Consider the following 115,343-nt stretch of genomic DNA (forward strand, 5'->3'; position numbering starts at 1 on the left):
ATCCACTATTACAACCACAAACGAATAAAGGCAAAACTAAAAGGCATGAGCCCGGTACAGTACCGAACTCATGCGCTAAAGACAGCCTAACTATATACTGTCTAACTTTTTGGGGTCACTTCAATGCGACAGCTCCTTTTTATCAATCATTAGTCGATGATTTGAAGAATATCATCGATTTCTTTGCGCGCCAGTTTACCTGGGCTATCCTTCGGATAACCGAGCGCAATGACCATATTGATTTGACATTCTTCTGGAATGTCCAGATAAGTTCGGATCTGGTCTTGAGCCAGCAGCACCGGGCCCGTCATCGGGCAGGTCGCCAAGCCTCTGGCATGCGCGGCAAGCATCAAGTTCTGGGAGGCTAAGCAGGAGCTCTTAATGCCTTCTTCGGCCCATACCGTGTCTTCGACGAGCTGAATCGGATCAAAGATACGATCACGGAACTTCGACTCGTATGGTGTCGCTAAACAGATGATAAGAACAGGAGCATCGGAGAATGCTGTAGCATAGGGACCGAACGACTTCACAAGTAAGCGGGCTTCTCTCGAAAGACCTCTCTCCTCGGCAGCTGCCGCACGAAGGTGCAGCTGGTCCCAGGTCAGTTGTTCAATGTGTTTGATCTTCTCTCTATTTCTTATCGCAATAAACTTCCACGTTTGGGAATTGGTATCGCTAGGTGCATATCGGGCGCAGTCGATAATTTCACGAATATCCTGGATAGCAACTTCTTGCTCTGTAAAGTTTCGAACACTACGGCGCTCTAGTACAATTGTCTTGAAATCGTTATAATTCATAAAAAACGTTTACCTACCTTCGCTGCTCAAATTATTCATTCGATGTGAGGATTCTATTGGGGACTAATGAGTATAAGCTTAAGTCTGTACTTTGATACTTGGTACTAAGACTTTATCCTTATTATAAGGCAGTTGCGTTGGCAGCACAACCGTATGCCAACACTTAGATCTTTATGAAGTTTGGTTCTCTCGATGTTTCCATCCGATTCATTGACCACTAGGCATACTTTCATCATTTTGAAATAAATGAGTGCCTAAGAATCCAATCGCCGCTACGACCGACAAGCACGCGGCAATGACGTAGACTGTGCTTCCACCTGCGAAATCATAAATCCAGCCACCCAGCGTCCCGCTGATTAAACCTGCAATACTAGACCATGCAACGGCGAAGATGGCTTGACCCGAAGAGCGATATTCATCCGGAATGATCTGGCTAATGTAGCGATTAGCTGTAAATAAGAAGATTCCGAACGTCAAACTGTGCAGCATTTGAATCCCAATCACCCAGGTAGGATCTTCAATAGAGCCCATGATGAAGAAACGAATGGCATATACGAAGCCAGCAAATGCAAGTAAAGGTAACTCCTTAAATCGGTGTCCATGCTTACTGAGAAAGAAGAACACAGGGATTTCACTAAGAGCGGAAGTCATCCAGGCATAGCCAATGAGTGAGTCCGATGCTCCAAGCTGCCGCATGTATAAGGCTAGGAATCCATCATTGAAACGATGAGAAACGGACATGATGATGATCAGCACTAAGAACCAGATAAACTTTTTGGAGCGAATGATATTCACCATGCCGCTGAATGCCATCTTCTTACCGCCTTGACGTGCATCCTTTAGCAGAAAAACAATAACTAAGGAACATGAAATGGTTAACAGGCATAGGATGGGTGTGAGTCCTGTACCATAGTGTCTAAGAACCAGACCGAAACCTCCGGCAGATACGGCGAAGCCGATGGATCCCCAAACTCGGAAGGATGCGTAGCTCTTGCCGCTAGTCCGAATACTCAACATTAATTGACTGTCATTCAATGAGTTTACAGGCTGTTGGAAGAAGAAAAACATCGCTAAGCAAACGTACAGCAGGGAGAACCACCCTGCTGTAAATACCAGTATGGCTGTAATCAGTTGTCCAATGATCAGAATGATCATGATTTTCTTAATGGTTTGGAAGCGATCACTGAGGAAACCCCAGAGTAAATTGGTCGCAATCCCAATTAGCGGCCCAATGGCATAAAGCAGCCCAATCTGAATCTTGGAATATCCTTTGTAATCAAAGTAAAGCGGGAAAAAAGTGACCACAATGCCCATTGTCATAAAAAAGGAAAACGTGAACAATCGGAGAAGTGAATCACGTGATTTTATCAAATTAGATGTACGCACTGAAGTTATCACTCGATTTCATTACATATTTTTGGTTGAAAGATTCGGTTGGGGGTCCTCGGACGTTCGTTTGAGAACATAAACCACGACAAACAGCTCAGCCAACATGCCGATGGATTGCGCTAGTGCACCAATCATCCCGTTCCAGCCAGGTACCGCCCAAATTGCGACAAAGAGTGTTGATACAGTAACCAAAGCATTCGCAGATTGAGAAAAAACCATGATTTTCGTTTGACCCCGGAGCATAATGATACCGTTCATATAATCGAGCCAAGGGAATACAATCGTCATAATCATAAATATACGCATGGCATGCAGACTTGCATGCATAAGTTCCGAATTAACACCCATGACATGGGTCATAAACCAAGGTCCAAGAGATGTATAGGCAAGTATAGCGATGAGTGTTCCCGGAATAAAGCTAAGAAGGAATATGAAACGGAAAACAGTTCTAGCATCTTTGCGATAGAAATTCAAAACAATTTGATGAATGTAGGAAAAGAAACTCAAAACTAATTGAGTTAAAGAAACGGCAATTGCATAAGAGGAAATCGCCAAATGAATGTGAGTTGTTTTACCTAATATAGCATTAATGGCTGGTCCTATGATGACGGCAATGACCGAAGAATACAAGAGAGGCTTATAGAAGCTGAAAATTTGTTTCTTGGTTTCAATCGGATGATCAGGCGCCTTCTCTGGAATGACCTTCCGAAGTAAGCTAGTCCCTTCCCATATAGCAACCAGGGCTTCAATAATCATTCCCACAAGGAAAATGATTGCGCCAACACGGCCACTTGATACATTATTCGTGGTAATGAAGTATAACGACAACAAGTACATAACAATGATTCGCACACCCATACCAATGGTCAACCATTTGGTCCGCATATTAAAAATAATAATACCGTGAAATAAGCATCGCAGTCCGGAAAAAATGCTTACGTACATCAGGATGCGATATACACTGAGCGTAGTTTCCAATAATTCGCGTTCAACGCCAAAAAAATAAAGAAATACCCATTCTCCAACAGGTGTGTAGCATATAATGAGACCAATCAGGATAATGCACGCGAATACATATGAACTGACCGCTGCCATTGCTCGGAAGGAGATGCGGTCCCTGACGAGGGCGGAACAAGCTTGTCTAAGCAAAATAACAGGTCTCTCAGTTATGCCTATCAAGCTTAAGGGCAGCGCGTAGCTGGCGATGACCATCTCGGGATTATCCGCCCGGGCCAAGGTGCTGTTAATAATAACGTGCGAGAGGGTAACTAGTGTTGCAGAAAGGCCGAGGGGGAGAAAAAAGGAGATGAGCTGTTTCCATGTGATGTTTTCATTAAGTGTCGAAGCGGTCATCAAATATCTCTCCTTACTAAAATTCCCTGTTAAAACATTATTTAAGTATACCAGAAAATGAAATCAGGTTGACATACAATTTTAACTGGAAACCCAAGGTTTGAAGTGATACATTTAAAGGTAGAATGTTTCTTGAACTAGTCGCAGCTAGTTTTTACTGCAAGGAGGTATAACAGAAGAATGAGCTGCTATTTTCAGTATGATGCCAGACTTGGCATTGAGATACCCGTGTTAGAAGTAGATTGGGAATCTTACCCGTCTGATGTACGTGTTGATATTTTATTGTACTGGGAGCAAATTCGCGGTGCGATTCCAGACCGAATCATGAAGTTAGAGGCAACGATTATCAACAAACAAAATCAGCTGAATAAGGAAGACGATTTTCCAACATCATGCCGTTTGAATTCCGAAATTGCTGATTTGGCTTCTATCATAAATGATCTACACCTTTGGTTCCGAGTTAATCAGGATTTGGAATCGAAAACCCACCATTAATGGTTGTCAAATGAAAGGGAGAGTGACTGGCATGCCTAGCAATAAAGATGGGGCCAACTGGCTGGAAGCTATTGCGAAGCCGCTCTTGGAGCATTTACCTGCTTTATATCCGATTGAAGAATGGGATGTGGAGATGGATGCTCACATTGAAGCGCTGTTACCAGCTATGATTACCCAAGGCAGTCCGGAACAAGAGCCGTATGGAATGGCGATAAAAGCAGGTCTCTATTTATTGAATGAGAGCCTTGATAAATCGCATGATATTGCCCAGGAAATTACGAATACTACAGGCAGTTATTGGCATGCCCTGATGCATCGGATGGAGGGCGACTATAGCAATGCGAAGTATTGGTTTAACGATGTCGGTCATCATCCCATTTTTTCTAATTTAATTGGGTGTGTAAGAGATTATTTGACTGTGAAAGACTTAGCAGATTTGGACAATGAAGCCCTAAGTCAGAAGCTTGAAGTACTTATTACATCACCGGTATGGAACCCTTCTGTATTCATCGACGTGGTAGAGTTACAAGTGTCTCTGGTTCAGAATCCAACTGTCGATAGCTGGTTGCGGCATATTCAACGCTATGAAATGCAGTTATTGCTGCAATATTGTTATGAACAAAGTTGTGGAGGAAGTCTGCTTGAAGCAATTGGACAGAAATAGCGCGAAGGTACCTCAAGGCCCGCTCAGATTAATGGTTAGGGTGTATCGTTACATATTGCCGGATGTTAACGACCAGCTTTCCATGTGGAAAGCAAAGGCGGAGAACATCCCCGATATCGAGCTGCGTACCCAAGCATTAGCCAGCATCGCAACGAAACAATTTCATTGTCAGGGCGGCGCTGTATATGCGGCTGCTAACTTGTCGATGCGTCATATATTAATACCGCTGATTGTTGCATTCCAGACGATTAGCGATTATTTAGATAATCTATGTGATCGCAGCACCTCACTGGATCCTCTAGATTTCCGGCAGCTGCATCAATCGATGCTGGATGCTGTTGATCCTTCTAATCCTTTGAACGATTATTATGCCTACAGACAAGAGAAAGAGGACGGGAACTATTTAAGCGATCTTGTCAAAAAGTGTCAGTCCTGTATTCGTTTACTGCCCTCTTATGGACATGTAGCCGATCAGGTGCGTGATTTTGTGGCCTTATACTGCGATTTACAGGTGTACAAGCATATTCGTAAAGATAAGCGGGAGCCTGAGCTGCATCAATGGTGGGATCAACATCATCAGAAATATAGTCAGATTGCTTGGAATGAATTTGCTGCAGCTACTGGTTCGACGTTAGGCATGTTTATGCTTTTCCTAGCCGCTTGTGATCCTCATTTGAGTGAAAAGCAGGTCGATTCGATTCGGGAGGCTTATTTCCCCTATGTATGTGGACTTCACATTTTACTTGATTATTTAATCGATCAGGAAGAAGACATTTTGGGCGGAGACCTGAACTTTTGCAGTTATTACGAATCCATGGATGTAACCGTTGAGAGAATTGCTTTTATCGTGCAGGAAGCTCGCAGCAAAATTTTGTTCTTGGAACATCCACGATTTCATCGTATGATAATCGAAGGTTTGCTTGCACTTTATTTGTCGGACCCTAAGGTCAATGGACAACAACAAGTCAAGAAAATATCGAAGCGTCTTATGAAAAATAGTCCGTTAACCCGGTTGTTTTTCTGGCTAAATAGCGTGTACATCCGTACGACATCATGAATGTCATTCATAAGAACCTGAAGGAGGAAAAGAAATGTCAGCAGTAAAGTCAATTGCAGTTTTAACAAGCGGAGGAGACTCTCAGGGAATGAATGCGGCTGTTCGTGCGGTTGTAAGAAGCGCATTATTCCATGGTCTCGAAGTGTATGCCGTTCAACGTGGATACCATGGTCTTATTAACGATGATATTCGCAAAATGGATTTACGCAGCGTTGGAGATATTATTCAACGCGGGGGTACAATCCTGCAAACGGCTCGCTGCAAAGAGTTTTTGACGCCGGAAGGACAACAAATTGGAGCCGAAAATCTACGTAAACGTGGCATCGATGGTTTGGTCGTTATTGGTGGGGATGGATCCTATCAAGGAGCTAACAAACTAAGCAAATTGGGTATCAAAACAATGGGATTGCCTGGTACGATTGACAATGACATCCCTTTTACCGACTTTACGATCGGTTTTGATACAGCGGTAAGCATTGTTGTGGATGCGATCAATAAGCTTCGCGATACGATGACGTCACATGAACGTTCATCTGTTGTAGAAGTGATGGGACGTCATTGTGGCGAGATTGCTCTTTACGCTGGACTAGCTAGTGGCGCGGAAACGATTATCGTTCCTGAAGTTGAGGTTGACATTTATGAAGTCGCCAGCCGTATGAAGGATAACTTCTCACATGGTAAGCGCCACAGTATCATTCTCGTTGCTGAAGGAGCGGGTTCAGGCGAGGTTATTGCTAAGCAAATTACAGAGTATAACGGTATTGAACCTCGTGTAACTGTTCTTGGCCATATTCAGCGCGGCGGAGCACCTACGCATAATGACCGAATTCTGGCTAGCCGTCTTGGTGATTTTGCTGTTCGCAAACTGATGGAGGGCGATTCCTCCAAAGCATGCGGCGTTATCAAAGGTGAATTAGTGGCTACTGATATTGACTTAGTTGTAAATACGAAGCGTGCATTTAACACCGAACTTTACGAATTGGCAAGCCGATTATCTCAATAGGCCTAATTCGAAGGTATACTATTGACCTTCATGTGAACTTCGTCTATAATAGCGAACAATATATAAAGCGAAATTATGTCTGTGAAGAGCATCCAACTCGGAGACGTTTATGATCGGAATGGCTGAGCATACATTGCCTCTCTCTAAATAAACCGGCATCGCCCGTTATCGCGGAACCAAGCGGATGGTGACAAACTATTGTCATCATCAAGTTGGGTGGCACCGCGAGCAGAACGCTCCTCGTCCCAATCGGACAGGGGCGTTCTTTGTCTTTTTCCCACAATAGAAAAGGAAGCGGTGACCGGTATGTTGGATATGAAATGGATTCGCAATCATCAGGATCAAGTAAAAGAAGCAGCGATAAGTAAAGGTGTGGAGTGTCCCCTGGACGAGCTTCTTGAGGTTGATGAGAAGAAAAGGTTTCTCCATCACGAAGTGGATCAGCTGCGAACGGAACGCAATCGTGTATCGGCACAGATCGCGCAGTTCATTGCACAGAAGAAAATGGGAGAAGCTGAGAACCTGAAGGATCAAGTTCGCGGCTGGAACCGAACATTAATGGAGTACGAACAGGAGCTGGCGAAATATGAAGAACGGTTCAAGGAGCTTATGCTTACTGTACCGAATCTGGTTTCGCCTGAAACACCGCTTGGGACTTCAGATCACGATAATGTAGTGTTGAAAGTAGTGGGGCAGCCCACCGTGTTTGAGTTTGAACCTCGCGATCATATGCAGATCGGTGAGGAACTAGATATGTTCGATTTTCCTAGAGGCGTAAAGGTGGCTGGCAGCCGTAATTACTACCTCAAAGGGATGGGGCTATATTTACACAGAGCTGTTCAACAGCTTGCGCTTGACTTGCTATCAGATCGAGGATTCACGTTGATGGACGTCCCTCTGATGGTTCGCGAAGAGACACTGGTGAATGCGGCTTTCTTTCCCGCCGGGAAGGACCAAACTTATGAATTACAGGATGAGAATAAATGGTTAGTTGGTACGTCGGAAGGTCCTTTGGTTTCGTATTATGCGAATGAGATCGTTGATATATCGGAGGGTCCTATCCAACTGGCAGCGGTATCGAACTGCTTCCGCAAAGAAGCGGGATCGGCAGGCAGAGATGTACGCGGATTGTATCGTGTTCATCAATTTGCGAAGGTCGAGCAGGTGGTTCTTTGTGAGAATGATCCAGCTATTGCGGATCAATTATTGAATCAAATCACACGAAATGCAGAAGATATTTTGGATTTACTTGAGCTTCCGTATCGTATCGTTGCGGTATGTACCGGAGATATGGGCGCCAAAAATTACAAGCAGTACGACATCGAGACTTGGATGCCAAGCCGCAATGCGTATGGAGAAACCCACTCGTCGTCGAGCCTTCTTGACTTTCAGTCGCGCCGCAGCGGATTGCGTTACCGGGATAAGGGCGGTGAGCTTCGCTACTGCTATACACTAAACAACACAGCTGTCGCAACACCGCGAATTCTGATTCCTTTACTTGAAAATCATCAGCAAGCAGATGGTTCAATCAATATTCCTCCAGCCCTTAGACCATATATGAGAGGGTTGGCAGTTATACCAGGCAAATAAAATAACGTACCTCATCGCTAGGAAAGAATTCCGCTTAGGGATGAGGTGCGTTATTCTAATAACCTTCTGTCAGATTAACAACATTGATCATTTCACTTCCATCTAAAAAAGCTCTTAAATTATGATAGAAAATGGAAGAAACGCGTTCCGTATAATGAGCTGAAGCTCCAGCAATATGCGGAGTAATAATGACATTTTTCAAGCTCCACAGGGGTGAAGTTGACGGTAATGGCTCTTGTTCAAAAACATCGAGTGCAGCACCTGCCAACTTGCCCTCTTGAAGCGCATGTACCAAAGCTTCTTCATCGATCACATCACCGCGAGCCAAGTTGATTAAGAAGGCACTAGGTTTCATTAGGCTCAGATGTTCTTTGGTTAAGAAGCCTCTTGTTTTAGCTGTACTAGGGAGTAAAAGAACGATGAAATCACTTTGTGAAAGTAAATAGGGAAGACCTTCTTCTCCGCTAACGGTCGAATCGAAAGCAGGCTGAGGCGTACCCGAACGATTATACCCGATGACCGTCATATCGAAAGCTTTTGCTTTGCGTGCAACAGCTTCGCCGATTGCACCTGCACCTATAATACCAAGCGTTTTGCCATATAACTCTCCAACTTTTATCTGACTGTCCCACACTTTATTTTGTTGGAGCTCATGGAGAAGATTCGCATTACGGATCCATTGCAGCATGAGACTGAGCGTGAATTCACTCATCTGGATCGTATGTACACCTCGAGCATTGGTCAGTAGAATATTACGTTCAGCAAACTCTTGGAGAGGAAGCTTATCAACTCCGGCGGATAAGGTTTGCATCCATTTAAGCTTAGGAGCCTGATTTAGGATGTCCGGATTAATGCGACCAGCCGAGATAATGACATCAGCGTTAACGATCTGTTCTCCAGCTTCACTTGAGGATTTAAACCAATGAAACTCACAGCGTTCCTGCAAGTCTTTCGGCATTTGCTCCTGCATAGAAGTTAAATCCATTCCAGTGATGGCGACAATATTCATTCCTACTCCAACTCCTATAAGTTTCTTTGATTGTACATATCCATTGCAATTCTGGTAATATGAATCCTTGATATATGATAAAACAAAACGAAAATTAAAGTAAACAAGGAGCAAATTTATTATGTTTATGTAACGAATGGAAGTTTAAAGATCCTTGAGCAAAAGCGTGTCGATGTCGGTTCGGGCTATGTCATTGAAACAATAACACCCTGAGGGCATTAAGCGTCCTCAGGGTGTATCCTTGCTTAATAGTTCACATTAGGTGTGTAGTTGTTATTGGCATTCCATAAGAGGAATTCATCTATCCCGTTTTCTTTCAGAGCACGTATTTGCTCTTCCACTTCATTTTTGCCATATTTAATATAACCAGGTATCCAAGAAGCGGTGAAATCTTGAATCCAAGGTCGTACGATCGGCTTCCAGCCTTTTTTGTCAATCGCTTCAAGCTTTTTGATTGTATCCTTAGAAGCTCCGTTAATGGTAACAAAGGGAGCCGCATCCGGCACTTTGGAGCCAAACCAGCCTGTGCTATAATGACTTGGATAAATCATTGGTGCGATAACATCGACATTTTGAGAGATTTTCTCAAAATCCTGACCAATGCCTTCGGCTGCAGGAACAGATGCTGCATAGCCGAATATATCAACCGAGACACGAACTCCAAGCGGTTGTAATTGTTCTTTGGCATACTTGACGAAGGAAGCGACTGCATCAATACGTGAACGCTCATCCTTGGTATATTTGAGCGTGTCTGCTCTTTTTTCGAAGCCTTCAGGGAAACGGACGTAATCGAATTGAATTTCTTTAAATCCTGCTTTAACCGCCTCTTTGGCAACAGCGATATTGTAATCCCATACTTCTTTGTTATATGGATTTACGAAGCTGTCAGGTGGATTTTTACCGTTGCCCCAGAGGTTGCCATCCGGGTTGACGAAGGACCATTCTGGCTTCTTTTTGGCAAGCACCGTGTCTTTGAATACAACGATACGGGCAATGGGGTAAATGTTATGTTCGTTAAGTGTGCTCATTAAACCAGGCATATTACCAATGATTTTCTGAGTTGTTCCCATCGCATCAAGTTCTGCATTGCCCGTTTCCCATGTAATATAACCCCAATCATCCTTTGCATCGATGACCAGTGAGTTAAGTTCTGTGTCATCAAGCAGCCTCACAAGGGTGTTGAGACGAGAACCTCCGGCACTATGAGCGGTGGAGTAGATACCTTTGATTTTAGGCGCGTCCTTCTGCGGATCTTGTTTGTTAACAGGGGCGAGAGGATCTGTTTCTTGGGATGGTGCGGGTTGAACGATTGCTACTGCGTTCTTCGCATTCAAAGAAGCTTGCACGAGCTGTTCAAAACTGGCATCCGGGTTAGCGGCAGTAACATTGCCCCAAATAAGGGCAAGTGAAGCGAGTAAAATTTCCATGATGTATAAGTCCTCTCCTATCTTGTTCTAGCTTTATTATAATGCAAGCTGGAAACTACGCACAGAGGAAATTTGTAGAGGATTGTAGAAAGAAGGTAGACGTTGTTGAAACTTGATAAACAAATTATTTCATTGTCTGGTGTTAATTTTTTTTACTATGCTTCTAGTGCTATTTTATTGCCGTATTTACCATTATATTTGCAAGTTAAGGGCTATTCAGCCAGCGAGATTGGACTGTTAATGATGATTGGTCCGTTCATCTCGATATTCGCACAGCCGTTCTGGGGATATGTAAGTGACCGATTTAACTCTGTGAAAAATATCGTTTTCTTGCTTTGGGTCCTTTCCTTATTAGGAAGCTTTGGACTATTTTTAACGAATGGCTATGGGCTCACGCTTGGATTTATTTTGCTGCTTTATTTCTTCTTGCTTCCTTCGGTACCACTCATTGACAATTTGGTCGTCAAATCAACAGCACATCGTGGAATGTCTTATGGATCAGTCCGATTATGGGGCTCTATTGGATTTTCGGGTGTTGCTTTAGTATCGGGTCTTTTGCTCGATGAATTTGGTGGGGTGGCCAGCATTCCTTATTTTTATTGGGTTCTGTGGATCTTCCCTTTCCTGCTTCTTGCTTTTATTAAGGATGAGAAGGGCAGCGGACAGCGGATAACATTAAGTGCGATCAGCGTTATTTTCAAAAATAAGAGCTTCTTATGGTTTATGTTAATGATTCTGATCATATCAATCCCACATCGAATGAATGATGCATTGTTAGGCTTATATCTCAATAAACTTGGTGCATCGGATGCCATGGTCAGCTGGGCGTGGGCGATTGCGGCATGCAGTGAAATTCCAATATTTGCTTTAATAAATCGATACATTCATCGGTATCACGAGCTAACCATACTAGGCATCGCTTCAGTCTTGTATACCCTGCGTTGGTTACTTTACACGTTCATAAGCGATCCTTGGGTGCTAATTGGTTTGCAAGTGACACACATGTTCACCTTTGCTGTTTTGTGGATCGTCGCGGTACAGTATGTCGTTCGTTTGCTTCCCGAACAATTCGGTTCAACGGGTCAATCGATTCTTGCCATGGTGTTCATGGGCCTAGCCGGTATAATCGGTGGCGCGGTGGGGGGGTGGTTAAGTGAGCAGTGGGGAGGCGCAAGCATGTATGTGTTTGCGACCGTGATGTCGGCAATAGCGGCAGGTATGTTCTTTGGTACACAAGCGGTTATGCGCGGTAGGAGCTAATTGTTAATAAAAAACACCCGGCAGCAAAATCACCGGGTGTTTGGTCATTATTTGTGTACTTGTCCTGATTCGTTATTCGTGACTTCTGCAGGATTAATCTCTTTACGAACCGGTACAGGCTGATCATCAGAAGCTGTGTTACCGCCGTTCCCATTCGTTGCATCCTTGAATTCACGAAACATTTTGCCAAAACCTCTGCCAAGCTCAGGCAGTTTATTAGGCCCAAACAAAAGAAGGGCAACAATTGCAATTAAGATGATGTGCCAAGGAGATAATGCTCCCATATTAGACACCTCCAGTATTTTATCTTAGTTCTATTATATCATGCACTTATCATAACCTATATACCCTAATTATTACAAACTCCATAACTTTGTATAAAAAAACGATTGTTAACCAGAAAAAAGACGCCCTTAATGGTAAAGGGCGTCTTTATGATGTTCCGTAATACTGAACTGAATAATTTCCATGACATCTTCTGCTTCGAGCGCCTCTATGCCAAACCGGAGGACGATCTCGGAGTCCAGCTCATAGCTGGTTAAGAAGGGGTACAACTCGGGTGTTAATTTCATTACAATCCTGGATAATTTGACTGTCTCCACAAGCATCACCCTTCCAATCAAAAGATTAGAATAAGAACTACGCCTGAACCACTCACGATGAAAACCAGAACTATATGAAATTACAATCATTATAACACAATTCAACTGGGAATAAAGAGGCGGATTTCACGATGTATTACTTAAGCTTGCGGAATTCGCCGACGACACCGACCGTTTCTACAATATTTACGAACGCTCTTGGATCTATTTTCTTTATTATTCGTTTTAATTCAACGAGTTCATAACGGGTTGTGACGGTCATCAACATATCGTGCTGCTGTTTCGTATAAGCGCCTTCCGTCTTAACTAAAGTGACGCCTCTAGGAAGTAAAAGCAGCTCGTTTATCAACTCATCCTTCTGCTTCGTTACAATAAACGCGGTTACTTTGACGTGGCGAATATGTATCGTATCGACAACTTTACCACTAATATATATTGCCAGCATCGAATACAGTGCAAGGTCCCAATTATGCTTAAAATAGCCGAGTGCAACAATAACTATACCGTTCATAGATGAAAGAATAGTACCGAGTGGAAAGTCGAATCTTCGGGTCAAAATCAACCCTACGATATCAAATCCGCCACTAGAACCGCCAATTCTTAAGGTAATACCGCTTCCTATACCAATGAGCACGCCCCCAAAAACTGCACCCAGCATGGGTTCCTGCGCGACATAGCTTGTAGGAAGAATTTGCATCAGCCATACCGTTAAAATAACAGATGCAACGCTAATCATAATGAATCTACGACCAATTGAAACCAATCCCCAAATCATTAATGGCATGTTAAAAAATAAATATAAAAAGCCAATGTTCAAGTTCGTAAAATAACCGATAATCATAGCAAATCCCGAAACCCCGCCGCTAAGCAGTTGGTGAGGGATAAGGAACATGTTGAAGCCAACCGCGACAAGCAGTGCGCCAACTAAAATTATGACGGCATCTAGCGCCTTTTTCAAAAAAAATCACCTCTAAAATAGTATGCAGCATAATGCAAGTATAATTCATTCTTCTAAAACTTCAATGTTTATTTAACCAATGTTTAATTAAAATAGATGGAAATAAAAAAAGCTGTGTCCATTTCTTGGACAACAGCTTTAAGTAACTAAGGTTAGCGTCTTTTGAAGGAGCCTGTTTTCTTAGTTGTGCTGGGCATACTGGTTGATGGTTTATTCACCTTATTTGGTGTAGAACCATCGTTTTTGCGTGTTGTGGAACTGCTGCCAGAGCTTGGTGTGCCTGTGCCGGTCTTGAAGCTGCCCGTTCGATCCGACGTTGTAGGTTGCTTATCCTTAGATGTGTCTGTTATAGGAGCAGTCGTATTACCGCTACCCGAATTATAAGTTGGTGTTCGGGTATAGCCTCTATAATCATAGGAACCTCTGTTATTGAACCAGCCCCCGCCGAATAAGGATTGAAGCAGGGTTGCTGTCAAATAACCTTGTAAGAAGGAGGAGTCATAATGTGTCTTGGCATATTCAATACTGTCGATTTGAACAAGAGTGTTCTTGCTTTCTTTAGGATCCTTTTGTATGTTAATGACTTTATCGTTATAAACCAGGAACATTTGATCGTCAGATTCCTTGCTCTTTTCCTTCGGTGATTCTTTCGCTGCTAGTTCGGTTGCTACGGCAGGGACACTTTTTCCCTCTACGGAATAAACCTTGGAAAGATTATTGCCTTTACCATCGACACTAACTAAAGGGTATTGGTCTTTGACATAACGTCCGGCATCAGCGCCACACGCGGAAAGAAGGGCGATGATCAATACGAAGGATAACCATGAAGTCCATCTTTTCATTTTCAGTAGTCCCTCCTTTCCAAACATTTACTAATGATAACATAGGTTATTTAAGGCGTCGATTTCAAAAATTTTATCTGATTGCCTGGTGTGCGTTCTCCTTCAAGAGCAATAAATTTGCCATCTTGCCACTGAAGGAAGAAAAATCTGCGGTCAGGTCCAAAATAACGCCAGAAGATGATATCATCACCACTGCGAAAATCCGTATTACCTTCTGTCCGCGTAACATCATTGCGGTGAAACTCCAATTCGAAAGTAACATCACCGTCTAACTCCAATCGTGTAGGCACGTCATTCGGATCATCTAATGCGCCTTCAACGAAACTGCAAAGAAAACAATCGTAAGTTCTTCCTTTTTCCACAATCAGACACTGAATATTTCTGCCGCTTTGTAAATAATAAGCATAGCGATGTGGCGCAAATCCACGGTCAAAATAAATGACCTTGCCGGAAACGACATATTCCTCTAAGTCTACATTAACAATATCCCCAACTCGGACATCTTCAAGTGGATTGCCAGCGGGTGTTGTCACAGGTTCTTGTTTTTGACTGCGCAGGATGCTGCTTACTCGTTTAAATATGGACATTGAAAACTCTCCTCTGTTCCGTTTGTTGTTCTACATTGTAATACGTTTAGCTTATGCGTTAGGTTTCGTTCTCATATGAAAGACGCCTCTGGAAATGTGTGTATGACTTGTGCTATAATATTTTAGATGTTCTTAAGGGCGGCCAATTGGATCATGGAAGATGATAAATCGAAAGTGTATTCCACCAAGAAACTATAGATACGGATAGGAAGTCGTACTTAAGGGTAAAAAAGATACAAGGCATTAGCCTGCCCTGTACAAAAGGAGATTGAATATATTTGAAAACATTTCAAGAGTTTGGTTTAGAACCAACGATTTTGCGTGCGATTACGGAGATGGGCTTTGAAGAATCTACACCAATCCAAGAAAAAACGATTCCTTTGGCCATGGAAGGCCGGGATTTGATCGGGCAAGCGCAAACAGGAACAGGAAAAACAGCTGCTTTCGGTATTCCGCTTATTCACAAAATTAATATGAAAGAAGAGCGTATTTCAGCTTTGATCATGTGTCCTACACGGGAACTTGCCATCCAGGTTGCGGAAGAGATTGAAAAACTCGGTCGTTTCAAAGGCATTCGTTCCTTACCGATCTATGGTGGACAGGATATCGTTAAGCAAATTCGCGCTTTGAAAAAGAAACCACAAATCATTATTGGTACACCTGGTCGATTACTTGACCATATCAACCGTAAAACAATCAAGCTTGATGATGTACAAACGGTTATTTTGGATGAAGCGGATGAAATGCTTGACATGGGCTTCATGGATGATATCCAATCCATTTTGAAATTGGTTCCAGAAGAACGTCACACGATGCTGTTCTCTGCAACAATGCCAGCTAACATTCAAAAATTGGCTCAACAGTTCCTTCGCAACCCTGAGCACGTATCGGTTATCCCGAAACAAGTCAGTGCTCCGCTGATTGACCAAGCGTATATCGAATTGCATGAAAAGCAAAAATTCGAAGCGCTTAGCCGCTTAATTGACATGGAAGCTCCTGATCTTGCTATCATTTTCGGTCGTACAAAACGCCGCGTTGATGAATTAGCAGAAGCTCTACAAAAAAGAGGCTATGCAGCTGAAGGTCTTCATGGTGACTTGTCCCAAAATCAACGCGATAATGTAATGAGAAAATTCCGTGATGGAAGCATTGATGTACTGGTTGCAACAGACGTTGCTGCGCGGGGTCTCGATGTATCAGGCGTAACTCACGTTATTAACTTTGACCTTCCGCAAGACCCAGAAAGCTATGTTCACCGTATCGGTCGTACAGGCCGCGCTGGTAAAGAAGGTACAGCTTGGACTTTCGTAACACCTAGAGAGATCGATCACTTGCACTTCATCGAGAAAGTTACTCGCCACAAAATTAACAAAAAACCATTGCCTAGCTTGGCTGAAGCCATTGAAGGTAAGCAAAAAATGACAGCTGAGCGTATTCTTGATGTGCTTCAAAATGAAGCGGAATTCGAATTCAAAGGCTTGGCGATTCAAATGTTGGAGCAATACGATTCCGTTAACCTGCTTGCAGCCGCGATGAAGCTCCTAACTGGCGACAAAAAGGAACTGAATATCGAATTAACACCGGAAGATCCGATTCGTGCAAGAAAGAAAAAATTCGACGTACGCAGCTCTGGCAGACGTGTCGGCGGCGGATATGGTTCAAGTTCAGGTTCAGGCGATCGTCGTCAAGGCGGCGGATACGGATCTGGATCAGGCGGTTCCAGCAGCTCGAATTCCCGTTACCCACGCAAGGATAGCAGAGATTATGGATCAAACAGAGAAGGCGGAAGCAGTTCCTCTTCCAGAAATCGTGAGTACGGAAGCAACAACGCCGGTAACCGCGATCGTTCCAGAGCTCCTCGTAAAAGTGAAGACACACTAGTAAATAAATAAGGGTTTCGACCCACAAAAATAAAGGCGGAGATCCCAGGGATCTTCGCCTTTTTTACAAGGGTTGCTTGAATTAGATTACGAAGGAGCTAGTGATGATAACCAGCAAGATAAAGAGAACCAAAATGGCACCTGCGGATGTTCCAACTGGATGAGACATAGTATCAACCTCCTGAGTAATGAGTTGGGGGTGGTTCGATTTGACAATACTATACTATGTATAAGAACCTATAACGACTAGACGTCTACCTATATGTTGAAAAATAGGCTATAATTAAACCATAATGTGAAGATAAGACAAGTTAAATGAAGATGTATAGACCATCAACGTAGAAAGTTTCCTGAAGGAAACGCTAAGGAGGAAGCGGTTTTGGAGTTTAGAGGAGTTATGGGAGGATTGTACAGGATTTCGGAATGGATTATGCGTTTATCGGTGATTAATCTGCTCTGGATGCTGTGTTCGATTCCGGTTTTCTTTTTTGCTTTTATGGGCTTGGTGAGTCAATCGCCTGATGCGTTGAAGTCGATGTTACCGATTCTTGCCATTTTGGCACCGTTTACTTTATTCCCTGCAACCTCTGCGATGTTTACCGTAGCTAGGAAATGGGTCACAGGTGAAGAAGATGTCCCCCTATTGAAAACATTTTTCCGCGGATATAAGGAAAACTACCTACAGAGCATGGTTGGCGGCATTTTCTTTGTACTCATTTTCATTATTATTGGAGTGAACTATTTCTTTTATTTGAAGCAGGGGAGTTCACTTAAAGTGTTGGCTGTATTGTTCATTGCTTTCACAGTCATTATTGTCATTTCTATGTTCAATTTCTTTTCAATTTTGGTGCACTTGCACATGAAAGTATTACAAATTCTGAAGAATGCCGTATTGATTACAATTGGTAATCCAATTAATTCGATTGTTCTATTGCTTTGTAACGGAGCTATCATTTACATCTGTTTGACCAAATTTAATTTCTTCCTTGTCGTATTCTTTATGGGAAGCATTATGGCAACCTTCTCGTTCTGGCAGTTTAACCGGAGCTTCACCAAGCTGCAAATGAAGCAGCAAGAGCTTGAAGAGAAGGAACAACAGAAGCTGGCTGAGTCACAAGAAGAAGAGCAAGCACAAAGCGAAGCTGCGACTGAAGTTGAAGGGACAGAAATAAGCTTGCATAAAAAAGATGAGAATGAAAAAGAATAATGAGTAAACCTACCAGTTGATAATCAAACGGTACGGCACTATAATAAGAACTACAAAAGAATCCTGCGATGTACGTAACGGTTTTAAGTTGTTTTAAACCAATGACTGTTTCTAGGGAGACCTATATTGAAGTGTGGCTGACATGCCCTCGAAAGGGGACCTCAAATACACCTCTGCGGACACCCACCTGCGAGAGCGGGTTTGAAGCACCAAAACCGGACGGCATAGGCGGGTTTCTTTGCGTCTATTTAGGTGAATATAAAGAAGATATCATGAAATTAAAAAAAGCGGTTGAGCAGGTGTTATGCCTGATCAACCGCTTTTGGGTTATTAATGACCAGCTAAATCGCTTAGCTGATGAAAGGTACTTTGAAGTGTGCCATAAAGACTGCGATAAATTTGATAGTAGGCCTCATATTGTTTCTGATTATCAACATTTGGGTCTATGCGATCCGTGACGTGAATCCATTTCTCACAGAGAGCAGTTATATCCTCCTGAAGCACGCCGGAAGCAGCCATGATGGCGGCGCCATATGCAGGGCCGTCTGTTGAATTAACTGTGACCACGGGGATACCGAAGATGTCGGCGATCATTTGACGCCAGAACGGACTTCTAGCGCCGCCGCCGTTCACACGCAGTTCGGTGACTTCGATACCGGACTCACGGATTAATTGCAGGGAGTCGCGAAGCCCGAAGGTAATGCCTTCGAGAACGGCACGGGTGAGATGATCTTTACCGTGCCTCAGATTGAGGCCGATGAAGGCGCCGCGGGCCTTCGGATCGGGGTGTGGCGTCCGCTCCCCGGATAAGTAAGGCAGGAACAATAAGCCTTCGCTCCCTAGGGGAGCCTTGGCGGCTTCAGACGTCAAGATCTCGTAGACGTCTTTGCCTTCCTGCTGCGCACGCTCAAGCTCCTCGTGCGCGAAGTGGTTGCGCCACCACTGGAACGAGCCGCCTGCGGCCAGCATAACTCCCATGCGATGCCACTTGCCTGGCACACCGTGACAGAAAGAATGAAGCCGGTAAGCTTCATCTACTTGGTAGGTGTCGTCATGTACAAAGACGACACCAGACGTGCCAAGCGCCACCGAGGCGATGCCTTGGCGTACGACGCCTACTCCTACGGCGCCGCATGCTTGATCGCCGCCGCCAGCGACGATCGGCGTGCCTGTAGCTAGCCCGGTTAGGCTAGCCGCTTCCGGCAGCAGATGTCCGGCCACGTCGCCGGACTCAAACAGCGGCGGCAGCCATTCCATCGGAATGTCCAGCCGCTCGGCGACGGTCTGCGACCAGCTGCGGTGGGCGACGTCCAGCAGCAGGGTGCCGCTTGCGTCGGCCATGTCCATGCCGAATACGCCCGTCAGGCGCAGCCTGACGTAGTCCTTCGGCAGCAGCAGATGACGAACGCGCGCGTAGTTCTCCGGCTCATGCTGCCGGAGCCAAATGACCTTGGGCGCGGTGAAACCGGTTAGCGCCCGGTTGCCCGTAAGTCGCCCGAGCTCGGCTTCGCCGACGGTCGACTCCATGTAAGCGCACTGTTCCGCAGTACGCTGATCACACCAGAGCAGCGCAGGCCGAATGACCTGCTGCGCCTCGTCAAGGAATACCGACCCATGCATCTGGCCGGAGAAGCCAATGCCAGCCACGGCTTCGCCAGCGATGTTCGTTTTCGCTAAGAGGGCGCGGATCCCCTCCACGGTAGCGTTCCACCAATCTACGGGATGCTGCTCTGCCCATCCTGGGTGAGGCTGCTGAAGTGGATATTCAACGCTATGGGTGCCAATTACATTCCCCGAGTCATCCACAAGAATGCATTTAACTGCAGAAGTTCCTAAATCCAAGCCCATAAAATACGTCACGAAGATTCACCCTTTGTTGGTTGAGTAGTAGTAGATTTTTTCACTATCTTTGTTTGTTTAATAAATATACAAAGAATAATCGTATATGATATTCGTACGAAATAACAGAAATCCTTCTTTTAAACGATTATTTATTTCCATAACAAGTTCATTTCATGCCATTGGATGCCACCATGCACAGAAGCCGACGGAGCTGCATAACGAAAGCCATGTTGTTCATAAAATGAAATCAAATGCTCCTCACACATCAAAACAATTCCTTTTAAACCTTCTTCTCTGGCTATGCGGATGACACTTTTGAGAAGAGCAGTGGCAATACCTCGGCGTTGATAGGTAGGAAGCACCGCGATGGTCAGCAAACAAAAGTATTGACCGTTTACGGCAAATTCGACTCCTTGCTTGATGCTCTCATCAGCTAAATCTCTATGATGAAGCTTTACACCATTGGTTACGCCGACGATTTCATGCTCTGACTCGATTTCTGCCACAAGAAAATAACTTCCAAACACTTGCTTTCTCATCTGAAAAGCTTCTAGGGTAGCGGCTGACTCCTTTGTATAAACGATGCTTTCAATTTCATGAGCCTTCCTAATTTCCTGATCATTTGCAACTGGACGAATCCTCATTGATAAGTAACTCCTTTTTTTGATATTTTTCCCATGGGAAAAATAATTTCGTATGCACATAACTGTTTGCCTATAGCATAGTATAGGAATATGTAGTATAATTCTAAAATAAAAGTTTCCTACGGACAACATTATTGGTCTTGCGAAAGAAGGAGATAAAAATGGAAATAGCATATAAAAAACCAGAGCATGAGCTCAATGGATGGAAGGGCCAATCATCAATGCCCAGCCTACCTGAAGTTCATCAAAGTATGCGCGTACCGAAGAAAGCAGGTTTTTTCCGTAAGCTGCTCGCATTTGTAGGCCCCGGTTATCTCGTAGCGGTAGGGTATATGGATCCAGGCAACTGGGCGACTGATTTAGCAGGTGGTTCCCAATTCGGATATACACTTCTATCCGTAATATTAATTTCAAACTTAATGGCAATTCTCCTGCAAGCCTTGTCTGGCCGCTTGGGTATTGTGACAGGCCGAGATTTAGCGCAAGCATGTCGTGATCATTATAGTAAGCCTGTCTCATTCGGACTCTGGCTATTATGTGAGCTCGCCATTGCAGCTTGTGACTTAGCTGAAGTCATTGGCGCAGCGATCGCTTTAAATTTACTTTTTGGTCTGCCGCTTATTTATGGCGTTATTCTTACAGCGATAGATGTTCTATTGGTTCTTTTACTGCAAAAAAAGGGTTTCCGATACATTGAGGCCATGGTTATCAGTCTGATTGCTCTAATTACTGTGTGTTTCGTGATGGAACTGATATTCTCTAGGCCTGATTTTGCTGCTGTGGCTGTTGGCTTTATTCCTACAAAGGAAATTGTGACGAACCCAGCTATGTTATACATCGCTCTTGGTATTCTGGGAGCTACGGTTATGCCTCATAATTTATATCTACATTCTTCTATCGTCCAAACGCGCAAAATCGAGCCTACAATAGAAGGTAAGCGTGAAGCGATTAAATTCGCAACCATAGATTCGACTGTAGCTTTAATGTTGGCTTTGTTCGTCAATGCGGCAATTTTGATTCTTTCCGCAGCCGCTTTTCATTCGGCAGGCAAAGAAGTAGCTGAAATCCAAGATGCGTATCACCTACTGGGACCTATGCTTGGCACTGGTGCCGCGAGTATTTTATTTGCTGTTGCTCTTCTAGCTTCGGGGCAAAATTCCACACTTACAGGGACGCTAGCTGGACAGATTGTGATGGAAGGCTTCCTGAATATTAGACTTACACCTTGGCTGCGCCGTTTAATTACACGAATGATTGCTATTGTGCCTGCTGTTATCGTAATTGGAATTAAAGGAGAGAGCGGTGCTACGGATTTACTTGTTCTCAGCCAAGTGATTTTGTCCTTGCAGCTATCATTTGCCGTTATTCCACTTGTTACATTTACTTCGGATCGTAAGAAGATGGGAGAGCTTGTAACTCCAAAGTGGATGATCGTACTCAGCTGGGTTGTGGCTATCGTGATTGCTGGTTTGAATGCTTACTTACTGTATAGCACTTTTTTTGGAAATTAAAAGTAATAACAATGGACATATTGGAGTAGGAATCCCTCTGATTTCATTTTCCCTCTTTTTCTTAAGCCTAAACAATGGTAATATAGAGAGCAGTGTAGAAATGGCAAGTGGTCTATAAGCACTTCATTGAAGGGGGAAAAGGCTTTTGCTTAAGAGAACTTTAATCGGATTACTTCGCAGTCATGAAATGACCGGAGATAAAGCCAAAGATCCTTTGCTTAAAACAAGATATTATAAGCTACCTAAAGAACAAGTATGGGAAGAAGTCATTGCCGTACTGAAGAAAACACCGGGCTATAAACTTCTCCACGAAGTTCAAAATGTAGGTGAAATTCTCGCGGAACGCAAAACAATGACAGGTAGAACGCAAGATGTTACATTAACACTATTTGGGATTAATCCCGTAAAAACCGCGGTAGACATTTATTCAGCTTCCCGAGGCTCAATGGGAGATCTGGGATCCAATTATCGCACAATTATAGATATTTATAAACAATTAGATCGAAAGCTTGCATCATATAAAATTGAAGGATAATAAAAACAGCAGGGAAGCTAGGCCTCCTTGCTGTTTTATTTGTGTCTATTAGACTAATTTTTTTACAGCTTCAACAGCTGCTTCGTAATTAGGATGAGCTGTCATTTCGCCCAGATACTCTACGTATTGAACAGTGTCATTCGCATCGAGAACAAAAATGGAACGCATATCAAGTTGAAGCTCTTTGATCAATACGCCGTAGGCTTCGCCAAAGGATTTTGTTTTGTAATCAGACAAAGTCACAACTTTATCGATACCTGCCGCACCGCACCAGCGGGATTGTGCAAAAGGAAGATCAACACTAATTGTCAGAACTGCCACATTGTCGCCTAGTCCTGTTGCTTCTTCATTGAAGCGGCGAGTTTGTGCGTCACAAACGCCTGTATCCAAAGATGGAACAACACTGATCAGCTTTACTTTGCCTGCATAATCTGCGAGGGAAACTTGAGTCATCAAATCTTTGTTGACCGTGAAGTTAGGTGCTTTGTCACCAACTTTAATTTCGGGTCCTACCAAAGTAATCGGATTGCCTTTAATGGTAGCAACGCCAGTACGTTCTTGTGCCATATGAATTGTTTCCTCCTTTATTTTCCATGCTAGATAACAACTTATTTATTATAAGCTTTTTGAACTTAGGTTGTCCAATCGATACGGTGAGGCTATAATTTAGATGCTTAAGACTGTCACAAGTTCGTAATAACGTAATAAAAGTCGGGGGATTTATCCAAGTGGAATTAAGACAATTACAGTACTTTGTAAAAGTTGCTAGAAAGCAGCATGTGACCCAAGCCGCGGAAGAAATGCATGTGGCACAGTCGGCCGTGAGTCGGCAAATTCATCTGCTTGAGGAAGAGCTGGGTGTTAATTTGTTCGTGCAAAAAGGTCGTAATCTACACCTTACCTCGGTAGGACATTTGTTCTTGAGCCGAATAGAGGGGATCTTGACGGATTTGGAACGAGCTGTTGGCGAAATGCATGAATTTCTGGACCCAGAAGCTGGGGAAATTCGCATCGGGTTTCCTCATAGCTTGGTTATCAATTTGCTTCCTTCAGTTGTTGCAGCCTTTAAAAAAGATCACCCTAACGTTAAGTTTAGATTGCGTCAAGGGACCTATGCATCTTTAATTCGAGATGTCACAAAGGGAGAGATTGACCTGGCGTTCATCTCGCCATTTCCGGAGTCGCATGAACATGTTATAGGTGAAATTTTGCTAACCGAAGAGTTGTTTGCGATTATTCCCTCCAATCATATCCTTGCTGAATATACTTCAATACGACTTGAGCAGCTCAAACATGAGCCATTCGTTATGTTTAGTGAAGAATATACACTGCGTGCAATAGTGATGGAAGCTTGCTTAAAAGCGGGCTTCGTTCCGAAGATTGAATTTGAAGGTGAAGAGACCGATACCATTCGTGGTCTTGTTGCCGCGGGTATGGGTGTTAGCTTACTGCCCTCTATGGCTTTAATGGAAGGCGGTCAGATGCAGCCAACCAAAATTCGAATATCAGATCCGCAAGTAACTCGAACTGTCGGTTTAATTAGCCGAAAGGGTGAGAAACTTCCGTTAGTGGCAGAAGTATTTAGACGGTTTCTGCATGAATATTTTCAATAAAAAAGCTCATCTTGTGTGTGACAATGCACAAGATGGGCTTTATTATTAATCGTCATTATTACGTCCGTTAAATATCATGATATATTTCAGGAGCTCGAGAACCGATATTAACGCTGCTGCGACATATGTCAGAGCGGCTGCATTTAATACCTTGGCTACCCCGCGCTCTTCTTGATTGGAGATGAAGCCTTCAGCGATCATTAAATCACGGGCTCTTGAGCTAGCGTTGAATTCTACTGGTAATGTTACCAATTGGAAAGCAACAGCTGCTGCAAAGAAGATGATGCCAAGGCCCAGAAGCCAAGGGATTTGTTCGAAGAAGAAGCCGGCCAATATGAGCAAGGGAGCTACACCGGAAGCAAAATTAACAACTGGGAACATGTGATGCCTTGCCACGAGCATAGGGTAATGAACTTTGTGTTGAATCGCATGCCCAACCTCGTGACAGGCGACGGAAATTGCTGATACGGAGCTTTGGTAATACACGGGTTCCGATAATCGAACTGCTCTGGCCATAGGATCATAGTGGTCGGTTAAGGTTCCTGGCACAGCTTCTACAGGAACATCGTAAAGTCCGTTAGCATCTAGCATTCGCCTTGCTGCTTGAGCCCCTGACATTCCTGAGTAAACTGGAACATTTGACCACTTGTTGAATGTTCCCCGGACTCGAAACGAGGCCCACATAGAAAGAGCGAATGCAATAATAATGAGAAAATTCATAGGGTGAAATAATAACATTACACATGCCTCCGTATTTCGTTATGAGAACGGATTTTTACCTAGAAGAACGATTAGCGCCTCAATACATGCTGCAGTAGGCTGCGTCAGTATACGGTAAAGCTTCTTCATTTGATTCGGTTTCAACTGTTGGATGATGGGTCCCAGTTCTTTAGCTTCTTTCATTAATTGCTCTAGATGAAGCTGGATGGATGTCAGCTTATCTCTCACTTTATCATCGGGGGACACTTTGCTCCATTGTTGTAAATTTGCTTTGATTTCCTCTAAGGTATATTTCTCGTTCTTCATTGATTCAATACGTTTAAGTCGATTCAAGGTTTCATCACTATAAAGGCGGTAATTCGTATCTGATCTTTTCTCGGGTTCAATCAAGTTCAACTTGGTGTAGTAATCAATGGTTCGAGAACTGACATCGGCAAGTTTGGCTAGTTCTCCGATTTTATAAAGTTTCTCATTCCCCATAATAAGTTCACCTCTACTCCAATGTTATGTGCAATTTACTTCTGCTAATAATGATACCTGATTACAAACCGTACAGTCAAACGTGATACTTATAAAAGCTGACATTGGTTTAAGATAGAAATCGTAAGTTCTAATTGAACTATGAACGAAAACACGAATTATGCCTGTGGGATGTCAGGTTATTTTTCGTATTTTTCATTTATCTCGAGAAAATCCTATTGTCAAACCCATTTAACCTGTATATAATGACATTAAGAGTTTCATTACATGTTATTTAATCTAACATTAAAGGAAGTGGTCGTATGGTTAAGAAGTTGTTGTTAGCTTTCGGCGTTATGGCATTATTGTTCCCTACTCTCGCATTTGCAGCAGATGAAGCGACAGTACCCCAACTTCAAAGTGCAATCGATGCCGTTTGGGTTATGTTAGCAGCTATTTTGGTTATCTTCATGCAAGCTGGTTTCGCCTTATTAGAAGCAGGGTCAACTAGAATGAAAAATGCCGGTCACGTAGCCGGTAAAACAATCTTAACTTTCGGATTATGTGCCATTGCTTTCTGGGCTGTAGGCTTCGGTTTCGCCTTCGGTGACGGTAATGCATTCTTCGGAACTACAGGGTTCTTCGTTTCAGGCTTAGAAGATCAAGCTGCAGCGTCATTCGGATCTCTTTCTTTCTCTGATGTACCTATCGGAATTAAATTCTTGTTCCAATTAGCTTTCGCTGGTGTATCCTTAGCGATTGCATGGGGCGGATTTGCAGAAAGAGCGAAGCTTCCTGTTTACTTCATCTTCGGAATTTTATTTACAGTCGTAATTTATCCAATCGTTGCTCACTGGGTATGGGGCGGCGGCTGGTTGAGCAAGCTTGGTATGCAAGATTTCGCGGGTTCAACGGTTGTTCACCTACAAGGTGCAACAGCAGCGCTCGTAGCTACCATCTTGTTAAAACCTCGTATTGGCAAATATAATAAAGATAAAACGCCAAACTTGATTCCTGGTCACAACCAAGTGTTGTCTGTACTCGGTGTTATCATTCTTTGGATCGGTTGGTTCGGCTTCAACCCAGGTAGTACGCTAAGTGCAATGGGCGATGGCTTCTTTGGTTACATCGCATTGACAACGAATATGGCTGCTGCGGCAGGTGGAGTTGCGGCTCTAATTATTTCTTGGATGTACTTCGGCAAAGCAGATATTCCTAGTATGTTAAACGGTGTTCTTGCAGCGCTTGTTGCTATTACAGCAGCTTGTGCATTCGTAGACACTTGGGCTGCTCTCGTAATCGGTGCAGTAGCTGGAATTGTTACATTCTTCACAGCGCAATGGTTTGAAAGAGCAGGAATCGACGATCCAATCTATGCCTTTTCTGTTCACGGTATCGCTGGTATCTGGGGTACACTTTCCACTGGTTTGTTCGCTACACCTGAGCTTTCAGCGAAGGTTGGTGTCGGTGGTGCAGGATTGTTCTACGGCGGTGGATTGCATCAATTAGGAATTCAAGCGCTTGGCGTATTCGGGGCTTTGATCTTCGTACTTGTTCTTTCCTTCATCATCTTAGGAATTCTTAAAGCTACCGTAGGACTTCGTGTTACTGAAGAAGAAGAAATCATTGGTCTGGATTTGTCTGAACATGGTTCTTACGGATATCCAGAACAAATGAAAAAAGCAGCTCAAAGCGGCGTGTCCGTTTAATACCACATACACTTTCTACTACAGTAAAGGGGATGCAACATGAATCATCTCTCAATGGAACAGATCCTGGAGCGCATCTATCAATCGGAACAGTTCGATGAGATGCGAATAACCAGAGATCAGGTGCATGAGATGTTTCGGGAGCATCTCCTTTTCTCTCATTCACCTGAAATTGGGCGAAAAGTGAATAAAATACATGATGCCTTCATTTACAGGACGATTGAACTAGCTGAACATTTGTTGGAGGATGAGGGATTCGGGAAACCGCCCGTACCTTATGCATTTATATTGTTCGGCAGTGGAGGTAGAAGCGAACAAACGCTTTGGAGTGATCAAGATAATGGGCTCATTTATAAAGATAGTGAGGATTACACAAAAGAAGAATTAGATGCCTATTTTATTAAACTTGTAGAATGCATTCTTCATGGTCTGGATATCTTAGGCTATCCGCCTTGTGAAGGTAATGTGATCTCGAGCAATAAGCAATGGCGTAAGTCATTAACCACGTATGAAGAAATGCTGATGACATGGTTTAATGAGCCGGATTGGGAAAATATTCGTTATTTGCTAATCATGGCTGATATGCGCTGCATCTTCGGTTCTCAAGCTTTGGCAGATCAGCTCAAAAGTGAGTTCCTTGCCTATGTTCAGCAGCATCCGAGTATTTTGAACTTTATGTTATCCAATACCCTTCATCACAAAATATCATTGGGTGTATTTGGGCATTTGATTACAGAGAGATATGGGGAGGATGCAGGCGGCTTTGATGTTAAATATGGCGCCTATATTCCTATCGTGAATGGGATTCGGCTGCTTGCTATCCAAGCAGGTATCATGCACTCATCAACATCGGAGAGAATTAAGCAATTGAAGGAAAGCTCCTTTATTCCCGAACAATTAGCTAATGAATGGCTGGAGGCTTTTGCAGCAGCTCTTAAGCTTAGAGATTTGACTCCTTATCAGCTTGATGATGAGAAGTATTCGACTAGAGGCAGGCTGGGTGCTGATCAATTGACCAAAGAGGTCAAGCAAGAGTTAAAACAATGCTTACGCACTGGGATAGAATTACAAAAATATGTTCGAAAATCGATCTTTTCACGCATAGAGAAAGAAAAAGGTTAGATCAATCGGTATTCATGTTTCTTCGTGTAGGGAGAGGTGATTCGGAATGAAAGACATGCGTCCGGCTGGTCGTATGTGGCATTTGTACAAAATGGGAGGTCTCACACCGGCTATCACGTCGATGTTTGATGTACAAAGTGCTCAACAGATGGCTTTTATACGCTCCATGTTGAGAGAGCAGCGGAAGGATTCCTTGTTTGAGATACCGCTTCACTCGATGGAAATCGTTGTGTTTGATTTGGAAACGACGGGATTTTCTCCTTATAATGGTGATGAAATTATTTCATTCGGTGGTGTCTCTGTCATCGGTGGTGAGGTGCAGCATAATCAAACTTTCTATAGTATGGTGAATCCGAAGCGCAAGATTCCTGAAGAAATTGTTAATTTAACGGGCATAACGAACGAAATGGCCGCTGAGGCGCCTGATTTAATAGGAGTATTGAGTGATTTCTTAGAGTTTGTTCAACAGAAAATACTGGTTGCTCATGCAACTGGGCATGATAAAAACTTCTTGAATTCCGCCCTTTGGCGTACGTCCAAGGTGAGTTTATCTCATCGCGTTCTTGATACGATGATGATTGCCAAATGGTTAATGCCAAAGAGGAAAAACTTGAGCTTGGACTCACTGCTTCACGCCTATGATATTCCTATAACGAATCGTCACCATGCACTTGAGGATTCCTTGATGACTGCGCAGCTTTGGTCGAGATTCATGGAGGAAATAAAGTCGAGAGATGTAGATACCTTAGGCGATTTGTATGCCTTATTGAGCCATCACTGACCGATTACAAACGCAAGTTTGTGATAAGAGGTTGGAGTGGCTTTTTTTATTTGGTAAAGTTGTAGTTCAGGTTGCTCGGGATGCTGTAAAGATAAGATCCAATAGGTTGGGATCGAATGCCAAAGTGTTTGAAGATCCATGTTGGATGGAACTGGTGGAGCCGTTGGGTGCGTATGAAATAGGCCGATCACAGGATTTATGCTGTCCATAAGGAAAGGAATCATCTCTTCAGGGTCCAATTCGAAATGAATCCGCGGGTTTTTAGCGCAATTGCGCAAGGGGACAAAGGAACGGGCTTGGAGTATCCCGTGCTTTTCTGGGGATTGTCCGCCAAGTATGAAGCCGCACGCTTCTTCGGGTAGCTTTTGCAAGCTGTGGAGAACAAGATTAATATAGAGCTCCTCATTCAGATGTACGATCACCTTGACTTACACCTCGACATCAACAAAAATGCTAGAATGAGGTAAGTATATCACGCTTTTCCTTTCAGTTCCCCTTTGGGTTTTATGAAGAAGAATACGAGTGCAAGCATGAGAAGCGCCATTGAAGATACTGTGATGAATATCGTTTTGTGCGAAATGTTCATAAGCCATCCGAATAGGGGGGGGCCGAAAGCTACGCCAATGAAGCGGAGGCTGTTATATAATGATGTGATCATACCGCGCTGTTCGCGCTCTACAGAACCGGTAATCAGCGTGTTTAAGCAAGGGAGCAGAAGACCTGTTCCAATTCCGCTTAATGTAAGTAAACCAATGAAGATGTAGAGATTGGCATTTAAAAAAATCGCTAAGGCTAGCGATACCGTCATCAGGATAAGTCCGATGTTCATTAACCAGCGCATCAATGTTCCATTTTGTTTGATTTTGGCGCCAGTGGTATAGGAAGTAATGACCATGCCGAGAAGGGGGATGGCAAGAATAAGTCCCTTACGAACACCTTCGATGCTGTAAGGCTTTTCTTCTAATATTTGTGATAAATAAAAGAGAACGCCGAAAAGAATAAATAAGGTGATGGAGCCAGCGAAAAACGCAGGGATGAGCCAGCGACCTTTTTCCCGAAGAATGTCCCCAATTTGCTTCAAGTAAACTTTAAGAGGATCAGCTTTCTTATCTTTGGGTGGTTCTTTAATCAGGAAGATGACAGCAAGTAAAGCTAACAAGCAGAAGATGGGAAATGCGAAAAACGGTGCAAACCAAATCATTAGAGCTAATAAGGAACCTAATATCGGGCTTACGACTTTGCCGGATCCGTTAGAAGCCTCTATGAGCCCAAGTGCTTTGCTAGCATCCCCTCCCTTATATAAATCGCCAACAAGCGCCATCGCGATAGGGGCTGTACCGGCTGCTCCTAAGCCTTGTATAGCTCGTGCTATGATGAGTATAGGATAGGAATTCCAAACGGCACCAAGCCCTGCCAGAACTCCTGCAGAGCCGTATACGATAAGTGAAGGGATGATAACAGCTTTACGTGTAAAACGGTCAGATAAATAACCGGATACAGGAATGATAAGACCGGCTGTGATAGAGAATAAAGTGATAACAAGAGAGCTTTGGAACCTGGAGATGCCCATCTTTTCCTGCATGTCAGGTAAGATGGGGACTAGCATCGAATTACCTAGTACGAGGACCAAGGGAATCGTTGCGATTGCGATGTACTCCCAGATGTGGCCTTTATTTGCTTGCGCAGTTTTTTTCATGATGAAGTTCCTTTCCGTAGGAGTCGTATGTTTACTTTTCCCAATTATGGTCAAAGCATACTTTGCGCCTTCTTCGATGTTGGAATTTCTGGGGATTTGGAGATAATATAGACAGAGTGGAGGTGAATATGCTTTTGAAAAAGAACGTATTCGTGATCGTCTTGGTCGTTATTTTAGCTGGTATTGCTATTTATCAAAACGCCCAACGCGAGAATAAAGAGACGCTTATGCCTACTGAGCAAGCGCCCAAGGTAAATTTCTTGGCGCCCTCGTTTACATTAAAAGGGCTGGATGGGAAGGACTACACGATTGGCGGACCGCGTGAGAAGCCTCTTCTCGTCAATTTCTGGGCGTCTTGGTGTGGTCCTTGCGAGGAAGAAGCACCGGATTTGGTGGATGTGTATAACAAATATCAAGGGCAGTTTGATCTTTATGCGGTCAATGTGACGCCTGGAGATAAAATGGAGAATATCACGAAGTTTGTGGAAACGTATAAATATCCATTCCCTGTATTATTAGATAAGCAAGGAACGAACGCTGATACATATCGGGTAGTCGCCATTCCGACCAGCTTTCTGATTGATAGAAATGGCGTTATTCGCGAGGTCATCCATGTACTTTCGCCTAAAGAGTTGGACAAGAGAATTGCGGGTCTTATAAAAGGCTAACGAAAAAAGCTGCAAGATGGCCTAGGCGGCCTACTCCTTGCAGCTTTAGTTATTGGAAATTAATGATTGACTAGACCAAGTCGCTCTTTCTGATCTTTGTTCGATGGCTCTACGCGTTGTTTGCCAATAAGGGCATAACGTAAGCTATCGACGAGTGCATACCAACTGGCTTCGATGATGTTGCTGGACACGCCTAGTGTGTTCCATGTTGTATTGAAATCAGTCGATTCCATCAGCACACGAACTTTCCCGGCTGTTGCGCCTTTCTCATCGAGAACACGTACTTTATAGTCAGAGAGATGGACGTTCTTAATATCAGGGTAATATTGGATGAGCGCTTTACGTAATGCATTATCCAGTGCATTTACTGGACCGTTGCCTTCAGCCGCGGTGTAGATCGTCTCGCCATGAACCTTCACTTTAACGATGGCTTCGGAAACAACGGATTGATTCGCGGACTTCTCGACAAGCATTTTGAACGATTCCAAAGTGAAAATCTCTTCCAGACCTTCGAACGCTTCACGCAGCAAAAGTTCAAGTGTGGCATCGGCTCCTTCGAATTGGTAGCCTTGATGTTCAAGTTCTTTAATTTTCTCAATGACTTCTTTAGTTTTCTGATGTTCTCTATTAAAGTCTAGGTTCAGTTCTTGCGCTTTCACAAGCACATTGCTTTGACCCGCAAGCTCTGAGACAAGAACACGTTGTTTGTTGCCGACATCTTCTGGCTTGGTATGCTCATACGTACTAGCATCCTTAAGGATGGCCGAAACGTGAATGCCACCTTTGTGGGCAAATGCCGCGTTACCGACATAAGGCTGATTAATCGGCATATGCATGTTGGCGATCTCGCTAATGTATCTCGAAACTGGCGTCAATGATTTCAGCTGATCTACGGAAATAACATCATAGCCCAGCTTCAACTGAAGGTTAGGAATAATAGAGCTAAGGTTGGCGTTGCCGCAGCGTTCTCCGTAGCCATTGATGGTACCTTGGACTTGTCCTGCTCCAGCTTGAACAGCGGCAAGGCTGTTTGCTACACCCAGTTCGCAATCATTATGAGCATGAATACCTACTGGTGTAGTGATGTGCTGTTTTACAGTAGTAACAATGGAGGTGACTTCTCCGGGTAATGAGCCACCGTTGGTATCACAAAGGACAATCCAATTGGCCCCTGCATCCTGTGCTTTTTTGATCGTTTGCAGCGCATACTCCGGGTTATTCTTGTATCCGTCGAAGAAATGCTCAGCATCGTAGATGACTTCAAGTCCGCAGCTTTTTAAATAGAGGACGGAGTCATAAATCATGGCCAGATTTTCTTCCAATGTGGTTTGAATGGCTGTATGAACATGGAAGTCCCATGACTTACCGAAGATCGTTGCTACTTGAGCTCCTGACTCAACGAGTCTGTTCAGATTAATATCTTCTTCAGCTAAGGAATCTTTGCGCCGCGTGCTTCCGAAGGCTGTGATTTTCGCATTTGTGAACTTCATGTCGCGAACACGCTCAAAAAATTCAATATCTTTGCTGTTGCTGCCAGGCCATCCGCCTTCAATATAATGAACCCCGAGTTCATCGAGCTTGCGGGCGATTTTAATTTTATCCTCGACAGATAAGCTGATGCCTTCTCCTTGAGTTCCGTCTCGTAATGTGGTGTCGAAGATTTTGACTGATGTTGGCATGGGTTCCTCCTTCAAAAGCTAGCAAAGTGACTTCGTTGGTTGATGTTTAGGTTGGTGTGCTTGCTTTAAAGCGCTAATGTATAATTTTCAATTATACCATAATAGTATGGGTAAGGACATCATAACGCAAAAATACGTTTGCTTGATAGAATATTTTTTTGTATGCTGAAAATGGCTCTAATCTATAGTCTTTTGATCGTGGGAGGGAATGTGAATGGTGACGGTGGGGCATCATTATCCCAAGCAAGGTAGAGTCATTCTGCATATTGATATGAATGCGTTTTATTGCTCTGTACATGAGGCTGTAGAGCCAGATTTATATAAAGGAAAGCCTCTTGCTGTCGCGGGAAGTGTAGAACTTCGCAAAGGAATTATTGTTACTTCATCTTATGCGGCGCGTGCATTAGGGATCAAGACAGGCATGCAAGTTAGGCAAGCGATGAAATTATGTCCTGACTTAATTCTGATTCGGCCTGATTTCGAGCTGTATCGCAGTTTTTCTAGGCGCTTTATGCAGATAGCTTATAGTTATTCACCTATGGTGGAATCCATGTCAATTGATGAGTGCTTCGTTGATATAACAGGGTCCAAGCAGTTTGGAACCCCACTAGAGATAGCGAACAACATTCAGCAAAGGATTATGGACGAATTAAAGCTGCCTTGTTCGATTGGCGTTGCACCCAATAAGCTGCTCGCCAAGATGGGCTCAGATATGAAGAAGCCGAACGGGATTTTTGTTCTGCGTCTGCGAGATGTGCCTTCCGTATTATGGGACAAACCATGCAACTATTTATATGGCATAGGCAAAAAGACGGCGGAGAAGCTGACCAGGATCGGCATTCATACTTTAGGTCAATTGGCGGCCCAGGATGAGGCGCTCTTAAGTAAACATTTTGGCATCTTAGGTCCTCATTTGAAGCGTGCTGCTAACGGTATTGATCACTCATTGGTTAACCCAGAGCAAGAACAGAGTAAATCGATTGGTCATACTACGACACTGCCGCGGGATTACACCGATAGAAAAGAAATCCATCGTGTTTTCCTGAATCTTGCTGATCAAGTAGCGAGAAGACTTCGCAAGCAGGAATTGATGGCATCCACAATCCAAATCACGATTCGTGATCCTGAAATGAGGACAATCACACGATCTATTACCTTGCCGACGCCAACTGAACATATGGACGATATTTATAGAACCTCATGTCAGTTATATGATCATCAGTGGGAGGACGGCAACCCTGTTCGACTGTTAGGAATTACAGTGCAGAATCTAACAATGAAGGAAGAAACATTCGTTCAGTTGGATTTGTTCGACTATGAGAAACAACCCCGTAGAGAACATTTGAACCGCATTATGGACGGGCTTCGGGATAAGTTTGGGGAAAATGCGATTCTGACAGCAGGGATGATGAGCGATGATCCTTCCGCTTTTATTAGAAATCATAAGGCGAGAGGGACTTCCCTGCAAATGGACCATTTGCGGAACAATCCCCTTCATAAGGAAGAGGAGACGTGATGAAGGATGGCACATTGTATCGGATTTGCCGGTTATTCGGGGAGCGGTAAAACAACGCTAATAGCCAAGTTGGTTGTGGAAATGAAGCGGCGCGGCTATCAAATAGCTGTAATGAAACATGACGCGCATGGACATTATAAAGAAGCTGCAGACACGGATTCAACGATTTTTGTAGAGTCAGGCGCAGAAGCAGTTGTCACCTTATCTCCAAACGTGGTTCATGTGTATGAGAAAAAGCGAAACCCAAGCCTACGAGAACAGTTAGGTATTTATGCGCATCTTGACTATGTTTTTATTGAAGGATTTAAGAAGGAAAAGCATCCAAAGATAGCCATATTTCGTACAATAGAGCAGAGTGAAATTATTCAAGCTCTTGAGCCTGAACCGATTGCTGTTGCAACGGATATGGACTTCCATGCTCCTGCCTTACCTTCGCTCAATTTAAACGATATCGATGCAATTGCTAACTTTATCGAACAGTATTTTGAGGTTTATCAATTTTAAGGTTTGAACTTTGTCCGTTTTTATATTATATTTTACAATGAGGATAATTTGAGGAGGAGTAGAATCATGGCAAAGTATACATTTGTTGATAAAGATACTTGCATCGCTTGTGGCGCTTGCGGAGCTACAGCTCCAGACATCTATGATTACGATGATGAAGGTCTGGCTGAAGTGATTTTTGATGGGGACGGAAACAAAGGGGTAACTGAAATCCCTGAAGATCTATTTGACGATCTGCAGGATGCACAAGATGGCTGCCCAACAGATTCCATCAAAGTTGCGGATACGCCTTTTAACTAATCATAAACCGAGTTTTGTGGAGTCATTCCCAGAATGTCGGAAGAGCTCAGTTCCTGTAAAGGAATTGAGCTCTTTTTTTGCTGTTTATTGTATTAAATTGTAACAATTCATTGCCATTTATTACCCGTCATCTTACAATGAACCTAGTAATCATATGGGAGGATCTTATGAGTAGGAAGAAATGGATTCAAACATTGGCAGCAGGACTTGTGTTGATGTTGTTATCGACATATTTCTACACGGTGAACTCAAGTGGTTTGTTTTATTTTGTCGAGGGTCCCCTTCAAGATATTTTGCGTAAAGCTAAATCGGTTGATGAACGTCAGCCAGAGGATCGTATCAAAATTGTTAAAATTGATGAGAAATCTCTCAAAGAGATCGGAAAGTTCCCCTGGGATCGTACCAATTATGCACAATTGATTGAAAAGCTTGAGCAATCTGGCGCAGCAGCAATCGGTATAGACGTGGTCTTGGCCGAACCTTCGAAAAACCCCGCCGACGATAAAGATTTGGCCGATGTTTTAGCAAAATACCAGAATGTCATCATGCCTGTCCAAATCAACTATCCCTCCATACAAGAGCAAGCAGGCGATCTCATACCTGAGAAAGTCGACAACCCCACACCAACTTTAACAATCAGTAGGCAGCAAATGGCACATATTAATGTGTTTGTCGATAAGGATGGTAAGGCTCGGAAACTGCCTGTTGGGCTGCCGGATGAGAATGGAGTATACATACCTGCATTTAGTGTTGCGCTTGCTAATCTCGTCCTTGACGAAAAGGACAAGATAAAGCGAGATGAGGCAACTGGACAATGGAAGCGCGGCAATATCATACTGCCAACGAACGAAAGAAATCAAGTGACGACAGAATTTTTCACACTGCCTAGGCAGAAAGTAAATGCTACGACAGGCTATGAATTGCTCTCTTTCATTGATGTTATCAACAGTAAAAAACCTTTGCCTTTGCAAGGCAGTATTGTTCTTGTAGGACCGTTCGTTACTGCCATGCAGGATGAATATCCGACGCCGATCAGCTCTGTCAAAATGTTTGGGATCGAAATTCATGCCAATATGATTCAAACCTTGCTAGAAAGTAAGTTTTACAAAGATACAAGTAAGCCTGTTGGCGTTGGCATTATACTTCTGATATCTTTACTCGCTATCCTCTTATTTGAGAGATTTAGAGGGAAAACAGCACTTATTATTTTTCTGGGCATGTTCGTGATTTATGGTGGCATATGGTTAACTTTCTATATTGCTGGATCAACCTTTGCTCCCCTCGTATATCCACAATTTGCTTTAGTTACAATCTACATTTGGTCATTAGTGAACCACTACCTGGAAGAGCGTAAAGAACGCAATCGTGTAACAAGTATTTTCGGAAGGTTTGTTTCCAAAACGGTTGTGGACGAGCTGCTTCAGTCCGGTGAAGATGTTAAGCTTGGCGGAAGCCGTAAAGATATCTCACTTATTTTCGTAGATATTCGTGGGTTTACCCCAATGTCTGAACGACTTGAGCCGGAGCAAGTTATTCAAGTATTGAATGAATACCTGGATGTCTGTACAAAAGCTATTTTTAAATTTAATGGAACACTGGATAAATTCATTGGTGATGGCGTTATGGCGATGTTTGGCGCTCCGATTGCATATGAGAATCACTCCGAAATGGCCGTTCGCGCAGCTATTGAAATGAAGTCACAAGCCAACTTTCTTGAGCAGAAATTGATTGAGATGTATGGCATCGGGGTGAAGTTCGGGCTCGGCATCCATAGTGGACCTGCAGTTGTAGGAAATATTGGTTCTGAAAACCTAAGGCTGGACTATACGGCTATCGGGGATACCGTCAACTTGTCAGCTAGATTAGAAGCGAATGCGAAGCCAGGCCAAATTCTAATCAGTGAGCAGACCTATGCGAGGGTCAAAAACCTGTTCGAGATCGAATCTATTGGCGAAATTAAAATAAAAGGAAAAGAAAAGCCCATTGCGGTTTATGAAGTCATCGGAAATCTCTAACAAATGAATACTGGGGAGGAATTCAGTATGGGAATATCTAAGAAATCATTTGCTTCATTATTCTTAAGTTTTTGTTTAGGGTTTAGTTTGATATCAGCGCTGCTTGTTAAGCCTGTGGACGCAAAAACCGTTCGGGTAGCTGTTGTCACGTCTTTATCCGGTGATGTTACGATCAAAAAAGGCGGAGGCTCCAAATCATACGACGCTTATGAAGATATGAGTTTAAACCAAGGCGATACCGTTTATACGGGAGCTAGTTCATCCGTAACGCTTAATTTGAGCAATGGGGATTCGGACGTAACGTTAGGTGAAAATGCTGAGATTAACGTGTCTGATCTCAATACCTCTGATGGAAACAAAAAATCCAAACTTAAAGTTTGGGCTGGATCGTTGTGGGTCAAAGTGAAATCATTAGCAGGTTCTGATGATGAATTCGAAGTGGAGACGCCAACGGCTGTTATGGGTGTGCGTGGAACGCAGTTCTTCGTTACTGTAGATCCGAAAACAGGCGGTATTAAGATGGCGGTTGGAGCTGGAAAGGTCTCTGCATCAACTGTGACGAATGGCTCCGACTCTACTCAAAAGACTTCAATTACATACTTATATCCAACGCAGCAAATTTCTTTGGATTCCAGAGAAGAAACGAAAGATCTGTCTTTGAAAGTAGATTTCCTTCATTTAGATGATTTTATTAGGGATGCATCGCCAGATGTCATTAAAGAGATTATCAAAAACAAGGCGGATATTGATAAAGAAAATGATGAGTTTATTGCTAAGAAAAAGAAAGAAATTGCAGATGGTAAAGTCGTAGAAGATCAGACTTCATTAGTTGTGAAGAACCAAGCTGAGCTGGATAAAGTGCAACAAAACTTAGACAATTTGATCGGAAATATTGCTAAAAAAGCATTGGAAAATAACAAGATCGATAAATCTTCAATGGATAAATTGATCGAAGAAACGAACAAAAAAATTGTTGAACAAAATAAAAAATTAGATTTAGATAAAGTAAAAGTGCTAGATAAAACTGCGGGTATAGACCCGGAAAAAGAGAAGAAGAAGCAAGAGGAGCTTCGAAAGCTTGAAGCAGAGAAGCTAAAAAAGAAACTTGAAGTAGAAAAGAAGCAAGAAGAGCTCAAAAAACAACTTGCAGCTGCACTCAAAGCATTGGAAGAGCAAAGAACAAAGATCCTAGAAGCGACGAAAGCGGCAGCAGCAAAGGCGAAAGCAGAAGCTGAAGCAAAGTTGAAGGAGAGTCTTTCTGATGTAGAGAAGAAAGAATTCGATAAAGCGAAGAATGGGACGAAGACACCAGATCCAGTGCCGGGAACAGGTTCAGATTCAGGCTCAAGCGATCCAGTTCCGGCAGTTAGTTTGGTTGCTACCGCGGATCTAAATCCAAACAGACTTGGTTTTTTTAATTTGGATATTAAATTAAGTGATTTTGTTGGGGATCATGATATTTATGGCGTAGAAGTACATTTGCTTTATGATGATAATACCTTTTATAATGCTGCTCCGGTAATAAATGGGAATATTTTCAATTTCATCAACAGCGCTGATCATATTAAAGAATATAAGGGCTCCAATCAAAAAGAACTTGTCTATGCAGTGACCAACTTTGGAAGTACAACAAGGAATATTGCGGTTAGCGGTACTAAAAAACTTGTGACGATTCCAATGTATGGATATGGTTCTGAAACAATAGCAGTTGGCAAAATTGTCATTGTTCGTATGAATGGCTCTTCCGTTCAAAATATCGAAATACCTGTAAATAGTATATTACCAGCAATCATAAATACGAGGAGAAACGAATGAAACGCTTAAAACATATGTTAGTTGCATCCCTAGTGGCTGCGACCTTCTGGGGAGGTTCATCTGCATTGGCAGCAGGATTGTCTGCCGATGCGCTATTATCTAGCAATGGGCAAATCCTTGCGGATGTGTCGACCTTAGCGGGAATTGGTGATTTTGAAGATGAAAACGGTGATGCTCTTAGCGCGGCTTTCCGTGCTCCGGGCAGTGTTATTCAACTCCAGGATGGCAGTATCCTCGTCGCTGACACACGGAATCATCTGATTCGTAAAATTTCAGGAGGGAAGGTTACGACATTCGCAGGTCCAGAGGTTGTTGTGACAAAAAATAGCCAAGGTTTTCCGACTGGAGGACTTGTTGATGGAAAATCGTCAGAAGCCTTTTTCAATGAGCCAATAGGTTTAGCTATTGATGCCAAAGGAAACGTGTATGTGGCTGATTCGGCGAATAACGCAATCCGCAAAGTGGATACGAATGGACAAGTTTCCACACTAGCTGGAAATGGTGTCCCAGGCAATAAGGATGGAAAAGGTGCTGAGGCAAGCTTCAATCACCCGAGTGATGTTGCGGCCACAGCAGATGGCACCGTTTATGTCGCGGATTCACTCAATCATGTTATACGTAAAATCTCAGTAGATGGCAGTGTTTCTACCCTTAATGCGGCTTCTAATCGCGCAATCCAAATTCGTCCAGGTGAAGCTTCTTTCACTGGAGAATATCAAGATGGCAGCTTAGCTGCAGCGAAGTTCAATGAACCTGCAGGATTGGTTCTCGATAGCAAAGGTAATCTGTTTATTAGTGACACAGGCAACCAACGTATTCGTTATATTGACCTCCAGTCAGGAACAGTGACTACGGTTGCAGGATCGACTCCAGTTGTAAGCAATAATACGATTTATGATAAAAATGCGCTGTATGCAGGCGGAGACTTTGCAGATGGGGAGGCGCTTAAAGCGAAGTTTGACTTCCCTAAAGGACTTGCCGTAACTTCCGAAGGCGGGGTTTTAATTGCAGACAGCCTGAATCATGCTATCCGTTATCTGCTAGATGGAAAGTTATCAACGATTGCAGGAACGGTCACCACAGGCGAAACGGACGGTGTAGAGCAAGCGGCTCAGTTTTACAATCCTAACGACGTGCTTATGACGGCTCAAGGTAATATCGTGGTGGCGGATTCCTCTAACAACAAAATTCGTAAAGTCGCTCCTTATCAATTACCAGCAAATTTAGAAAACAATCAACAAGTAAAAGTTGTAAATGGCGATAAAGTGATTTCCTTTGATTCACAGCCTGAAATTCAGGATGGACGTACGATGGTTCCAGTTCGTGCAATAAGCGAAGCTTTTGGTTACGGAGTCAAATATGTCGAACAAGCTGGGAAATCCGTTGTACAACTCATCAAAGATGATGTTACGGTAGAGCTTACGATTGGTGAAACAGGCGTTGTGCGAAAAAAAGTCGGTCGAGATGACATTAAACAAGTGACGGATGTTTCTCCTTATGTGAAACAAGATCGCACGTATGTGCCGGTTCGTTTCTTCGCAGAGCAGATCGGGTTGGATGTTCAGTGGGATGCTGCCCATCACATAGCTATTTTACGAACGAAATCATATGTGAAGTAAAAAATGTGCAAAACGGGCTCGGCAGGGGAAACCTTTGTCCGAGCTCGTTTTTTTAACTTCAACTCATAGCAATATTTGCCGATAAATCAGTTAGAGCGCGCGAGTCACGAAGAAGCGATAGGAGGTTTCTAGGTTGAAAGAGAATAATCGCAATGATCAGTTGGAACGATTTTTCCAGCATAATCCGATCGAAGATCCTCTTTATCTCAAAAAATATGTTAAAGATCATCCTGATCATAAAATGGCGTGGTATTTGCTTGGCAGAGAATATGCAGCGCAAGGAAAAGAAGGCAAAGCGGCATACTGTTTTGCACAGTCTGGGGAGATCTATGAGGCATTTGAATGTCAGAAAATAACAATTGAAGGTCCACTGCCCTCATACCCTACTTCAATCTCAAAGAAAGACACAGAGCCTTCTTCTAAAAGGAAAACGAGCAGTATGGGGAAATGGTTGCCCTTAATGGTTATTCTGCTTCTGCTAGCAGTTCCTGCAGCAATGAATTTAGCGAATGAGGATATAAAAGGTTTTCCTACTGAGGTTGTCAAAACTAGTTCCCTTTCGATAGGCGCAACTCCGTCAGCGATTCCAGCGACTGAAAAGCAGGAAGTTCCTGCTGGAGCCAAGCTTTATTTCTCTGATGGGGACTGGAGTAAGAAGCTGCAACGAGTACTCACTTCTTCAGGAACAGGGGAGTCTGTTATCATGGAAGCTCCCAGAAGTGCTGACGGTAAATGGAGCGAGTGGAACAGATCGGTTAAGCCTCTCATTAGCGTAGAGACCCAAGTTGGAGGCGGAAGTACTGCAGCGCTTAAGTACTACCAGTCTCAGATATGCTCCTGTCAGGTTGCGGATAGCTCTGCACTTGTTCCGGTCATAGCCAACTGGATGAGCGAACGCGAGCAAGCTATTGTCTTACAAAGCACGATTCAGGCGTATCAACTGAAGACGGGATCGCTGCCAGAGAAACCAGAACAGCTTACGAAGCCTTACCCGGATAATCTCTTGCCAGGATTAGCACCTGAGATGCAGGAGGCGTTTCCTCAAGTTGTAAGTAAGTTTAATGAAAGTGCTAAAACTGGAAAAGCACAGGAGTCGGGACAAACGACGGATAAAAACGAGCAGTCGAAACAAACGCTCAAAGAACAAGCGATGCCTGCTAGTTCGCAGTCTAAGTCATCCCCTGATCCGCTGCGTGATCCCCTCAGAATTGTAATCGACACGGATCAGCATCGTTTGGCACTCGTTAGTGGTGAGTTTATAATCCGCAGCTATCTAGTTGGCCTAGGGGGCGAGAAAACGCCGCAGGGCGATTTCAAAATCAGTGAAAAGGTCAGGGATCCAAATGGTAAATCGAATGGAGAGTTCGGGAGCCGGGGGATGACCTTATCGGATACGCTATATGCTATTCATGGTACAAATAAGCCTTCCAGTATCGGGAAAGATGAATCTCATGGATGTGTTCGCATGCAGCAAGCTGACATTGAAGAACTCTATAATATGGTACCGCAAGAAACGAAAGTGACGATTGGTAAGGGGGTTTTACCTGCGGTTTCGGATGGTGGAAACGGCAATGAGGGAGGCAGCCCTGGAATCGGAGCTGGCAGGGGGAAGCCGGATCAGTCCTTTAGACTTCCCTTACAGACCAAAGATAGCAATCCCGGCAAGAAGTATAAATGGCTTGATTAACCATTTGGATTCATACACAAAAACCGTCTGAATTTGCTTCGGACGGTTTTTGTTTTAATGCGTTTACGGTTAGAAATTTACCCTTGACAAACATCTAGAAAGCGGTTACAATTCAGAACGTGATGATTTCAATCATTTCTGTCCTAGTCATTTGTTCAAAATGAGCAGTAACGTCATAGCAATGATGACAACAAGCAGAATGGATCCTGTCCAAATGATGGCTTTCTTATTTACTTCATCTTTGGCTCTGCGAGTGGCTGTTATCGGTTTGCGTTTGGACATAAGAATCACCTTTTTCTTAAGATTAAACGATATGATCTATCATATCACAAGTATGGGCGTTCATAGAATATGATTGTAAATGAAATTTCAAATCAAGTATTGACGGTCATGTCATTTTATTGTAAGATTTAATTACACGCATCACGAAAATAATTTAATATGTCAGTTTTAATAACATGTAACCGTAAGGGCATTAGTTATTGAAGAATGCAAGTTTTCTTCTATAACTATGCCCTTTTTTTGTTTTTTCAAATATTGAAGGGGGTTGGTAGCAAAAACGACTAAGGAAAATTCAACCCGGTAAACAGGAAACGCCATAAATAACAATCAGACTTATTAAAAAAGGGAGAAGATGAACACATGAACATGAAAAAATTTTCAACAATGGGCTTGGCTGCATCCATGGTACTCGTAGCTGCAGGTTGCGGTAAATCCGCTGCTCCGGCTGAAACAACAAAACCGGCTGCAACAGCGGCGCCGACAGCTGCTGCTACAGCGGCTCCAACTGCTGCGGGTCCCAAAAAATTATCCGGTGATTTTGAAATCCAATACTTTGTCGGCGGTTTTGGCGACAAATGGTGGAAAAAAGTTATTGCTGATTTCCAAGCAGCTAACCCAGATCTGAAAATTAAAGAAAGTGCGGGACCAAAAATTAACGAGCAAATGAAGCCCCGCTGGATCGCTGGTACCCCACCTGATTTCGTATACATCGATGGACCTGAATTGTTCGATCGTCAAATGGTTACAGACGGACAGTTGGAAGATTTGACTGACTGGATCAAAGACGCGAAGAACGTTGAAGGCGAGAAAATCATTGATTTGCTTGCTCAAAAACCACAAGAGTTTGATGGTAAAATCTACAATATTCCATTCGTTATGAGTTCTTGGGGTATTTTCTACGATAAAGCCCTATTCAAAGATAAAGGATGGGCTGAACCGAAAGACTTCGAAGATTTCTTAGCTGTAAGTGAGAAAATTAAAGGTGCCGGAATTAATCCATTCATCCATACTGGTAAATATCCATACTACATCAACGGCGGCGTATTGTTCCCAGCAATCGTATCTGCTAACAATAACGACTACAAATTGCTACAAGATATGGCTACAAACAATCTTGAAGCTTGGAAAAACCCAGCCATTATCAAAGGTTTGAACAAAATCGTTCAAATGCGTGATAAAGGTTACATCGACAAAGCATCCGTACAAATCAATCACACGGATTCCCAATCCTTATTCCTGCAGCACAAAGATGCCTTTATCCCGAACGGCCTGTGGCTGCCAAACGAAATGGCCAAAGACGTTCCAGCAACTTTTGACTTCGGCTTCATTCCATCCATTACACAAGATAAAGGTGGAAAAGTTGTAGCAAACACGTCCACAGCAACTTTTTGTGTAGCGAAAAAAGCGAAAAACAAAGAAGCGGCAAAAGCGTTCATGCAGTTCGTATTCTCCAAAACACAAGCTTCCCAATGGGCTGAGCTTAGCGGTGCTCCTTCTAACATTAAAGGTGATATCTCTTCTTCCAAAGCGCCTAACTTCGTTAAAGACGCTGCTAAATTCTTATCTTCACCTGATACGGTTGTTGTGCCAACCGTTTCCTTCGCGGCAGATGTAGACAAAGCTATGCAAGATGCATCTGTTGCTTTAACAATCGGAACGATCACGCCTGAAGAGTGGGTAAAACGTGTTTCTGATGTCGTAGCAAAACAAAAGAAATAATAACTAAATGAAGCAGAGCGGAGAACAAGGAAGGCAATGGCCTTAGGAGTTCTCCGCCATTTTAATGATAGGACGGTGAGGATAGAATGAAGACCAACTCAAAAATGTGGAAACGGAATTTGTTCATCGCTTCATTCATCATTCCGACTTTTCTGTTCTTCTGTGTGTTTACGATATACCCTGTTATACAGGCTTTACAGAAGTCATTCTATGATTGGTCAGGAATGTCAGAGAATAGTACATTCATCGGATTCGATAATTTCGTCGAATTATTTAAAGATCCAATCGTACTAAGAGCCATCGGGAATGACTATTTTTTAGTGGCTGGTAAAGTTATTGGTATTATGATTCTGGCGACTTTCTTTGCTGTTGCTTTAACACGTTTCAAATTGAAAGGCGCAGGCTTCTTCCGAGCGATATTTTTTATCCCGAATGTAATCTCTGTTGTTGTTATTGGTGTACTCTGGAACTTCATCTACAATCCGCAAATCGGCTTCTTGAACGCATTCTTGTCTCTTTTTACAGGGAATAAAGTAGATATAACTTGGTTAGGATTTCCACAGCATACGATCTGGATGTTACTGCCCCCTACGATTTGGGCTGGTATCGGTTTTTATATGATTCTGATGATTGCTGCAATCGTGAATATTCCTGCTTCCTACTATGAGGCAGCTAATATAGACGGAGCTGGTCAATGGTCGCAATTCCGTCACATTACCATGCCGCTGATCTGGGAGCAAATTAAGGTTTCCATTGTTAATATCGTAATTACGACACTCAACGGGTCATTCGTTATTGTTCAGTTAATGACGAATGGCGGACAACCTGATAATACGACCCAAGTAATGGGATCTTATCTGTATCGGATGGCGTTTCAACAATATCATTTCGGTTATGGAGCAGCCATTGGTGTCATGATCTTAATCGTTTCACTGATTACTACCCTTATTCTGCAGCGTATCATGCGCCAAGAAGCAATCGAAATGCATTAAGGTCATCCAAGGATAAACGGCACCGTCGTCCTTCAGGACGAACGCGTTTGTCAAGGTTGATGCGAAGTAAAAGTATAACACTTATACTTCCTTATCAACTCAGAAAATGATACTGAAGGAGGGGAACCATCGTATGGTCATCAAAAATCCGTTAGCCAAAATGTTTGTTTGGATCATTCTCCTTATTTGGAGCGTTGCTGTCCTGTATCCATTAGTTTGGACATTGCTCGATGCACTCAAAAATAATGAGCAATTTTTCTTAAATGCCCCTTGGGCTCTGCCCAAATACCCGCTGCTATGGTCGAACTTCTCCTATGTTTGGAGTAAATATAACTTTAGCACCTATTTCATGAACTCCATTGTTGTCACCGTTGGAAGTACCCTTCTGGGTATGATTCTTGCCGCGATGACTGCGTATATCCTAGCTAGGTATGATTTTAAAGGAAATAAAATCCTCTTTACGATTTATGTCTCATCGATGATGATCCCGTTCGCGTTAGCTCTGATTCCATTGTTCTTCTTGCTGAATGATTTGCATTTGATCAATACGTGGTTGGGCTTAATTCTTGTCTATGCAGCACTTAATCTTCCTTTTGGTATCTTCCTACTTGTGGGCTTCTACAAATCACTGCCCAAAGAAATTGAAGAAGCGGCAATCATAGACGGGACATCCCATTATGGTACCTTCTTCCGCGTCATGCTGCCGTTGTCACAGCCGGGTCTTATCACCGTTATGATTACGAATATGCTGAATAACTGGAACGAGTATTTCCTTGGTGTTGTCCTGACCAATGAACCTACCAAATACACGCTGCCGATCGGCCTTGCCGTTATGCAAGCTGAAATGCAATATCGTGTAGAGTGGGGGCCATTATTCGCTGGACTGCTTATTACAACGCTTCCAACGCTGATTGTTTATATCATTTACCAACGCCAAATCGCAAGTGGGATTACAGCGGGAGCTGTGAAATAACTGCACACAGAGTTGCATAGAAAAAACACCTTATCCTAGAGGATTTTATCCTTTCGGGTGGGTGTTCTTTCTACTATAATTGGGGTAAGGCAAGAGCAAACAAGAAACGGCCAAACTTGTGGGCTTCTATAGGTGACATGACATGAGATCGATGTATATATTGCAGAAAATTGGACGTTCTTTGATGATTCCGATTGCGGTGCTGCCTGCGGCATCTATTCTTTTACGTATTGGGAAAATGACTTTTAGTGATCCATTTCTTATGCAGGTGGCTCAGATCTTTGAGTCTGGCGGGAGTGCGATTTTTGATAATTTACCATTCATTTTTGCGATTGGTATTGCCATTGGGCTGACTTCCGGCGACGGGATTGCAGCCTTGGCAGCTGCTGTTGGTTATTTAGTTTTCGACAATGTTCTGAAGCACTTTCAAACGGGAACCGATTCTGCCGATCAACTGGACATGGGGGTATTAGGCGGTATGCTCGTCGGTGTGCTGTCGGCTGCCTTCTTTAACAGATTCCAACATATTCGGCTGCCCAAAGCATTAGGATTTTTCGGAGGGAAGCGATTTGTTCCATTAATAACGTCTTTGGTTATGGTTTTTCTTGGCGTGTTGATGGGTTTTATCTGGCCTCCCGTACAAAGGGGCATTAGCGTTATCGGTTTATGGATCGTTGATAATGGAAATATCGGCGTATTCATCTATGGGATCATGAACCGGTTGCTTATCCCAACCGGATTACATCATATTATTAATAATATCGCATGGTTTCAAATCGGAGATTTTAGTACGCCAACCGGTAAAATCGTACATGGCGATATCTCTCGATTTTTCGCTGGAGATCCAGAAGCGGGCATGTTCATGACGGGCTATTATCCCGTGATTATGTTTGGTCTTCCAGCCGCAGCCTTAGCGTTGATTAGAAGCGCGTCTCCTTCTAACCGGCAGCTTGTTGTTCCAGTCATGCTGAGTGCTGGCTTGACCAGCTTTTTAACAGGTGTAACGGAGCCAATTGAGTTTACATTTATGTTCGTAGCGCCAGGCTTATATGTGATACACGCTTTGTTAACCGGCTTTTCCATGTTGATTATGAATATCCTTCAGGTGAAGATGGGCTTTGGTTTTTCAGCTGGCTTTATTGATTTTGTTCTCAACTGGCATGTATCTACGAAGCCCTATTGGATTCTCATCGTTGGTATCGGGTACTTTATCCTATATTATTTAACTTTTCGTGTGTATCTTCATTACTTCCCGGTCAAAGTGTCTAGTCGGGACGATACAGCTCAGCTAGAAACAGAAGAAGTCACGGGCGCAATCGAAACGAAAGAAGATCGCCCATCCAGCATTCTAAGACATATTGGCGGGCCTTCTAATATTATCTCAATTGATGCTTGTATTACACGCCTACGCTTGTTGGTGAATGAGGAGAATCTGATCATGGATAGCGAGCTCAAGGAGCTTGGTGCTATCGGGGTTATCAGGCTTGGCAAAGGTAACGTACACGTTGTGTTCGGTACTGAATCCGAACAAATTCGTGAGAGTATTAAACCTATGCTTGTTGATACGCAAAAAGACAAATCAGGACGAGCCTTAGAACGCGGAGGTGTCTTATGATTGAACGGACAATCATTCATGTACTGTCACACAATGTGGTGATGGCACATTTGACATCAGGTAAAAATTCGATTGCTTTTGGTAAAGGGATCGGATTCAAGAAAACGCCAGGTATGCTTATTAGTGAAGGTGAAATCACACAAGAATTCCTTCTACATACTTCGGAGGTTCTCAAGAACTATGAACAAATTTTGAATGCGGTCGATGTGAAAATTATCGGAATTACGGAGGAAGTCATCGCTTATGCACAAAGCATGCTGGAAGGCGACTTCTCTGAAACGATTCACGCCTCGCTAGTCGATCATATTAATTTTGCAGTCGAACGGCAGAAACGCGGGATTTTCATCACCAATCCTTTTGCATACGAAATTGGATATATGTATCCAGAGGAATACAAAGTAGCCAAGAAGTCCGTTGACTTCCTCAATGATCATCTGGATGTTAAATTACCGGAAGATGAGGTCGCCTTCTTGGCCATGCATTTCAATGGCGCTCGCAAAAAAGAGCAAGCTTCTGATTCCCTAGCGGTAGTCAGAGTGGTATCTCAGACAATTGAATCTGCCAAAGAATTAGGTTTTAATTTTGACGATTCGTTCTCAACACTGCGGTTCATTAGTCACTTGAAAGGTGTTATTGAACGTGTTAAACAAAAAAAGACACTTCAGAACTCGCTGCTTGGAAAAATTAAAGAAGAGTATGGAGACACCTATGTGAAAGCGAAAGTGTTATCACTGATGCTTAGTGATTCTCTTCAATTAGAAGTACCTGATGATGAAACGGGGTACTTGACGATGCATCTGGAACGGCTGCTTCAGCGAACAGAAGCATAGGCTTGTTATAGTTCGAATGGATTCCCTTGCAACCTTCATGGAGCAGGGATTTTTTGTTTGAAAAAGAGGTTTAAGCCTTACAGTGGATTGCATAATTGCACATTGTCAGCTAAACTGACTGTTAGAGTCATTAGAGAACGGAGTGCATAGGACATGCTGTATAAAAAGCTAGGAAAACCGATCTTGTTCCGAATGGATCCGGAGAGGGCGCATCATCTCACAATAGACGGTTTAAGTGTTGTTGGCAGCTTCCCAGGCGGGAAACAATTACTCAAATCGATGTATGGAGTGCCTTACTCACCACTCATGGCCCAACAATTATGGGGACTACAATTTGCAAATCCGATAGGTCTAGCAGCAGGTTTAGATAAAAATGCTAAGGCGGTTAAAGGATTCTCACAACTAGGCTTTGGTTTCATGGAAGTAGGCACAATTACACCAAAGCCACAACCGGGCAATGAGCTGCCGCGGCTATTTCGTCTTCCAGAGGACAAGGCACTTATCAACCGAATGGGCTTCAACAATGTTGGTACAGATGAGATGGCGAAAAATTTGATAAAGACAGGAAAGCGCGATATCCCTGTAGCTATTAATATAGGTAAGAATAAAACGACGCCGAATGAACAGGCCGAAGAGGATTATAGGGCCTGTATTCGGGAGTTGTATACATATGGCGATTTCTTTGTAGTGAATATTAGCTCACCAAATACACCGGATTTGCGTAATTTACAGCATGGGAATGATTTGAAGCGATTGCTTGATGCGGTTACAGCCGAAATGCAGCTTCAGCAGGAAAAGAACGGTCACACAGGTAAACCTGTTTTGGTTAAAATTGCGCCGGATCTCACTGATGAAGAGCTTGAATTAACCGTAAAAACGATTAAGGACAGCAGTATTTCTGGGATTATTGCCACCAACACAACGCTGAGCAGAGAAGGGCTCGTACATTCGAATCGCGAGCAAGCAGGCGGATTAAGTGGAAAACCTCTTACTGAACGATCCACCGAAGTCATCAGACGTGTCTATCAACTGACGGAAGGCAAGCTGCCGATCATAGGGGCGGGAGGAATTTTTACCGCGCAAGATGCCTATGACAAAATACGGGCTGGTGCCAGCTTGGTGGAGGTTTATACAGGATTAATCTACGAAGGTCCCGGAATTCTTACAAGCTTAAATAAGGGGCTTCATAATTTGCTAAAGAAAGATGGGTATACACATATATCCCAGGCAATCGGCGCAGATCAGAACTGACTTCATTCGGAATGGAGGATAAAAGGATGGATGGACGAGACTGGAAGAAATTTCTCCTGCCTTACGAACAAGCAGTAGAAGAGTTGAAAGTAAAGTTCAAGACGCTGCGTAGTGAACTCAAGAGTAGAGAAGAGTATGCACCTATTGAATTCGTTACGGGACGTGTTAAAAAAATATCCAGTGTGCTAGAGAAAGCGAAACGGTTGAACGTGCCGATGGATCAATTAGAGTCGGGTATCGAGGATATCGCTGGTATTCGGATTATGTGTCAGTTTGTAGAAGATATCGAGCGTTTGGCCGTGCTTATTCGCAGCAGGCAGGACATGAGTGTAGTCTACGAAAAAGATTATATTACGAATAAGAAACCGAGTGGTTATCGCAGCTTTCATATTATTATTGAGTATCCCGTGCAAACTGCTTTAGGTATGAAACGAATTTTAGCCGAAGTACAGATCCGGACGCTCGCGATGAATTTCTGGGCTACGATCGAGCATTCTCTGAATTATAAATATAAAGAGCAATTGCCTTCAGAGGTTAGAGCGCGTCTTAGCAAAGCCGCCGAGGCTGCTTTTCTATTAGATCAGGAAATGTCCAGCATTCATGGCGAGATTGTTGAATCTCAAAGGATGTTTGAAGATAACTCGAATTTAATAAATAAAGTGCTCAATAACATCCAGGAGCTTTATTTCTATCATAGATTTCGGGAAGCTGCTCAATTTCAGCTAAGATTTAACGAGATTTGGGAAACGGAAGATGGGTTGAGTGATCTGTCGTCCGACATTGAGGCTGCAATCTCCAGAGCGAAAAAAGGAGATCAAAACTGATCTATGGGTGCCTACGATCGCTTATATGTAGAATATTTGTATTATTTTAACGATCGGCGTGACTATTTTGAATGTCATGAAGTGATGGAGGAGCTTTGGCTGGAGGAAGGCCGAAGCCCTTTATACCAAGGTCTACTGCAGGTTGCAGTGGGCCTTTATCATCATGCGAATGGTAACGTAAGCGGTTCCATAAAGCTCTTTCGTGCAGGTTTGGATAAGTTATCGCCTTACCCTGCACATGCCCTGGGGATCGATTTGGAAAAGTTGATTCAGGATAGCCAAGAGTACCTAAGCAAGCTGCTGCGTATTGAGGTTGAGCCGTTCGCCCCTTATGATTTGGACATTCGCATCCTAGATGATGAACTGAGTGAACTTTTTGCGGAAGTGAAGCGTCATCCACCCCAGCATGATGTGGAGGAAGGCCATGATTGAGGTTCGTAAGCTGAGCAAGTTTTATCAATCAATGTTTGGACATTTGGGCCCGTCCTCTCTAAAAATTAGGTGAATAACAAAAGCAGCGGAATCTCCGCTGCTTTTGTCGTAGGATTAACCTTTATATTTTTGGAAAAAGGCTTTGAAAGTCTCAGGTGTATTGCCACCAGTTGCTCCCGACTCAGGGACACCGCCAACAATTCGCTCAACTTCTACACCATTTTTGTAATAAACAAGTGTAGGTGTTGATTCGATCTTATATTTCTGCCAGCCATCTTTGAATTCCTCCAAATTGAACTGTTTAACATCAATACCAAGCTCTTTTTCCATTGGAACTAGAACAGGGGTCGTGATTTTACAATGCGGGCAGGTCGAAGCGTAATAATATTGAAAAAATGTTTCTTTGTTCTTCAGTCTTTGATCCAAATCTTTAGGTAAAATTAGGTTCTGATAGTTTGGATCATTTAATTGTTTCACGGTTTCCGGATTTAATTTGGATGCCGCAACGCCATATGGATTGCCAACGTTGGCTTTGTCCGATGAATTGGTAGATTGCTGATTAACGAAATATAAGCCTCCAAATAAAATGACTACAATGCCTAGATACAAAAGCAGCTTCTTCATGAGTGCACCTCTTTATAATGTTTACTATCTTCTATTTTCTATAAAAAGTATAGCATATCCTGTTTATATTTTGAAAAAAATTGGCTGTTTGGTGACAAGTCAGCTATAATACCGATAGGTTATTGAACGAATGGGAAATGAAGGATAAGAACGAAGAAGAGAGATTGAAAAGATAAAGATTTAAGATGAAAAGATAAAAATGAAAGAGAAGATGTCGAATGACAAAGCAGCTGCCTGCCCTTTTTAGGGAGAAAATGATTGATTTATTAGGTGAAGATGAATTTGAGCAGTTTCTAGAATCGTATGACCATCCGAGAACGTTTGGATTAAGGGTGAACACGGCGAAGATAGATAAGGCCGATTTCCTGGCAAAAAGTCCATTTGGGCTGAGCGCGGTACCTTGGGCTTCAGAAGGGTTTTATTATGAAGAAGGCGAACGTCCTGGGAAGCATCCCTATTATCATGCAGGACTTTACTATATTCAAGAGCCTAGCGCGATGGCGCCAGTGGAATTGCTACAGGTACGACCTGGGGAGCGAGTACTTGATTTATGTGCTGCGCCTGGTGGGAAATCGACTCAAATAGCTGCTAAGCTTCAAGGCGAAGGAGTTCTTGTCGTAAATGACATTCATTCCGATCGTGTGAAGGCGCTTGTAAAAAACCTAGAGCTGCTAGGTGTACGGAACGCTGTCGTTTTGAATGAGAAGCCGGAGCGGATGTTAAAGGCGTTCCAAGGTTATTTTGATAAAATATTAATTGATGCTCCTTGTTCAGGTGAGGGGATGTTCCGCAAGGAAGAAGAGATGATGCTACAATGGGAGCGTCATTCTGTGCAGGAATTTGCTAGTATGCAGAGGGTACTGCTTGGACAGGCTGCACAAATGCTTGCGCCCGGCGGAATGATTGTGTATTCGACGTGTACGTTTTCTCCAGAGGAGAATGAAGCGCAGATTGCAGAGTTTTTGGACAAGCATCCGGCGTTTGATGTGGTTCCGGTTGAAGGTTTTGGCTCTGGACGGCCGGATTGGCTGCGTGCGCCTTGGTGTGAGGAGCAGTTTTCAACCCGCGCTCTGGAGGCTGTAGTGGGGACGGCCCGGTTGTGGCCGCATCGCCTGCGGGGCGAAGGGCATTATGTTGCCGTGCTGCGACAGGATGCTGTTGTGGAAGCAGGAGATGCCGGGATAGATGCCGACTATGTGTCGGCATCGGGAGTGGGGAAGCGCAGCGGCCGCGAGGCGCTGCGGGGGAAGGGCCGCGCGGAGACGTCGCCTCGCGCGTTAGTGAGCTTGGAGCCGCTTGAGGCGTTCTCGGGCGAGCTGCTGCGCAGCGAGCCCTTCGCCCTCTCGCGGCTCGTGTGTTACGGCGAGCACGCGTATGCGTCGCCGGCAGGCTTGCCCGAGCTGCACGGACTGAAAGTCGTGCGGCCGGGCTGGTACATCGGCGCGCTGCACCGCGGCCGATTCGAGCCGTCCCATGCGTTAGCCATGGGACTGCGCATGCTCGAAGCCAAGCGAGCGCTGAGCTTGGCTTCGAGCGACGAGCGAGCCCTTCGGTACCTGAAGGGCGAGACGCTCGAGGTCGCGGAGAGCGAGATCATCCGCGACCCGGATGTGACCCAGGCAGCCAAAGGCTACTGCCTTGTCTGCATTGAAGACCATCCCGTCGGCTGGGGCAAATGGCACGACGGGATGCTGAAGAACGAATACCCGCCCGGCTGGAGGTGGACCTAATCGGTCATGAAACAAACACAACGGCTCGATAAAATACTCGCCCATGTGGGCATCGGCACGCGCTCTGAACTCAAACGCCTCGCCAAAGAAGGCGCGATTTTCGTTAACGGCGTGAAAGTTAAAGACAGCGGTATGCAGGTGAATCCCGATACCGATATCATCAAGGTAAACGGAGAAACGGTTCTGTACCGGGAGTTCGTTTACCTGATGATGAATAAACCGCAGGGGGTCGTTTCTGCTACAGAGGACAATCGCGACCGCACGGTTGTTGATCTTTTGGATGCAGCTTATGCGCCATTCGAGGTTTTCCCGGTGGGGCGACTGGACAAGGATACAGAAGGCTTCCTTTTGCTAACCAACGACGGGAAGTTGGCGCATAACCTACTCTCTCCGCGTAAACATGTACCTAAAACGTACTTCGCCAAAGTCGAGTGGGAGGTTAGTGAAAAGGATCGCGAAGCGTTTTCCAATGGTGTTACCTTGGACGACGGCTACGAAACGCTCCCAGGTATTTTGAAGATTTTAAAGATTGGGAACGAGTCAGAAGGGGTACTCTCAGAAATCGAGCTAACGATTATGGAGGGCAAATACCATCAAGTGAAACGGATGTTTCAAGCCGTCGGCAAAAAAGTTGTATACTTGAAACGGATTTCGATGGGACCACTTGCGCTAGATCCAAGCTTGGAATTGGGTCAAGTGAGAGAGTTGAGCGCTGATGAACTCCTCGCTTTACGTAATGCTCACGAATCTCAAAATTAGAGATTTACAAAACTACTAGTATATGGTATTTTCAAACAAGAAGAAATATTGTGTGCGTGCGGAAGAACCGCCCATGTATCGCTGTGTGCTATGCGATTGCTGGGCGGTTTTTTGTATGCATTATTGGATCTTTTAGGTGAAATAGGTAGACATTTACAGGAAGTTAGTGCGATACTACCGATAATGGTAAGTCTCGTTTTGAATTTAATGTATGACCAATAGAAAGAGGCGATTTTTGTGAGAAAAAGGTTTTTTATTATTTTAAGTGCGGTACTTTGCGCAGCATCCATAGGCTATGATGCGATCAATTCATCAGCACAAAGCCCTATCAAGTTCACGGACACATCCCAGCATTGGGCGGAACAGTCCATTCAAAATGCAGTGGAGAAGAAATACGTTGATGGTTATGAGGATGGGAGTTTTAAGCCCGATGAGCCAATTAGCCGTGCAGAGTTTATTAAAATGCTATCTTCAGCAACTGGTGAGAAAGTAAATAAGGTAGAGGGGAATGACTGGTACGTTCCCTATGTTTACAAGCTAAAGGAGCTTAGTATAATCCCAGTGGAATTTCCAGAGAGGTATACTGAGCCACTTCAACGTTTTGAAATGGCTATGTTAAGTGCTCGGAGTGTGGATAAAGCTCTGAAGGGAACTATGCTTGATGCTGTGAAAATAGGTTTGATTCATGGTATCAACACGACAGATTTAGCACCATATGGTTCAAGTACTCGTGCTCAAGCGATTACGGTCATAGAGCGTATTTTGTCTGCTAAAAAAGGTGAGAAGTTACCTCTAGATAAGTATGCGATTAGTCAGGCACTCATTGAGGCAACGAATAGTAATGTCGAATATGCTCTTGGACTAAAATCGCAAAATATTGGTAAAACATGGAGTGCGGGGCAGGGTGCTACGGTTACTTTAGACCGAGTGGTCATCGCAGATCCGTCCAATGAAAATGATCCTTATATGGCATATATCGATACATCGAACTGGTATCGTAATGTAGATAAAAATAGGGATGTTGTGGTATTAAGTAAATTCACAGTTAAAGTAGACAAATCGGCTGATAATAATTTTAATTTATTTGTAAATCAATATATCACTTTATATGATCGAACTGGAACTTTACTACTCTCGAAGGATGGTTTACCGAGAACTATCCGTTTCGCTGTCCCAGGAAGTTATTCGGGTTATTTAGCTTATGGTATTAATAGAGTTGATGCTAAAACAGGCTTAACTTTTGATATGGTTGGCAATAAGGTTGTAATTGCAAAACCTTAGGAGGATATTACATTGCGTAATTTAGTTGCAAAAATCATGTTTTTTCTAGTAATAACTCAATTGGTAACCCCTTTTATTGATAGTTTCCCTGTTAATGCTGTTAGTAATAAAACGTTATATTATGACTACGAGCAAAGTCAGTTTAAGGAATCACCTGTCAATTCACAATATTCTGCATCACTAATAAAACAGATAAATAAAGACATTAGTCCTTATTTATCTGGTAATATTGCTTCCGTAAAAATTTTCAATAATGGGGCTGAAATAGCATGCTCGAGTTGTTACACGGGCTCAACAATTAATATTTCTTCGATAAATGGAACTAAAATACCAGTATATGGTATCTCTGAAACAAAGCCAGGACATCAAATTTATAGACAGCCTCCTGGGGAAATATGGGAGCATAAAGGTGAAGATACCCCTCCAGTGGAGTTTAATGGTGCTTCCGGAAATCCTTCTCCCTATGCAGGACTAATACCGGCTCTAGGCAGATATAGATATACTGTAAATTCTTTTGATTATCGAGATGTAGGTGGCTCAGAAAATGGACCCGATTTACGTTATACCTATGATTCAAATCAGTACAAGATATCTGGAAAATCTGATTCAACTGCAAGTGGTGATATTGAAAAAGATTATGGCAAAGAAGGATGGGCAGTTACAACTGCGTATGAAGTAGATCGCCCCAATCGTTGGTTTTTAGATGAATCTTTAGTCAGACTTGAGTCCGGATCACCTGAAATAACCGATGGTGATAAGTTGGTGCAGAGTACCATTGCAATCGTTGGAGCTGTCCAGCATTCAGATTCACAGGCAATTCCGTTATCTTATGGGAAAGGGAAAGCGGATGGCCAAGGGATGATTAGAACAATGTTAGCGCTTGACGGTTCAGTAAACCCAGTAGATTATGAGGAACTAGATGCACTTACAGGAGGCCAGACGCCTCCTTATGGTTTACTGCGTAACTATCATATGTACGCCATCGGCAAATGGAAAGGAACCACCTATAAATACCAAACCTACATAGAAGTCACTTTTGTCCCACCCGACAAACCCGACCTTGCTGCCTTATCCATCGACGCAGGCACATGCGTACTTTCAAACGTCAGTACCAACCTCACCATCAAGTTCAAAAACTCCGGTGTATCCATCCCTAACGGAACAGCCTTCCAAGTAACCCTTTCGTCCGACGGCGTAGTATTCAGAACTCTATCCTACTCATCTGGTTTGGCATCTGGAGAGACCATTACCGAGATCGTCCCCTATACCTTCATCGGAACTAAAAGCCTAACGTTAACCGTTGACTCCAATGACAATATCTCTGAAACAACCTCCTCGAATAACGTTCTTACTCAAATCATCACACCCCAAGCTAGCTGTACACCAAGCGGGGGTAACTTCAGTGGTAAGACCTCAGCCGATAAACCCGCAATTCCATGGAAAGATTCCAATCTCATTAAAGCCGATTGGACGATTCCTTCTGGCTGTGCGCCAGTTCGAGGAAGGTTCATTTTATCTCAAATTACGGGTGAATATATTCAATATGGTTGGAGTGCGCTCAACAGTACTTCCGTTAGTGACATGTCTATTTTTGCTTACGGGATGATGGGTTTTACGGGATATCCTGGGAATATGACAAGCGGAGAAGTGGTTATCGAGTATAAACTTGAGGATAGCTGTGGAGGAACATCTTATTTCTATGATGGAAAGTTTACAGTTGGTCCTAAACCCCCTAATAGACCTCCACAATTCGAAATCGGTTGGTTTCCTGATAATGACTACTTCAGCCGTACACCAATTTCAGAGGCTGTTGTTGGTGACAAGTTAAATGTAAGGCTTTTGCCTGAAGTTGCACCAAACCATTATGATCCAGACGACGATATTGTATCTTTCGAGTGGTTGTTCCCAAATAGCTCAAGTACTTGGATCAAGAGCTTTCCTTCTATGGGCTATTTAAAAGCAGAGGATAAACTAACATGGCTAACGGCATCAACAGCAGGTGACCATACGATTACGGCGAAAATGTGTGATGATAAGGGAGCATGTACGCAAAAGGATGCGACTATAACAATCATGCGTCCTGAGCCTATTCCTTGTATAAACGTTCCCAGTCGTGTCGTACAAAATCGTCCTCTTGCACCTAACGCTGTTAATGGTGCATGCAGCAGGGCAGCCAAAAACAGAACAATAACTGAGTATTTCTGGACGAATAAGTTACCCGTTTATCCCAATGTAGGCATAGAAACGGTAACCCTAGAAGTAAAGGATAATTACGGGGTACGCAGCTTGCCAGAAAATATGGCTATTAAAAACATTAACGTAGTCGAGGATAAACCTCCAGTTGCAGTTATCAATCTGCCTCTTTTCGCGGTAAGGGGAAATGTTCCTTTCAAAGATATCTCGTATAGTCCTGACGGAGATGTGATTGTAGAAACGTCTATTACGTACGTATACGATAGTAATAATGACGGAATTTATAACGATCACCTGCCGTTGAATATACCAATATCTGTTGGAGGATCAGCTTCCCTTTCTGCTACGAAGGTAGGTAAGTATAAGTTAACAGTAAAAACAAAGGAAGATTGGGGTTTAACGGATACCAGAAGCTATGTGGTTGACATTAAAAATGATTCTCCCGAAGTAGCCTTCACGGTTACGGGCGCGAATCCAGAACCTCCTAGGTATACTACGATAAACGAAAATGAAATGTTAATGGCATTTGGTGATCAGTGGCAAGGTTCAACATTAACGAACTCTAATCTACATAAAACTAGGGATATCGGTTTGACCTATAACACGTTCACGAAAGGATTTACATCTCATTATGGTAAGGCTCCATACAAAGCTCCTGCTAGTGGCCTAGTATTTACTAACGCATCTATAACCGTTGGACTTGACGTTGGAAGTAGTTATTACATTCCTCCTTTGTATGGCACACAGTACTTAGGTAATAAAGGCGGAGTAGCTGTTCGGGGTAGCATTCCTTACACTTTACAAAAGGTTGATTGGCAGTTTAAACCTTATGGGCAACCTGTAACTTCTGATTTAAGTGGGCTTTATACAGCGCCTACTGCAAGTAACACAGGAAATTACCTAACATATGACGCAAAAGGCGGAAGCTACAGTTTATCCTGTAGATACTACTATGTTGATTATAGCTCCGATGATGACGAGTATCATTGGTGGTGCGATTACACTAGAAAAGATGCCTCTGGGAATGTTTCGTGGGTGAAGAGCTTCGAAAGTACGTACTATTACATAATACAATATTTTTCCCTGCCAACTCAGCCTTATCAAGTGGCTAATGGCAGCTATATGGAAATTAATGATGATGGAACTAAGATTAAAATACCTGCTGTTCTTGAAAACCCAAGTTATTGTTACTGGTGCGCTGGCGATCCGTCGAAGTGGTACGACGTAGAAACAGGGTTAGAAGTTCCTACTGGAACAATAACTAGACCTAGTGCGAGTAGCGGAGCGATTTATGAGGACTCGCAAGTAGCTGTCTACGGTCATCAAGACTACACGAGCATTTATAGCAATTCTAGCTCTAGTAGTAGTGGAAGCAGCTCTTCTGACAGAGGGACATATACCAATTATCTTACTTCTTATAACAAAAGTACTGGTGTTACTAAACAACTAGATGTAAGTGTTGTAAACCATGATGCCAGTAGTCAAAGCCATGATGGTAGTGTTATTAGGGGAGACGGTTGGGATAGAGACACTGCTACGATGGTGCAAGTAAAATGGGATGTTTCTGGGGATGGATATGTTTATATCGTAGACGGCCTAAACAAAGTTATCGTTGCTGATAAATATGCTGCTAAGATTGCTGAGTATACAACGTCTAATCTACGTCCAAAAAACTACCATAGTAATGAACAATCTCTATATGAAGACAGACAATTTACCATAACCGCATCTGGATTTGGAGCTGGCGGAGAATATTACTTACATCTGCAAGAAAGATATTACAAAATTAGACGATATAATTTCGTTTGGCAATCTTGTGGCTCATGCAGTGTAGGTAGCTATGTATCGAGTTATGACGAAGATACAACTGGCTCTTATAACAAGTACTATTACTACACGATAAAAGGAGCGATTGCTAGTCCTAACGTATATGCATCCTCTGAGGTAGGACAAATCCTTAAAAAGGGTACAGATATTCCTGATGCAGATTACTATTTTGACTTTATGCAGACGAGTATTAATAATAGCATAAATGCCCCTTCTGGATTTAGTTTTAGGGCGCAAAATAATAATAATATGTATAGGTTAGAGATTACATCCAATCGAGTTGCTCTATCGAAAATTGTGAATGGCAATCGTACTGAACTGAGATCAAGTCCGATTAACCTCAATACGACTGATTTCTTAAACCTTAAGATATCTGTTAGGGGAGCTAAGATTAAAGTTAGGTTAGGACAGCTGCCCATTTTCGAAGTATCTGACAATACTTTCGCTTCTGGTACTTACGGAGCGTTTATGGGAGGCTTCGGGTCTCATTTGCGCAACGTGTACGTTAAAATTCCAATTGTCGATAACACAAAGATAAGTGATACGGGAATTGCAGGGGAAGTTTTAACCTATGGAACTACCTACAATGACCCTGAAAACGATCCTCATCTTATTATTAAAGACAAATGGAAGTATGAGCATACAAATTCAACTAAATTTTTAGATGCAGGAGATGGATTGAGCGGTTTATCCTTTTATAACGGTCAAACCGTAATGGGTGATCCAGTGAAAGCACTTGATAAAGTTGGCTTATATAAGTTGATATATATCGGAGCTGATGATCCTTCTCCTACTGGTTTTGCTTATCCTAACGCAGCTTTTGCTGAGTATTTATCCGAGTCTGATCCATATTCGAGAAACGTCCTAATTCATCGCAGGCCAATAGGCGTTATATCTTGTAGTCAGGATATTTACTATAAAGTCACTTGCGATGATTCCCAAAGCCATGATCCTGATAGATGGTTATCGACTGATAATTATTCGACTGAACCGACTGGAATTAACTATGCCACAACAAAAGGGATACTTGATCGCAGGTACGAGCATGTTCTACCTGACGGAACAACGGTATCAGGACTTATAAACAGAGTCACTGAAATGGGATTATACACATTTAGGGTAGCTGTGAAAGATGAATATGGGGCATGGTCTGACTGGGCAGAATCATATATCTGGTTAAATACTACTCCCGCGAACCATGCGCCGTTTGTAGACATAACTAGCCCCGCTAGTGCTGACTATAATAACCCGTCTGGTGCATCGAAAACTAACCCACTACTTACTTGGAACGCGGTCGATTACGACGCTGATAGTTATATTGTAAAATCTGAAATAGATATTCAATATTACTGGTATGATTACTATAGTAATCCGCAATATAGATGGGTAAGTCAATTCTACCCTCCTATATCTCCTAGCAGCAACCTAAGAAGTGACGGAGTTACAGTCGGATTAAGTTATACAGTTCCAATGACTTTACAAGGTTACACGTATAAGGTAAGGATTAGAGTTCAGGATGAAAAGGGGGCATGGTCGGAGTGGTCGGAGAAGTATTTCAGTCAAGGATTCCCACCTACTGCTAAACTGACTTTCCCTAACGGAACGCAATCAAATCCTACTCCCATCACTAGTGGGATATTAATACCTTCTTGGGATCAAAATGATCCAGATGTTCCGACTACTTATAGTAGTTTTAACTATAGAATACTGGATGCAAACGGTGTTCAAGTTACTTACGATTATTATGGGTATACGAATAATGCATTAAGAGGAGGCAGCTACGCCCACTGGTGTAGTTATAATAGCAATTCTAATAGTTGGAGTGGCTGTGATTACGAGACTACAGCCAACTCTTGGACAGCCCATCCTACAGAGCAATTTGGGTTATCCGTTATTGCTAATCAACTTGGCCCTTTTCAAGTTCAGGTAAGAGTTCATGATGAGAAGTATTGGTCAGGATGGTCTAACTCTGGATGGTTTACAATGAATAGACCTCCTTCAGCGAGTATGACAATTCCAAGTGGAACGCAGGCTGCACCTACCATTTTCTCTGAACTGCGGCCTACGTTTCAATGGAATCAAACCGATCCAGATCTGGGTACAACCTTCACCTATTTTCAAATGCAAATCACCAATGAGGCCAACGATGCGGTACTAGATACTGGGCAGTTCTACCAAGGGACTACTTCAAACTTGGGCAGCTGGAAGAGCAACCAGGATCTCCCAGCTGGTCAAAAACTCCGAGTCAGAGTTAGGGTGTTCGATGGGGTTGCATGGTCAGATTATTCAGCGCAAACTTGGTTTTATATCAATCGAGCACCAGTAGCCGAATTTGATTGGTCTCCGAAGCCGGTTTGGGAGGGCGATGTGGTTCAAACCACCAATACCTCCTTCGACCCTGATGGCGATATATTATCCTATCAGTGGAAGGTTGAGCAACCAAATGGGGCGATAATGAATTTTTCTTCCAAGGATATTTCGCATCAATTCCTAAAACCTGGTGTTTATAAAGTGACGCTAACCGTGTCCGATGGACTTCTTCCAAATACCACTGTAAAAATGATTGCAGCCATCCCCTTGACGATTCAGTCTGACGTGACATATACAGATAATTGGCTGCTTTTACATGAAAAAAGTGGCCACCGAACGGTGACCGTACCTAAGGATTTCTACTCCGGTGAAATTTTCGTTGTTTCTAGTAAAAGCTCACCTGCCCCTGTAGATGAAGTAACGGCATGGATCGATACAACCGGTTTAGATGGGCATTCGATTTATGTGTCCGAACGATTAGTGGCAGCAGGAGATGCTGCTTCGTTTAATGGGAAACTTTTTGATGCTAAATTCCAGTCATTTACGGAGGGCTTGCCTCAAGGCTTGCAAACCATTCACTTTCAAATACGTTACCGCAATGGTGTTGTGAAAACGGAGGATATTCCAGTCCAAATCATCGGCAATGTCAATAAATCAGTCGGTGTTCATCGGGTTCAATAAAGAAAGGCGGTTATCTTCGGATAACTGTCTTTTTTATGTAAAAACGGTGAATACAAGGTTGTCCTATGGTACAATAGGTCGATAAAAAGGTGAAACACAAGGGAGAGCGAAAACCTTGAAATATCGATTAATAGCACTAGATGTAGACGGAACGCTTTTAAATGATCAGCATGAATTATCCGAGCAGACGATAGAAACCATTCAGGAGGTACACGACCAAGGGTGTCATATCGTGCTATGTACCGGAAGAGCTCCTAGCAGTACGCTGCCCATTCTTCAACAGCTCGGGCTGGAAGGAACGATGATTACGCACAATGGGGCGGCAACGGTTCATGCAGATGAACGGGGGCAGACGTTAGTTAATGAGTTTGCTTTTACGCTTCCAGAAATTGGACCGATGTTGGATTATGTACGTAGAGAGGGCATTCATTTCGATGTATGTACCTCATTTAACATGTACATTGAACGGGTTGGTGAGTACGAAAAGCAGATGTACAAGAAGTTTCTGGTCAACCCAAAACTCGTAACAGATGTATCAGAGCTTGGGCTGCCAATTGTCAAATTTACACTTTTTAGCCAGCCTGAGGTGCTGGATCGTGTTCAGACGGAATGGGAAGAGCACAAATTAGTTGGTCATTTGCGTATGATTCGCAGTGGCGATTTGTTTATTGATGTGATGAGCGCAAAGGCCAATAAAGGCAATGCTTTGAAAGCTTTGGCCGCATCTTTAGAGATTGATCCAAGTGAGATAATGGCTATCGGAAATTATTATAATGATCTGGAAATGATGGCATTCGCAGGGCTCGGTATCGCTGTAGCGAACTCACCGGAAGGCGTTAAAGAAGCCGCGGACGCTATCACCTCTTCTAATAATGATGAAGGTGTGCATGAAGCCCTAGTAAAGTACTGTTTATAATATAAAATTTCGATAAAATCCTCAGTTTTTGAGGATTTTTGTCGTTTCAGGGGTTCTTCCTAATAATTGGCTATGGTAGAATGAGGAAAGAAAATTCATAACGGTGGTGTAATGATGGGGAATGGGAAGAAAGCTTTTAGTAAAAAAGAGAAAATAATAGGAGCAATTGTTATTACGGCGATGTTGGCTCTGCCTTTTATAGTTGCTCCTGTGCAGCAGGGGTATGCATCAAATACTGAATTTCCTACATCTACTCCTACTCCTACTCTTACATCTATTCCTATATCTACGCCAGTGGAAAAAATACAGACCATTGTTGTACCTTTGAACGGGACGAAATATATTGACTTAAATGCAATATATAACTCCAAAAATATGTATGTCACACCGGATAAAGATAATGGGAATGTTGCGAATGGCCATATCTTGGCGGGGAGTGAAGGGATTTTAGAAATAAAAGGAGGTTTAGTAGGCAAGGCGACTTTTACTGTTTCTGGAATAAGGTATGAACCATCTTATTCGCAAATAACAGACACTTTTGAAGTCATCGTAATTCCTAATAAAGGAAATGCCGATGAATTTAAGTTTGATATTTCGAATGTTGTTAATCTTATGAAAGAATTTACACAATTTCAGACCGTTGATCAAGTACAAGGATTGCTTAGCAATGTCGATCCTAAAACAGTAATGAATATAAGTCCATTTAACCATGAGCCTTCTAATTCAGCTCCTTACCCTAAAATAACCACTTCTAAAATTGTGGGAACAGTACAAAACGTTATTCCAAGTTGGAAAATTGCAGATCAAATTAATCATTTCTTTAATGATGATAATGACGATATTTTGCATGTATATTTTCTTGGTAATAGCACCGAGAATATGCAAATCAACACAACAGAAGATGGCAGTGTAGAATTAATGCCACTAAGATCAGGTGATTTTGACTTAGATGTTCTTGTTGCAGATCACAGTGGGGGAATGGCGAAGGGGAAGATCCCATTTCATATCAACAATATTGAGACTTTTTACTTAGATACTGGAACTTCTATTACCGTAGATTTATCTAACTATTTCTCATTTATAAATGCTAATACCAATTTTAATCTTATTGGAGCCTCAGATTATGTGACTATTTCAGGTACTAAAGTTACGTTTACTCCAACTCCTGATACTTTGACTAAGACTTATACGATATCAGCCGTTAATGGAGATAACAGAGAAGATCGTAAATTTAGGGTTACTCTTAAGGATGGTTTAGTGAATAGAAGTTTGATCTTAGGAAGTCAATTAAACTTGAATTTGCAAAGTTTGTTAGTACCTTTTACCGGTTCTTCTGTTACCTATTCGGTGTATTTAAACAGTGCATCGGTCACAGGACTAACTTATGGTATTGATCATACAAATTCATTGTATTTAAGTTCGGAATTTACTACAGAAACGAATAATCCGATAGACCTCACGATTACAGCTAAAGATGAAACGAATCATGTAACAATTAAAGATAAATTGCAAGTAAGTGTGATTCCAATGTCTAAAACTGAATCAAATCGTGGGTTTAAAGTTGCGCAATTATTTACAAATGAAAACGAATGGACAGATGCTGTTGTGAGTTCTTCGCCAAGACTTAAATGAATCTTAGTAAATAATAAAGGGACGGTTCCGCTGTCATGTGCTATGACACTGGGAACCGTCCCTTTTGCATGTCACCATTTGCTTGGGAGATTGTTAGGATTACAGAAGAAAAGAACGAGTGATGATAACCAACAAAATGTAAAGTACCAGTATTGCACCAACGGACGAATATGCTCCTACAGCGGACATGTATAAATCCCTCCCCTTTAACACTGTAGGATAGCATATGAAATTATAGTCAGATGTGTATAGACGTTTACCCTGAATACTCATATATTGGACGATGTTGGGACAAGCTACAGAAGAATCATAAGAACTGTAGAGGAGGCGAATAAAGTCGTGGCCGATATTATGCTTAGACCCGACCTGAAAACAGCAGGCGGCGAAGTCTGCGATATTATGTATAATGGGGAATTTGTCGGTACGTTAACGCTAGTCTACAGGGAATCGGATCGACTCAAAGGCTCGATCCATCTGGAGCAGCAGTCCATTACGATCGTGGACAAGAAGAAGGTTTATCAATTCGTCCAGGAGTACGTTCAGAATGTCAATGATGCACTAGGCATCAAGGAGTGTGAGGTATTAGTTAGTTATAGTGATTATGATTTCGTTATCTCGACTGACCATGCCTTACAAACAGCAATGCTCGAAGAGGACTTGATGTCGGATGCCCACGACCATGACGATGAAGTCGATTATGAGTGGGAGAGTGATGAAACCCGATTCGATGATATCGACGCAGATAGTGGACCTGAGCGTATGGATATGATTCAGGAACGTAAGAATCAACGGGGCTATGAGCTTGTCATTGTAGGGGAAAATAGAAACCGAGTGGAGTATCATGTATATGATAAAGACTCGGAATTGGTTGCAGAAGTTGCTATTGATATGTACGGTTCCGATGTGATTGGGGAAATAATGTGGCAATTTGATCCTTTTGATGAAGAAATGGATATGGTGACTGAGCTCGTAGTCGCAGATTTCAATGAGGATGAAACGGACACGTTCATTTTCAATATGATCTATAATGGCGAAACAATTGATACGGTTGAATTAACACATATTGATTTATTAGATTTGGTTGATGACATAAAGTCAGATGTGATGATGCCTCCTGATCAAGAGGATTACACAATTATTTTGGCGAGGGATGACGGAGATACACTGACTTATGAAATTTACCAGCAATCCTATGGTGGCTTACCAATTGGTACCGCAACGGTGGATATCAGTTCACGTCAGCTAACGGGCTTTATTGATTTTCGTGAGCCGGGAGATTCGGATGATCGAGAGCTTATAGCATCATTACTGCTTGAAGAATTGGATAAAGAAAAAGAGTATGAAACTTTCAATGTATCCATGCTGTATCGAAATAAACTAATTGACGAAATTTGGTTCGAAACGGATCAATTTCATTGAACTAAAACAATAAAAAAAGGCATGAACTCCCATATACTTATGGAAGCCATGCCTTTTCCTGTTCGTTAAAAGGAGTTGGAAACGGTGATTTGATCTAAGGGTAGACGACCTCCAGATCTGGCAGGAGCAGCAGCCAAACCTACGCTAATCAGCATAACAGGCACAAAACGTGCAGGAACGTTGAAAGCTTCAACGAATTTGCCAGCATCGTAACCACCCATAGGGCAAGTGTCGTAGCCAAGTGCTTTAGCTGCAATCATGAGCTGCATAGCAGCTAGGGAAGCGTTACGAATAGCTTCGTCACGAGCAACTTGCGGGTTTTGATAAGCCCCTTCGATTTGAGCGATAAGATTGTCTTTCAATTCTTTCGGTATGAAGCCAGCTTCTACAGCCGGACCAAAAACGAGTTCAGCATTTTTGTTAGCTTCAAGATCGCCTAAAATAGCGATAACAACGGAGCTTTCTATGATTTGCTTTTGTCCATATGCGATAGGAAGCAATTTCTCTTTTTGAGCTTGATCGTCAATAACGAGAAGCTTCCAGTGTTGAAGATTCCATGAGGATGGAGCTTGTGATGTAGATTTCAACAGCTGCTCTAGATCAGCTTTCGGCATTTTATGCCCTGTTTGATATTGCTTCACGGAATGACGGTCTTGCAAAACTTTTAAAACATCGGATTGTACTTGTGTGCTCATTAGGTTTTCCTCCAGGATAATAATAAATTCTCTTTAGTGTGTTTCTGTTGCTGAAAAACATTCAATAAAATATTGGGGGAAGTGTCTCGAACTGTAAACAACTAAACATTAACACTTTACTGTAAACATAAATGTTATAGTTATTGTTGTCAAGATAGTCTTCCGCGATGTCGTAAAATGTTGGATAATGGAAGCAAGAAAGGGGATGTTCCTCTTGAAAATGACGCAAAAAGAGCTGAGTCACCTTATTTTCTTGTCAGAGGTTGTCCTGACCGGGAAAAAGAAGAGCCTTATGGATGAGACACTACAATGCTTGCTTTATATCGTAAAATCGGTTGAAGAAGTAGAGCTTCCAGATACCGTTGTCGATCAAATTGAAAGTCTTACGGCTTTAATTGAATCGGATTTACGGAATGAGAACGAACGGATTCAGGAAATCCGCGGTCATTTGGACTGGTCACAGAAGGGAAGACGGAATCCGGCGGATAGATTGTGAGAAATGGTCTCCTCATGATATAATGTAAAGTACTGTTTTTTTTCATAATATGAGGTGATAGATATGAGCTATGAAATCCCCAGAGATGTGCAAATGTTGGGGCGTGACATCCAAGAGAACCAATTAAAATATCATCACAAATCCGTTTTGATTTCCAAAGAGTTTACGTTTGACAGTGCGCATCATTTGCATTGTTATGAGGGGAAATGTAAAAGTCTGCACGGCCATACCTATAAGCTGCAAGTTATTATGCGCGGTAAAGTGGATAGCCGGGGGATCGCTATAGATTTTGGGGATATTAAACGTATTGCGAAGGAACGTGTGATTGATCGGTTAGATCATAAATATTTGAATGATGTGCTGCCGGCTATGAATACTACCGCTGAAAATATGGTCGTTTGGATGTATGAGGAGATTCATCAAGCCCTCCTTGAGGAGCAGCTATTTCCTGCGATTGTGCTGGAAGAAATCCGGCTGTGGGAGACGCCGACCAGCTACGCGGCGATTACACGCTCGATGATGGAGGAGGAGGTATAATGCGAGATATCCGCATTCCGATGGTCGAGATCTTCGAGACGGTTGAAGGCGAAGGAACCCGCGCTGGGTTCCCGACAGTCTTCGTCCGTCTTTTTGGTTGCAACCTGCGCTGTACCTGGTGTGACACCAAGTACAGTTACCCGCCCGCGGAAGCGGAGAACGTCATGACCATTGCTGAAATTATCAGCAAGGTCAGTTCGTTCCGCTCCCGGCATATTTGCCTTACCGGCGGCGAGCCGCTCCTGTACGGGGAGAAGTCGCTCGCTCTGATCGACGCGCTCGCAGAACTTGAGCAGGTCGATGACCTGCATATCGAGACGAATGGCGCGATCGATCTTGCATTGTTTCTGGAGCGGATCGCATCACCGAAGGTGAGATACATCATGGACTTTAAGCTGCCCGACTCTGGCGAGATGGAGCAGATGATTGTCAGCAACCTCGCCCTGCTGCGCGAGCAGGACGAGTTGAAGTTCGTTATCGGCAGCGAGCACGACTTCCGCACCGCGGTGGAAGTGCTTGAGCAGCATCCGACAAAGGCGCTGCCAATGTTTAGCCCGGTGTGGGAGACCATGCCGCCGCGCAAGCTTGTCGAGCTTATGCTTGACGCAGGTTTGTCCAAGGTGAAGCTCAACATGCAGCTGCACAAGATTATTTGGGATCCGGCGATGCGCGGTGTTTAATCGTGGGTTAGCCGTGGTATCCCTTTTTTTACAACCATAAAAAAGAGGTGGCAATATGAACGCAAGCAATGAAAACAAGAAAAGAGCCGTCATTATCTTAAGTGGCGGATTAGATAGTACAACGTGTATGGGACTTGCTAAAGAGGCTGGATACGAGCTATATCCGCTATCTTTTGATTATGGTCAGCGTCACAAGATCGAAATCGAGAATGCCAAGCAAGTTGCTGAGCATTATGGTGTCAGCCAGCGTCATAAGATCATCAAGCTTGATTTCTTGCGTGATTTCGGCGGCAGCGCCTTAACGGACGATAGCATCGATGTGCCGAATGTTATGAATGGAAATGGGCATGCAGCAGAATCAGAGGAATCGGAAATCCCAGTTACCTATGTTCCGGGACGCAACCTGCTGTTCCTCTCCATCGCCACATCTTATGCGGAAGTGACAGGTTCCGAAGCGATTTATATCGGCGTGAATGCCCTTGATTACAGCGGATATCCGGATTGCCGTCCGGAATTTATTCATAAAGTGGAAGAAGTTATTGCTCTCGCGACCAAGGTTGGTGTTGAAGGGAAGGGAATCTCGATCCAGACACCTTTGATTAATTGGAGCAAAGCGAAGATCGTAGCAGAAGGCTTGAAAATCGGTGTTCCCTACGAGCTTACCACGTCCTGTTACAATGGGAAAGCCGAAGCGTGCGGCGTTTGTGACAGCTGTCGTTTACGCTTGAAAGGCTTTGAAGAAGCAGGTTCTAAGGACCCCATTCCATATCTAACTTAATTATCGTGCCAGATGAAAGGCGGAACGTTTCGTGACCAGAATCATGGTGGTGGATGATGACGCAGATATCAGAGAGCTGATTCGCGTTTATTTGGTTAGAGAAGGCTTGACTGTGGTACAGGCAAGCAATGGACAAGAAGCGCTCAGCATGCTTGAAATTACACCGGCGGATTTAGTCGTATTGGATGTTATGATGCCCTTGATGGATGGTTGGGATTTATGTCGCGAGTTAAGGGCGCAATACGACGATCTGCCCCTTTTGATGGTGACTGCCAAAAGCGAGTCGATCCACAAGGTGAAAGGGTTTCAGCTTGGTACGGACGACTACCTCGTGAAGCCCTTTGACCCTGTGGAACTGGTGATGCGTGTGAAAGCTCTGCTGAAACGCTATCGAATAAATGCCGCTCAGACAATCACACTCGGAAATGTGATAATCGATCATACAGCATTTGAGGTTCGTTTGCAGGATCAACGTCTGGCACTGCCTTTAAAGGAGTTTGAACTTCTCTACAAGCTTGCCAGCTATCCAGCGCAAATCTTTACTCGTGCTCAGCTTATTGAGCAAATCTGGGGAATCGATTATGAAGGCGATGACCGAACGGTTGATGTTCATATTAAACGATTGCGTGAGCGTTTTGAACCATTGACGGAGGAGTTCCGTATCGCAACTATTCGTGGACTTGGTTACAGGCTTGAGGTGAAGCATGATTAAGTCGCTCTATCTTCGAGTCGTGCTGACTTTCTTGACGATTGTTGTGGTCAGTGTTTTGGTTGCTTTTCCGCTGGCGATGAGCTTATTCACAAATAGAATTACGACAGGGTTTCAAGATGAAATGCTTACGATAGGCAAGCAAATAGTGACGTTAAGTGAAGAGATTCAGCCGAAGAATCTGGCATCTTTTCTGGGGGGTAGTAATCGACTGAATGATAACTACAGCTTTACTTTATTTAATGCTAAGGGTGAGCCCATGACGGAGATTCCTTTGGACAAAAAAGGGATTCCTCGTATTCAAGCTTCGGAAGTGACCTCTGTATTAAATGGAAGCATATATAGAAGCTTGGACTATGGCGTACCCAAAGACCCCATCAATCGGATTAAAGTGGGACTGCCTCTTCAAGTTGGTGATAAGACCTATGCCCTTTTTATTAATCCGATTTTCTCTGAAGCGGTCCGACGTCAAATCCAGACAGCCATTATTTCCGTCCTTGCGATCGTTCTTATCGTCGGCAGTTTACTCATTCTGATCGCTTCTCGCTATCTGGTGAATCCACTGAAGAAATTGACTCTGGCTACGGAGCGATTAGCTCGGGGGAATTTCAATGTACATGTGTCTGTGAAGCAAAAGGATGAGCTAGGGCAGCTAGCTCAAAGCTTTAACCATATGGCTGGTGAACTGAAACAACTGGAACAGATGCGGCAGGACTTTGTTTCGAACGTTTCCCATGAAATCCAATCACCTCTTACGTCGATCCGCGGCTTCTCTAAAGCCTTACGAGGTTCGGAAATTGACGAAGCGGAGCGCGGACACTACTTGGAGATCATTGAACGAGAAAGTGAGCGTTTATCCCGTCTCAGTGATAATTTATTGAAGCTGGCTTCATTGGAATCAGAGCATCATCCTTTCAACCCAACCACATATGATCTGGATGAACAATTGCGTAGAATTGTTGTCTTTTATGAGCCTCTATGGTCGAGTAAGCAATTGGAGCTTGATTTGAAACTTCCTCGAGTAAAAATTACCGCGGATGCAGATCAATGGAGTCAGGTATGGATGAATCTTCTCGGTAATGCCATTAAGTTCACGCCCTCACACGGAACGATTCGAATCCAATTGGAGCCGCTAAATGATCATGTTCTCATCCGAATTCAAGATAGCGGTATGGGGATCGCGACTGCTGATCAAGAACGGATTTTTGAACGATTTTATAAAGCAGATGCATCCAGACAGCGCGAGACAGGTGGAAGCGGCTTGGGACTTGCGATTGTCCGGAAAATTGTTGAACTTCACCATGGTGCCATTGAGGTGCAGAGTGAGATCGATAAAGGAACGCTGTTTACCATTTCGATACCTATGATGACTTATCCCAATAAAAGTAAGCTCTAAAAACCTTGGATCAGTTTCTAAGGTTTTTTGTTTTGTTCATATTGGGTTCATATTGAAACTGTATGGTTAGCGTATAAAAATTTGATGAGAATGTGTTAAAGCTTGTCATGAGGGGAGAGCAGCAATGAATCGATTAACCCATTTTTCCATGAAAAATGTCTCTGCTTTGTTCATTATTATTTTCATCTTGTTAGGGAGCGGCGTCTATGCGGCCAACAAGCTCAAAGTAGAGAACTTACCTAACGTTTCTTTCCCTGTCGTCGTCGTCAGTACGACCTATGCGGGGGCGCCAAAGGATGTCATGGATGAAATTACGGCACCAATTGAGAAAAAATTAGCGAATTTGGCTGATCTCGAAAATATGAGCTCCACGTCGAGCGATAATCAGTCGATGATTATTATTCAATTCAAGCAGAATGTGGATACGGATAAGAAGAAGCAGGATGTCATTTCCTTACTTCAAGAAGTGAAGCTTCCGGCTGCGGCAAGCGCGCCGAAAGCTTCCACATTTGGCGCTGCGTCCTTCGCATCCAATTATTTGGTCGCTTATGCGAATAACGGAATGAGTCAAACCGAGCTTGATAAATGGTACAAGGATACAATTAAGCCTAGTTTGGAAGGAATCGCAGGAATCGACCATATGAACGTTATTGGCGCACGTGATACTTCGCTTGACATCGAATTAGACGCAGATGCCCTAGCTGTTTATGGACTTTCGCCATCACAAGTTAGCAATGCAATTAATTCTGCTCTGACCAAGAGTCCGATCGGCAGCGTAGAGATTAGTGGGAATAACAAGATGGCTCGTGTAACGGGAGATCTGAACAGTCTATATGAGCTGGAAAAAATTGAAATTACTTCGTCCAAAGGCGATATTATTACACTCGATCAAGTGGCCAAAGTAAAGGCGATCTCAGAGTCGAATTTCAATGGGCGTCTAGATGGAAACCCAGCGATTGGTATGATTCTGTTCAAAAGCAGCAGTGCCAATGCGGTTGAATTCTCGGCCTCTTTGGAAAAGCTGATCCATGATTGGAAAACAACAATGCCTAACGTAACGTTCGTGAACACGTTCGATAGTGCCGATCAGATTAAGGCATCGATCAATGGATTGCTGCGTGAAGGTGTTATTGGCGCCATTCTGGCATCATTAATGATTCTTCTATTTTTACGTAATGTACGCATGACAATCATCGTTCTTGTTTCGATTCCGCTATCGATTTTGATTACCCTGCTGCTCATGTGGCAGTTCGGTCTCACACTGAATACGATGACGCTTGGCGGTATGTTTATCGCTGTCGGCCGCGTGGTTGATGATTCCATCGTTGTTATTGAAAATATTTATAGCTCCTTAGAAAAAGCACAGGAGCGTAATGAGTCCGTAATCAAGCTTGCTACGAAGCAAGTTTCCATGGCAATTACATCTTCTACGTTAGCTACAGTAGGGGTTTTCGCTCCAATGGGTATGGTGAGCGGTATCGTGGGCGGTTTCTTCAGACCCTTCGCGATTACACTCGCTTGCGCGCTCTTATCCTCATTGTTAGTCGCTTTAACTGTTATTCCAATGCTGGCTAAGCTCCTGGTGCTTCGCAGTAAAATTAAACCGCATGACAAATTCAAGCAGAGTCGTTTCATGACTTTCTATGAATCCGTATTGGAATGGTCTTTGAAACACCGGATCAAATCGCTATTGATTACGGGATTAATCTTTATTGTAACGATCGCGGCGACGATTCCAGCCTTATCGCTTTCCTTTTTACCGAATAGCAAACCTTCAAAAACGATGTATTTTCAAATAAAAATGCCATATGAGACTTCATTCGAAGCGACAGACTTGAAAAGTAAAGAGCTAGAAAAAACATTGATGGATACCAAAGACAGCAACGGTGAGCCTGTGTTCAAATTCGTTGAAGCCTTGGTCGGTTTCACAGGTAATGATGCTCAGCGGACGCCGTATGCTTCGCAAATTTATGTCGAGGTGAATGATCAGGTCGATCCTGCTGCTGTGAAGGAGCAAATGAAGACGTATATCCTTTCTGAGCTTCCAAAAGGTTCTGTGGTTGAGCCTAAGCAGCTTGGTGGCGGAGGTGGTGGCATCTCCAGTACGGATTTCTCTTATTCCCTTAAGGGGGAGGATCAGGATCAATTAATGAAAGCTGCAGCACTGGTCAAGGAAAAGTTGCGAACATTCCCCGAGCTTAGTGAGATCGAGGATAACTTAAGTGATGCCAAGACCGAGATCCAGATCGCTGTGGATCAGAAAAAAGCCAGAGCCTATGGTTTGAATGCAGCGACGGTTCGAGATACAGCGCGTGCGTGGATTCAGAAGCAGAGTTTAGGTGATCTGAAATTCGATAATGTGACGTATACAACGACCGTATCATTAAATAAATCGGATAAAAACTCGTTAGAGAAGCTGGGTACTATTCCGTTCACAGCAGCTAATGGCACCACCGTTTATCTAAAGGAAATTGCTAACATTAATGAGATTCAATCAGCCAACTCGCTAGCAAGAGAAGGACAAAAGCAGCTAGTGAAAGTGACAGCCAAGATCAATGTTGAAAATAAAAATGGTGTGAGCATGAAAGTGTCACTCGCTTTGAAACAAATTGTGCTTCCAGAGGGTGTATCCACAGAGGTTAAAGGGGTTTCAGCCGATATCAGTGACAGCTTCTCGCAATTATTCCTGGCAATGGGCGTCGCGGTAGCCATGGTTTACTTGATTATGGTACTGGCCTTCGGGAATGCAGGTGCGCCTTTTGCCATTCTGTTCTCCCTTCCATTAGCCGCGATTGGCGGATTGTTGGGACTCATCATTACAAGAGAATCACTCAATATTACGTCAATGATTGGCTTCATGATGCTGATTGGTATTGTTGTAACAAATGCTATCGTTCTAATTGACCGTACTCAGCAACTGCGGGAAGAAGGCTACACCGTGCGGCATGCTCTTATCGAAGCAGGTAAAGTGCGTCTTCGTCCAATTATTATGACAGCAGGAGCGACAATTGTTGCGTTGCTGCCACTTGCAATGGGATTGTCCGGAGAAGGCGGATTAATTGGTAAAGGTTTAGGTATTGTCGTTATTGGGGGGTTAATTACCTCAACGCTGCTAACCTTGGTTGTGGTGCCGATTATTTATGAAATGATCGAAGGCTTTAAAGGCCGTGTTTCACGTATGTTTCACCGGGATAAAAAACACTCAGAACCGAAGCCGGCAGGCTTAGATGTATAAGAAACGCGAAAAATGCTCAGGAGGCACAGAAATGAAGCTAAATTCAAGTCATCCAATCCTAAGAAATCGTACGCTGCGTATTTTCACGCTTCTGACAGTCGCGGCCATCATGGCAGCAGGCTGCTCGGTTCCGGGCAAAGCCGGCCCAGCTGCTGCGCAATTACAGCCAAGACCGCTCAAAACAGAAGCCATCACGAAACATAAGATCAGTACACCGATCGAGCAGGTGGCCGATGTTGCTGCTGGTACTGTGCTGGATGTCTCCCCGAAAGCAAATGGCGAAGTGCTGCAGGTTGTGAAGAAGCGGGGGGAATACGTTGAGAAGGGTGACGTACTCTTCGTCATAGATAGCAGGGACGCAGAATCAGCGAAACGTAAAAGCGAGCTGTCTCTGCGAAGCGCGCAAGAATCTTTGCAGAAGGCACAAGACGATAAAGTGAACAACCGCAAGGACTTGGCTGACGCTGTAACTCGTTCGCAGGTTACTTATAAGAATGCGCAGCAGGAGTATAACAAAATGCGCAATGATTTTGATGCGGGTCTCGTTACCCAGCATCAAGTTGACCAAGCGAAGCAAACTGTCGATAACGCCAAGATGAGCATGGACTCTTCGCAAAACAAATTAACCGCCAATGATAATTCCAATACAATTGCCTCTATTGAAACTCAAGCGGAAACAGCTCGATTGTCTTTGGACGATGCCACTCGTTCACTTGATAATTACAGTGTAAAGGCGCCGAGCAGCGGAGTTTTGACTGATTTTAACGTGGTGGTGGGGCAAACGGTGTCCGCTGCTGCCGGTAAAGTCGGGCAAGTCCAGCAAATTGATCCGATTAAACTCAAAACGGAGTTATCGGAATCGAACTATCAATTAGTTCAAGGGAAAAAGGAGCTTGTTTACTATAATCCGGATAGTCCGGATAAGAAGGCAACCGCGAAAATCAGCTATCTGGCCCCTTTAATGAGTTCGACAACCAAAACGTTCACGCTCGAACTGGAAGTTCCTAATGCGGATCATCTTTTACAACCTGGCAAACGCTTCATGGTACAGCTTACAACGGATATGGAAGAGCAGGTTACTGCCGTTCCAACATTAAGTATTATCCGAGAAGAATCGGATACCTTCGTTTTTGTAGAGCAAGGAGATCTATATCAGAAGCGGAAAGTGAAATTAGGCCGTATCAACGGGGAGTTTCAAGAAGTGCTTGACGGTGTGAAGGATGGCGAGAAATTGGTCATTGCCGGACAGAACACCCTCAAGGACGGACAAAAAATAGAGACTATCGGGGCACAATCGCAACCGACTACAACACCAGCAGCTAAATAGACATCTGCGACATTTCACATTGAGGAGCGTACTTACATGAAAAAGAAACCATGGAAATCTAGCTTGACAGCCATCGTGCTGGGTACAATGATCGTTCAAGGCGGCACGGCAGTTTGGGCAGCAGATACAACAACTCCTGTTGTCACTGCACCAACCGTCAATTACGGATTGACCAATGATATTCGTGCTGCGATTAAAAATGTGGCCGTGACGCCAACTGCGTCCGGTTCACAGCTTGCAGTCACAGTTCGTTTATATAATGGCGGCGCGACGCAGAACCGAATTCCCGAACACGAGCTTCGGGTTCAAACCACTAGCGGTGTTTCGTATACATTGAAACCAAGTGCGAGTAATAAAGAAGCTTTGCAGCCTAAAGAAATCGGCGAGCTCGTGTACATGTCTTCCGTGGATAGCAAGGAAATTGGTCAAATAGATCAGCTTTCTTTCGTCAATGTTGATATTTATTCGTATCCCAAAGTGGAAACGACACTTCTGGCCATGCCGACTAAATCCGTGTGGTATGGGGGGACAGGAAGTGCTGCTTTGCAGAGCCTTGGCAGCTTAACATGGGGCGAAGCTTTCACTATTCCTGGTGTTAATTCGGAACTCGTATATACGCCAGTAGAAGCTTCTATGCAAAATACAGCAGCAGGCCGCGCGGCTGTTGTAACGGTTTTGGCTAGTAATCCTGGGGTAGGAAGAGAAACGGTTCCTGCTTTCCGTTTGGACGCTCAGTCGGAACAGAAGAGCTATGAAGGCAAACGTTCCGAAGCAGACCCCGTGAACTTGGAAGCCGGCGAAAAGAAATACATTCATTTTGCCATTCCAGTGGAAAATGGTGTGACGTTGTCTAACCTGCTCGTCTTATCGACAGATTCGTTTGTACCCAAAGGTGGAGGTCAAGCCACAGCGCTAGCAACAGGTAAGCTGGCTATCGCTTGGCCAAAAGCTGAACAAGGGAATTCTGCAGCAGTCCCTTATACAATCGGTGATCCCATCGTTTTTGATGCGTTAACCAAAGTGATTGATCAGAAAACCGAAGTATCGCTTATGGAGCTGCATCTGCATGAGAATCCTGGTGAAGGCTACCAAACTGCAGTTGCTAAGTTCAAATTAACGAACACGAGCACGACGCCTTCACCCGTTCCAGCTTTCCTATCGGAATTGACCAATGCGCAGGGGGTTACCTATCAAGGAGCTCGTCAAACGAATGTCACGACGCTCTTAAATCCCGGATTAAGTTACGTGGTTAGCTATTCGTATATTGTTCCACAAACGGAAGAGGGCACTAGCTTCTCCTTGAAGCTGCTCGATGCACAGGCCGCTGCCCCTTATACAACGACGATTGCTGCGCTGCAAACCGACGTTCAGAAGGAAGAAATGGACTCTACAATTTCCTTGTATCCGTTCAATCTGGCATTCAATGATGTGAGTGTGAGCACACAAACGACTGCGCAATTGATGTACACGTACAAGTTCCGACTCGATCTGGGGATTACTCAGAAGGAAAATGTCGTAGTTGACAACAATTTCTCTAAATTGAGATTTGAAATCGTCGATAATGTCGGACGTGTTGTCGGTTCTAAGGATGCCTCCTTCACAGGTGTGAATAAATTAATCAGTGGGAAACAAATCCTGGATGCAACGAATATTACAACGGATCAATTCAGCTATCCTTTCACTGTGAATGTTTATGAGACCATCGAGACACAGAATGGAACGGCTAAACGGTTACTAAAAGTTATTAAATAATCACACGAGCTTTAACAGATTTTGCATAATCGGAAGGTGACATTCCTACCGCCTTCTTGAAATCCCTAGAGAAATAGTGAATGCTGGCATAACCTAACATGGCAGCAATCTCAGAAATGTTATACGGCTCTTCTCTTATTAGGGTTTTGGCTTGCTCAATCTTAAGTGATTTGAAGGCTTCCAAGACACCTGTCTGCATTTGAGATTGGAATAGCTCCTTCAATCGACTTTTGCCCAAATGAAAGGTTTGGCATAAGTGATCATGCGTAAAGGATTGAGAGAGATTTGCTTGCATATAGGCTATGATTTGCTGAACAATTCGTTGTTCGGCTTTTTCTTTATGAAGGGATGACTGCTTAATAGGGTCCTGCGCCGATGATTGCTCCTGATTTCGAATAAGGGTGATGAGCAAGACCTCTAAATAGGATTTGATCACCTGTTCACTGGCGAATGGCGCCTGCTGGTTTCTCACCAGGTTATGAACGGATGGCCGGTCAAAGGGAGGAAGGAATGCCTGAAACCCTTCTTGGATGATTAGGGATAGCATATTTCTTTCCCGATCTCCTAAAGGCACAATCTTATTCTCGAAATAAGTCATCGCAGGGGACTTGCATTCGAAGGATATGACGATGAGGTTTGGCGGTTTATGCTCATGCTTAACGCTAACGGTATGAAATTCCTCGGGTTTGTGAAAGATCATATTTCCTTGGCGCAGCATATGAATGTCATCATCAGCGCGAACCTCTACTTCCCCTTTGTCCACATATAGAATCTCCCAAAAGTCGTGCTGTTCCCCCTCAAATACATAGCCTTTCGCATATTCAAAATAATGAAAGGAGATGAGGTTTTGAATGGTAAGTGATTCTTGTAGTCGTATCCTTGGGAATTCCATGCTGTCCGCCCTCTCAATGGATCAATTTTGTTCAATGAACCCAGCCTCATTTTAACATACTCGTTTTTGTAAAGTGCAAATAAATCGGCTTTTTGGATAAATATTATCGATCGCGCCTCTTTTATAATTAATGCTAGAGACGGAGGAGATAACAATGAAAAAAGGAATTAATATTTGGTCATTTCCAGGCTCGCTAAATGTGGAAAAAAGTATCGCCTTAGCTAAAGAAGCGGGATTTGACGGAATTGAGCTGGCTTTGAACGAAACAGGAGAGTTAAGCTTGGAGAGCAAAGAAGCGGAAATCAACAAGTATCGTCAGATAGCAGAAGAAACAGGCACTGCGATCACTAGCTTAGCCAGTGGTTTATACTGGACTTACTCCTTAACAAGCGGGCGTTCACAAACGCGCGAGAAGGCGAAGGATATCGTTAAGAAACAGTTGGAGCATGCCGCTATTCTGGGTGTTGATACGATTCTTGTCGTGCCCGGAGCCGTGGGGGTTGATTTCATACCAGACTCCGAAGTAGTTCCTTATGATCAGGCCTACGACCATGCATTGGAAGCGATCCAGCTGCTTTCGGATGAAGCGAAGGCACTGAAAGTGTCGATTGGGATTGAAAATGTATGGAACAAATTCTTACTCTCTCCTCTTGAAATGAGAGACTTTATTGACAAAATCAACTCTCCTTATGTAGGCGCTTACTTTGACGTTGGCAATGTCTTGTATGCCGGATACCCGGAGCATTGGATTTCGATTTTAAATAAACGGATCAAAAAAGTGCATTTCAAAGATTATCGCCGTAACGCGGGAGGCTTGCACGGTTTTGTGGATCTATTGGCCGGTGATGTCAATTATCCGGAGGTTATGAAAGCTCTCCAAGCTATTGGATATAACGACTATGTCATTGCTGAAATGATTCCGGGCTATGCGCATCATGGCGAGCAGATCATTTACAATACATCAGGAGCTATGGACGCAATTTTGGGGAGGGAGAAATCATGCTGAGAATTGGATTAATTGGATTAGGCTTTATGGGGCGAACGCATCTGGAAAATTATGTGCGTCTCGAGGCGGAGGGTGTGCCGATTCATGTTGTTGCCTTGTGCGATATCGACATCGAGAAGCTGAAGGGTAACGCGGCTGCTGGCAACATCAATACCGGATCGTCGGGGATTGATTTCGATCTTTACAATAAATATACGAGTGTGGCCGAAATGATTGAGAAGGAACAGCTGGATTGTGTGGATATAACACTTCCCACCTTTTTACACAGAGATATCTCGATTCAATGTTTGAATCATGGTCTTCATGTATTGTGTGAGAAGCCGATGGCGATGAATGCAGATGAATGTCAAGATATGATTCAGGCAGCTGAAGCAAGTGGGAAACAATTGATGATTGGTCAATGCTTGCGATTTTGGCCAGCCTATGAATATCTGAAGCAGCTGGTTGATAATCAAACGTTTGGTAACGTGCTGGGTGGTTATTTCTACCGTGGTGGCGGAACGCCGACCTGGGGGGCATGGTTAACTCAGAAAGACAAAAGCGGTGGAGCCCTGCTCGATATGCACGTTCATGACATTGACATGATTCATTGGTTGTTCGGCAAGCCTGAGTCGGTATCGAGTCTAGCACGGAATGTAGTTCCTGGCAGCGGATATGATGTGGTGTCTACCAACTATTTGTACGAAGATGGCAAAGTTATTAATGCACAAGTCGACTGGACGCTTCAAGGCGACTATGGATTCGAAATGCAGTTCCGGGTTAATTTCGAAAAAGGGAATGTCGTTTTCCATGGTGATTCTTTACAGGTGAATGTGAACGAAGGACCTGGATTTCGTCCGGAGTTATCCGCAGAAATGGGCTATTACCATGAAATCAAATATTTTGTTGAAACTTTAATTCACGGGAAAAGCATTTCAACAGCAACTTCTTTCAGTACCATGGGCAGTATTGAAATTGCAGAGGCTGAAATGGAATCAGCGGATAACCGTGGAGCGTGGGTGAAGGTTAAAAAGGGTAATTTGTCTATTCTCAAATAGCTGGGTACGAATGAAAAACCTTGGAAATCAAAATTGATTTCCAAGGTTTTTTGTAAGATTTTTAACTGCCAGGATGTTTATTTGCATCATCAATACCATTATTGCTGCTGCTATTATTTTTATTGTTTTCACTTGCTTTTTGACTTTTTTGTTTATTGGATTGATTTTTTTGTTGGTTCGACATTAGTCCACATCCTTAGATTATATTTAAAACCTTCATTATTGTGAGCAGTCTCAAGATTATTATTCAATTTTAGTTTCGTTGTAGTGATTAATTCCCTTAGGGCAGCTGGAGACGCAAGATTTCCCGTGTTAATGGCATGGCAAAGCAAAGCGTTCGTGAAACCAATTGTCACAGCCGTGGCCAAGTAAGAATGACCAAAAAGCACAGGAACCTCAAGGGTCAAGGTTCCTGGGCTTTTTAGGTCTGAGTGGTGACATGCACGCGGCTGCTGGTTGGCTGGTGCAATATTAGAATATTCAGGTCTCTTGTAAAAGAATTGGATGTTTTTAGGTGATAGTAGAAAAAATGCTAGTGTCTATTAAATGCTTTATTTTTTAGAGCCTGTATAAATATGAATAGCATCTCGCAGAAACTCTGCCGTGCCCGGCTGATTTTCATCATAGTGGGCCTTAAACCGTTCGTCATCCACATACATTTGGGCGAGGCCGGCATGCGCTTCTTTGCTGTATTCGCTCCAGTAATAGGATAACCACTGCTTATGCAAATCTGCGGCTTTTTGTGCTATATCGCTAGCGGGGTCGCCGTTTTTGAAAGCTTCCGCTAATGTAGCGGTCACTTCATTCGCCAATCTTGTTACCTCTTCATGCTCTTCTTGGGTCATATTCTTTAATTTTTGATTTGACTTATTAACGGTATCATCACCATACTTCTCACGAATTTCATTCCCGTAATTGTTCTCGTTATCATCAATCAGCTGTTGCTTGAAGCCTTCAAATTTCTCCTTATCGGTCATGGTTATTCTCCCTTCAGTTAAGGCAATTGTTTTTTCAACATTTGCAATCAGCAAATCTAATTGTTTTCTTTTGTCGAGGAGCTGTTCACGATGTTCTTTGAGGGCATTGGCTCCATTGAAAGAGGGGGCTGTTACAATTTCTTTAATACTGTCTAGACTGACCCCTAGTTCTCTGTAGAACAGAACTTGCTGCAGTTTGTCTACTTCCGCCTGACCATAGATTCGATATCCTGACGAATTGATTCTTGCCGGCTTAAGAAGTTCAATCTCATCATAATACCGAAGCGTTCTGGTGCTAACCCCAGCCAACCGAGCCAGATGCTGTACGGTGTATTCCATCTGTTCACCTCCTGACAACATAACAGTACAGCTTTACGTAGCGTAAATGTCAAACACTTTTTTGTTATACAAGCCTTATTCTAAGAATAGGATAATTGAGGGATGTACGTATAACCAAGAATGGGTGATTGAAATAAATACGTTGCTAAGTTTTTTACTTTTGGGATTATCTCTGTCAGCTCCTATTGGCCCTATTAATGCAGCAATGTTGGACAGAGGTATTAAGCGAGGCTTCCTGCATGCTTGGCTAGTAGGAATGGGAGGCATGCTTGCTGATGTTATATTGATTATCCTCATTTATTTCGGACTTGTTCATTTTCTAACAACGCCTTTTATGAAGACTTTTCTTTGGCTATTCGGCTGTTTTATTTTACTATACTCAGGAACCGAAAGTTTGATTGGCGATGGGAAAATTAAAGGAGAAGGTTATAGGACAGCAGAGACGCTAGCGAAATCGTTTTTCTCCGGTTTTATCATGGCCGTTACCAGTCCCTTATCCATACTCTTTTGGCTAGGTATCTATGGGTCGGTTTTAGCGGAAACGATTGCTATATTTGATAGAAATCACGTATTGTTGTATACGGGGATGATGTTCGTAGGGATTTTGATGTGGGATATTGCAATGGCGTCCTTAGCCAGTACGTTTAGGAGATTTCTAACACCTCGTTCGCTCTCAGCCATTTCCATCGTCTCAGGGCTATCCCTAATCGGGTTTGGCATGCATTTTGGGATAAAAGCGTTCCATGCCCTGTTAGGCTAGGCTTTAGGCCGCACCTCACGATTATCCTGTTTAGGCTTGAATTTCATCCCTAATGTAACCAAGCCTATGATTATGATAAATAAGAGGCTTATCCAAAATCCCGCTCGACTCGTTGGATGAAAGACAGTACCTGCGATTGCAGTTAGGATCAGGACCATGCCAGTATATCGTTTGATCTTTCCCCACACGGATAAGTGTAATAACCGGCCTGAGGTTAGAAGGATAAAGAGCCAATTCAATAGCAGCATAATTCCAGCCGCCGTTGTTACATATTCAAATAGCTCCTCCGGTAATGCAAGAGCCATGAGCACCGTTGCACTTACTCCACCAGCGGTAAACCCAATAGCGGGTAAAGGCATCTGTCTGTATCCTTTAGTTTGTTTGGCAAATATCAGGGGGGCATCATGGTCTTTCGCTAATGTGACTAAGATCGTTGTTACCGCAAACAAAGATGCAACCATCGTAGAAAAGCCCGCAATAATTAAAATAGCATTGAACGCATGCGGGACAATAGAGAGATTGTAAGTACTCAAAGCAACCTGAAACGGGCTTTCTTTTCCCTGCAAGGCATCCAAGGGGATTAAAGTTAAAGCAAGAATAAGCGATGCGACATAAATGGTAGTTATAAGAAGAATCATGATGTTCCCTGCTTTAGGAGCCTCCTCGGGCCGCTTCAATCTCGTTGCCATTAGACCCATGACTTCGATACCGCCAAAGGCATAAAAAGCATAAATGAGTGAGGACCAAGAACCAATTATCCCGGCTGGCAAAAGGGTTTCTTTTGTAATAGGGAACTTCGGCTGATGTTCGCCACCCCTGATAAATCCAAATACCGCGGCCCCTGCGATGATGAGAAATATAACGATGGCGGATACTTTGATAATAGCAAAAACATGCTCCGAACGTTCAAAAGCATGAGTCCCGAGCAAGATAACACCTAACCCTAACAAGGCATACGCCGTTGCAAAAATCCACATGGGTATCGTTGGAAACCAGAATCGGGTAAACAGGGATAGAGCAGTTAATTGACTCCCCATAATCAAAAGCTCTGAGCTCCAATAGACCCATCCACTGGTGAAGCCTGCCCAGCGTCCAAACGCATTCTTGGCATATGTCCGAAAAGATCCTTGTTGGGGATCCTCTCCCGTCATTCGGAACAAAACATCAAAAACAATATAGGTGCCAATGGCAGCTAGAATATACATGAAAATGACAGATACGCCGCCCATTTTGATGCCAATCCCTGAACCTAAGAAATAACCGGTACCAATCATAGAGGCAGCCCCAAGCAAGGCCAGCTGCCACCACTTCATAGGAGCTAATTTACCATTCTTCACATTATTGGACATATTGCCTCCTAAAACTGTTCAAAAGGTAAGAACAGCTGTTATTATAGCTTGTCCATTGGTAAAATATACTTTGGGTCATGCCATCCGGGCGAACAGCATGCCGTCTTTTAGAATGACCTCATATGAGGCGAGTCTAGCGCTGGGCACATTATGACAACGTCCGGTATGCCCTTCAAATGTCCAACCATGCATCGGACACTCAAGCTCTCCGTTTTCAAGTTCCACTGTGTAGCCAGCATGGGGGCAAACACTAGACAGTAAGTTATAAGTGCCTTCCTCCTCCGTCAGAAAGTATCGTTTGCCCTTTACCTGGACCTCTGCAGGAAACGTTGTAAATTGATCCTTCGGTCCAATGATTTTTTCCTTCATGAATAATCTCCTTTTCAAATTGAGTTAGCTAGATTATAATCTACAGCTGTGTTTATACCAAGTGAGAGAAGTAAGTCAACCATACAAAGGAGTAACATAAAATGAACAAAAACAATCCTTTATTAGAAGCATTTAATCAAACCAACTATCCAATAGGTGGCAATGGCAAAAGAAACATTCAAGTATTAAAAGAGGCATTAAACAGTTTTGATGGAAATCTGGACAGCGATAATTATGGGACTGGCAAGCTGATAGAAGATTTTCAAGAGGAAATGGCAGCGTTTTTAGGCAAAGAATCAGCTGTATTTTTTCCTAGTGGAACTATGGCGCAGCAAATCGCCTTACGAATCTGGTGTGATCAGAAGGGCATAAAGAAAGTGGCCTATCATCCCTTGAGTCATTTGGAGATCCATGAACAAGATGGGTTGAAAGAATTGCACCATATCGAATCTGTTTTGCTGACGGATAAGGACAGGTTGATTCGACTGGAAGATGTCGTCAATTTGCAGGAGGATATTGCTTGTTTATTGCTTGAATTGCCACAACGTGAAATTGGTGGGCAGTTACCGGACTACGAGGAACTTGTTGCCATTTCTGCCTATTGTCGCGAAAAAGGGATCAAATTACATCTTGATGGTGCACGACTTTATGAGATTCTACCTTATTATCAAAAGTCAGCTGTTGAAATTTGCGAGCTTTTTGATAGTGTATATATTTCTTTCTATAAAGGAATCGGAGGGATTGCAGGGGCCATTCTTGCAGGTGATGAAGCTTTTACAATAGAATCCAAAGTATGGAAAAGACGTTACGGAGGCGATTTAATCAGCCTTTATCCGTATATCCTCAGTGCCGGCTACTATTTCAAACAACGATCGCATAAAATGGCGCAGTATTATGAGGAAGCCAAAGAGCTTGCAGGTTTCTACAATCAGTGCTATGGGGTTGAAACAAAACCAATAGAACCTGTGACTAATATGTTTCATGTACATGTAAATGTGCCAAAAGAGAAGCTCGAACCTATATTAATATCTTTGTATAACGAAACAGGAATTGGCTTAACCCATTATTTAAGAGAGAGCAGCGAGACAACCTGTTATTATGAGGTTACGATCGGTGATCGCTTTGCAAATATACCTAAAAAGGAGCTCAGGAAAGCATTTGAATGGCTCGATGGAAAGTTGAGAATCAGCAGTTTAGATTATTTGTGAAAAAGCCACACTGGGTGCTAGGGGGGATCTGTAATGCTCTTTACATCCATTAAGCCAATGATCGTCAGTATCGGTAAAGAAGCTTTTAATGACGAGAACTACATATTTGAGCCAAAGTGGGACGGTTGGCGAATCCTTTTGCACAAGCAGGGGACTCGTTTTGAGGCTTATACACGTAATGGTCAAATGGTTACAAGCAAGTTTCCAGAGTTAAAAGAAGCAGCTGCTGCAATCAGGACTCATTCGGCTATTTTAGATTGTGAGGGAATTGTATTACGAGCTGGTAGACCCGTATTTGATGATTTTTCTTATCGTGGTCGAATAAGTCATTCTGCCAGAATTAGCAGTGCGGTACACACACATCCGGCAACCTTCGTTCTATTTGATGTCCTGTATACAGATAAAGATCATTTGAAAGAACCATTGATGGATCGAAAAAAGCGGCTAGGCGAAATCGTCGATTCTACGTCAATTATTATGCCGACGATGTTCGTTGAAGGGCAAGGTAAAGCGATGTTTGATTTAACGAAGGAACGAGACATGGAGGGCATCGTTGCTAAGCGAAAGGATTCGAAATATTTTCTGAATACCACAAGTAAGGATTGGCTTAAGATAAAGCATTTCAAATCTATTGATGTTGTCATCTTGGGGTACAGAACGAATCCTTTCGGGCTTGTTATCGGTTTGAATTTCAGAACGGTGAAGAATAAGCCCGTTGGTGTGGTTGAGTTTGGTTTTATGCCAGCAGACAAGGAATTATTTTTAGTGTTTGGTAAGCAATTGAGTACGGCAACAGATGAGAAAACGCAGTGGATCGAGCCGCGGTTGTGCTGCCGGATTGAATATCTGGAAAGAACGGATACGCACCAATTAAGGACAACGGTCTTCCGTGGATTTTTGCTGGATAAAAAGCCTGAGGAATGTATTTGGGAATCTTGAAGTGGTAACATAGATACGAGAACAAACGGAACCGTTAGGGCAGCTTCTAGAAGTAAAACAAGCAAGACAAGCATTTTATTCCAGGCTATTGGCTGATTGGTCGGAAGAAGAATCCCGGAGCTTTGGCGACCAACGAGAAACATCCAGTTCTTTCGCAGGTTCAACAAAGTCATTAACATGATGAAATGCCCGCTGGGAGCAGCGGGCATTATTTAATAAAATGAGGTATGATAAAATAAGCTTAAAAATTACCAAATTACGAAGGAGAGATTGTATGAACATTATTTTTCATGGACAAAGCTGTGTTGAGATTCGGTTAGAGGGCCACACGCTCATCATAGATCCTTTCTTAAACCATAACCCTCAGGCCGTAGTGAAACCGGAAAACATTAAGGCAGATTACATACTCGTCACGCATGGTCATGGCGATCATGTAGGTGACTCACTCGAGATTGCAAAGCAAAATCAAGCCACCATTATTGCTCCCAATGATTTGGGGAGGTACTTGTCTTTTCAAGGAGCACAAACCCACGGAATGGGGATTGGCGGAGAATATCAGTTTCCTTTTGGTAAGGTGAAAATGACAATGGCCTTACATGATTCTTCTTATAACCCGCCCGGTTCCAAAGAAAATATATACACGGGTATGGCTGCTGGTTTCCTCATTACAGTGGAGGGGAAAACGATATACCACGCAGGGGATACAGGCTTATTTGGAGATATGCAATTACTGGGCAAATTAAATGCCATTGATCTTGCCTTCCTGCCGATTGGAGACAACTACACGATGGGCCCCCGCGATGCCGTTATCGCCGCCAAGTTCTTACAAGCAAAAATGGTCATACCTATGCACTACAACACCTTTCCTATCATTAAGCAAGATCCACATGCTTTTGTTGAAAGTTTGGCTTCTGAGGGAATAAAAGGTATTGTGATGGAACCTGGTCAAAATCTAGCATTCTAAGAAAGATGTAACAGCCATTAGAGGGAATCATTGAAAATGTCATAGTGATTGACTATCCAATCATGAAATAAGGAATAAAGAAGGGGACCCGAGTGAAAATAGCCTTTATTTCGGATATACATGGTAATTCTATTGCACTTGAAGCCGTTCTAGAGGACATAAGGAAGAAGCAGATTGACCGAATTTATGTTCTGGGAGATCTTTGCTACCGCGGGCCGGATCCCAAACGATCTCTTGCATTGATACGTTCCTTACATACCAAGGTCATTAAAGGGAATGCGGATGAATGGGTTGTTCGCGGCGTAAACCATGGAGAAGTCCCGGACCAGGTCATTGAAAAGATGAAAATAGAACGGGAGTGGACGGTAGCCCAATTGGACCAAGCGGATATCGATTATTTGGAGGGGTTGCCGTCGGAATTGATGCTTGATATCGAGGGCACCTCCATCCACGCGTTCCATGCGACACCAGATAGCTTGTTCGAAGTTGTTTTGCCGGGCGCAGGTGACGAGGTACTGAAATCAAAGCTCATGTTTGCGTCGGATGCGGATATATTCATTTATGCTCATATTCACAAGCCCTTCATTCGTTATATGGATGGCAAAATACTGATGAATATCGGAAGCGTAGGTCTGCCTTTTGACGGGATGCCTAAAGCAGCTTATGCCATTGTGGAAATTGATCATGGACAAATTCATACATCGATCGAGCGTGTTCCCTATCGGATTGAAGACGTGGTACAGCAGTATGAAGAAGTGCAGTATCCGAATGCTGAAATGATGACAAGAATTGTTCGAAATGGTCTTCTGAAATAGGCTAGACGCAATGGGAAAAAGGAGAACGTTGAAACAAGGCAGGAATCAAAAATAAAAGGGAACTAGCCATTAAGGCCAGTTCCCTTTTCGTACTTTATTTACGCATATTCTGCTCATTGTTCGTCAGTTTTAGTTGACTGCCGCTCTTTCCAGAATAAGACGGTCAGCATCCGCTCGACCCACTCTTTATCTTCAGCGGTTAATACAAAACCATCGAACATGAGCTCATTCTCACGGAGGAAACGGCGCAAGTTGACGGGATTACTTTGGAATTTCTGTACGGATTGGGACGGTTCCAGATATCCAGCGATATCCATAAGCTCGGAATAGGAGGTGTTAAGCCCTTCTGATAGCTTCATTAATACTTCCGGCGAAGGGATGCCGCGATTACCGTTCTCCAGTTGGGAGATGTAAGCTGCCGAGACACCTGAACGATCGGCAAGCTCACGAATAGTGAAGCCTTTCAATTTGCGCATATCTTTTAATTTGTCGTAAAAATACATGTACTCTCACCCTCACGCACGTAAGTAAACATTAGTTAACAATTTGATAGTAACAGTTAACTTTAGTAATTACAATTGGGGTAAGAAGAAAGAGGGAAAGCTGGCGAGCCTGTTTAGTCGTATTTTTTGAAAATAAGTACAGCGTTATGTCCGCCGAAGCCGAATGAATTAGATAGACCGACGTGTAACTCTGCACGCCTTGCCACTAGAGGTACATAATCCAGATCGCACTGCGGGTCTGGATGCTCGAGATTAATCGTCGGAGGAATAAGGCCTTCTTGAAGCGTCTTGATGAGCGCGACGGCTTCAACCCCGCCAGCTGCGCCAAGCATATGGCCAAGCATCGATTTGTTCGCGCTGATCGGCACGTCATAAGCTCTGCTGCCAAGCAGCCGCTTGATCGCCAGCGTCTCTGATAAGTCGCCGCCAATCGTGCTTGTCGCGTGCGCGTTGATCGTATCGATCTCCTCGACCGCAAGTCCGGCGTCAGCGATCGCTTCGCGCATGGCTCGGTACGCCCCCGAGCCTTGAGGATCGGGCGCCACGATGTGGTAGGCATCCGAGGTTGATCCATAGCCGACGATCTCGGCATGGATGTGGGCTCCCCGCCGCTGGGCATGCTCGAGCGACTCCAGCACAAGCACGCCGGCGCCTTCGGCAGCAACGAAACCGTCGCGCTGCGCGTCGAACGGGCGGCTCGCCTGTTCCGGCGCGTCAGAACGCGTCGACAGCGCCGTCGCATTACCGAAGCCCGCCAGCGCGAGGTCGGTGATCGTCGCTTCCGCGCCTCCGGCAATGACAGCATCCGCGCCTCCGCGCTGGATTAGCTTAAAGGCTTCGCCGATGGCGTTATTACCCGTGGCGCAAGCAGTCACAGGCGCCAAAACAGGCCCCTTAGCGCCGAACAGGATGCTAACCTGCGCGGCTGCCATATTAGCGATCATCATCGGAACGACGGTCGGACTCACGCGGCTTGGGCCGCGATCAAGCAGCGTGCGATAATTCTCCAGCATCGTATGAATGCCGCCAATACCGGATCCAATGTAGACGCCTATACGCTCCGCGTTACGTTCATCAAGGATAAGCCCAGCATCCTCGACGGCTTGCTTAGCGGCAGCAACGGCAAACTGACAGTAGCGATCCATACGGCGAGCATCACGTCGACCGATCACCGCTTCAGGGTCAAAGTCGCGAACTATTCCAGCAAAATCTGTTTCATAAGCAGACACATCCATCGTATCAATTTTCGATATGCCTGATTTCCCCTCAGTTAGATGGTTCCAGAACGTCTCTACTTTATTACCTATCGGTGTAACAACACCCATTCCTGTTATGACAACACGTTTCATATAATCAAACCTCCTTAGAGTGTTACTTCAGTAAATCTGACATCGTAAGTATTTTCACTCACTTTCACTTAGATTGTCACAGTTTTTATCCTATTACAAGTAACCATTTATACGGGTATAATGACTAATAGGATAAACATGTTGGGAGGCATTTGAGATGAATACGAGGGAAAGGTTGCAAGCTCTATCTGAATTTCTGACTGCGCATCGCGCCAAGATACAACCCAGTAAAGCAGGACTGCTGGTTGGCAGTAGAAGACGGACACCTGGTTTGCGCAGAGAAGAAGTCGCGACAATTGCAGGTGTTAGTACGACCTGGTATACGTGGTTAGAACAAGGTAGAGATATCAAGATGTCTGCCCAGGTTTTGGATAGGGTTGCTCTAGCTTTACAGCTCAATGAAGATGAACGTCAATATCTATTCATGCTAGCTCTTGAGCAGCCTGCGCCAACAGCTGTTGTGGACAGTGCGCCGACAGTAAGTCCCGCTCTAAATCGCATTTTAACAGAGCTGCACGATTGTCCAACGATTATCTCTGATCGCAGATGCAATATCGTCGGATGGAATCAAGCCGCAGCGGCTGTTTTTCTTGATTTTGAACAAGTCCCGTTAGAGGAACGGAATTTAATATGGCTGCTTTTTACACGCAAAGAGCTGAAAGCACTGGCCGTGAACTGGAGTGACTTTGTACGGGGTTTTCTGGCGATATTTCGTTCCTATTACGGTCAATATGTAGGAGACAACTGGTACAGTGAATTCATTCAGCAAATCAGTGAGCGGAATGCGGATTTTCGAGAATTTTGGAATCATAGCGATGTTAGCTCTGCGCCGGAGGTTTTTATCGAATTCCGCCACGCGAAAGTCGGTAAAATGCTGTTCGATTTGACCACACTTCAGGTCCAAGGGTCAACCGACCTTCGCTGCAGCGTGTACACTCCGTCCGTTGGCTCCGATACAGATACGAAAGTTAGACAACTGATGCGCAAAATGGATGATCAAGAACAACATTCCTAGTTTGATATAAAAATATACTAATGTAAACAATAGTTGTTGCTTTAGTAAATAATAATGATATAATAATATTTATTAGGGGAACAAAATGAGAACGGGGGTTGAGCGGTATTGCCGATGCAACGGAATGGAAACAAGTTCTAGAACAAGGAGGAATGTTACTGTCATGACCGAAACGAACAACAATTTGAATATTTCAAGCTATGAGCCGGACACATTGGTCATCGAACTCTTCAAACAGGCGGTTGATGGTAACGACCCAGAGATGCAAGATGCAATATATGAAGTGATGAACTCCTCCGATTGGACTAATGCCAAGCAGAATAGAGGTATAAAAACCGAAATCCGTTGAGCATCAGCCTCGGAGTCGCTCCCAAAAAATTTTATTTCACCTTGCGACGGCGGGGAGGATGGTGGCTATGAGAATTATGGCCAAGACCGAAGTGTTTATCAAAGCGCGAATTATTAAGGGTTACTCCCAAAGAGAGTTAGCGAAGCATTCGGGCTTAAGCCATGCTTATATCAGCTTACTGGAACGATCAATAAAATCGGTAGGACCTGCGACAGCGAAGAAGTTGAGTGATTTACTCGGTAAGGATTTGGAGGATTTATTTCGGATTGAGTTTATGTGAAATAATGTAAATAAAGAGAACAAAGCTTTATCCAATAAATTGCCTGTGGATCAAGCTTTGTTTCATTTTCTTATTATGCAGTAAAACGGCCAATCTGCAAGCGCAACGACTGAGACATTTGATTCAGCACATACGCTTGGTTCGTCAGTTGTTCAATGGATTGCAGCTGATCTTGCGAAAAGTCGGAAATCGTTTCAAACCGCTCAAATGAATGTTTCGTAATCGATGAAATTTCCGTAAACGTTGCAGCCGCTTCCTCTGAGCTTGCTGCAATTTGCTGTGAAGCTGCTGAAATGCCTTGAAATTTGACCGGAGATCTCAGATACCGAATGAAGGATGTTCTGGAAAGAGGTATTTGTATCCTCCACAAAGACCTGTCCCAGATGTAAATCTTCCTGAACCTGTAACATCGAATGTACCGTTTGCTCTTTAACCTCTTATACTTGTCGAATGAGCTCGGAGATGACATCCACCGATGAGGATGACTGTGCCGCGAGCTTCCTTGTCTCGTTTGCTACTACGGTAAAGCCCCGCCCATGTTCACCAACTCTTGCTGCCTCAATGGATGCATTGAGCGCCAGCAGATTGATCTGCGCCGAAATACCCTTAATGACCTCGATAATTTGACCAATTTGCTGCGAGTACTCGTGAAGCCTTTTCACTGTCCCTGCTGTGTGATTAAACGAGGCTTGCAGCGATTCCATCTGATTCATGACCTTATCCATCGCCTGATAACCTCCTTGCGCATTCTGCGTAGATACGAAAGAAGCATTTGTTGCAATTGCGGATGATTCTGCAATCCGCTGAATACCTCGGTCATTTCCATTATTCCTTTGGAGCCATCTTCTGTACGAGTAACCTGATGCTCAGCCCCTTTGACCGTCTCTGGCCGGATACGAGCTTGATCTTTCCATGATTGGGGTCGCTATTTATCTTTTCTTAAATGGCAGTTATCTAGTTTCAATTGATTCTTTACTCAAAAAGGGACCCAAAACAGCACAATAAGCGTTAACTTTACTGTATAAGAGAATGAATCTTGTAAATAATAGTCTGGTGGTGTGAAGAAGGCTGCTTTTTGCGGCTTTTTTCCATATTCATTTCTTGAAACCTTTTTTCAACTGAAATTTTGTTTTACAATATCTTAATTGAAGATAACGGAGGGATTTTAACGTGTCACTTCAGACATCAGGCATTCACCACATTACTGCTTTTGCTAGGAATCCACAAGAAAATGTTGACTTTTATGCAGGAATTTTGGGTCTTCGGCTAGTCAAAAAGACCATTAACTTTGACGCTCCCGACGTGTATCACCTGTATTTTGGGAATGAAGAAGGAAGCCCAGGCACAATCATTACATTCTTTCCATGGCCGAACTCGGAGAAAGGAAGAATCGGTGGGGGGCAAGTAGGCATTACCACCTATGTAGTACCTCCGGGTTCACTCGGCTTTTGGGAAGAACGGTTAAGAAACTTTGATATTGCGTGTACGAAGGTAAACCGATTTTCTGAACATTCTCTTCAATTCTCGGACAATGAGGGCTTGGGTCTTGAACTTGTCGAACGGGAAGAAGGAGCGAACAGTAAATGGTCCTTTGACGACATTCCCGTGGATAAAGCGATAAAAGGCTTCGGCGGGGCAATTCTGTTCAGCATGAACCCAAAACAAACGATGGATGGACTAGAGAACATACTAGGATTGAAAAAGGTTGTGGAGGACGCAACCTATGCTCGTTTTCGCTCAAACGGAACGATCGGCAACGTGATCGACGTTCCCTTGGCTAGCGTGGATTGGGGCATCGAAGGTGCGGGAACCGTTCATCACATTGCATGGAGGGCGAAGGATTTCGAAGAACATGCGATGTGGCGAAATGAAGTCGAAGAATATGGCTACCGCGTAACCCCCATTATTGACCGTCAATATTTCAATGCGATTTACTTCAGAGAGGGCGGCGGCTTACTTTTTGAGATCGCTACGGATCCACCGGGATTTGCCCGTGATGAGAAGCCGGAATCGTTAGGAACCAAATTGATGCTGCCCGAGTGGTATGAACCCACTCGTTCACAAATCGAGGCAAACCTTTATCCTATCGAAGTAAGGGCCTTGAAAAAACACAAATAACTAAAGCATAAAATGATTGGGAGCATAAGCGCGGCCATTTCTTCTAAAGGAATGGCCCCTTAGCCTTGTTTACAGCCATTGTTCAGCCCACTCCTCAACGACTTTGAGGGCTCTGCCTAGTTCAATGCCTTTTCTTGTCAATGAATATTCGGTTCGAATTGGGCGCTCTGTTATGACATTTCGAATGATGATCCCGAATTCTTCAAGTTCCTTCATACGTTCATTAAGCATGCGTTTGCTAAGATCCGGAATATAAGCGTGAATTTCGCTGAACCGTTTTGGTTCGTCCATTAATGTATGAATGATTAAATTGACCCATTTTTTTCCTATTAATTGGTGAGAAAGTTCCACCTTTTCACATAATAGTTTACTTTGCTTTTCGTCACTCATATCGTCACCTCATTCGTTTGAAAATTAGTTATTATTTGTTACTTGGTTATACTAATATAACATAGAAAACGCTGTCATTCAAAGGGCATAAGGCATTCACAATTTGGACATTTTTTTAGTTGACTTGGTCATACCCGAGGTGTATTATTGGGAATATAAAGTATGTAGGTTATTAAAAGTAACCGAATGGAGGGGTGGAAATGAACAACATAGACAACTTGGAAAACTTGGCCAACATGACTTTTGTTTTGTTTGGCGCTACGGGGGATTTAGCAAAGAGAAAGATATATCCCGCGCTTTATAATTTGTTTATTGATCAAAAGATGCCAAAGTCATTCTCGGTAATTGGATTAGGCAGAAGAGAATTGTCGGACGAAACCTTCCGAGTTCAGATAGAGCAATCCTTAAACACATTTTCCAGAAGTGATGCAAACGATCCTGTCATTTTGAAGGCTTTCCTAAGTGCTTTTCGCTATAGCGTGCTGGATGTGAATCGTGTTGAAGATTACCGTGAACTGTTACAGCTTGCCCAGCAGCGTGAAAAAGAATTGAATATTCCTGAGAATCGAATGTTTTATCTTTCGGTGGCTCCCGAGTTTTTCGATATCATCGCCTCTAACATCAAAGAGAGCGGGTTAGGTTCCACACAGGGATGGAAGAGACTAATCATTGAGAAGCCTTTTGGCCGCGATTTGAAATCGGCACGTGAGCTCAATGAGAAATTGAGCCATACCTTTGAAGAACAGGAAATTTATCGAATCGATCATTTCCTCGGGAAGCCGATGGTACAGAACCTTGAGGTTCTCGAGCATTCAAACCCTATTCTTCATGCACTCTGGACGAATCGTTACATATCAAACGTTCAAATATCGGCGAATGAAATCGTAGGGGTTGAAGGAAGAGCGGGTTACTACGACCAAGCCGGGGCGATCCGGGATATGTTCCAAAATCATATGCTTCAGTTGCTGATGATGACAGCAATGCAGCTTCCTGAGGGAGCAGACACCGAACTAGTCCGTTTCAAAAAGAAAAAAGTTATGGAATCACTAAGGCCGCTAACGAAAGAGGACGTTGTTCAAAACGTTGTCCGCGGACAGTACACGCAGGGGGTAATTCAGGGCGAATCGGTTCCGGGATATGTGAATGAGCCAGGAGTTCCCTTCGCTTCGCAAAATGATACCTTCATTGCAGTTCGACTATGGGTCGATGATTATTTTTGGAACGAAGTCCCGTTTTATATTCGTACCGGTAAACGGATGAAGGAGAAATCAACACGGATCGTGATTGAGTTTAAAGAACCTTTAGCGAAGCTTCAACACAAGCCTCATGAGACTTCAGCACCCAATCTCCTAGTGCTTGATATCAGCCCGGACGAGGGCATTTGCTTTCAATTAAATAGTAAGGATCCCTTGCATAAAGGCGAATATGAACCCATCCATTTCAACGTTAACACGAATCACAAAAATACACCGGAAGCTTATGAAAATTTGATCTACGACGCTATCCGCGGGGATTCCACATTTTTTGCCCATTGGGATGAAGTTGAGTTGTCATGGAAATGGGTGCAGCCGATACTGGATGCATATGAAGAAGGGCTTATTCCACTTGATTCCTACGAGGCGGGCTCCTATGGTCCAGAAGCATCCTCACGATTATTGGCGGAAGATGGAAACAAATGGTGGCTAGATACTGATACTGATACTGATACTGAGCATGATATGAAATCAATTCAAGGAGAACAACATTATGAGTATGAACCACAACGTTGAGCAATTAGCTGTGAATACGCTCCGAACTTTATCCATTGATGCTATTAACTACGCGAATTCCGGCCATCCGGGATTGCCAATGGGGGCTGCCCCGATGGCTTACGCCCTATGGGCCAATCATTTGAAACACAATCCAAAGCATGCCAAGTGGTTTGATCGAGATCGTTTTGTTCTCTCTGCCGGTCACGGTTCCAGCCTGCTGTACAGCCTGCTGCATTTGACAGGATATAAAGTAACCACCCAGGATTTGCAGCAGTTTCGTAAGTTGAATAGCAGAACCCCGGGACACCCTGAATTCGGTCACACGGAGGGCGTTGAGGCTACAACCGGTCCACTTGGACAAGGGATTGCGATGGCTGTTGGGATGGCAATGGCAGAAGCTCATCTTGCATCCAAATTCAATCGTGATGGTTTTCCAGTTATTGATCATTATACGTACACGCTAGTCGGGGATGGTTGTTTGATGGAGGGGGTCTCCTACGAGTCGATGTCTATGGCCGGTCATATGAAACTCGGCAAATTGATCGCTCTCTATGATTCTAACAGCATCTCTCTTGACGGCGAATTAAATCTATCTTTCTCGGAAGATGTTCGAAAAAGAGCGGAGTCGGCCAATTGGCAATACTTACTTGTCGAGGATGGCAATGATGTCGCAGAGATCACCAAAGCAATTGAAACAGCCAAACAAAACTCCGAGCAGCCGACCATCATTGAGATTAGAACGGTGATCGGCTTCGGAAGCCCGAAAGTTGCCGGAACGAACAAGGCACACGGTAACCCGCTAGGCCAGGAGGAAGCGAAAGCAACAAAAGTAGCGTATGGCTGGAATTATGAAGAAGATTTCTATGTTCCTGAAGAAGTGAAAGCTCACTTTAATCTGCTTAGACAACAAGGAGAGGCTGCAGAATCCGAGTGGAATCAGTTGGTGGCTTCCTACAAAGCAGCTTATCCTGAACTATACCAAGAACTTGAGAATGCTATTAGTGGAAAGGTTTTGCTAGATGCGGCAGATATTCTGACCTTCGATAATTCGAAAGCTGTTTCGACTCGTGTTGCAAGCGGTGAAGCCATCAACCATTTCGTCAAAATTGTACCTTCCATATTCGGAGGAAGTGCGGATCTGTCCCATTCAACAATGACGGATATCAGAGGGGAGAAGAAGTTTGCGGTTGAGTCCTATGCTGGCCGCAACGTTTACTTTGGGGTTCGAGAACATGCAATGGGTGCCGCGGGCAACGGAATGGCACTGCATGGGGGCGTAAAACCATTCGTAAGCACCTTCTTCGTTTTCAATGATTATATGCGTCCTGCTATTAGATTAGCTGCCCTTCAAAAATTACCTGTCACGTATGTATTTACGCATGATTCGATCGCTGTCGGAGAAGACGGACCGACTCACGAGCCTGTAGAACAATTGGCTGCTCTGCGGACAATTCCAGGACTTACCGTTATTCGGCCGAGTGATGCGAACGAAACAGCCAATGCTTGGGCCTTTGCGCTGCAGCAAACGGATGGCCCGGTAGCTTTAGTGCTGAGCCGCCAAAACTTGCCAGTATTTGAACAAACAAAGGCAAATACGGATCAGCTTTCTAAAGGAGCATACGTTCTGACAGAAACAAATGATCAGCCGGATGTTATCCTCATAGGGACTGGATCTGAAGTTTCCTTAGCAGTGGAAGCCAAGAAGGAATTGGAAAAAGACGATTTTTCTGTGCGCGTCGTCGCGATGCCTAGCTGGGAGCTTTACGAACGTCAATCCCTGGCCTACAAGGAATCTATTCTTCCTTCATCGATCCACAAACGGCTTGCGATTGAAACAGGGATTTCTTTAGGCTGGGAACGTTATACAGGATTGAAGGGTAGAGTATTGTCCATTGAAACATTCGGAGCTTCCGGGTCTGGAAGCGAAGTTCTTGCATACTTTGGATTTTCGGTGAATCATGTCGTCCAATTAAGCAAAGATTTGCTTAACGAATAGATGATTAATAGAGATAACGTATAGACATTCGTTATGGAGGGAAACACAATGAAAGTTGGATTAGTCGGACTAGGCAAAATGGGATTAAACTTAGGTCAAAATCTTCTTGATAATAAACATGAAGTTGTTGCATTTGATTTAAATTACCAAGCGGTAGAGGAAATGAAGGCATTTGGAGCCAAAGGGGCGGCCAACTTGAAGGAGTTCGTTCAATCCTTGGAGCACCCAAGAATTATTTGGATCATGGTTCCACATAAAGTTGTCGATTCCGTTATCGATGAGATTTCAACTCTATTATCCGAAGGCGATATTATCATTGAAGCCGGGAATTCCCATTATAAGGAATCCGTCAATCGTTACAATCAACTTAAAGGAAAAGGCATAAACTTCCTTGATGTCGGCACTTCCGGAGGTATGGAAGGGGCAAGAAACGGAGCATGCTACATGGTAGGCGGCGACCCGGAAGTATGGTCTGCCGTTGAACCGATATTCCGTGATACAGCCGTGGAAAACGGTTATCTGTATGCAGGTAAAGCAGGCAGCGGACACTTTCTGAAGATGGTTCATAACGGGATCGAGTACGGCATGATGGCGGCGATCGGAGAAGGATTCGAAGTGTTGGAGAAAAGCGATTTTGACTTTGATTATGAAAAAGTGGCCCGCGTCTGGAATCACGGTTCCGTTATCCGTTCATGGCTCATTGAGCTGATGGAGCGCGCCTTTTCCAAAGATTCCAAGCTGGAAGAGATTAAAGGGGTTATGCATTCCTCTGGTGAAGCGAAATGGACGCTGGAGACGGCTTTCGATCTACAAACGGCTACTCCGGTTATTGCCATGTCCTTGCTCATGCGGTTCCGCTCATTAGAGACCGATACGTTCACAGGCAAAGTCGTTGCGGCGCTTCGCAATGAGTTTGGCGGACATGCAGTAGAAAAAATAAGCAAGTAAATACATCATCATACTTTATAATCGGGAGGCAATTATTATGAAATTTTTTATTGATACGGCCAATGTTGAGGATATTAAAAAAGCGTATAAAATCGGTGTATTATCCGGTGTTACAACGAATCCATCTTTAGTCGCTAAAGAAGGCGTGAAATTTGAAGACCGTATTGCTGAAATTTTACAGCTGGTGCCTGAAGTTGAATCTGTTTCTGCCGAAGTGACACCAGAAGCTCTTACAGCTGAAGATATGATCGCGCAAGCAAATGAATTGATCAAGATTAATGGCGGTGACAAGAACATCACGATCAAGCTTCCTATGACTTTAGATGGGTTAGAAGCTTGTCGCTATCTGACTAAGAAAGGTGTTAAAACCAACGTCACTCTGATCTTCACGGTGAATCAAGCGCTCTTGGCCGCTCGTGCAGGTGCCACATACGTTTCCCCATTCTTAGGCCGTTTGGATGATATCTCAGAAGATGGTGTACTGCTAGTTTCGAAAATCGCTGAGTTATTCCGTATTCATCAGTTAGATGCACAAATTATTGCAGCTTCTGTTCGTCATCCAGATCACGTAACCCGTGTAGCAATGGCTGGGGCTCATATTGCAACAGTTCCTTTCAGTGTTATACAGCAGATTTCGAAGCATCCGCTGACCGATCAAGGCATGGAAAAATTCGCGGCTGATTGGGCAAAAGCTCCAAAAAATTAATCCTGTCTGCGATTACTCCACAGCAAGTCAAATAAGCCGTCCTTATTTAATAAGAAGACGGCTTATTTGCTTCATAACTTGAGGATATATATCTATAATGCTGTGTTATAAAGAAGAAAATCACGAAGCATGGAAATTGCTTCGTGATTTTTTATTAAGAAGAATAGTTTCGAAAATTGAAGATACTATGATTTTTTTCATCAATTCAATAGGGGGTATAAGAGATGAAGCAATATAATTTGTCATCTTCCGAGTTTACGATTTTGGAATTGTTATATACTAAGGAAGAAGAAATCCTTTGCTGCAAATCGGTGAAAAGATATTTTCAATGAGTCTCAGCAGATAAAAGCTCTGGCACTGTTACAAAAGAATAGTTGTTTTGCTTTAAATACGAGATGATTTGAGGCAAAGCTTGAATCGTGTTCGTCAAATTGCCTCCTTTTCCTCCAGCTGAGTGCTGTAGGATAATGGCCCCTGGTGTAACTTCCTTTTTGACAGCGTTGATGATTTCTGCGGTGCTTTTTCCTTTCCAATCCAAAGTGTCTACAGACCAACCTATGAGGTGGTGTCCGGTTGAAGCTGCATCGATTCTAACATCATTGTTTACCGCGCCATAGGGAGCTCTGAATAAAGTGGGTGAAGCTCCACTAATGTTTCGGATGACATCATCGGTTTTCGTAATTTCATTGCGGATAAGTTCATTAGATAATTTGAGGAGATCAGGATGATCCCAAGAATGGTTACCAACAACATGTCCTTCCTGAACGATTCGTCTCAACACAGCTGGGTATTTGGCCGCATGTTCGCCCACAACAAAGAAGGTAGCCTTAATCCCATTCGCCTTCAAGATATCAAGAATTTTCAATGTGTATTTATCATCAGGGCCATCGTCAAAAGTTAAAGCGACTTGTTTTTTTGTCATCGTTACATGATTAATAACACGCTCATCTAACGCGGAATCCATTTGTTTTCCGATAGCAGCTTGAACGACTGAACTTACTGATTGGCTAATCGGAGCAGGAGAAATAACAGATGGCTTAGGAGTTCCACATCCGGACAGGAATAAACAAATCGCTATACACATTAGGCTAAGTTTAACTATCAAGAAAAACACTTCTTTCTACTGCTTGGCAGCGAATGGTTTTATTGAAGAGTTGTAGTTGGACATGTTGATGCCGCTCCACAAATTTTTATTTACCACTTTCTCAGGGTGGTCAAATACAAGGAAGGCTGTTGGCAAATATCGCATGCCGTAACTGCTGGAAGGTCGATTCACAACCTGACCATCATTAACTAACACGGAAGAAGAGCCTCCGTCTAGATTGGCAGCTGTAACAGCCCCTTTTTCTAATAATAGCTGTTGGGCATCGTAAAGCGTTGCTCCAATTGAATAGCCTGGTTGTCGTCCGTCAATAACGAGAAAGATGATTGTCCCGTCTTTCGTTTGAGCCATACAGGTTCGAGGAGCGATTCCCCAACCATCCGCTTCGTTTTTCACAAGACCCTTGCCGTTAACGATAAATTTGGGTTGGAAGGTGACGGCGTCTTTAACCCCCATTTTGACCAATTCACTAGGTTTATAGCGCCCTGCAACCATCACACCATTTCGATCAAGGCCAACAACATTGACAGGGTCTTCCATACCTCCATCACTGTAGAGAAGTTTTCCATCTGCCATTACAATACCTATGGGTCTAAAACCATTTCCGTCATAGTTGGGATCATCAAATGCACCTCCATTTACGCCAGCAATGGCACCTGTTCGTTTAACCATACTCAGAATTTGCTCTCCTTGTCCCATGATACTTGTGGTTACGACACGGATCATTTGGGGATTGTGAACATAGAGTAAATAACCTTTGTACTTTTTGTTCGTGATGGGCTCAACGTTTACTGCATTGTTCTTTTTTGTTGACACCAGTACATTGTGATTGTCCTTTTCCATCCCCATAGCGTCGAATTTTTTCATGTATTCGTCTACTCTACGGTTGAGTTCGTTCTCACCAATTAAATATTTTGCGAAGTCGCGGTGCTGCGACGTTATTAGTGTATCCGCAATCATGTAACGATAATTAGTTCCGGATGCCGAGAAATAGAACCAGCAAACAAAAGAACAGATGACAAAGAGAAAGATAAGGATAAAAAAGCGCATATAGCGCTTGCGTCGCGGCTTAGGAAGTAGAGTAGGGCCAGATTGAGCTAATGAATATCCTTGATAATCATTCATGTAAAAACACCTCTTTCCAATCATACCTACCTACTTTAATATAGATTCCTTAAAATACGATGAAAAAAGACAATATTTTCACATATTTTCAGCTGCAAAATAAAAAGAGCCGAATTAGCCTGAAATGGCTGCTTAACGGCTCTTTATGCGTCTTACCATTATTGATGGTCATGAGGTTCCTGTTTTTTTGCATATGTTGAGATGATCAAGCGTTTTAATTCTTGCAGTTCATTCTCGATTCGGTGCAAATGACTTTTCATATCATCGATTTCTTGTTCCGCTTTATAATTGATTGCGAAATCAATTACGGATTCATGTTTGTCCCTTGAAGCTTGCCGATTCTGACTCATCATGATGACAGGAGCTTGAAAAGCTGCAATAAATGACAAGCATAAATTCAATAGGATAAAGGGTTCAGAATCGAAATGAGAAGTGAACGGCAGGGTGTTCCAAATGATCCATAAGGCAAGGAAAACCGCAAAATAAATGATGAATCTCCAACTTCCGCCAAATGAAGCTAGCCGATCTGCAAGCCGATCTGCCCAGCTCGTTTTACGAATGTATTCTTCTTCCAGATGGATAAGAATGCTTTTTTCATAGTTATCAACTAGGCGATCAATGCGTAAAGCATCTGTAGGATTGATATCAATATCAAAGCCTTGTAATTTACTGTCTTTCATTTGTTCTTTGGTCTGGAAATATTTTTTGGCCATCGGTTACCCTCCTCATATTCGCCTGAGGAAGTCATACAATAAGCATGATAAATTACTTGAGCTGCAAACTTTTCACAAGCAGTCTGTAAGTCAAGTGGGATGCATAATTGGAGACTTCCTCGATGCCTATCGGCCCTTCTTCACTTGAACTCGGACTACCCATAGAAAAGTTTCAACTCCTTTTATTCTTATTAAATACCTTTTTTATCATACTCTGAACGGAAGCTATTGTACATCGGTATTTGACCTATTTACCCGGAGCTTTACACGCTGTTGATCGCTTTGTAAATTAGTGGTATGTTGAAATGGATGATCTCATGTTTCAACAGAAGGAGTAGGATGAAATGTCACAAATAGTAGAGACGAATTATAAGAAAGAGCTAAGTGACTATGGTTCACGCATGAATCGTTTGGTGGATGAATTTGAAAGTCAAATACATAAACAGCTGAACGAGAAATATGCGCAGTCAACGAAATGGTCCGATAAGCTTGCTGATAAAATAGCTTCCTTCGGAGGCAGTTGGAGATTTATTAATATTTTTTTTGCTGTTCTCGCTTTGTGGATCGTTCTAAATTCGCTCTCTTTTACTAAAATGATTCATTTTGATGAATCACCTTTCATTTTATTAAACTTGGTCTTATCTTTCCTTGCTGGCTTTCAAGCTCCAATTATCATGATGAGTCAGAATAGACAAGCTATTAGAGATAAGAAGGAAACCATCGTTGACTATGCAATCAACTATAAAGCGGAGCAAGAAATTGACGATATGCAGGGACACTTGCATAGATTAGAGGATGATTTTGCTGCTTTTAGGAGAGAAGTAAAGGAAGATTTGGCTGAGATTAAAAGACTTTTAGAAAGTAAATAAACGGGATACCTATCCATCTATTGGATAGGTTTTTTTGTTTTATTCGGGCCTTTTGTCCTATGCATTCTTGTGACTCTCCCTATTTTTACACATTTTTCACATTTCAATCACACTTCTATCATCAATGTCAAATATGATGGAAGAGAGTATTTGCCCAAATGAATTGAAGTAGACGGAGGTTTCCATCCCATGAGGAAGTACAGTTCACTCAAGAGTACCACAATCATCGCAGTCGTTACCGCGATAACCGTCACCATAGCGGGCTGCAGTACGGCAGCAAGCACCGCGAAACCAGGGGCAAACGGGCGATCGGGTACACGCCAAATGACAGTAGAAACACAAACTGTAAAATTATCGGACATCGGTGGCGGGCAAATATTTACGGGCTCGATTACACCAGCCTTCACAACGAATCTTTCTTCCAAAGTGAGTGGCCGCATTACTTCCCTTGATGTGAATGTTGGGGATAAAGTGAAAGTCGGACAGTCTTTAGCGCACATTGATACGACAGTGCTTCAGCAATCCCTCGAACAGTCGAAAAGCGATCTTGCTTTAAGTCAAGTGCAGTATAATAAAACGGTGAATGATCAAACGAATAGTTTGGCTTTAGCTCAGAAAGCGCTCGCTGTTCAGCAAGCTGCTTACGAGAAAACCATCAATGATCAGAAGAATGCAGTCGCTCTCGCGCAAACCCAATTAAATAATGCCATAACGACGCAGCAAAACTCTATTGAAACAGCTAAACAAGGGGTTTCTACTGCACAGGTTGGATTCAGCAAAGCACAGACGGATGCGGCTACCGCAGTAACTGTCGCCCAAACAAACTTGAACTCGCAGTTGGACAGCTTATTAACAACACAGAATAATAATATTAATACATACCAACTAAACGTACAACAAGCAGTTGCTGCCTATAATACAGCTGTACAGACAGGGAAAGACATTGACAATGCATTCGCCAAGTTGCAAAATGCACAACTTACGCTGCAGCAAGCGCAGCAGTCCCAGTATAAAGATACACAATCGGCCCAGCAATCGTTGACCAGCTTGCAAAATGCGTTGTTGACCGCACAAAGCTCACAAGCCGTGCAAGTTGCTCAGGAGACTTTGAATTCTGCGCTTTTAACGCTAGCTAACACGCAGGCAACGGCTGCAGCTCAGCTCGATCTCAGTCGTACGCAGCTTGCACAATCACAATCCTCTCAGGATATCACTAAAAATAGTGCGGAAGCTACGCTCGAGCAATCCAAGCAAGCGCTGAAAACAGCTCAGTCTACGGATTCCTTGCAAGTAAGCGCTGCCCAGCTTCAGCAATCCCAAACCAAATTAAAAATCCTAAGCGAACAACTTCAGGATGGTGTGTTGACAAGCCCGGTTACAGGGATTGTAAGCTCGATTCTAGTTCCTGTCGGACAGAATACAGGGCAATCTGCTGTCATGTCCATTGCTACAGTAGATCCTGTTTTGGCAACAGTAAACATATCTGAGGCATCTATTGGCAAAATCAAAACGGGCTTATCCATGTCGGTTAAAATCCCTACTTTGAATAAATCATTTGACGGATTAGTTTATGCCATTCATCCAACGATGGACCCTACGTCCAAATCTTTTCTGGTAGACATTAAAATTAATGATGATAACCATGAAGTATTACCTGGCATGTTTGCGGAATCTTCTCTCAAAAGTGAAGGCAAACAATCGATTGTAGTTCCTGCTGATGCGGTGCTAAGCCAGCCAAGTGGTAATGCTGTATATATTGTCAAAGATGGCAAAGCGTCGAAAGTGCTTGTGAAAATTGGTGTGATGACAAGCTCATCTTTTGAAATTACAAGCGGCCTGAAGGTTGGAGACGAGCTCGTTGTTAAAGGGCAAGAGCTGCTTTCCGATAACGTTCCGGTTCAGATTAACCAACCCGGACAAGACGCTGGTGCTGGCAAAGGCAGTGGACAAGGGGGCCAAGGTCAGGGCCAAGGTCAGGGCCAAGGCAAAAACGGAGGCCAAGGTCAAAGTGGCCAGGGGCAAGGTCAGGGCCAAAACAGAAGTGGTGGTCAAGGACAAGGCAAAACTGGAGGACAAGGCGGTCAGGGTCAAAATGGTCAAGGCACGCAAGGTAAGGGAGCTGACCCGTCAGGGGCAAAGCCGAGCGGCAATGGCGCTGACGCAGCAGCTCCGAAAGCGGGGGCTGGACAGTGAAATTAGCTAATTTCTCCGTTCATCGTCCTGTCACCATCTTGATGATCATGATCGCGCTAGTTATTGTTGGTTCGATTGCTATTCCACTTTTACCGGTTGATCTTTACCCGAATTTGGAAATTCCATCAGCTACTGTATCTGTTTCTTGGAGTGGCGCATCGCCAGGACAGATCGAACAGCAAATTACGAAGCCAATCGAGAATGCGATGGCTACCGTTACAGGTGTAACTAGTATTTCATCCAACTCTCGGACAGGTTCAAGTAACGTTACCCTGCAATTTAATTATGGTACGAATATTGATCAGGCTACGCTAACGATGCGCGACAAATTGGACCGTGTACGAAGGCAGCTTCCTTCTGATGCGGATGCACCAGTCGTATCGCGTGTTGATCCGAACAGTACACCAATCATGACACTAGCCTTGTATGGCAAAACCGATCTGGTTACACTGCGCGACATTGCAGATAATATTGTTAGTCCTGATGTTCAGCGTTCGGATGGTGTTGCATCGGTTGGTGTCACCGGCGGGCGTGTCAGACAAATTCAAATTCTCGTTGAACCGAGCCGATTGCAGCAATACAATATCTCTTTCAATACATTGGTGTCAGCACTCGGCAATGATAATTCATCCATAGACGCCGGACTTGTCAATAAAGGGAGCCAATTGGTGCCTTTACATATTGATGGAGACTTTAAATCAACAGCGGATATCGGCAAAGTACAAGTTCAGCTTGGCCGGGGCCAAACGATCGCTCTGAGCGAGCTTGGCAAAATCATTGATACTTACCAAGATGTTACGCTAGAAGCCCGCAAAGACGGTGAAGTCAGTGTTAGTCTCTCCGTGCTCAAGCAATCTGACGGGAACACGGTTTCCGTGTCTAGTAATATTCAGAAGTCACTTCAAGATATACAATCCAAGCTCCCGGAAGGTATGCATATTGCGATATTGAATGATTCAGCCAAATTTATTCGCGATTCTTTACGTACCGTTGTTGAGCATACCTTGCTCGGAGGCGCGTTTTCCGTCCTCATTTTGTTGTTTTTCTTGCGAAGCGTAAGAGCGACGCTAATTATCGGCGTCGTTATCCCAATTTCAATCATAAGCACATTTAGTATGATGTACTTCGGTCATCAAACGATTAACACCATTACGCTTGGGGGTCTAGCGCTTGGACTCGGTTCACTTGTAGACTTCGCTGTCGTTGTCTTGGAAAGTATTTTCCGCAAAAGACAAGAAGGCTTATCTCCCGAAGAAGCCGCCAAAGTGGGAACGGCCGAGGTGGGAACAGCGGTTATGGCTTCGGCACTCGCACAGATTGCAGTTTTTGCGCCGACAGCATTTATCAGTGGCTTAGTGAAACAATTTTTCTGGCCTATGGCGCTTGTGGTTTGTTTTTCTCATATTGCCGCATGGTTTGCTGCCGTTACTTTAGTGCCTATGCTAGCGGCCAAAATTTTGCGCCGTAAGGTTGATGAAGAGCTGCCAGCCGGTAGAACTTTCAACCCTTTTATCTGGTTTGGTCGGGGGATGCAGCGTACAACTCATTTGTATAGCAGGCTGCTTCGGTGGTCGATGCTTCATCGCTGGGTCATTATCACTATTACAGTCGTGCTATTCGCTGCCAGCGTATACTCGGTTCGTTTCGTAGGTAGTGAGTTAACACCCAAAACAGACCAAGGGCAAGTCAACATAAATATTAACCTCCCGCAGGGTACGGACTTTGCTGTGACGAACAAAGTGGCTGCAACATTGGAGTCGAGATTGAAAGATGTGCCTGAAATAGACACGGTCTTTACGTCTGTTGGTTCTGCTGGCGGAGGTGCATTCCAGTCCGCATCAACAAACACGGGTAGTATTCAAATAAGGCTGAAACCGCTCAGCGAAAGAAAGAAAAGCACTGACCAAGTAGCCGAGCAGATCCGGACGCTCACAACGGGCTTTGCTGGAGCTCAAATAGGTGTGAATGTCCCATCGGGTGTTCGACTGCCAGGTCTTGGTGGTGGCGGAAACTTTGGTGGCGGTGACATTCAAGTTAATTTATCTGGGCCGGATTTAGCGATCTTACAGAAGTTAGGTGATCTCGTCGCTCAAGAAATCACTTCAGTAGACGGCACACGAAATGTTCAAAATACGCTGGACCGTTCGATACCGCAATTTAATTTAACGATCGATCGCGATGCAGCGGCTCATTACGGCGTTTCGCTAAAAGACGTGATGACTGCCTTGCGTACGGCTTATCAGGGCAGTGTAGCTACACAGTTTAAAACAGCCAGCTCGCAAATTTCCGTTCTTGTGAAGTATCCGAATGATTTTACGAATAAGCTGGAAAATTTCAATAATGTGACGATTAATACCGCAGCTGGTACGGTTGTGCCTGTCAGTCTGATTGCAAAGGTTGAACCGGGAACAGGTCCAGCGCAAATTCGCAGGCAAGATCAGAACCGTGCAGCTACTGTGCAAGCTTCCGTTTTTGGTGCTTCCGTTGGGGAAGTATCTGCGTTAGTGAAACAGAAAATCGATGCAATTCAACCGCCCGATGGTTATCAGGTTACTATGGGCGGTCAGCAAACTAGTCAGAACGATTCTTTTAAAAGCTTATACTTGATTCTGATCCTATCCATTGCTTTGGTGTACATGGTTATGGCCAGTCAGTTTGAATCATTGTACGGCCCGTTCATTATCATGTTCTCTCTGCCGCCTACATTCGTGGGCGCCATTCTCGGACTAATGGTGACACATCGAACCATTAATATGAACTCCATCATTGGAATGATTATGCTGATTGGGATTGTCGTTAATAATGCCATTGTATTAATTGATTATACGAACCAACTGCGAGCCAAAGGTATGCCGTTATTCGATGCTTTACTTGAAGCGGGTAAAGTTCGCTTGAGGCCTATTCTAATGACAACAGCGACTACCGTACTTGCGATGCTGCCGCTTGTCATTGGATTTGGCGACGGTGCTGAGACACAAGCTTCCATGGCGACAGTTGTTGCTTTTGGTTTGACCTTATCCACACTGATCACCTTAGTTCTGGTTCCAGTTGTTTATACACTGCTGGACAGTTGGAAAGATGGCATCGCGAGAAGATTTAAACGCAAACCTGCAATCGAGCAGGAGCACGGCACGACAGCCTCGTTATAGGAATAAGCGCTTTCCAAAAGGAAAGCTCTAAGGAGAAGGAGCATGAAAACAGTGAAACGTAATGTTACTTTCTGGCTGCTTGGTTTTCTGCTATTTAGTTCCTTTACGGCTTTCTCGGTATTTCCCGAGAAAGCTTGGGGGGATACAGTCAGCGCTACTGCCGGAACATCAGATATCAAACCCGCTTTTATCCAGCAAATCAGAGGTGGGAAAGGTTTCACGGTCATTTTGAAAAAAGACGGGACTGTTTGGACATGGGGGAATAATCTTCGCGGTAAGCTGGGATCAGGGCTTAACAACCGCAATCAGGCAACACCCATAAGCGGATTATCAGGAATTACCGCAATTGCGGTAGGTCAGTCTCACTCTTTAGCGCTCAAATCGGATGGTACTGTTTGGTCTTGGGGTGAGAACACATTCGGTCAGTTGGGCGATGGTACAACGATGGATCGGTCATCACCTGTCCAAGTTGCTGATCTTACCCATGTTACGGCCATTTCGGCGGGTAACTTTCACTCTGTTGCAATCAAAGACGATGGTACAGCTTGGAGCTGGGGAGATAACACGTACGGCCAACTAGGTGACGGTACGAATAAAGCCCAAAATAAACCCGTCCAAGTAAAAGGCAATATCGTCTCCGTTAAATCAATAGCGAGCGGCGCTTACCATACGTTAGCGATTGATCAAGATGGCGTTGTATGGGCCTGGGGCGATAATTACTTTGGCGAGCTTGGCTATGGATATGATCAGAATCGATTGAATACGCCTATTATGGCTACAAACTCCAACTGGCATATTACACAAATCGCTGCCGGTTTCGATTTTTCTTTAGCTCTCAAGGACGACGGCACCGTACTAACGTGGGGGCTGATTGATTCTGATCCTACGGCCTTATATAATGCTGTAACGTCCAAAACGCAGGATGAACATAAATTCCCGGTTCTTGTCATCGGCTTGGAACACGTCACTCAAATAACGGCAGGGAATTCGCATGCTGTTGCTTTAAAGAATGATGGCAGCGTCTATACGTGGGGTGACAATACCTCAGGTCAGCTGGGTGTAGGCACCGGTTATGATGGAAAAACGTGGAATCAAACTTTCCCTGACCATGTTAATGGTCTTCCCGAAATAGCGGGAATAGGGGCAGGTTCCAATTTCACTTTTGCTATTGGTAAAGATGATAGTCTTTGGGCGTGGGGAAACAACAGTTATAGCCAACTGGGGGACAAGACGCTGAACAACCAAGCTTCCCCCGTTCAAACGCAAGTGAATGTATGGCTGAATCCTCCGGTGCTCCAGCCAGGTGAAGGAACGCTTTTGATTAAAGCTCCCCAATTACAACCCCTTACAGCGAGTGATAGTGATACATTTGTAATCAAAAATAATCGGTTGTTCGGTTGGGGAAGTAATACATTCGGTCAATTGGGAGATGGTACCCATACCTCTATCATATCACCGGAAGCATTAAGTCTAGAAGGGATCGCTGCAATCGAAGCCGGTGATGCTCACACGGTGGCCGTAAAGCAGGATGGAAGCTTATGGACATGGGGACAGAACTTCTTTGGGCAATTAGGTGATGGAACAACAACACCAAGCACGTCGCCTGTTCAAGTGAATTCATTGAACGGCGTTGTGTCCGCGGCCGCAGGAAGTAATCATACAATTGCGCTGCTTAATAATGGTTCCGTATGGAGTTTTGGTGACAATACGTATGGTCAACTTGGTCATGACAAATCAGCCTCGGCAAACCAAATTATCCAGCTATCGAATATTGTTGCCATCGCTGCGGGCTCCAATTTTAATTTGGCCTTAGAAAATACCGGGAAAATATGGGCCTGGGGCGATAATACCAGTGGACAGCTAGGGGATGGGACGCTTGCCAGCAAGCAGCAGCCTGTACAAATTACTGATCTAGCTGGTGTTGCAGCCATTACAGCCGGTAAAAACTTTGCACTTGCTTTAAAGGATGATGGCACGGTGTGGGCGTGGGGATACAACGCATTTGGACAATTAGGTGACGGAACAACTACTAATCAAACGAAGCCTGTTCAAGTGACCACATTGCCTTCTATGAAATCCATTTATGCAGGTTCCTATCACAGCCTAGCGATCGCAAATGACGGAAGTGTGTGGGCTTGGGGCCAGAACCTTTTTGGTCAATTAGGCGATGGTGCTAAAATTAATCAAAATAAACCGGAACAAATTAAGGGTATTGTCAAAGCGGATGCCGCTGCCGCAGGTGGGACCCATAGTATGGTTAAAGAAATGGACGGCACGATCTGGACATGGGGAGGCAACTATACGGGCCAACTCGGGAACAATGCCTTAACCAATCGCAGCCTACCGGCAATCGTTACGGGATTAAGCGCTACTTTCAACGACTTGTCAGAACACTGGGCGAAAGATATTATTCTTCAAGCAGCGGAAAAAGGGTACGTGAATGGCTATAGCGACGGAAGCTTCCTTCCTGACCGCGCCATTACTAGAGGCGAATTTGTGAAGCTGGCTGTTACCGCCATGCATCTGCCAGTTGCTGCAGATAAACCAGGCGGAGCCTGGTATCAGCCCTATATCGATGCTGTACAAAAGGCGGGATTCCTGCAAGCAGGCGACCTCCAAGAGGGCTGGGATCTTCCCATAACTCGTCAGGAGATTGCGACAGTTGCCCTTCGTGCAGTAAGCCCGGATTTGCAAAAAAACAACACCGTTCTTGCGCCAAACTTTGTGATGAGCGGAGCAGTTAACAAAGGGATTTTACAAGGTTTAAGCGAAGGAAGGTTGGCGCCGGATGAGGCAACAACAAGAGCTCAAGCGGTTGTTGTCATGGAGCGTATTGGGAATGTTCGGCAAGGCATGACGCTGCCAGTTGATCCGTTAGCTGTAGAACAAGCCAAGTAAATGAGGAGTCATGATGTGCGCTTCTACCCATAATCAGGTATACTATAGCCTGCAGATGAAAAAGGGGTGACACGATGTTCACAATTACGAGTTACACGGTTGAATTGGTGAAAGATCCGTTTAAGATTTTGACAGGACAGCGGTATGAATTTCTGATTGATATTGAGGTTGAGGAAGATGATGAGCTGCACTCCGATAGCGGCATATATATCAGAGCGATTTATAATGCGGAGGAAGGCAAATCATCACTCATGAAGTATGAGTTGTATGAAAAAACGACGGAGCTTTATCTCGATTTCGAGTTGGAAGATGAAGAGGTTGCCATCGTAGCTGCTTTTTGTCAAGAGCATTTCCAGGAAGCTCTCGAATAAGCGCTGGATAGTAAAAAACAGTTATTCCAGGTGACGAGGTCATCTGGAATAACTGTTTTTTGTCATTTTTCCGAGTGTAGTGTAAAACTAGCTTTTACAGTAAGATGAATGTGAAAGGAGGAGGTTTCGGGCAATCAAGGCAAGTCCCGATATTTCTGGATTTCCCTAATTATTTAGTTGGCCACTAGGCGTACTTCACCACTTTGTTCTTACCGCTTGTTTTGGCTTTATACATGGCTTCATCCGCCTGTTTAATGAGTTCCTCGGCACTTATTCCATTTTTGTACTTACTATAGCCGATACTTGCGGTTACGATCGTTTCCTTCTCGATCCGACTACGAACGCGTTCCGCGAAAGCATCCATTTTGACACTAGGATCCGTCACCATGACAACCATCTCTTCTCCGCCATAACGGCCGGCAATGCCGCATTCCTCTGCTTCTTCTTTCATAATCTGGGCAACCTGCTTGAGCACATCGTCTCCCATCTGATGACCTTTGGTATCATTTAATTTCTTGAAATTATCAATGTCGCTGAACAAAATGTACACGGGTAAATGCCTTTGAACGTGCTGTGTGACACGGTTGTAGAAAAATTTGCGATTATATAGACGTGTAAGCCCATCCGTAATGGATGAATTATAAATCGCTTGCATAAGCTCAACAACACGATCAAAAAGCAGCATAAATAGTAAAAAATAAAAAATAATCGGTAAGATATTCCCTGCAATAGTAAGAAGAGGCTGAGCGTTCCCATACATATAGGCATTCACAAGATGATCAGACTGAATGAAAAAGTAAACCGTCAGCGCCAACTGATATTTAACCTGTTGACCAATATAGGGCGGAATCATATAGAAACAAAGAAAGATCAGCACAAACACGTAAAGTTCGAGACCAATGTCCTGCAGCAGCCTTACCTGCTGAATGGTTCCGTTATACATTTGTGGCACACTAAAATGAAGGACAGAAACGACAAAACCCATAATAATCAAACCATAGAAGAAGATGTACTGCTTCCGATTCGTGCGATTGTATAATTGATAAATACCCAAATTAATAAGTACAAAAGAGACTATTTTAAGCATTAGCAGCATGTAGGCGGTTAAGCTTGTATCTATGGCGCTGAGTGATAAATATAACTTGAGAAGGTATTGGATGCCTACAATAACAAGGGAGATGGTCATCGACATATAACCTTTTTTGCGACGATCCAGAAATAAACGAAGAGAGATGACGAACATAAGTGCAACAATGACAAACACAATTGTATTCGATATTAATGAAGCTAAGTCACCGAACAGCAGATCAACGACGTCCATACTTTCCTCCAAGATTTTCTTTTTTTCGACAAGCAGTGACTCTATTATAAAGGAAAATGGGAGAGAGGGATAGAATCGATTGATAGAGCTCGAAGTTGTTCTCTTTTCTATTCGGCGCACACAAGTTACAATAAGAAGGTAAGCTCAAGGATTTGGGAGAGGGGCTCATGCAATGAACATATTGCAAGCATTGTTTTTCCCCCCGGAACAGCCGGGTGGGGTGTCATCCATGGTTCCCTATATATTGGACCGTTTTAATAAAAAAGGCTGGGAAATGGAACTATTTTCGCTACCTAAGCGGATTCGGGGCAAGGGTACAGAGGAAGTGGAATTCGTCACTTTCGATTGGCGGAAGTATGCCGGGAACCCGATCATTGATAAATACATTCAGACCTACAAGGATTATGTTTGGTGGACGAAGCTGAGAATTTCCAAGAAGTATGACATCATCCATGCTCATCATCCGATTGTCGGACTTGTCATGAAGCAGATTTATCCGGAAACACCCGTCATCTTGACCATTCACTCCAGCTTTGAGAGAGAGCTCATTTTGAATGGGCGAATTCAGGAAAATGGTGTGGAGCATCAATTTCTTACACAGATCTATGGGGAGCTTGAAGCGAGAGTCGATCAGATTATTACAGTCTCAAACTCGTTCAAGCAATATATAGCGGAGTACGTGCAGGATAGTGAACGGATAGGCGTTATTCCAAATGGTTTTGACGAGAAGCGTTTCCGTCCGATTTCACATGAAAATCAAGTGACTCAGTTCATAACCGTTTGCCGTTTAGTTCCTGCGAAAGGACTTGATACGCTATTGATCGCTTGCGGAGAACTGAAAAAGCGTGGACATCCCTTCGTTTTACATATTATTGGTGATGGACCTAGCCGAGAAGAGCTGGAAAAGCTTGCAATTCAGAATAACATCTATGAAGATACGATTTTTTATGGCTATATGCTGCATCCAGAGGAGTTTATGCCGTTCTTCGATGTATTTGTTCTGCCTTCACGCGCGGAGGCATTCGGATCGGTATTTGCGGAAGCGGCGCTGTGCTGGTTAGCACTGATTGGAACCGATGTAGGCGGAATTGC

The 115,343-nt window shown here is 43.6% G+C and carries 104 protein-coding genes and 1 other RNA gene (1 of these 105 running past the window's edge); 69 read left to right on the plus strand and 36 right to left on the minus strand.

Annotated elements, in window-relative coordinates; genetic code table 11:
- Positions 1-90: IS3 family transposase (locus BLT91_RS18155; protein ID WP_141225025.1), on the plus strand; the 90-nt coding region annotated here is incomplete at its 5' end.
- Between the two features lie 59 nt (positions 91-149).
- Here BLT91_RS18155 and BLT91_RS18160 read toward each other — a convergent pair.
- From BLT91_RS18160 to BLT91_RS18170, 3 genes are all read right to left on the minus strand, one after another.
- On the minus strand, positions 150-797 hold the full coding sequence (locus tag BLT91_RS18160) for a nitroreductase family protein (protein ID WP_090823463.1): 648 nt from the start codon (positions 795-797) through the stop codon (positions 150-152).
- 207 nt (positions 798-1,004) lie between these two features.
- Complete coding sequence (locus BLT91_RS18165) at positions 1,005-2,195, minus strand: MFS transporter (protein WP_368086824.1); 1,191 nt, start codon at positions 2,193-2,195, stop codon at positions 1,005-1,007.
- A 9-nt stretch (positions 2,196-2,204) separates the two neighbouring features.
- Positions 2,205-3,539, minus strand: coding sequence for a polysaccharide biosynthesis protein (locus BLT91_RS18170; RefSeq protein WP_090823465.1), 1,335 nt, complete (start codon positions 3,537-3,539; stop codon positions 2,205-2,207).
- A gap of 180 nt (positions 3,540-3,719) precedes the next feature.
- Here BLT91_RS18170 and BLT91_RS18175 point away from each other — a divergent pair, with 180 nt between their 5' ends.
- The 5 genes from BLT91_RS18175 (at position 3,720) to serS (ending at position 8,348) form a co-directional block, all read left to right on the plus strand.
- The gene (locus tag BLT91_RS18175; RefSeq protein ID WP_090823467.1) at positions 3,720-4,034 is read left to right on the plus strand and encodes a hypothetical protein; all 315 of its coding nucleotides are present in this window, start codon (positions 3,720-3,722) and stop codon (positions 4,032-4,034) included.
- Between the two features lie 31 nt (positions 4,035-4,065).
- Positions 4,066-4,698, plus strand: coding sequence for a hypothetical protein (locus BLT91_RS18180; RefSeq protein ID WP_090823469.1), 633 nt, complete (start codon positions 4,066-4,068; stop codon positions 4,696-4,698).
- A gap of 31 nt (positions 4,699-4,729) precedes the next feature.
- Positions 4,730-5,755 (plus strand): tetraprenyl-beta-curcumene synthase family protein, encoded by a 1,026-nt coding sequence (locus BLT91_RS18185; protein ID WP_090823696.1) that lies wholly within the window; start codon positions 4,730-4,732, stop codon positions 5,753-5,755.
- A 34-nt stretch (positions 5,756-5,789) separates the two neighbouring features.
- Complete coding sequence (gene pfkA / locus BLT91_RS18190; RefSeq protein WP_090823471.1) at positions 5,790-6,758, plus strand: 6-phosphofructokinase; 969 nt, start codon at positions 5,790-5,792, stop codon at positions 6,756-6,758.
- Positions 6,759-7,073: 315 nt separating this feature from the next.
- On the plus strand, positions 7,074-8,348 hold the full coding sequence (gene serS / locus BLT91_RS18195) for a serine--tRNA ligase (RefSeq protein WP_368086825.1): 1,275 nt from the start codon (positions 7,074-7,076) through the stop codon (positions 8,346-8,348).
- A 55-nt stretch (positions 8,349-8,403) separates the two neighbouring features.
- Here serS and BLT91_RS18200 read toward each other — a convergent pair whose 3' ends face one another.
- On the minus strand, positions 8,404-9,357 hold the full coding sequence (locus tag BLT91_RS18200; RefSeq protein WP_090823475.1) for a D-2-hydroxyacid dehydrogenase: 954 nt from the start codon (positions 9,355-9,357) through the stop codon (positions 8,404-8,406).
- Positions 9,358-9,602: 245 nt separating this feature from the next.
- Positions 9,603-10,784: a putative glycoside hydrolase gene (locus tag BLT91_RS18205; protein ID WP_090823477.1), complete on the minus strand. Its 1,182-nt coding sequence runs from the start codon at positions 10,782-10,784 to the stop codon at positions 9,603-9,605.
- Between the two features lie 105 nt (positions 10,785-10,889).
- On the opposite strand from BLT91_RS18205, the gene BLT91_RS18210 reads away from it, so the two are divergent.
- On the plus strand, positions 10,890-12,044 hold the full coding sequence (locus BLT91_RS18210; protein WP_090823698.1) for an MFS transporter: 1,155 nt from the start codon (positions 10,890-10,892) through the stop codon (positions 12,042-12,044).
- Positions 12,045-12,091: 47 nt separating this feature from the next.
- On the opposite strand, the gene BLT91_RS18215 is transcribed toward BLT91_RS18210, so the two are convergent.
- The 5 genes from BLT91_RS18215 to BLT91_RS18235 form a co-directional block, all read right to left on the minus strand.
- Complete coding sequence (locus BLT91_RS18215; RefSeq protein WP_090823479.1) at positions 12,092-12,328, minus strand: Sec-independent protein translocase subunit TatA/TatB; 237 nt, start codon at positions 12,326-12,328, stop codon at positions 12,092-12,094.
- A 129-nt stretch (positions 12,329-12,457) separates the two neighbouring features.
- A complete protein-coding gene (locus BLT91_RS18220; protein WP_029193437.1) occupies positions 12,458-12,652 on the minus strand; it encodes a hypothetical protein in 195 nt (64 codons plus the stop codon).
- Positions 12,653-12,782: 130 nt separating this feature from the next.
- On the minus strand, positions 12,783-13,604 hold the full coding sequence (locus BLT91_RS18225; RefSeq protein ID WP_090823481.1) for a YitT family protein: 822 nt from the start codon (positions 13,602-13,604) through the stop codon (positions 12,783-12,785).
- 152 nt (positions 13,605-13,756) lie between these two features.
- Entirely contained in the window at positions 13,757-14,446 is a 690-nt protein-coding gene (locus tag BLT91_RS18230) for a DUF4247 domain-containing protein (protein ID WP_090823483.1), read from the minus strand.
- A gap of 50 nt (positions 14,447-14,496) precedes the next feature.
- Positions 14,497-15,033, minus strand: a complete 537-nt coding sequence (locus BLT91_RS18235; protein WP_090823485.1) for a DUF4178 domain-containing protein — start codon at positions 15,031-15,033, stop codon at positions 14,497-14,499.
- 278 nt (positions 15,034-15,311) lie between these two features.
- On the opposite strand from BLT91_RS18235, the gene BLT91_RS18240 reads away from it, so the two are divergent.
- The 3 genes from BLT91_RS18240 to ssrS all read left to right on the plus strand — a co-directional run bounded on the left by BLT91_RS18240 (position 15,312) and on the right by ssrS (position 18,359).
- Complete coding sequence (locus BLT91_RS18240) at positions 15,312-16,925, plus strand: degradosome RNA helicase CshA (protein ID WP_090823487.1); 1,614 nt, start codon at positions 15,312-15,314, stop codon at positions 16,923-16,925.
- Between the two features lie 367 nt (positions 16,926-17,292).
- Positions 17,293-18,120 (plus strand): YesL family protein, encoded by an 828-nt coding sequence (locus BLT91_RS18245; protein ID WP_090823489.1) that lies wholly within the window; start codon positions 17,293-17,295, stop codon positions 18,118-18,120.
- Between the two features lie 57 nt (positions 18,121-18,177).
- Positions 18,178-18,359: non-coding RNA, 6S RNA (gene ssrS / locus BLT91_RS18250), on the plus strand.
- A 91-nt stretch (positions 18,360-18,450) separates the two neighbouring features.
- On the opposite strand, the gene xylB is transcribed toward ssrS, so the two are convergent.
- Together xylB and BLT91_RS18260 are read right to left on the minus strand one after the other, a co-directional pair.
- Positions 18,451-19,968 carry a xylulokinase gene (xylB, locus tag BLT91_RS18255; protein WP_090823700.1) on the minus strand — a complete coding sequence of 506 codons (1,518 nt, stop codon included), beginning with the start codon at positions 19,966-19,968 and terminating at the stop codon, positions 18,451-18,453.
- A gap of 143 nt (positions 19,969-20,111) precedes the next feature.
- On the minus strand, positions 20,112-20,606 hold the full coding sequence (locus tag BLT91_RS18260; RefSeq protein WP_175532381.1) for a GNAT family N-acetyltransferase: 495 nt from the start codon (positions 20,604-20,606) through the stop codon (positions 20,112-20,114).
- A gap of 161 nt (positions 20,607-20,767) precedes the next feature.
- Between BLT91_RS18260 and BLT91_RS18265 the strand changes: the two genes are divergently transcribed.
- Together BLT91_RS18265 and BLT91_RS18270 are read left to right on the plus strand one after the other, a co-directional pair.
- Positions 20,768-22,117: an Nramp family divalent metal transporter gene (locus tag BLT91_RS18265; RefSeq protein ID WP_090823495.1), complete on the plus strand. Its 1,350-nt coding sequence runs from the start codon at positions 20,768-20,770 to the stop codon at positions 22,115-22,117.
- A gap of 145 nt (positions 22,118-22,262) precedes the next feature.
- Entirely contained in the window at positions 22,263-22,652 is a 390-nt protein-coding gene (locus BLT91_RS18270) for a DUF1499 domain-containing protein (protein ID WP_090823497.1), read from the plus strand.
- 48 nt (positions 22,653-22,700) lie between these two features.
- On the opposite strand, the gene tpx is transcribed toward BLT91_RS18270, so the two are convergent.
- Positions 22,701-23,219 carry a thiol peroxidase gene (tpx, locus tag BLT91_RS18275; protein WP_090823499.1) on the minus strand — a complete coding sequence of 173 codons (519 nt, stop codon included), beginning with the start codon at positions 23,217-23,219 and terminating at the stop codon, positions 22,701-22,703.
- A 161-nt stretch (positions 23,220-23,380) separates the two neighbouring features.
- Between tpx and BLT91_RS18280 the strand changes: the two genes are divergently transcribed.
- Positions 23,381-24,265, plus strand: a complete 885-nt coding sequence (locus tag BLT91_RS18280) for a glutamate biosynthesis transcriptional regulator GltC (protein ID WP_090823501.1) — start codon at positions 23,381-23,383, stop codon at positions 24,263-24,265.
- Positions 24,266-24,310: 45 nt separating this feature from the next.
- Here the strand turns inward: BLT91_RS18280 and BLT91_RS18285 are convergent, their stop codons facing one another.
- Positions 24,311-25,003 carry a zinc metallopeptidase gene (locus BLT91_RS18285; protein WP_090823503.1) on the minus strand — a complete coding sequence of 231 codons (693 nt, stop codon included), beginning with the start codon at positions 25,001-25,003 and terminating at the stop codon, positions 24,311-24,313.
- Between the two features lie 21 nt (positions 25,004-25,024).
- Positions 25,025-25,465 carry a MerR family transcriptional regulator gene (locus tag BLT91_RS18290; protein WP_090823505.1) on the minus strand — a complete coding sequence of 147 codons (441 nt, stop codon included), beginning with the start codon at positions 25,463-25,465 and terminating at the stop codon, positions 25,025-25,027.
- A gap of 302 nt (positions 25,466-25,767) precedes the next feature.
- Here BLT91_RS18290 and BLT91_RS18295 point away from each other — a divergent pair, with 302 nt between their 5' ends.
- The 3 genes from BLT91_RS18295 (at position 25,768) to BLT91_RS18305 (ending at position 29,056) form a co-directional block, all read left to right on the plus strand.
- Positions 25,768-27,153: an ammonium transporter gene (locus BLT91_RS18295; protein ID WP_090823507.1), complete on the plus strand. Its 1,386-nt coding sequence runs from the start codon at positions 25,768-25,770 to the stop codon at positions 27,151-27,153.
- A gap of 39 nt (positions 27,154-27,192) precedes the next feature.
- The gene (locus tag BLT91_RS18300; RefSeq protein ID WP_090823509.1) at positions 27,193-28,275 is read left to right on the plus strand and encodes a DUF294 nucleotidyltransferase-like domain-containing protein; all 1,083 of its coding nucleotides are present in this window, start codon (positions 27,193-27,195) and stop codon (positions 28,273-28,275) included.
- Positions 28,276-28,366: 91 nt separating this feature from the next.
- Entirely contained in the window at positions 28,367-29,056 is a 690-nt protein-coding gene (locus BLT91_RS18305; RefSeq protein WP_368086826.1) for an exonuclease domain-containing protein, read from the plus strand.
- Here the strand turns inward: BLT91_RS18305 and BLT91_RS18310 are convergent.
- Both BLT91_RS18310 and BLT91_RS18315 read right to left on the minus strand, forming a co-directional pair.
- Positions 29,050-29,478 (minus strand): M67 family metallopeptidase, encoded by a 429-nt coding sequence (locus BLT91_RS18310; RefSeq protein WP_090823513.1) that lies wholly within the window; start codon positions 29,476-29,478, stop codon positions 29,050-29,052. The genes BLT91_RS18305 and BLT91_RS18310 overlap by 7 nt on opposite strands.
- Before the next feature lie 50 nt (positions 29,479-29,528).
- The gene (locus BLT91_RS18315) at positions 29,529-30,752 is read right to left on the minus strand and encodes an MFS transporter (protein ID WP_090823702.1); all 1,224 of its coding nucleotides are present in this window, start codon (positions 30,750-30,752) and stop codon (positions 29,529-29,531) included.
- A 134-nt stretch (positions 30,753-30,886) separates the two neighbouring features.
- Between BLT91_RS18315 and BLT91_RS18320 the strand changes: the two genes are divergently transcribed.
- The gene (locus BLT91_RS18320; RefSeq protein WP_090823704.1) at positions 30,887-31,420 is read left to right on the plus strand and encodes a TlpA disulfide reductase family protein; all 534 of its coding nucleotides are present in this window, start codon (positions 30,887-30,889) and stop codon (positions 31,418-31,420) included.
- Between the two features lie 59 nt (positions 31,421-31,479).
- On the opposite strand, the gene cimA is transcribed toward BLT91_RS18320, so the two are convergent.
- The gene (gene cimA, locus BLT91_RS18325; RefSeq protein ID WP_090823515.1) at positions 31,480-33,099 is read right to left on the minus strand and encodes a citramalate synthase; all 1,620 of its coding nucleotides are present in this window, start codon (positions 33,097-33,099) and stop codon (positions 31,480-31,482) included.
- 214 nt (positions 33,100-33,313) lie between these two features.
- On the opposite strand from cimA, the gene BLT91_RS18330 reads away from it, so the two are divergent.
- The 7 genes from BLT91_RS18330 (at position 33,314) to BLT91_RS18360 (ending at position 42,555) form a co-directional block, all read left to right on the plus strand.
- On the plus strand, positions 33,314-34,615 hold the full coding sequence (locus BLT91_RS18330; protein WP_090823517.1) for a DNA polymerase IV: 1,302 nt from the start codon (positions 33,314-33,316) through the stop codon (positions 34,613-34,615).
- A 6-nt stretch (positions 34,616-34,621) separates the two neighbouring features.
- Complete coding sequence (mobB, locus tag BLT91_RS18335; protein ID WP_090823518.1) at positions 34,622-35,119, plus strand: molybdopterin-guanine dinucleotide biosynthesis protein B; 498 nt, start codon at positions 34,622-34,624, stop codon at positions 35,117-35,119.
- 66 nt (positions 35,120-35,185) lie between these two features.
- On the plus strand, positions 35,186-35,419 hold the full coding sequence (locus tag BLT91_RS18340; RefSeq protein ID WP_029193460.1) for a ferredoxin: 234 nt from the start codon (positions 35,186-35,188) through the stop codon (positions 35,417-35,419).
- 167 nt (positions 35,420-35,586) lie between these two features.
- On the plus strand, positions 35,587-37,434 hold the full coding sequence (locus BLT91_RS18345) for an adenylate/guanylate cyclase domain-containing protein (RefSeq protein ID WP_175532382.1): 1,848 nt from the start codon (positions 35,587-35,589) through the stop codon (positions 37,432-37,434).
- A gap of 27 nt (positions 37,435-37,461) precedes the next feature.
- The gene (locus BLT91_RS18350) at positions 37,462-39,249 is read left to right on the plus strand and encodes a FecR family protein (protein ID WP_175532383.1); all 1,788 of its coding nucleotides are present in this window, start codon (positions 37,462-37,464) and stop codon (positions 39,247-39,249) included.
- The gene (locus BLT91_RS18355; protein WP_090823523.1) at positions 39,246-40,868 is read left to right on the plus strand and encodes an NHL domain-containing protein; all 1,623 of its coding nucleotides are present in this window, start codon (positions 39,246-39,248) and stop codon (positions 40,866-40,868) included. Before BLT91_RS18350 ends, BLT91_RS18355 begins: the two co-directional genes overlap by 4 nt.
- A gap of 133 nt (positions 40,869-41,001) precedes the next feature.
- Positions 41,002-42,555, plus strand: a complete 1,554-nt coding sequence (locus BLT91_RS18360) for a L,D-transpeptidase family protein (protein WP_090823524.1) — start codon at positions 41,002-41,004, stop codon at positions 42,553-42,555.
- Positions 42,556-42,702: 147 nt separating this feature from the next.
- Here BLT91_RS18360 and BLT91_RS33575 read toward each other — a convergent pair whose 3' ends face one another.
- On the minus strand, positions 42,703-42,837 hold the full coding sequence (locus BLT91_RS33575; RefSeq protein ID WP_302847515.1) for a hypothetical protein: 135 nt from the start codon (positions 42,835-42,837) through the stop codon (positions 42,703-42,705).
- A gap of 366 nt (positions 42,838-43,203) precedes the next feature.
- Here BLT91_RS33575 and BLT91_RS18365 point away from each other — a divergent pair, with 366 nt between their 5' ends.
- The 8 genes from BLT91_RS18365 (at position 43,204) to BLT91_RS18400 (ending at position 51,473) form a co-directional block, all read left to right on the plus strand.
- Positions 43,204-44,556, plus strand: a complete 1,353-nt coding sequence (locus tag BLT91_RS18365) for an ABC transporter substrate-binding protein (RefSeq protein ID WP_254777012.1) — start codon at positions 43,204-43,206, stop codon at positions 44,554-44,556.
- An 86-nt stretch (positions 44,557-44,642) separates the two neighbouring features.
- A complete protein-coding gene (locus BLT91_RS18370) occupies positions 44,643-45,548 on the plus strand; it encodes a carbohydrate ABC transporter permease (protein WP_090823527.1) in 906 nt (301 codons plus the stop codon).
- A gap of 133 nt (positions 45,549-45,681) precedes the next feature.
- Positions 45,682-46,521 (plus strand): carbohydrate ABC transporter permease, encoded by an 840-nt coding sequence (locus tag BLT91_RS18375; RefSeq protein ID WP_090823529.1) that lies wholly within the window; start codon positions 45,682-45,684, stop codon positions 46,519-46,521.
- Positions 46,522-46,663: 142 nt separating this feature from the next.
- Positions 46,664-48,136, plus strand: coding sequence for a PTS transporter subunit EIIC (locus BLT91_RS18380; RefSeq protein WP_254777013.1), 1,473 nt, complete (start codon positions 46,664-46,666; stop codon positions 48,134-48,136).
- Complete coding sequence (locus BLT91_RS18385) at positions 48,133-48,966, plus strand: PRD domain-containing protein (RefSeq protein WP_090823531.1); 834 nt, start codon at positions 48,133-48,135, stop codon at positions 48,964-48,966. The genes BLT91_RS18380 and BLT91_RS18385 overlap by 4 nt, the downstream gene beginning before the upstream one ends.
- A gap of 153 nt (positions 48,967-49,119) precedes the next feature.
- Positions 49,120-50,217, plus strand: coding sequence for a quinone-dependent dihydroorotate dehydrogenase (locus BLT91_RS18390; protein WP_090823533.1), 1,098 nt, complete (start codon positions 49,120-49,122; stop codon positions 50,215-50,217).
- 26 nt (positions 50,218-50,243) lie between these two features.
- Entirely contained in the window at positions 50,244-51,041 is a 798-nt protein-coding gene (locus BLT91_RS18395) for a GTP diphosphokinase (RefSeq protein ID WP_090823534.1), read from the plus strand.
- Positions 51,042-51,044: 3 nt separating this feature from the next.
- Entirely contained in the window at positions 51,045-51,473 is a 429-nt protein-coding gene (locus tag BLT91_RS18400) for a DUF309 domain-containing protein (RefSeq protein WP_090823536.1), read from the plus strand.
- Positions 51,474-51,587: 114 nt separating this feature from the next.
- On the opposite strand, the gene BLT91_RS18405 is transcribed toward BLT91_RS18400, so the two are convergent.
- The gene (locus tag BLT91_RS18405) at positions 51,588-52,097 is read right to left on the minus strand and encodes a thioredoxin family protein (RefSeq protein WP_090823538.1); all 510 of its coding nucleotides are present in this window, start codon (positions 52,095-52,097) and stop codon (positions 51,588-51,590) included.
- Between the two features lie 218 nt (positions 52,098-52,315).
- Here BLT91_RS18405 and BLT91_RS18410 point away from each other — a divergent pair, with 218 nt between their 5' ends.
- The 6 genes from BLT91_RS18410 to BLT91_RS18435 all read left to right on the plus strand — a co-directional run bounded on the left by BLT91_RS18410 (position 52,316) and on the right by BLT91_RS18435 (position 65,426).
- Entirely contained in the window at positions 52,316-53,827 is a 1,512-nt protein-coding gene (locus BLT91_RS18410) for an RsmB/NOP family class I SAM-dependent RNA methyltransferase (RefSeq protein WP_090823540.1), read from the plus strand.
- Between the two features lie 6 nt (positions 53,828-53,833).
- A complete protein-coding gene (locus BLT91_RS18415; protein WP_090823542.1) occupies positions 53,834-54,586 on the plus strand; it encodes a pseudouridine synthase in 753 nt (250 codons plus the stop codon).
- A gap of 237 nt (positions 54,587-54,823) precedes the next feature.
- Complete coding sequence (locus BLT91_RS18420; RefSeq protein ID WP_175532384.1) at positions 54,824-55,867, plus strand: S-layer homology domain-containing protein; 1,044 nt, start codon at positions 54,824-54,826, stop codon at positions 55,865-55,867.
- A 12-nt stretch (positions 55,868-55,879) separates the two neighbouring features.
- Entirely contained in the window at positions 55,880-62,878 is a 6,999-nt protein-coding gene (locus tag BLT91_RS18425) for a PKD domain-containing protein (protein ID WP_090823546.1), read from the plus strand.
- 115 nt (positions 62,879-62,993) lie between these two features.
- Complete coding sequence (locus BLT91_RS18430) at positions 62,994-63,794, plus strand: Cof-type HAD-IIB family hydrolase (RefSeq protein ID WP_090823548.1); 801 nt, start codon at positions 62,994-62,996, stop codon at positions 63,792-63,794.
- A gap of 111 nt (positions 63,795-63,905) precedes the next feature.
- Positions 63,906-65,426: a hypothetical protein gene (locus BLT91_RS18435; RefSeq protein WP_141225027.1), complete on the plus strand. Its 1,521-nt coding sequence runs from the start codon at positions 63,906-63,908 to the stop codon at positions 65,424-65,426.
- 99 nt (positions 65,427-65,525) lie between these two features.
- On the opposite strand, the gene BLT91_RS32975 is transcribed toward BLT91_RS18435, so the two are convergent.
- Entirely contained in the window at positions 65,526-65,615 is a 90-nt protein-coding gene (locus BLT91_RS32975) for a sporulation protein YjcZ (protein WP_141225028.1), read from the minus strand.
- A 150-nt stretch (positions 65,616-65,765) separates the two neighbouring features.
- Between BLT91_RS32975 and BLT91_RS18440 the strand changes: the two genes are divergently transcribed.
- A complete protein-coding gene (locus BLT91_RS18440) occupies positions 65,766-66,845 on the plus strand; it encodes a hypothetical protein (protein ID WP_090823554.1) in 1,080 nt (359 codons plus the stop codon).
- Between the two features lie 65 nt (positions 66,846-66,910).
- Here BLT91_RS18440 and BLT91_RS18445 read toward each other — a convergent pair whose 3' ends face one another.
- Entirely contained in the window at positions 66,911-67,540 is a 630-nt protein-coding gene (locus BLT91_RS18445) for a nitroreductase family protein (RefSeq protein ID WP_090823555.1), read from the minus strand.
- Positions 67,541-67,760: 220 nt separating this feature from the next.
- Here BLT91_RS18445 and BLT91_RS18450 point away from each other — a divergent pair, with 220 nt between their 5' ends.
- The 9 genes from BLT91_RS18450 (at position 67,761) to BLT91_RS18490 (ending at position 78,450) form a co-directional block, all read left to right on the plus strand.
- Positions 67,761-68,036 carry a hypothetical protein gene (locus BLT91_RS18450; RefSeq protein ID WP_254777015.1) on the plus strand — a complete coding sequence of 92 codons (276 nt, stop codon included), beginning with the start codon at positions 67,761-67,763 and terminating at the stop codon, positions 68,034-68,036.
- Between the two features lie 63 nt (positions 68,037-68,099).
- Positions 68,100-68,573, plus strand: coding sequence for a 6-carboxytetrahydropterin synthase QueD (queD, locus tag BLT91_RS18455; protein WP_090823562.1), 474 nt, complete (start codon positions 68,100-68,102; stop codon positions 68,571-68,573).
- Positions 68,573-69,253 carry a 7-carboxy-7-deazaguanine synthase QueE gene (locus BLT91_RS18460; protein ID WP_090823564.1) on the plus strand — a complete coding sequence of 227 codons (681 nt, stop codon included), beginning with the start codon at positions 68,573-68,575 and terminating at the stop codon, positions 69,251-69,253. Before queD ends, BLT91_RS18460 begins: the two co-directional genes overlap by 1 nt.
- 55 nt (positions 69,254-69,308) lie before the next feature.
- Positions 69,309-70,031: a 7-cyano-7-deazaguanine synthase QueC gene (gene queC, locus BLT91_RS18465; protein WP_090823566.1), complete on the plus strand. Its 723-nt coding sequence runs from the start codon at positions 69,309-69,311 to the stop codon at positions 70,029-70,031.
- A 31-nt stretch (positions 70,032-70,062) separates the two neighbouring features.
- Positions 70,063-70,743: a response regulator transcription factor gene (locus tag BLT91_RS18470; protein ID WP_090823567.1), complete on the plus strand. Its 681-nt coding sequence runs from the start codon at positions 70,063-70,065 to the stop codon at positions 70,741-70,743.
- Positions 70,736-72,136, plus strand: a complete 1,401-nt coding sequence (locus BLT91_RS18475; RefSeq protein WP_090823569.1) for a sensor histidine kinase — start codon at positions 70,736-70,738, stop codon at positions 72,134-72,136. The genes BLT91_RS18470 and BLT91_RS18475 overlap by 8 nt, the downstream gene beginning before the upstream one ends.
- A gap of 124 nt (positions 72,137-72,260) precedes the next feature.
- On the plus strand, positions 72,261-75,371 hold the full coding sequence (locus BLT91_RS18480) for an efflux RND transporter permease subunit (RefSeq protein ID WP_090823571.1): 3,111 nt from the start codon (positions 72,261-72,263) through the stop codon (positions 75,369-75,371).
- 31 nt (positions 75,372-75,402) lie between these two features.
- On the plus strand, positions 75,403-76,698 hold the full coding sequence (locus BLT91_RS18485; RefSeq protein WP_090823572.1) for an efflux RND transporter periplasmic adaptor subunit: 1,296 nt from the start codon (positions 75,403-75,405) through the stop codon (positions 76,696-76,698).
- Between the two features lie 36 nt (positions 76,699-76,734).
- Complete coding sequence (locus tag BLT91_RS18490; protein ID WP_090823574.1) at positions 76,735-78,450, plus strand: hypothetical protein; 1,716 nt, start codon at positions 76,735-76,737, stop codon at positions 78,448-78,450.
- On the opposite strand, the gene BLT91_RS18495 is transcribed toward BLT91_RS18490, so the two are convergent.
- On the minus strand, positions 78,443-79,342 hold the full coding sequence (locus BLT91_RS18495; protein WP_090823577.1) for an AraC family transcriptional regulator: 900 nt from the start codon (positions 79,340-79,342) through the stop codon (positions 78,443-78,445). The two genes, BLT91_RS18490 and BLT91_RS18495, sit on opposite strands and share 8 nt — an antisense overlap.
- A 154-nt stretch (positions 79,343-79,496) precedes the next feature.
- On the opposite strand from BLT91_RS18495, the gene BLT91_RS18500 reads away from it, so the two are divergent.
- On the plus strand, positions 79,497-80,348 hold the full coding sequence (locus BLT91_RS18500) for a sugar phosphate isomerase/epimerase family protein (RefSeq protein ID WP_090823578.1): 852 nt from the start codon (positions 79,497-79,499) through the stop codon (positions 80,346-80,348).
- Entirely contained in the window at positions 80,342-81,385 is a 1,044-nt protein-coding gene (locus tag BLT91_RS18505) for a Gfo/Idh/MocA family protein (RefSeq protein ID WP_090823580.1), read from the plus strand. Before BLT91_RS18500 ends, BLT91_RS18505 begins: the two co-directional genes overlap by 7 nt.
- 61 nt (positions 81,386-81,446) lie before the next feature.
- On the opposite strand, the gene BLT91_RS33580 is transcribed toward BLT91_RS18505, so the two are convergent.
- Both BLT91_RS33580 and BLT91_RS18510 read right to left on the minus strand, forming a co-directional pair.
- A complete protein-coding gene (locus BLT91_RS33580; RefSeq protein WP_302847516.1) occupies positions 81,447-81,569 on the minus strand; it encodes a hypothetical protein in 123 nt (40 codons plus the stop codon).
- 367 nt (positions 81,570-81,936) lie between these two features.
- Positions 81,937-82,701 (minus strand): MerR family transcriptional regulator, encoded by a 765-nt coding sequence (locus BLT91_RS18510; protein WP_090823582.1) that lies wholly within the window; start codon positions 82,699-82,701, stop codon positions 81,937-81,939.
- 133 nt (positions 82,702-82,834) lie between these two features.
- On the opposite strand from BLT91_RS18510, the gene BLT91_RS18515 reads away from it, so the two are divergent.
- Positions 82,835-83,461, plus strand: coding sequence for a LysE family transporter (locus BLT91_RS18515; RefSeq protein ID WP_090823708.1), 627 nt, complete (start codon positions 82,835-82,837; stop codon positions 83,459-83,461).
- Here the strand turns inward: BLT91_RS18515 and BLT91_RS18520 are convergent.
- Both BLT91_RS18520 and BLT91_RS18525 read right to left on the minus strand, forming a co-directional pair.
- Positions 83,458-84,810 carry an amino acid permease gene (locus BLT91_RS18520; RefSeq protein ID WP_090823584.1) on the minus strand — a complete coding sequence of 451 codons (1,353 nt, stop codon included), beginning with the start codon at positions 84,808-84,810 and terminating at the stop codon, positions 83,458-83,460. The two genes, BLT91_RS18515 and BLT91_RS18520, sit on opposite strands and share 4 nt — an antisense overlap.
- Positions 84,811-84,885: 75 nt before the next feature.
- On the minus strand, positions 84,886-85,179 hold the full coding sequence (locus BLT91_RS18525) for a Rieske (2Fe-2S) protein (RefSeq protein WP_090823586.1): 294 nt from the start codon (positions 85,177-85,179) through the stop codon (positions 84,886-84,888).
- A gap of 101 nt (positions 85,180-85,280) precedes the next feature.
- On the opposite strand from BLT91_RS18525, the gene BLT91_RS18530 reads away from it, so the two are divergent.
- The 4 genes from BLT91_RS18530 to BLT91_RS18545 all read left to right on the plus strand — a co-directional run bounded on the left by BLT91_RS18530 (position 85,281) and on the right by BLT91_RS18545 (position 89,105).
- On the plus strand, positions 85,281-86,387 hold the full coding sequence (locus BLT91_RS18530) for a threonine aldolase family protein (RefSeq protein ID WP_090823588.1): 1,107 nt from the start codon (positions 85,281-85,283) through the stop codon (positions 86,385-86,387).
- 33 nt (positions 86,388-86,420) lie between these two features.
- Positions 86,421-87,326, plus strand: a complete 906-nt coding sequence (locus BLT91_RS18535; protein ID WP_090823590.1) for an ATP-dependent DNA ligase — start codon at positions 86,421-86,423, stop codon at positions 87,324-87,326.
- A 274-nt stretch (positions 87,327-87,600) separates the two neighbouring features.
- The gene (locus BLT91_RS18540; protein ID WP_090823591.1) at positions 87,601-88,290 is read left to right on the plus strand and encodes a metal-dependent hydrolase; all 690 of its coding nucleotides are present in this window, start codon (positions 87,601-87,603) and stop codon (positions 88,288-88,290) included.
- A 92-nt stretch (positions 88,291-88,382) separates the two neighbouring features.
- Positions 88,383-89,105: a metallophosphoesterase family protein gene (locus BLT91_RS18545; protein ID WP_090823593.1), complete on the plus strand. Its 723-nt coding sequence runs from the start codon at positions 88,383-88,385 to the stop codon at positions 89,103-89,105.
- Positions 89,106-89,218: 113 nt separating this feature from the next.
- Here BLT91_RS18545 and BLT91_RS18550 read toward each other — a convergent pair whose 3' ends face one another.
- Together BLT91_RS18550 and fabF are read right to left on the minus strand one after the other, a co-directional pair.
- Positions 89,219-89,608: a helix-turn-helix domain-containing protein gene (locus BLT91_RS18550; protein WP_090823595.1), complete on the minus strand. Its 390-nt coding sequence runs from the start codon at positions 89,606-89,608 to the stop codon at positions 89,219-89,221.
- A 113-nt stretch (positions 89,609-89,721) separates the two neighbouring features.
- Positions 89,722-90,957 (minus strand): beta-ketoacyl-ACP synthase II, encoded by a 1,236-nt coding sequence (gene fabF, locus BLT91_RS18555; RefSeq protein WP_090823597.1) that lies wholly within the window; start codon positions 90,955-90,957, stop codon positions 89,722-89,724.
- Positions 90,958-91,114: 157 nt separating this feature from the next.
- On the opposite strand from fabF, the gene BLT91_RS18560 reads away from it, so the two are divergent.
- From BLT91_RS18560 to BLT91_RS18570, 3 genes are all read left to right on the plus strand, one after another.
- Complete coding sequence (locus tag BLT91_RS18560) at positions 91,115-91,972, plus strand: helix-turn-helix transcriptional regulator (protein WP_090823599.1); 858 nt, start codon at positions 91,115-91,117, stop codon at positions 91,970-91,972.
- Between the two features lie 163 nt (positions 91,973-92,135).
- Complete coding sequence (locus tag BLT91_RS18565) at positions 92,136-92,321, plus strand: hypothetical protein (protein ID WP_090823601.1); 186 nt, start codon at positions 92,136-92,138, stop codon at positions 92,319-92,321.
- 67 nt (positions 92,322-92,388) lie between these two features.
- Positions 92,389-92,601, plus strand: a complete 213-nt coding sequence (locus BLT91_RS18570; protein ID WP_090823603.1) for a helix-turn-helix domain-containing protein — start codon at positions 92,389-92,391, stop codon at positions 92,599-92,601.
- A gap of 73 nt (positions 92,602-92,674) precedes the next feature.
- Here BLT91_RS18570 and BLT91_RS18575 read toward each other — a convergent pair whose 3' ends face one another.
- Positions 92,675-92,971: a methyl-accepting chemotaxis protein gene (locus BLT91_RS18575; protein WP_090823604.1), complete on the minus strand. Its 297-nt coding sequence runs from the start codon at positions 92,969-92,971 to the stop codon at positions 92,675-92,677.
- A 67-nt stretch (positions 92,972-93,038) separates the two neighbouring features.
- A complete protein-coding gene (locus BLT91_RS33585) occupies positions 93,039-93,410 on the minus strand; it encodes a methyl-accepting chemotaxis protein (protein WP_368086827.1) in 372 nt (123 codons plus the stop codon).
- Positions 93,411-93,771: 361 nt separating this feature from the next.
- On the opposite strand from BLT91_RS33585, the gene BLT91_RS18585 reads away from it, so the two are divergent.
- Positions 93,772-94,719, plus strand: a complete 948-nt coding sequence (locus BLT91_RS18585; RefSeq protein WP_090823608.1) for a ring-cleaving dioxygenase — start codon at positions 93,772-93,774, stop codon at positions 94,717-94,719.
- A 69-nt stretch (positions 94,720-94,788) separates the two neighbouring features.
- On the opposite strand, the gene BLT91_RS18590 is transcribed toward BLT91_RS18585, so the two are convergent.
- Positions 94,789-95,109 carry a winged helix-turn-helix transcriptional regulator gene (locus BLT91_RS18590; RefSeq protein ID WP_090823611.1) on the minus strand — a complete coding sequence of 107 codons (321 nt, stop codon included), beginning with the start codon at positions 95,107-95,109 and terminating at the stop codon, positions 94,789-94,791.
- Between the two features lie 227 nt (positions 95,110-95,336).
- On the opposite strand from BLT91_RS18590, the gene zwf reads away from it, so the two are divergent.
- Genes zwf through fsa form a run of 4 tightly spaced genes read left to right on the plus strand, consistent with a single transcriptional unit; the run spans position 95,337 to position 100,510 of the window.
- A complete protein-coding gene (zwf, locus tag BLT91_RS18595) occupies positions 95,337-96,878 on the plus strand; it encodes a glucose-6-phosphate dehydrogenase (protein ID WP_090823714.1) in 1,542 nt (513 codons plus the stop codon).
- Positions 96,862-98,856, plus strand: coding sequence for a transketolase (gene tkt, locus BLT91_RS18600; protein WP_090823710.1), 1,995 nt, complete (start codon positions 96,862-96,864; stop codon positions 98,854-98,856). Before zwf ends, tkt begins: the two co-directional genes overlap by 17 nt.
- A gap of 48 nt (positions 98,857-98,904) precedes the next feature.
- Positions 98,905-99,804, plus strand: coding sequence for a phosphogluconate dehydrogenase (NAD(+)-dependent, decarboxylating) (gene gnd / locus BLT91_RS18605; RefSeq protein ID WP_090823613.1), 900 nt, complete (start codon positions 98,905-98,907; stop codon positions 99,802-99,804).
- A 37-nt stretch (positions 99,805-99,841) separates the two neighbouring features.
- On the plus strand, positions 99,842-100,510 hold the full coding sequence (gene fsa / locus BLT91_RS18610; RefSeq protein ID WP_090823615.1) for a fructose-6-phosphate aldolase: 669 nt from the start codon (positions 99,842-99,844) through the stop codon (positions 100,508-100,510).
- Between the two features lie 325 nt (positions 100,511-100,835).
- Here fsa and BLT91_RS18615 read toward each other — a convergent pair whose 3' ends face one another.
- The 3 genes from BLT91_RS18615 to BLT91_RS18625 form a co-directional block, all read right to left on the minus strand.
- The gene (locus tag BLT91_RS18615; RefSeq protein WP_254777014.1) at positions 100,836-101,594 is read right to left on the minus strand and encodes a polysaccharide deacetylase family protein; all 759 of its coding nucleotides are present in this window, start codon (positions 101,592-101,594) and stop codon (positions 100,836-100,838) included.
- 36 nt (positions 101,595-101,630) lie between these two features.
- Entirely contained in the window at positions 101,631-102,737 is a 1,107-nt protein-coding gene (locus tag BLT91_RS18620; protein ID WP_090823617.1) for a phosphodiester glycosidase family protein, read from the minus strand.
- A 158-nt stretch (positions 102,738-102,895) separates the two neighbouring features.
- Positions 102,896-103,450, minus strand: a complete 555-nt coding sequence (locus BLT91_RS18625; RefSeq protein ID WP_090823619.1) for a DUF1003 domain-containing protein — start codon at positions 103,448-103,450, stop codon at positions 102,896-102,898.
- A gap of 344 nt (positions 103,451-103,794) precedes the next feature.
- On the opposite strand from BLT91_RS18625, the gene BLT91_RS18630 reads away from it, so the two are divergent.
- The 5 genes from BLT91_RS18630 to BLT91_RS18650 all read left to right on the plus strand — a co-directional run bounded on the left by BLT91_RS18630 (position 103,795) and on the right by BLT91_RS18650 (position 112,930).
- Entirely contained in the window at positions 103,795-104,319 is a 525-nt protein-coding gene (locus tag BLT91_RS18630; protein ID WP_090823621.1) for a DUF1003 domain-containing protein, read from the plus strand.
- Positions 104,320-104,508: 189 nt separating this feature from the next.
- Positions 104,509-106,512 carry an efflux RND transporter periplasmic adaptor subunit gene (locus BLT91_RS18635; RefSeq protein WP_090823624.1) on the plus strand — a complete coding sequence of 668 codons (2,004 nt, stop codon included), beginning with the start codon at positions 104,509-104,511 and terminating at the stop codon, positions 106,510-106,512.
- Positions 106,509-109,661 (plus strand): efflux RND transporter permease subunit, encoded by a 3,153-nt coding sequence (locus BLT91_RS18640; protein WP_090823626.1) that lies wholly within the window; start codon positions 106,509-106,511, stop codon positions 109,659-109,661. Before BLT91_RS18635 ends, BLT91_RS18640 begins: the two co-directional genes overlap by 4 nt.
- Positions 109,662-109,703: 42 nt before the next feature.
- A complete protein-coding gene (locus BLT91_RS18645) occupies positions 109,704-112,559 on the plus strand; it encodes an RCC1 domain-containing protein (RefSeq protein ID WP_090823629.1) in 2,856 nt (951 codons plus the stop codon).
- A 74-nt stretch (positions 112,560-112,633) separates the two neighbouring features.
- Positions 112,634-112,930, plus strand: a complete 297-nt coding sequence (locus BLT91_RS18650; protein WP_090823631.1) for a DUF6509 family protein — start codon at positions 112,634-112,636, stop codon at positions 112,928-112,930.
- A 184-nt stretch (positions 112,931-113,114) separates the two neighbouring features.
- On the opposite strand, the gene BLT91_RS18655 is transcribed toward BLT91_RS18650, so the two are convergent.
- On the minus strand, positions 113,115-114,251 hold the full coding sequence (locus BLT91_RS18655) for a GGDEF domain-containing protein (RefSeq protein WP_090823634.1): 1,137 nt from the start codon (positions 114,249-114,251) through the stop codon (positions 113,115-113,117).
- A 172-nt stretch (positions 114,252-114,423) separates the two neighbouring features.
- Here BLT91_RS18655 and BLT91_RS18660 point away from each other — a divergent pair, with 172 nt between their 5' ends.
- Positions 114,424-115,343 carry the 5' portion of a glycosyltransferase family 4 protein gene (locus BLT91_RS18660; protein ID WP_090823636.1) on the plus strand. It continues 256 nt past the right edge of the window, so the window shows 920 of its 1,176 coding nt (coding positions 1-920); the start codon lies at positions 114,424-114,426; its stop codon lies off the right edge, out of view.

This window comes from Paenibacillus sp. yr247, assembly GCF_900103825.1.
Taxonomy (GTDB): Bacteria; Bacillota; Bacilli; order Paenibacillales; family NBRC-103111; genus Paenibacillus_E.

What these genes read in the sequence shown, in the direction of transcription:
- BLT91_RS18160 (WP_090823463.1), bottom strand. Translation starts at nt 797, where the DNA reads ATGAATTATAACGATTTCAAGACAATTGTACTAGAGCGCCGTAGTGTT.
- BLT91_RS18170 (WP_090823465.1), bottom strand. Translation starts at nt 3,539, where the DNA reads ATGACCGCTTCGACACTTAATGAAAACATCACATGGAAACAGCTCATC.
- BLT91_RS18175 (WP_090823467.1), top strand. Translation starts at nt 3,720, where the DNA reads ATGAGCTGCTATTTTCAGTATGATGCCAGACTTGGCATTGAGATACCC.
- BLT91_RS18180 (WP_090823469.1), top strand. Translation starts at nt 4,066, where the DNA reads ATGCCTAGCAATAAAGATGGGGCCAACTGGCTGGAAGCTATTGCGAAG.
- BLT91_RS18185 (WP_090823696.1), top strand. Translation starts at nt 4,730, where the DNA reads ATGGTTAGGGTGTATCGTTACATATTGCCGGATGTTAACGACCAGCTT.
- pfkA (WP_090823471.1), top strand. Translation starts at nt 5,790, where the DNA reads ATGTCAGCAGTAAAGTCAATTGCAGTTTTAACAAGCGGAGGAGACTCT.
- serS (WP_368086825.1), top strand. Translation starts at nt 7,074, where the DNA reads ATGAAATGGATTCGCAATCATCAGGATCAAGTAAAAGAAGCAGCGATA.
- BLT91_RS18200 (WP_090823475.1), bottom strand. Translation starts at nt 9,357, where the DNA reads ATGAATATTGTCGCCATCACTGGAATGGATTTAACTTCTATGCAGGAG.
- BLT91_RS18205 (WP_090823477.1), bottom strand. Translation starts at nt 10,784, where the DNA reads ATGGAAATTTTACTCGCTTCACTTGCCCTTATTTGGGGCAATGTTACT.
- BLT91_RS18215 (WP_090823479.1), bottom strand. Translation starts at nt 12,328, where the DNA reads ATGGGAGCATTATCTCCTTGGCACATCATCTTAATTGCAATTGTTGCC.
- BLT91_RS18220 (WP_029193437.1), bottom strand. Translation starts at nt 12,652, where the DNA reads ATGCTTGTGGAGACAGTCAAATTATCCAGGATTGTAATGAAATTAACA.
- BLT91_RS18230 (WP_090823483.1), bottom strand. Translation starts at nt 14,446, where the DNA reads ATGAAAAGATGGACTTCATGGTTATCCTTCGTATTGATCATCGCCCTT.
- BLT91_RS18235 (WP_090823485.1), bottom strand. Translation starts at nt 15,033, where the DNA reads ATGTCCATATTTAAACGAGTAAGCAGCATCCTGCGCAGTCAAAAACAA.
- xylB (WP_090823700.1), bottom strand. Translation starts at nt 19,968, where the DNA reads ATGGGCTTGGATTTAGGAACTTCTGCAGTTAAATGCATTCTTGTGGAT.
- BLT91_RS18260 (WP_175532381.1), bottom strand. Translation starts at nt 20,606, where the DNA reads ATGAGGATTCGTCCAGTTGCAAATGATCAGGAAATTAGGAAGGCTCAT.
- BLT91_RS18265 (WP_090823495.1), top strand. Translation starts at nt 20,768, where the DNA reads ATGGAAATAGCATATAAAAAACCAGAGCATGAGCTCAATGGATGGAAG.
- tpx (WP_090823499.1), bottom strand. Translation starts at nt 23,219, where the DNA reads ATGGCACAAGAACGTACTGGCGTTGCTACCATTAAAGGCAATCCGATT.
- BLT91_RS18285 (WP_090823503.1), bottom strand. Translation starts at nt 25,003, where the DNA reads ATGTTATTATTTCACCCTATGAATTTTCTCATTATTATTGCATTCGCT.
- BLT91_RS18290 (WP_090823505.1), bottom strand. Translation starts at nt 25,465, where the DNA reads ATGGGGAATGAGAAACTTTATAAAATCGGAGAACTAGCCAAACTTGCC.
- BLT91_RS18295 (WP_090823507.1), top strand. Translation starts at nt 25,768, where the DNA reads ATGGTTAAGAAGTTGTTGTTAGCTTTCGGCGTTATGGCATTATTGTTC.
- BLT91_RS18300 (WP_090823509.1), top strand. Translation starts at nt 27,193, where the DNA reads ATGAATCATCTCTCAATGGAACAGATCCTGGAGCGCATCTATCAATCG.
- BLT91_RS18305 (WP_368086826.1), top strand. Translation starts at nt 28,367, where the DNA reads ATGGGAGGTCTCACACCGGCTATCACGTCGATGTTTGATGTACAAAGT.
- BLT91_RS18315 (WP_090823702.1), bottom strand. Translation starts at nt 30,752, where the DNA reads ATGAAAAAAACTGCGCAAGCAAATAAAGGCCACATCTGGGAGTACATC.
- cimA (WP_090823515.1), bottom strand. Translation starts at nt 33,099, where the DNA reads ATGCCAACATCAGTCAAAATCTTCGACACCACATTACGAGACGGAACT.
- BLT91_RS18330 (WP_090823517.1), top strand. Translation starts at nt 33,314, where the DNA reads ATGGTGACGGTGGGGCATCATTATCCCAAGCAAGGTAGAGTCATTCTG.
- mobB (WP_090823518.1), top strand. Translation starts at nt 34,622, where the DNA reads ATGGCACATTGTATCGGATTTGCCGGTTATTCGGGGAGCGGTAAAACA.
- BLT91_RS18340 (WP_029193460.1), top strand. Translation starts at nt 35,186, where the DNA reads ATGGCAAAGTATACATTTGTTGATAAAGATACTTGCATCGCTTGTGGC.
- BLT91_RS18345 (WP_175532382.1), top strand. Translation starts at nt 35,587, where the DNA reads ATGAGTAGGAAGAAATGGATTCAAACATTGGCAGCAGGACTTGTGTTG.
- BLT91_RS18350 (WP_175532383.1), top strand. Translation starts at nt 37,462, where the DNA reads ATGGGAATATCTAAGAAATCATTTGCTTCATTATTCTTAAGTTTTTGT.
- BLT91_RS18355 (WP_090823523.1), top strand. Translation starts at nt 39,246, where the DNA reads ATGAAACGCTTAAAACATATGTTAGTTGCATCCCTAGTGGCTGCGACC.
- BLT91_RS33575 (WP_302847515.1), bottom strand. Translation starts at nt 42,837, where the DNA reads ATGTCCAAACGCAAACCGATAACAGCCACTCGCAGAGCCAAAGATGAA.
- BLT91_RS18365 (WP_254777012.1), top strand. Translation starts at nt 43,204, where the DNA reads ATGAAAAAATTTTCAACAATGGGCTTGGCTGCATCCATGGTACTCGTA.
- BLT91_RS18370 (WP_090823527.1), top strand. Translation starts at nt 44,643, where the DNA reads ATGAAGACCAACTCAAAAATGTGGAAACGGAATTTGTTCATCGCTTCA.
- BLT91_RS18375 (WP_090823529.1), top strand. Translation starts at nt 45,682, where the DNA reads ATGGTCATCAAAAATCCGTTAGCCAAAATGTTTGTTTGGATCATTCTC.
- BLT91_RS18380 (WP_254777013.1), top strand. Translation starts at nt 46,664, where the DNA reads ATGAGATCGATGTATATATTGCAGAAAATTGGACGTTCTTTGATGATT.
- BLT91_RS18385 (WP_090823531.1), top strand. Translation starts at nt 48,133, where the DNA reads ATGATTGAACGGACAATCATTCATGTACTGTCACACAATGTGGTGATG.
- BLT91_RS18390 (WP_090823533.1), top strand. Translation starts at nt 49,120, where the DNA reads ATGCTGTATAAAAAGCTAGGAAAACCGATCTTGTTCCGAATGGATCCG.
- BLT91_RS18395 (WP_090823534.1), top strand. Translation starts at nt 50,244, where the DNA reads ATGGATGGACGAGACTGGAAGAAATTTCTCCTGCCTTACGAACAAGCA.
- BLT91_RS18400 (WP_090823536.1), top strand. Translation starts at nt 51,045, where the DNA reads ATGGGTGCCTACGATCGCTTATATGTAGAATATTTGTATTATTTTAAC.
- BLT91_RS18405 (WP_090823538.1), bottom strand. Translation starts at nt 52,097, where the DNA reads ATGAAGAAGCTGCTTTTGTATCTAGGCATTGTAGTCATTTTATTTGGA.
- BLT91_RS18410 (WP_090823540.1), top strand. Translation starts at nt 52,316, where the DNA reads ATGACAAAGCAGCTGCCTGCCCTTTTTAGGGAGAAAATGATTGATTTA.
- BLT91_RS18415 (WP_090823542.1), top strand. Translation starts at nt 53,834, where the DNA reads ATGAAACAAACACAACGGCTCGATAAAATACTCGCCCATGTGGGCATC.
- BLT91_RS18435 (WP_141225027.1), top strand. Translation starts at nt 63,906, where the DNA reads ATGATGGGGAATGGGAAGAAAGCTTTTAGTAAAAAAGAGAAAATAATA.
- BLT91_RS32975 (WP_141225028.1), bottom strand. Translation starts at nt 65,615, where the DNA reads ATGTCCGCTGTAGGAGCATATTCGTCCGTTGGTGCAATACTGGTACTT.
- BLT91_RS18445 (WP_090823555.1), bottom strand. Translation starts at nt 67,540, where the DNA reads ATGAGCACACAAGTACAATCCGATGTTTTAAAAGTTTTGCAAGACCGT.
- BLT91_RS18450 (WP_254777015.1), top strand. Translation starts at nt 67,761, where the DNA reads ATGACGCAAAAAGAGCTGAGTCACCTTATTTTCTTGTCAGAGGTTGTC.
- queD (WP_090823562.1), top strand. Translation starts at nt 68,100, where the DNA reads ATGAGCTATGAAATCCCCAGAGATGTGCAAATGTTGGGGCGTGACATC.
- BLT91_RS18460 (WP_090823564.1), top strand. Translation starts at nt 68,573, where the DNA reads ATGCGAGATATCCGCATTCCGATGGTCGAGATCTTCGAGACGGTTGAA.
- queC (WP_090823566.1), top strand. Translation starts at nt 69,309, where the DNA reads ATGAACGCAAGCAATGAAAACAAGAAAAGAGCCGTCATTATCTTAAGT.
- BLT91_RS18475 (WP_090823569.1), top strand. Translation starts at nt 70,736, where the DNA reads ATGATTAAGTCGCTCTATCTTCGAGTCGTGCTGACTTTCTTGACGATT.
- BLT91_RS18480 (WP_090823571.1), top strand. Translation starts at nt 72,261, where the DNA reads ATGAATCGATTAACCCATTTTTCCATGAAAAATGTCTCTGCTTTGTTC.
- BLT91_RS18485 (WP_090823572.1), top strand. Translation starts at nt 75,403, where the DNA reads ATGAAGCTAAATTCAAGTCATCCAATCCTAAGAAATCGTACGCTGCGT.
- BLT91_RS18490 (WP_090823574.1), top strand. Translation starts at nt 76,735, where the DNA reads ATGAAAAAGAAACCATGGAAATCTAGCTTGACAGCCATCGTGCTGGGT.
- BLT91_RS18495 (WP_090823577.1), bottom strand. Translation starts at nt 79,342, where the DNA reads ATGGAATTCCCAAGGATACGACTACAAGAATCACTTACCATTCAAAAC.
- BLT91_RS18500 (WP_090823578.1), top strand. Translation starts at nt 79,497, where the DNA reads ATGAAAAAAGGAATTAATATTTGGTCATTTCCAGGCTCGCTAAATGTG.
- BLT91_RS18505 (WP_090823580.1), top strand. Translation starts at nt 80,342, where the DNA reads ATGCTGAGAATTGGATTAATTGGATTAGGCTTTATGGGGCGAACGCAT.
- BLT91_RS33580 (WP_302847516.1), bottom strand. Translation starts at nt 81,569, where the DNA reads ATGTCGAACCAACAAAAAAATCAATCCAATAAACAAAAAAGTCAAAAA.
- BLT91_RS18510 (WP_090823582.1), bottom strand. Translation starts at nt 82,701, where the DNA reads ATGGAATACACCGTACAGCATCTGGCTCGGTTGGCTGGGGTTAGCACC.
- BLT91_RS18520 (WP_090823584.1), bottom strand. Translation starts at nt 84,810, where the DNA reads ATGTCCAATAATGTGAAGAATGGTAAATTAGCTCCTATGAAGTGGTGG.
- BLT91_RS18525 (WP_090823586.1), bottom strand. Translation starts at nt 85,179, where the DNA reads ATGAAGGAAAAAATCATTGGACCGAAGGATCAATTTACAACGTTTCCT.
- BLT91_RS18530 (WP_090823588.1), top strand. Translation starts at nt 85,281, where the DNA reads ATGAACAAAAACAATCCTTTATTAGAAGCATTTAATCAAACCAACTAT.
- BLT91_RS18535 (WP_090823590.1), top strand. Translation starts at nt 86,421, where the DNA reads ATGCTCTTTACATCCATTAAGCCAATGATCGTCAGTATCGGTAAAGAA.
- BLT91_RS18540 (WP_090823591.1), top strand. Translation starts at nt 87,601, where the DNA reads ATGAACATTATTTTTCATGGACAAAGCTGTGTTGAGATTCGGTTAGAG.
- BLT91_RS18550 (WP_090823595.1), bottom strand. Translation starts at nt 89,608, where the DNA reads ATGTATTTTTACGACAAATTAAAAGATATGCGCAAATTGAAAGGCTTC.
- fabF (WP_090823597.1), bottom strand. Translation starts at nt 90,957, where the DNA reads ATGAAACGTGTTGTCATAACAGGAATGGGTGTTGTTACACCGATAGGT.
- BLT91_RS18560 (WP_090823599.1), top strand. Translation starts at nt 91,115, where the DNA reads ATGAATACGAGGGAAAGGTTGCAAGCTCTATCTGAATTTCTGACTGCG.
- BLT91_RS18565 (WP_090823601.1), top strand. Translation starts at nt 92,136, where the DNA reads ATGACCGAAACGAACAACAATTTGAATATTTCAAGCTATGAGCCGGAC.
- BLT91_RS18570 (WP_090823603.1), top strand. Translation starts at nt 92,389, where the DNA reads ATGAGAATTATGGCCAAGACCGAAGTGTTTATCAAAGCGCGAATTATT.
- BLT91_RS18590 (WP_090823611.1), bottom strand. Translation starts at nt 95,109, where the DNA reads ATGAGTGACGAAAAGCAAAGTAAACTATTATGTGAAAAGGTGGAACTT.
- tkt (WP_090823710.1), top strand. Translation starts at nt 96,862, where the DNA reads ATGAACCACAACGTTGAGCAATTAGCTGTGAATACGCTCCGAACTTTA.
- gnd (WP_090823613.1), top strand. Translation starts at nt 98,905, where the DNA reads ATGAAAGTTGGATTAGTCGGACTAGGCAAAATGGGATTAAACTTAGGT.
- fsa (WP_090823615.1), top strand. Translation starts at nt 99,842, where the DNA reads ATGAAATTTTTTATTGATACGGCCAATGTTGAGGATATTAAAAAAGCG.
- BLT91_RS18615 (WP_254777014.1), bottom strand. Translation starts at nt 101,594, where the DNA reads ATGTGTATAGCGATTTGTTTATTCCTGTCCGGATGTGGAACTCCTAAG.
- BLT91_RS18620 (WP_090823617.1), bottom strand. Translation starts at nt 102,737, where the DNA reads ATGAATGATTATCAAGGATATTCATTAGCTCAATCTGGCCCTACTCTA.
- BLT91_RS18625 (WP_090823619.1), bottom strand. Translation starts at nt 103,450, where the DNA reads ATGGCCAAAAAATATTTCCAGACCAAAGAACAAATGAAAGACAGTAAA.
- BLT91_RS18630 (WP_090823621.1), top strand. Translation starts at nt 103,795, where the DNA reads ATGTCACAAATAGTAGAGACGAATTATAAGAAAGAGCTAAGTGACTAT.
- BLT91_RS18635 (WP_090823624.1), top strand. Translation starts at nt 104,509, where the DNA reads ATGAGGAAGTACAGTTCACTCAAGAGTACCACAATCATCGCAGTCGTT.
- BLT91_RS18645 (WP_090823629.1), top strand. Translation starts at nt 109,704, where the DNA reads ATGAAAACAGTGAAACGTAATGTTACTTTCTGGCTGCTTGGTTTTCTG.
- BLT91_RS18650 (WP_090823631.1), top strand. Translation starts at nt 112,634, where the DNA reads ATGTTCACAATTACGAGTTACACGGTTGAATTGGTGAAAGATCCGTTT.
- BLT91_RS18655 (WP_090823634.1), bottom strand. Translation starts at nt 114,251, where the DNA reads ATGGACGTCGTTGATCTGCTGTTCGGTGACTTAGCTTCATTAATATCG.